The sequence below is a fragment of the Gottfriedia acidiceleris genome, assembly GCF_036421055.1.
GTDB classification, from domain to species: Bacteria; Bacillota; Bacilli; order Bacillales; family Bacillaceae_G; genus Gottfriedia; species Gottfriedia acidiceleris_C.
Window position 1 is genome coordinate 1 of the sequence record NZ_JAZGQS010000011.1, and the last position, 115,343, is coordinate 115,343.

Consider the following 115,343-nt stretch of genomic DNA (forward strand, 5'->3'; position numbering starts at 1 on the left):
TTAAAAAATGCTTATTATAATAAGCCGACTTAGCTCAATTGGTAGAGCACGAACGAATAAGCTTCGTAGCAAAACCTCAGCGTACTTGTCGAGCAACATCTTGTAATTTTTCCTGAGACAAGGACGACTAAGAGATGAACTAAATTAGGCAGTAAATAAAATTAAGTAAAATAAATTTTATTAGGCCGACTTAGCTCAATTGGTAGAGCAACTGACTTGTAATCAGTAGGTTGGGGGTTCAAGTCCTCTAGTCGGCACTCTTTATGGCGGTCGTGGCGAAGTGGTTAACGCATCGGATTGTGGTTCCGACACTCGTGGGTTCGATTCCCATCGGTCGCCCCATATTATGCGGGTGTAGTTTAATGGTAAAATAGAAGCCTTCCAAGCTTCGGTCGTGGGTTCGATTCCCATCACCCGCTTTTTATAAAATTTAATGGGCCTATAGCTCAGCTGGTTAGAGCGCACGCCTGATAAGCGTGAGGTCGATGGTTCGAGTCCATTTAGGCCCACCATTAATTTTTATAATTAGTTTTTCCGCAGTAGCTCAGTGGTAGAGCACTCGGCTGTTAACCGAGTGGTCGTAGGTTCGAACCCTACCTGCGGAGCCATATGATAGAGAAGTACCCAAGTGGCTCAAGGGGCGCCCCTGCTAAGGGTGTAGATCGGGTAACCGGTGCGAGGGTTCGAATCCCTTCTTCTCTGCCATATTTTTTTTGGCCCGTTGGTCAAGCGGTTAAGACACCGCCCTTTCACGGCGGTAACACGGGTTCGAGTCCCGTACGGGTCATAGCTAAAGCTCAGTTATTTGTGATAACACAGGTAACTGAGTTTTTTTTGTCTTTTTTAGGGCTGCTCAGATCGCGATAAATACTGAATCCGTCTGTTTCTCCTATTTTAGAACTCTTTTCACTGGTTTTAAGATGTACAGTGCTATATCGCTTCAATTTAAAGTATTTATCTTAGAACATAAAGTTAGAAGCCCATTTCATTTCTCGGAAAGGAAAAAGTTATAATTTTAACTTAAATTTACATAGCAGTAATTTAATAACTAATTTCCCATTTATCTATACAAAAAAACGGACTAACTGAATTGTTAATCCGAATTTTAGCAATCTTTGCTTTAAACAGTTACTTGATCATTTTTTAACTTTTTATGATACGCTTTAATTTCATCATCTGAAAAGACATTAATTGCTAACCGTTTCACTCGACTCCAGTACTCTTTAAATTCGATATATTCATATCCTTGTTCCTCAATAAAATCAACTAAACTGCCACCTGTAAAGAAAATATGTGCTTTTGGGTAAGCTGCATCCCAATAAATATTCCCTCGTAAATTTAATATCTTTTCTGTCTCTTTTACAAATAAAGTAATGGAAACAGCACATCTCAGTCTTAGTTCTCCACGATCTCGGCCTTCACCTTTTCCATTAATCTTCATTCGGGTCACATATTCTTCGTTTTCAAAACTTATAGCCTTTTCACTCATTTTAAATTCCAACATCATAATCTCCTCACCCTTTAGCTACAACGTCGTTAATAACCATTTTTTTTAGTATACTTCAAATATTATTACTAGAGTGTAACTGCTAGTTATTAAGTTGTTTTTTGTTAAAAATTAATTTCATTTAGTATCTAAAAAGAAGGATAAGTTATGTTTTTCATTTTTTAGGTTGTAAAGTTCTAGTGAAATATAAAAGGTTCTACTGTGATTGAAAAGTTAGGTGTTATTCAAACTAATCAGATGCTCTTTAACTATTATCCTTCTTCCAAAGAAATTAGAAAGCAAGAAATTGAAAGCAAGCGCATGATCTTAGTGTTAAAATGTGAATAGCTAAAAATGAGGTGATTAAATGAACGAATTAAATAATCAGGTCATGTGGGATGCAGTTGAATCATGCGATGAAACCTACGATGGAGTGTTTATCTATGCAGTTAAGTCCACTGGAATCTGCTGCAAACCATCGTGTAAGTCAAGAACCCCATTAAAAGAAAATGTGTCATATTATCCGTCATTTTCTTTGGCAATGAAAGATGGGTACCGTCCATGTAAAAGATGTCGTCCTGAATTACTTCACTCAAATGAAGAAGATATTATTTTATCTGCCAAACATTTTATTGAAAAAGAATATCGAAATAACTTAACATTGGATCGTTTAGCAATTGAAGTTGGAGTAAGTAAATTTCATTTGCAAAGATTATTTAAAAAGTCCACGGGTTTATCGCCGTTAGAATACGCAACAAGGTTAAGAATGATCGAAGCTTTGAGATTATTACGAGATACTGAGAGAACCATTACTGAAATAGCGTATAACCTTGGATTTAAAGGCTCGGCACATTTTTCAAGTATGTTTCGTCATTATTTTAATTACACTCCAACTACATACAGAAAGGGGTTAAATAAATGAAGCTAAAAGATGGAATAGCTTTGTTGTGCCTAGCTGCATTATGGGGAGCATCATTTTTATTTATTAGGATAGCATCGCCAGTTTTTGGACCAATTTTAACAATACAGGGAAGAGTTATAATTGCTGCGTTTGCATTGGTGCTATATTTGGTTGTTACTAAAAAGTCATTACATTTTAAAAAGAGATGGAGAGAATATTTAATAATAGGGGCATTAAATGCGGCAATTCCATTTACATTAATTGCCATATCAGCATTACATTTGCCAGCCTCAATGTCATCAATTCTAAACTCTTTGACGCCATTATTTACAGCGTTGGTTGTTTTTTTATGGATGAAAGAAAAGTTGAGTTTTCGAAAGTTGACTGGAATAATAGTGGGGTTAATAGGTGTGATCTTGTTAGTAGGGTGGAGTTCAATCCCGTTTACTTATGATGTTAAAATAGCAATTGGACTAGCAGTTTTGTCGACGATCTCATATGGAATTGCAGGTGTGTATGCAAAGAAAGCTTTTGATGGGGTACCACCACTTTCAATTGCAGCTGGTCAACAAATTGGTGCTTCAATTTTACTTTTACCTTTTACCTTTCTAAATTTCTCAGCATCTACAGATAAAGTTTCAGGAATTGCTATATTGGCAGTTTTAGGATTAGCATTATTTTGTACTGCAATAGCATATTTATTGTATTTTCATCTTATTGAAAGTGTTGGACCTACCAAAACATTAAGTGTTACTTTTTTAATTCCGGTGTTCGGAATAATCTGGGGAGTTCTTATTTTAAAAGAACATATTACATTAGGCATGTTGTTTGGTTTTCTTGTGATTTTATGTAGTGTATTCCTGATTTCAGATATTCGTTTACGTGTTATAACATCAAGTAAGCGAGTGCAAGGATAATAATGTTTTTAATATAGGGCAAAAAGGATTTTCGTAATAACGAAGATCCTTTTTACTATATTCCGATTGTTATTTTATTGAACTAAAAATAAGAAGGTAGTACCACTAGGGAAATGATGATATTGACGCAAACCTTAGTAACTTTGGTGTTCTTTTCTACTTGCATTTGAATAGTTTTTTTGAATTGCCTAATACGTAAGTCAGTTACTATTTAATGCACCATTTATTACCGCATAATGAATGAATGCGTTTTTAAGTTTATTTTGTATTTTACATCTGTAATTTGGTAGTGGTTTCTAAAATTTTTTTCAAAAAAAATTCTCCCCTTCGATTCGACATTTTTCTACAATTCCTTTTTAAAATATAGTTTATATGTAATAAAAGTGTAAATTATGTATGAAATTTTATGATAAATCAAAAAATTACAAATTAAGACAAGGGGTTTTGTAAATGGAGTGTATAATTATACATTATATTCATTCGACAAATTCGACATTTTTACGACAAACGCAACAATGACAACGGTTTCATGAATGGTTATTCATTTATCGAAAAAAATTTTTGAATTTTTTTTGCATAAAAACAAGGTGAATAGATATATTTGTAGAATATTAAGAGATAGAAGAATTTAAGAGATTGTAATGAGGTGAGGATGTTGCTTTTGACACGGCCAACTGAGTTTGATGTGCATTTATTCCATGAGGGAAGTTTATTCCATAGCCATGAATGCTTTGGGGCACATGTTGTAAAAAAAGGGGATAAAGTTGGAACTACTTTTACAGTGTGGGCTCCACATGCGAAAGGTGTCTCAGTTGTTGGGGATTTTAATAGTTGGAATGGTTCCGAACATAAAATGGAAAAGTTGAACGATCAAGGGATTTGGACGATATATATCCCCGAAATTGGACATGGGACGATATACAAATATGAAATTTTAACCAAACATGGGGAAATTTTATTAAAAAGTGATCCTTTTGCTTTCTATAGTGAACTGCGACCAAGCACAGCTTCGATCGTTTATGATCTTTCGGGCTATAAATGGAAAGATGCAAAATATCGTAAGCAGAAATTTAAAAAATCTGTATATGAAGAACCTGTTTTAATTTATGAAGTACATTTAGGGTCTTGGAAAAAGAAGGAAAACGGTGCTTTTTATACTTATGCTGAATTAGCGACAGAACTTATTCCATATGTAAAAGATCATGGTTTTACACATATTGAAATATTACCATTAGTTGAACATCCATATGATCGTTCTTGGGGGTATCAAGGAGTAGGATATTTTTCTTCTACTAGTCGATATGGAAATCCTCATGAGCTAATGAGCTTTATTGACGAATGCCACCAGAACGGATTGGGAGTCATTATGGATTGGGTGCCTGGTCATTTTTGTAAGGATTCACATGGATTATACATGTTTGACGGTGAACCGACATATGAATATGAAGGTTATGATGCTAGAGAAAATGAAGTATGGGGAACAGCGAATTTTGATTTATCAAAACCAGAAGTAAAATCATTTCTTATTTCAAACGCCTTGTATTGGATGGAATATTTTCATATTGATGGTTTCCGAGTAGACGCTGTTGCAAATATTTTATATTGGAAAAATAGAAATGAAGAGAATCCTTTTGCAACGGCCTTTTTAAGAAAATTAAATGAAGCTGTATTTGAACACGATCCACAAGTATTAATGATTGCAGAAGATTCTACTGATTGGCCATTAGTTACTGCTCCTACATACGAAGGTGGATTAGGTTTTAATTTTAAGTGGAATATGGGTTGGATGAATGATGTTTTGACTTATATGGAGACTCACCCAACGGAAAGAAAGCATCATCATAATAAGATGACTTTCTCGTTTTTATATGCCTTCTCAGAAAATTTTGTTTTACCTTTTTCACATGATGAGGTAGTACATGGTAAGAAATCTTTGTTAAATAAAATGCCAGGTACATATGAGGAGAAGTTTGCTCAATTAAGGGTACTATTTGGTTATTATTTATCTCATCCGGGTAAGAAGCTTCTATTTATGGGAAGTGAATTTGGGCAATTTGATGAGTGGAAGGATTTAGAGCAAGTTGATTGGATGATTAAAGATTATGAATATCATTCCAAGATGAACAAATATTTCAAAGAATTATTATCGATTTATAAAAAAAATAAATCACTTTATGAAGTTGATAATCATTGGGATGGATTTTCATGGATTGATGCAAATAATGCCGATCAAAGTGTATTTTCATTTATCCGTAAAGGAAAAAACAAAGAGGATTATGTCATCGTAATCTGTAATTTTAGAGAGATTTCTTATGAAACATATCGAATTGGAGTACCTGCAAAGCATCGATATAAAGAATTGCTTTCAAGTGACTATATACAGTTTGGTGGCGAAAGTAAAATAAATCGTTCTGCCATTGAATCAGAAGAAATACCATACCATGGTTTACCATACAGTATTGAAATAGCATTACCTGCCTTTAGTTTTACAATCATTCGTCCAGTTAAAATGCGAAAGGGGATTAGCAGCAATGGTTCAGAAAAAATGCGTAGCAATGTTACTAGCAGGGGGAAAAGGGAGTAGATTAAGTTCGTTAACAAAAGAACTAGCAAAACCAGCCGTAGCTTTCGGAGGTAAATACCGAATAATCGATTTTACTTTAAGTAATTGTACAAATTCAGGTATTGATACTGTTGGAGTGCTAACTCAATATCAGCCACTAGTACTAAACTCATATATTGGTATAGGAAGTGCATGGGATTTAGATCGCTTAAATGGTGGGGTAACTGTTTTACCGCCATATTCAGAAGCATCTGGAGTTAAATGGTATACAGGTACTGCAAGTGCAATTTATCAAAATTTAAATTATATAAAGCAATATCAGCCTGAATATGTTTTGATTCTTTCGGGTGATCATATTTATAAGATGGACTATAGTAAAATGCTAGACTATCACATTGAAAAAGAGGCAGATGTATCGATTTCAGTTATTGAAGTTCCGATTGATGAAGCTAGCCGTTTCGGAATTATGAATACAAATGATGAAATGGATATTATAGAATTTGAAGAAAAACCTCAATATCCGAAGAGTAATTTAGCATCAATGGGAATTTATATTTTTAAATGGAATGTTTTAAAAGAGTTTTTAGAGATGGATGATCGTAATCCAGAATCAAGTAACGACTTTGGTAAAGACGTTATTCCGCTTTTATTAGAAGAAAAGAAAAAAGTAGTTGCATATCCTTTCAAAGGTTATTGGAAAGATGTTGGTACAGTAAAAAGCTTATGGGAAGCAAATATGGATTTGTTAAATGAAGATAGTGAACTAAATATATATGACCGTGATTGGCGCATATATTCAGTTAATCCAAATCAACCACCACAATATATTGCACCTACAGCAATCGTTGAAGACTCTCTAATTAATGAGGGGTGTGTTGTTGAAGGCTTTATATCGCATTCTGTTTTATTCCAGGGTGTAACAATCGGTGAAGGCAGTATGATAAAAGACTCTGTCGTTATGCCAGGTTGTGTTATTGGAAAAGATGTTCGAATTGAAAGTGCAGTAGTAGCTCCTGGGATGGTTATTCCTGATGGAAGCCTTTTAGGTCCAGAGAAAGATTATGAAGAGGTAATTCTAGTAACAAGCGAAGAATAAGAGGTGGCTCATTCCTCAAATAGAAAAATAGATTGAGAGGGTTATTTGATGAAACATACTATGCTAGGAATAATTGAGGCGTCAACACATTTTGAATCTTTAAAGCCGTTAACACAGCATCGACCATTAGCAACACTTCCTTATGCAGGTCGATATCGTTTAATCGATTTTATGTTAAGTAATATGGTGAACTCAGGTATTACGAGTGTCGCTGTATTTCCTGATCAACCTTATCGATCAATTATTGATCACCTAGGCTCCGGTAAACATTGGGATTTAAATCGTAAAAAGGATGGACTATTCATTTTTACGCCAGAACCAACTGATGGAGCTTTTGGTACATTCGATTTCATTGAAAAACATATACAATTTTTGCAACGATCTACTCAAAAGTATGTAGTAGTAGCAAATACTTATACGATTTGCTCTGTGGATTTTAGACCAGTTTTAAAGAGACATATCGAAACAAATGCACAAATTACTGAGTTAAAGCAGTTCGGTAAATCTTTAAATATCTATATCCTTGAAAAAGAGTTATTGTTAAAGCTATTTGAAAACTTCCACGAAAAAGGCTATGAAACAATTATGGACGTTGTACGCGATCAAAATAATGAGGTTGAACTAAGTGCATATGAAATACCTCAACAAGTTTCAATCATTCAAACAATTGAGGATTATTTCGAGCAAAGTATGAAATTATTAAATCCTGAGATATGGAATCAATTATTCTTAAAATCTTATCCTGTTTTTACTAAGGTTAAAGATGAGCCACCAACAAAATATTCAAAAGAAGCAATTGTAAAAAATTCGATTGTAGCTAATGGATGTGAAATTGAGGGAACGGTTGAAAATAGTATTATTTCAAGAGCAGTGAAAATTGGAAAAAATACAATTATTCAAAATTGTGTTGTTATGCAAAAATCAAACATTGGAGATAATTGTATATTAGATGGCGTTATATTAGATAAAGATGTTCGAATAGAAGATGGCGTTGAAATAAAAGGAAGCTTAAGTGAGCCAGTAGTGCTTCAAAAAGGTTCAGTCCAAGGAGCGTTGATTCAGTGGTAAATGTTTTATATATTGTTTCAGAATGTGTACCATTTGTTAAATCGGGAGGGCTTGCAGATGTTGCAGGCGCTCTCCCTAAGTATTTAAATAAACTAAATACGAATGTAAGAGTAATGCTTCCATTTTACTCGTTAATTCCCGCTAAATATAGAGAAGAAGCTAAGCTAGTAAAAGAGCTATCTATAAATCTAGGCTGGAGAAAACAGTATTGTGGTTTATTTGAATTGAAAGTAGAAGGAACAACTTATTATTTTATTGATAACGAGTACTATTTTAATCGAGATAAATTGTACGGTCATTTTGATGATGGAGAGCGTTTTGCATTCTTTTCTCTTGCAGCAATTGAATGTATTAAAGAATTAGATTTTAAACCCGATGTTATTCACTGTCATGACTGGCATACAGCAATGATCCCATTTTTCATGAAAGAGTATGGCGCATTAAAAGATATCAATCCAAAAATGAAATCTGTTTTTACAATCCATAACCTTCAATTTCAAGGCGTATTTTCAAAAGAGGTAATGGACGATATGTTAGGGATTGATGAACAATATTTTCGCGATGACTATTTGAAATTTTATGATTGTATCAACTTTATGAAAGCTGGAATCATTTCAAGTGATTTCGTAACAACTGTTAGTCCAACATATAAAGAAGAAATTAAGCATGAATTTTTCGGAGAGCAATTAGATGGATTATTACGTGAGCAAGATCACAAACTTTTTGGAATTGTAAACGGAATTGATGAAACTATTTATAATCCTGCTACTGACCAAAAAATTCACTCTAATTACGATGAGTTTACAATCGAAAATAAAACAGAAAATAAATTGAAATTGCAGGAGTCACTTGCATTAAAAATGGATGAGAATATTCCTATTATTGCAATGGTTTCCCGATTAACAAGTCAAAAAGGCATTGATCTTATTCAACACGTATTCCCTCAAATTATGGATTATAATGTCCAAGTAGTAATTTTGGGTTCTGGTGATGAAGAGTTCGAGAACTTTTTTAAAGCAATGGAGCATAACTACTACGATAAAGTTAGAGCTTACATAGGATTTGATGAACGCTTTGCTCATCAGATTTATGCAGGTGCAGATTTATTCCTTATGCCTTCATTATTTGAGCCATGTGGATTAGGTCAGCTTATTGCAATGAAATACGGGTGTGTTCCAATCGTCAGAGAGACTGGGGGGCTAAATGATACTGTCCAGTCATATAATGAAGAGACAAAGAGTGGAAATGGTTTTACTTTTACTAACTATAATGCTCACGATATGCTTCACACAATTGAACGTGGATTGAGTATCTATGAGAATAAAAAACATTGGAAATCAGTCAGAAGGAATGCAATTAGAAGAGATTCAAGTTGGTTAAAATCTGCTAAGGAATATGCAAAACTATATATGCAGTCTTCGAAGTAAAAATCTTTTAGGGCGAGGTGATTCCATGTTTTCTAGTGTGGAGGAGTTTGAGTGGTGTTTTAAAGAGAAGCTAGAAAGTATGCATGGAAAGAGTACTGCAGATAGCACTACTCAAGAGCAATTTCAAACACTTGGAACGATGATTCGCGAACATATAAGCGGTAATTGGTTAGATACGAGTGAACAATACCGCTTAGAGCGAAAAAAACAAGTTTATTATTTATCAATTGAATTCTTATTAGGAAAGCTTTTGAAAAGTAACTTAATTCATCTAGGGATTAGAGAGTTATGTGAATCTGGCCTCGAGAGATTAGGAATTTCTTTAAGTGCTCTTGAGGAATTTGAAAGCGATGCTGGTCTTGGAAATGGTGGACTTGGACGGCTAGCATCATGTTTTCTTGATTCTCTAGCATCACAAGACTTGCCTGGTCATGGATGTGGCATCCGCTACAAACATGGCCTATTTGACCAAAAAATTGTTGATGGATATCAAGTCGAGCTACCTGAACAATGGCTGAAATACGGAAATGTTTGGGAAGTTCGAAGAGATGATGAAGCAATAGAGGTTTTATTCGGTGGAGAAGTAGAAGCATTTAATAATAAAAATCGATTGGAATTCCGCCTTCATGGTGCTGAAGCAATTACAGCGGTCCCATATGATTTACCGATTATCGGCTATCAAACAAACACGGTAAATACATTAAGATTATGGAGTGCTGAAGCGTCTACTCATTCCTCAAATAAATCGCTGATGAAATATAAGCGAGAGGCAGAAGCAGTTTCAGAATTCTTATATCCTGACGATACACATGATGAAGGCAAGATTTTACGTCTAAAACAGCAATATTTTTTAGTTTCTGCAAGTATTCAAAGAATAGTAGATTCATATAAAGAGCAGTATGGTAATATTCGGAAGCTCCATGAAGAAATTGCTATTCATGTAAATGATACACATCCAGTTTTAGCGATTCCGGAGTTAATGAGAATTTTAATTGATATTGAAAAGTTATCATGGGATGAAGCGTGGGAAATTACAACTCAAACGATCTCATATACGAATCATACTACTTTATCGGAAGCACTTGAAAAATGGAGAGTTGATTTATTTAAGCCTTTATTGCCAAGGATTTATATGATTGTGGAAGAAATAAATGAAAGATATTGTAAAGAGCTCTGGAACAAATACCCAGGCGATTGGGATCGAATTGAACAAATGGCTATTATTGCTCATGGAGTCGTTAAAATGGCTCATTTAGCAATTGTAGGCAGTAAGAGCGTTAATGGAGTAGCTGAAATCCACACTGAAATTTTAAAACAAAGAGAGATGAAGCTTTTTTATGAGTATGAACCATTCAAGTTTAATAATAAAACAAATGGTATTACTCATAGAAGATGGTTACTCCAATGTAATCCTGAACTTAGTAGTTTAATAAATGACACGATTGGAGACGGTTGGATACATGAACCAACTCAACTTGAGAATCTATTAGAATATCAAGATGACGATGCATTCTTATCGAAATTTATGAATGTAAAGAAAAAGAGAAAAGAAGTTCTCGAAAATTATGTTCACTATACAAATGGAATTGCATTAGATACAGATTCAATTTTTGATATTCAAGTTAAGCGGATGCATGCATATAAAAGACAATTACTAAATGTTTTACACATCATGTATTTATATAATCGTTTGAAGGAAGATTCACATTTTAAAATGCATCCTAGAACCTTTATTTTTGGAGCGAAGGCATCTCCTGGCTACTACTTTGCTAAAAAGATTATTAAATTAATTCACTCAGTAGCCGATATTGTTAATAATGATCGCTATATAAGTCAATTTATTAAAGTAATTTTTATTGAAAATTACCGAGTTTCATTAGGTGAAATTATTTTTCCAGCAGCGGATGTTAGTGAACAAATTTCGACAGCAAGTAAAGAAGCTTCGGGAACTGGGAATATGAAATTTATGATGAATGGTGCTTTAACGCTAGGTACACTTGATGGTGCTAATATTGAGATTCTAAGAGAAGTTGGCGAGGAGAATATTTTTACATTCGGTCTTACAGCTGACGAGGTATTAAATTATTACCAATATGGTGGATATAAAAGCAGTGATTATTACCATCATGATCTGCGAATAAAAAAGGTGTTAGATCAAATGCTTCACGGGTTATTTCCGTTACCAAGAGAAGAATTTGAACCAATTTTTGATTCACTCATGTCTTATAATGATGAGTATTTCTTACTTAGAGATTTCTCTTCATATGTAAAAGCGCATGAATGTATCAATCATACGTATCAAAATAAAAGGGATTGGGCTGTAAAAAGTCTTAACAATGTTGCTAAATCGGGATTTTTTACAAGTGATCGCACGATTCGTCAATACGCATCAGAAATATGGAATATTCATCAAAGAACTTTACACCATTCTTAACCTCCTCTTAAATTATTAGGAGGTTTTTCATATAATGATGAAAGCAAGAAAGGAGTGGTACGTTGAAATTCCTTTCAGTTGACTATGATAAGGCCTTAGATTTATTACTTTGCATTGAACAGGCATATGTTCAGTTTGATAATGACGGGAAATTTATGATTCCAGCAAGCTATTCATTAGTAGATACAATTAAAGCATGTGCAATTAGCCAGCTAGAATGGTTTGGCTACATTATTGAAAATGGTGAATCAGTAATCATTGTGTTTCGAGGAACGAAATCAGATTTGGATTGGTTAGCCGATTTAAAAATTGATCAAGACTTATTTCCTTATGTGATGAACGGTGGGTGTGTCCATTCGGGGTTTCTATCAATTTATCAATCTTGTCGAGAAATGATTTTAGCCATTGTGAAGGAAAAGGCTCTTTCAAAAAAAATATTCATAACGGGCCATAGCTTAGGTGGGTCATTGGCAACGTTATTAGGATATGAAATAGCAATGACTGGAATTTGTAACCCGAATGTCTACACATTTGGCTCTCCAAAAGTAGGAAATATAAAGTTTAAAGAAAACTATGATGAAAATGTTAGGCATAGTTTAAGATTTGTAAATTTATATGATATGGTCCCTTTAAGCCCACCCTTTAAAGTGGAAGTGAAGCCATTAAATATTTATTTAGAATACGTTCAAGTGAAACATCCAATCACTTTTTCACTAAACAAAGGGTCTATTAAGAATAGTCATCATCTAACGACTTATATTGAAGGCATTAAAAAGATGCAGTTGGATTATGATTATACTCCAACTTTTACTTACAAATTACGTGAGGCAGAACCAGAAGAAGAAGAAGTAATCTAATAGTACAGAAAAAAACTAGTCAAGATTTCATTGACTAGTTTTTTGTATGTAAACGAAAGTAGTCTCGATTAATCATTGCCATCAAGTAGATTTCCAAGGCCACCTAATATACTTCCTTCTTCTTTAGATGAGTTTGGTAAGTATTGACCAATTCGAGAAGCTAATCTTGCTAAAGTTAATGATTGAACCCAAATTGTTCCAGGACCCTGCAATGTAGCGAAGAATAGACCTTCTCCCCCAAAAAGTGCAGTTTTTACATTTCCAACATATTCAATTTCATAATTAACATCACCAGTGAAGCCAACAATACATCCCGTATCAATTTTAATTTTTTCACCTGGTTGAAGAGTTTTTTGGTAAATTGAACCACCAGCATGTAAGAAAGCAAGGCCATCACCTTCGAGCTTTTGCATGATAAAGCCTTCACCACCAAATAGACCGGTACTCAATTTCTTTCTAAACTCGATTCCAACTGAAGTGCCTTTTGCTGCGGCTAAGAAAGAATCTTTTTGACAAATAATTTTATTTCCATACTCATGTAGATCTAAAGGTATGATTGTTCCAGGGTATGGTGCCGAGAAACTGACTGTTTTTAATGAACTTGAACGGTTTGTAAAACTAGTCATAAACAAGCTCTCACCTGTAACAAGGCGTTTACCCGCACCAACTAATTTTCCAAATAATCCACCTGATTGTTGTGAACCGTCACCAAATATTGTTTCAAGTTCGATACCATCATCCATCATCATCATTGCTCCAGCTTCTGCAACGACTGTTTCCTTTGGATCAAGCTCTACTTGTACAAACTGCATATCATGGCCATGAATTTTATAGGTAACTTCATGAGAATTTTTCATTTTTATGCCTCCTTTTAGTTTAACTATACAAATATTGTAATACTAAAATCTAGTTATTTAATAATAAAAAATTTGATAAATTATTACAGAATCCTCATTTATTTTGACTAGTAAGTGAGAAATTATACCATTTTTAAAGGAAGAAAGGTAGGTCTAAATGTATAAAGATAAATTTTAAGAATTATATAAAAAATTCTCTCAATTAAGCCTAAGTGTCATTGACGCACTTTTTTAGATATGATATATTTAAGTTACTATTAACTGCATATTTATTTGAAGGTAAGAAATTAACGATACATTTGCACTACAAAATTTTTAGTAACGCTCATTTTTCTTTGTCTTGAAAAGAAGTTTTGACCACTTTCAATGTTGTAGCAATCCTTTAGCCGATTGGACAATGACGTTCTTTTTCTTTATCCCTCTTTTATGCACGCATTAATAGTGTATATATGTATTTCTAGGAGGTATTATCGATGGAATTCGGTAAAGTAAAATGGTTTAACAGCGAAAAAGGTTTTGGATTCATCCAAACTGAAGGTGGAAACGACGTATTCGTACACTTCTCTGCAATTCAAGGCGAAGGTTTCAAAACTTTAGAAGAAGGTCAAGAAGTTGAATTCGAAATCATCGAAGGAAACCGTGGACCACAAGCAGCTAACGTAAACAAAAAATAATTTTTGTTATGTTCAAGGCATCCTTTTTTAGGATGCCTTTTTTATATTAATCTAAAAATCTATCTATTTAGTACGTATATATTGTAGTTTAAAAAGGTTGCAAATAATGACCAAATAGAATAGGGAATTAGTAGTACAAATGAAGTTTTTGAATATTTATATGCGATGAACGCTAAAAGAATTGCTGTAACAAAGACGAGTCCGCAGTCAATTGTAGCCATAAGTAGATCTTTTTGTTTGAATTGAAAATAGCTAAACAGCTGGTTAAATACATAATTAATAATAAATATAATATAAAACCATTTTGCTTTTTTAAAGGATTCTCCTGAAGAAACGATTATACATACGCTTAAAGAAATGAAAGAATATAAGAATGCCCAAATGATTCCGATTGATTTTCCTGAAGGAGTATAGCTAGGTTTAATTAGATGACTATACCAATCGTAGTCGATCGGAAATAAAATAGAAGAAATAAAAAATAAACAGTATAAGGAGAAAAATAAAACGATTAACTTAATATTCATAAAACCTCCTCAAGTAAGTTGTCTTGATTAAGTATATGTATTTAATTTCAAAATATAAAAAAAACGACTACATTGTAGTAATCGTTTTTTAATGAAATTTTAACTCATTTAGTACTTTTCAATGTCTTTCACATCAATTTCAGATAATTCTCCGTTTAAAGCTTGTTCTTCATAGTCATCAAGATCTTGTTCATATTGTTCATGTTTTTTTGTAGGGTAGACAGTTCGATTTTTTCCGTAAATATCAGTACCGATAAAGTTTTCAAATTCCTCAACATAACCTACATTTTCATAGCTCTCAGTAAATGTGCTTCCATATTCCTCAATATTATTAAATTCAAAATCTGATGGTGTTTGAGAATTTCCATATCTTTCTACATCTTGTAGTGAATCTTCAGCGTCATACATCATTGAGCGATCTTTAGGATCTCTACTAAATGGAGGGTTTAATACTTCTTCCTCAACAGGACGATCGTATCTTATACTAGAACTTGATATATGCTGATCATGAGTATGTTCGATCATCGCTTTTGCTGTAGGAAGAGCTTGTAACCGCTCAAAAGGTATTTGTTCACCACTTACTTCACATATACCATATGTTCCATTTTCAATTTTTTGTAACGCTGTATTAACGTCATCTAGTTCATTTCTTAAATGCTCATGAAGAGATATGTCCTTTTCACGCTCATATAATTCAGTTCCTAAATCACCTGGGTGGTTGTCTGCAAGTGAAAGCTCATCAACAGAATCTCTAAGTGAGTATGGTGTAAAAGCTGGATCATTTAGTCTTTCTTCTATATGTTGTTTTTGTTTCAGTAGTTCGTTTTTAAATGTTTGGATTTGTGATTGTGAAAGCATCATGCTCCCCCTTTTCAATAAATGAATATGACTATCCATATTTTGTTCAAAAAGGAGGAAAACATGAATTAAGTTTTATGAGGAATTGTTTTGCCTGAATTAGGAAAAAATATTTCCAATAATTAGGCCTATAACAAGAAGGAATCCCATTATAGTATTTGTTTTTGCTGTTGCTGCCATGGCTGGCATCATTTCCATTGGTTGGGTCTTACCAATAAAACCTTTTGTTGCTTTTATTGCAACAGGAATACTTAATAATGAAATAAGTGCAAAAGGTGTAATTAAATTCATGATAACAAATAAAATAACTAAAGCATATGCAACTGCAAATAATGAACCAATAAAGATAATTGAATTCTTTTTACCTAATAAGATGACAAGTGTTTTACGTCCATTTTCTTTGTCATTATCAAGGTCACGAATATTATTTGCTGTTAAAATTGCTCCAATTGTGATTGAAGTAGGGATAGAAAGTAAAATTACACTTGATGGTAAATTTCCAGCTTGTATATAGTAAGTAATACCAATAATTACAACTCCCATAAAAAAGCCCGCTACTAACTCACCAAATGGAGTGTAAGCAATTGGAAGTGGTCCTCCAGTATAAAAATAAGCTGCTGCCATACAAATAAGTCCAATAACTGCTATCCACCAGCTACTTTGAATACAAATATAAATACCTAATAGAAGAGCGATACCAAAAAAAGTAAAAGCAAGATTTAAAACTGTTGAAGGTTTAATACCATCTCTTACGATTGCTCCACCGATACCGACAGAACCTTCATGATCTAGCCCTCTTTTATAATCATAGTATTCATTAATCATATTCGCAGCGGCTTGGATCAATAAACTTGCGATAAGCATTGAAAGAAATAAAAGTAAATGAAATGAGTGAGCTATGTGCGCTAACATTGTTCCAATCGCAACAGGAATGAACGCTGCGGTTAATGTATGTGGTCTTAATAAATTCCACCATGTTCTAAAACCTGTTGAGGAAGTTGGAGATTGTACAGTTGGTTGCATTTTAACATCCTCCTTTTTAATATTATTTGAAAATGTAGGTCATTTTACTTTAAAAAAGTATGGACGAACTTCATAAAATTGACAGTCTACATTCATCGTTGTATCTTTAGTTATATCATGTATTTAACGTATATTTAAGCTAGGGGGAACTATTATGCTTAGAACAGGTCAACTGGAATCGATTGCCTTCTTTGAGCATTCTCTTCAAAGGGCAAAAGCTTGTTCAAAACGTTTCATTTGTAAAGTGGAAAAAATAATGAATATCCATCCCCTAAGTGTTTACCATTTTTATCATGAATTGGGTTTTACTGAACGCTTTTATTGGTCAAACCAAGAAAACTCGTTAATTCTCACAGGAATTGGTACTTTAGTTCCTTTTCATCATAGTACAGAAGAACAGTATTCTGCAATAGAAAAAGAATGGAAACGCTTTGGAGAGCAAGTGTATATCGAGCAAGAAAATTGCTTTGGTACAGGACCGATAGCTCTTGGGGGTTTCTCTTTTTTTGATAACTATAAAAATGATCAAGATTGGAAGAATTTTGGTACCTCTCATTTCTATGTACCTAAATTAATGGTGACGGTTACAAATGAAGGGACATTCATCACCTCTAATTATGAAATTAATGAACAAACTTCCGTAGAGGATTTATTACTTCAATATAAAGAGTATGATGACTTTTTAGAAAAGTTTGGAATGAAGCAACCAAGCTTTACACAATCAGAGTGTATTAAAAAAGATGAATTTGAACCAAATGAATGGATTCAAAGTGTAAAAAAAGCAATTTATCAAATGAAAAACGAAGAATTAGAAAAAGTTGTTTTAAACCGAACTTTAAATGCAACATTTTCTGCAGAAGTAGATTCAACAAAAGTAATTTATGAACTAGAAGCTACAAGAAATGTTAACTATGTTATTTCCTATCAATTAAAAGATACTGTATTTATTAGCGCTACACCCGAGAGATTAATTTCTAAGAAAAATAATACAGTTTTTTCGATGTGTCTTGCTGGATCTGCTGCCAAAGGAATAACTAAGGAAGAAAACACAGAAGCTGCCAATTGGTTATTAAATAGTAAAAAAAATAAGGGTGAACATGCTTTTGTTGTAAACTATATACGAGAAACGCTACAACAGTATTGTAATGAATTATCAATACCTTCAACACCAAGAATAATGGCGACTAAAAGCTTATTACATTTATTCACACCAGTTGAAGGGAAATTATACAATCATGTATCTTTATTTGAATTAATTCAAGCATTACATCCAACCCCTGCACTTGGAGGATTTCCTAAGGAAGAGGCATGTAAATTAATTCGTGAACTTGAACCTGTGGACAGGGGATGGTATGGGGCACCGATAGGGTGGATTGATTTAAACGGAAATGGTGATTTTGCTGTAGGCATACGTAGTGCCTTAATTAAAGAAGATAAAGCAAAATTATATGCTGGTTGTGGTGTTGTACAAGATTCAAAACCAGAGGAAGAATTTTTTGAAACTGGTGTAAAGTTTCTGCCAATGCTAAATGCATTAGGAGGGTTACGAAATGAAAGATAATGAAGCACTAACAAAGTATATTGGTGCTCTTGTAGATGAAATAAGTGCATTAAATATTAAAAACGTTGTAATAAGTCCTGGTTCACGCTCTACGCCAATATCGATGTTAGTAAATGAACATCCAAAATTAAAGTCATATATTGCAATAGATGAAAGAGGGGCTGCATTTTTTGCTTTAGGAATCGCGAAAAGTACGAAACAGCCTACAGTTTTAATCTGTACTTCTGGAACAGCTGCTGCTAATTATATGCCAGCCATTTCCGAAGCAAAGGAATCTAGAATTCCATTAATTGTCCTGACAGCTGATCGACCTCATGAGCTTAGAGATATAGGTGCACCACAAGCTATGAATCAAATTGGTTTATATGGTTCATTTGTAAAAAAATTCATTGAGCTAGCTTTACCAGAGGCCTCAGAAGCTATGTACGAATACGCGCGTTCAAGCGTTAATCGACTGTACCGTTCATGTGTGACTGCTCCAATGGGGCCTGTACATATGAATGTGCCACTTCGAGAACCATTGGTTCCAAATTTTGCGATTGAGGACTTATTCACAGCAGGAAAGCGTAAAAATGCTGCTTACACAATTCTTACTGCAACTCTTGCGACAATTTCAAGTGAAACAAGTAATGAATTCACGAAGCTTTTTCAATCAAAAAGAAAAGGCTTATTAGTTTGTGGTCCTTATGTTGAAGAAGGAGCTTTAAAGAAGATTAAATCTTTAGGGAATTTATTAGACTATCCAGTTCTATGTGATCCTCTTTCAAATGGAAGAACGATTGGTGGTAATGAAGACTCGAATGTAATTGATACATACGATACATTTCTTCGTTTTGAAGACATTGTTGATTCGCTTGATTCTGAAGTTATCGTACGATTCGGGGCAATGCCTGTTTCTAAAACGTTTAGCCAATATATACAAAAGCAAAAAAATTGCGAGCTAATTGTAATTGATGAAGGAGACTTATGGAGGGATCCGACGTTAAAAGCAACTCAAATGATTTCTTGTGATGATATCCAGTTTTGTAATGCAATTTTGGATTCGTATCAGAAAACAAGTAATCTAGAATTAGATTGGTTGAATAAATGGAAAACAATTAACGAAAAAACAAAAAATGGTCTACAACAAGCAGAACAGTTTGATGAACTTTTTGAAGGGAAAATCGTTCAAGTTTTAGCAAAAAATTTACTTGAAGAAAGTACATTGTTTGTTTCAAACAGTATGCCTATTCGTGATGTGGATACGTTTTTACATAATCAATCTAAAATGTTAAAAATTGCTTGTAATCGAGGGGTAAATGGAATAGATGGGACAATTGCAACCGCATTAGGGATGGCAGCAGCGGGAGAAAGTGTCACATTATTAATTGGAGATTTATCTTTCTATCATGATTTAAATAGTCTAGTCCTGTCTAAACTACACAATTTACCTATAAGGGTAATACTAGTGAATAATGATGGGGGTGGAATCTTCTCGTTTTTACCTCAATCAAAAGAAGAAAAACATTTCGAATACTTATTTGGAACTCCTTTAGGATTGGAATTCGAGCATGCAACTGCTCTCTTCGGTGGAGTACATACCAAAATTCATAATTGGTTTGAATTAGAAGATGAATTAGCTAAAAAGATTAATGGGTTACATGTAATAGAAATCCAAACAAATCGTAAAGAAAATTATGATCTTCATCAAAAAGTTTGGAGCATTGTTAAAGCAGAATACGAGAAATGAAATTAGGTGTTCTTGTTCATGGAAATTAAAATAAATGAGGTCACATATTCATACATTGAATCTGGCCAAGGGCAAGCAATATTATTATTACATGGTTTCACTGGTTCAAAGGAGACTTGGGGAGATTTAATCAGTAAACTAGAACGAAATTATCATGTAATTGCAATTGATTTATTAGGTCATGGAAAGACAGGTTGTCCAATTAATGAAGAGCGGTACAGAATGGAATTTGCTGCTAAAGATTTACATGATTTTTTAGTACAAAAGCAAATTGATTCTGTGCATTTATTGGGCTATTCGATGGGAGGTAGACTAGCCCTCTATTTCGCTTTAGCCTATCCATCAAGAATTAGATCGCTTATTTTAGAAAGTTGCACGGCTGGTCTTAAATCTGAAAATGAAAGATTAGCTCGAATCGAACAAGATCATCATTTATCTTCCATGATCCTAAATGAAGGTATTGAAGTATTTGTTAATTATTGGGAAAACATTCCGTTATTTTCAACTCAAAAGAAATTGACATCAGAGTCACAACAAAGGATTAAACAAGGAAGATTAAATCAGTCACCAATTGGCTTAAGTAATAGTTTAAAAGGGATGGGCACGGGCATTCAGCCATCTTTATGGAGTGACTTGAGGCAATTAAAAAAACCTACTTTATTAGTTTGTGGGGAATATGATGATAAGTTTTGTTTAATAATGGGGAAAATGAATGAGATGATAGAAAATAGCGAAATTAGTAAAATTCCACATGCAGGCCATGCAATTCATGTGGAACATTCGGGAAAATTTGCTACAATAGTAAATGGGTTTTTATTGAAAAGTGATAAGGAGGAAATTTCATGACTATTGAATGGGTACAAGAAAGAAAGTATGAAGAAATTTTATATTCTACATATAATGGGATTGCTAAAATTTCAATCAATCGTCCACATGTACATAACGCATTTACGCCATTAACAGTATCAGAAATGATTGATGCTTTTGCTTATGCAAGAGACGACGAAAAAATTGGTGTTATTATTTTAACAGGTGAAGGTGGAAAAGCATTCTGTTCTGGTGGAGACCAAAGTGTTCGCGGACACGGTGGTTATGTTGGACAAGATCGCATTCCACGTCTGAATGTATTAGATTTACAACGTTTAATTCGCGTTATTCCAAAACCTGTAATTGCAATGGTAGCCGGTTATGCAATCGGTGGAGGTAACGTATTAAATGTAGTATGTGACTTAACAATCGCAGCTGAAAACGCTAAATTTGGACAAACTGGTCCTAAGGTTGGTAGCTTTGATGCTGGTTATGGCTCAGGGTATTTAGCTCGTATTGTAGGGCACAAAAAAGCTCGTGAAATTTGGTACTTATGCCGTCAATATAATGCACAAGAAGCATTAGATATGGGCTTAGTTAATAAAGTAGTACCTTTAGAAGAATTAGAAGCTGAAACAGTTAAATGGGCTGAAGAAATGCTTGAAAAAAGTCCAACTGCACTTCGCTTCTTAAAAGCAGCAATGAATGCAGATACAGACGGTTTAGCTGGACTTCAACAACTAGCTGGAGATGCAACACTTCTTTACTACACAACTGATGAAGCAAAAGAAGGTCGCGATGCATTTAAAGAAAAACGTACACCTGATTTCGATAAATTCCCACGTTTCCCTTGATTTGAAAGAAAAAAAAAGCTTGATGAGAAATCATCAAGCTTTTTTGAATACTTTTTAGATAACAACAGTCAGGAAGTGTTTTAAATGAACCAAATTCCGAATTTTTTGCTTGAGAGAGTCAGATTAACTCCTAATCGAATAGCAATTGCAACAGATGAAAAGGAAATTACGTTTAAGGATTTACATGATCGAGTTATAAATCTTGCCTATAAATTTCACCATTTTGGCATTAATGACGGATCTCACGTTTCTGTTTTAATGAATAATTCGGTTGAATTTATAGAAGTTGTTTATGCACTTCATTATATTGGAGCAACATCAATTTTATTGAATATAAGATTAAGTGATGACGAAATCGCATATCAATTAGAAAATAGTGATTCTGAATTTTTAATCGTAGCGAAATCAAATACGATGAAGATTCCTATTAATATAAAACTGTTAAATATAAATGAAATGGAGAACAGCAAAACAAAGGAATTTCCAATCAAGTCTAATTTTGATGGAGATAAAATCGCAACTATGATGTACACATCTGGTACAACTGGTTTCCCAAAAGCAGTTATACAAACTTATTTGAATCATTGGAGTAGTGCAATTGCTTCAGTATTAAATTTAGGATTAGATCATAAAGATGTATGGCTAGTCTGTTTGCCAATGTTCCATGTGGGTGGTTTATCTACTGTATATAAAAGTGCGATTTATGGCATGAAAATTGTGTTAACGAATAAAGCTGATGCTCATACCATTAAGGACTGTGTCATAAAGCATAATGTAACAATTCTCTCCGTTGTAACCAAAGTATTAAATGATTTATTAACAATTGTTGAGGGGACAAATGATTTAAACAGCGTAAGGGCAGCTTTGCTTGGTGGAGGGCCTGCTCCGTTACCTCTTTTACAAAAGGCAGAAGCATTAAATGTGCCAGTTTATCAAACATATGGGATGACTGAAACTTGTTCACAAATTGCAACGCTATCTCCTGAATATATGCTTTCTAAAATTGGTTCGGCAGGTAAAGCTTTATTTGGATGTACGCTAGAAATAAGAGACGATCAACGAACTTGTTCACCAGGAGAAGTAGGAGAAATTGTAGTCAAGGGACCGAATGTGAGTAAAGGTTATTATAAACTTGCCAAGTCAATTGATTCATCGGAGTATCTATATACAGGAGATTTGGGTTACGTAGATGAGGATGGTTTTTTATTTGTAGTTGACCGTCGAAGTGACTTAATTATTTCCGGTGGAGAGAATATATATCCAGCAGAGATTGAATCAGTATTATTATCGCATCAAGATATCATTGAAGCTGGTGTAACAGGTAAAGAAGACCCAACTTGGGGGAAAGTACCTGTTGGATTTGTTGTAAGTAAATCCCCTAATCCTCCGTCACAAGAAGAACTAATTGACTATTGTCGAGACAAAATAGCAGGGTATAAAATTCCAAAGGAAATATTTTATGTAGATAACCTACCAAGAAATGCAACAAACAAGCTAGTTAGAAGAGAGCTACTTAAGCTTCTATAAGGGGAATAAACATGTTGATAAGGCAAATTGAATTATTTTTAATTGAGCAGCCTCTAAAAGTACCTTTTAAAACAAGCTATGGTACATATGAAAAACGTGAAAGTATAATTGTTAAAATGTTAGATGCCAACGGAGTATGTGGTTATGGAGAAGTTGTTGCTTTTTCAGAGCCGTGGTATACAGAGGAAACGATTCAAACAGCTCTTCATACTTTACAGGATTTTTTTATACCGATCCTATTAGAAAAACAGTATAATCATCCAAGTGAAGTTGCTATACATTTAAATCAATTTAAAGGCAATCAAATGGCTAAATCTGGGCTTGAAGGTGCATGTTGGGATTTGTATAGTAAACTAAATTCAATCACTTTAGCACAAGCTTTAGGGGGCAATAAGACAGAGATTCCAGTTGGGGTTGTAATTAGCATAGACGAGCCAATAAAAATGGTGGAACAAATTAATGCATATGTAACAGAAGGGTATGACCGATTTAAAATTAAAGTTTCAAAGGAAAATGATTACGAAATAGTATCAACTATACGAAATAGCTATCCAACAATCCCTCTAATGATTGATGCCAATTCAGATTATTCAATTGAAGACATTCCGAAATTAAAAAAATTAGATGAATTTAATCTGTTAATGATTGAACAGCCCTTCGGTGAACGCCAATTCATCGAGCACGCTATTCTTCAAAAGGAAATTTCTACTCCAGTTTGTTTGGATGAAAGTATATGTTCTTTAGAAGATGTTCAAATTGCATATGAATTAAAAGCTTGCAGAATCATTACTTTAAAGCCTGGGAGAGTTGGAGGATTAACTAAATCAATTGAAATTCATGATTATTGTGTTGAAAAGAATATTCCAATTTGGGTTGGAGGCATGATTGAAACTGGAATTTCTAGAATTCAAAATGTTGCATTAGCATCTCTTCCCGGATTTACAATACCTGGAGATATTTCGGCTTCATCTAGACATTGGGAGCAGGATCTCATTTATCCCGAGGTAGCTTTAATAAATGGAAAAGTTAAAGTACCAGTTTTCCCTGGTTTAGGGGTAGAAGTGGATGAAGAGAGAATCCGAAGCATTTCTAAAAAGATTTATAAATTTACTTCTCAATAAAAATAACTAAATAAAAAAATACGATCAATTAAACTTGTTTTCGATTCAAGTTTCTTTGACCGTATCTTTTTTTGTTTCCTTATTTATTTTATCAGGTACAGGATCATATCCACCTGGATGTAGTGGGTGACACTTAAGTATTCTTTTAGTCGTTAAATAAGTTCCTTTAAGCGCACCATGGGTTTGTATTGCCTCTAGTCCATAACTAGAGCAAGTAGGATAGAATCTACATGATGGTGGCGTTGCAGGTGAAATCCATTTTTGATAAAATCTAATGATTCCGATTAAAATTTTATTCATAAACAAACCTTTCGTCTGCTAGAATTATTTCTTATCATGGTTATTTTTCATTTTTACGTCTTCTAGCTTATCGACTTTATGTTGAACACCATAGCCTTTGTTTACAGTAAGAACGAAAGCACCGAATACAACAACGATAATAATTCCACTAACAACAAATACTCCAGTCATACTATATCCTCCTAAATAGTTATACTACTATGATATAGTATACTGTCCAATTTGCAAGGCAATCAAATATTTTCATAAAGTTTCAGGAATATTATTTCAATAATGATGAAACATTTTAATAGAAATAGTACAATGGAAAAACAAGTATGAATGTAGGAAGGTTAAAATGTACATATTTAAAGATTTTTACCATAATACAGTTGAATTATCGTTTGAGAAGCATCCATTTTCACCCGATCCAAAACATGTTTGGGTTATTTGTAAATACAATGACCAATGGTTACTCACAGACCATCAAAGAAGAGGATACGAATTCCCAGGCGGAAAAGTCGAGGAAGGCGAATCACCTGAAGAAGCAGCTAAACGTGAAGTTTTAGAAGAAACAGGTGGGAATGTATCGAAAATTAAATATTTAGGGCAATACCGTGTTACAGGTAAAGATAAAATTATCATAAAAAATATTTATTTTGCCGAAATAGGAGAACTTTTAACTCAAAAGCACTATTTTGAAACAAACGGTCCTGTCTTATTAGACGAATTTCCACCAAACATAAAAAAAGATCGCCGATTTAGTTTTATCATGCGCGATGAAGTTTTTTCACAAAGTTTAAGTTACTTGAATACTAAAAAAAGCTCACTTTTATAAGGTGAGCTTTTTTAATACTCTAAGTAAAAAATATTGTAATATCGTAAACTTTTTTTGTTTAAAATAACTTGATCGTTAAGGAGGGGTGCTCGACTCCTCTGGGATTAGCGGGAAGGCTAAAGACCCCGCAGGCTTGCCGAGTAGGCGAAAGAATCTCGTTGGAAAGCGAGCATCCTGTAGTGGAAAGCAACAACAATCTACTCCTTTTACGAAAATTTGATAATTAATTTGACAAGATAGTTTTTTAACAGCATAAAGCTCACTATTTAAGTGAGCTTTAATACATATTACTCTATATTATTTCTTTATTGTTTTTCTCTCAATATATTCAACAATAATATACATTAAAGCAGCACATACACTTATGATTAATACACTCATTAGAACCAGAGTGAAATTAAATACTTGGAAACCATAAACGATTAAATAGCCAAGTCCGTCTTTTGAAACTAAGAACTCTCCGACAATCACTCCTACCCAAGCTAATCCGACATTTACTTTTAATGTTGAAATGACGGTAGGTATACTAGCAGGAAAGATGACATTTTTAAAGATTTGAGTTTTTGTAGCCCCAAAACTTTTAATGACTTTTACGTAATTCTCGTCTACCTGTAAGAAGGCTTGATATATAACCAGGGCTGTAATGACAAAACTTATTATAATCCCCATAGCAATTATGGAAGAATAGGAGGGACCAAAAATTACAATGATGATTGGTCCAAGGGCGACTTTTGGCATGGCATTAAATACTACTAAAAATGGATCAAGTACCTTTGAGGCAAATGGATACCACCAAAGAATGATTGCTAGAATGATCCCTATAATTGTGCCTAATATAAAACCAATAATTGTTTCAGTGATTGTAGTCATTGCATCATGATAAATGGAGCCATCTCCCAATTTTGCGATGAATAAATCGTAAATTTTAGTAGGTGAACTAAACAATAATGGATCAATTATTTTTCGATGACTTAAAAGCTCCCAAACTATAAAAAAGATAATAATAATTAATAGTTGGAAGAAAAATATGAGTAGCTTTTTACGGCGATTTTTTTTGACGATACTGGCATGATAGGATTTTAGTTCGTCATTTACTTTATCCACGTTTCTCCAACTCCTTCCAAATCGCAGAAACATAAGAAGAAAAGAGTGATTGGTGTCGTGTGTCAAAAGGAGGGCGAATGCGTAATTCTTCTGGTAAATTGAAAATTTTTGATATTTTTGTTGGTGCATTTGTTAGCGTAATAACCCGATCACACATAGCTACCGCTTCTTCAATATCATGTGTTACTAAAATAGCAGTAGTATTTAACTTCTTAAATAAGTTGAAAACTAATTCTTCCAGCTTTACTTTATTTTGATAGTCTAGAGCGGAAAATGGTTCATCTAATAATACAATTGAAGGGCTTGTGGAGAGAGTTCTCACTAATGCAACGCGTTGTCTCATTCCACCAGATAATTCTCTTGGGTACGCATTTTCATAATCCTTTAATCCAACTTCATTTAGCAATTTTAAGGTTCGATTTTTATTTTCTTCAGTATCCTTATCTAGAATCTGAAGACCTAGAAAAATATTTTCTTTAATTGTTTTCCAAGGGAATAAATAGTCATGCTGAAGCATATAACCAATTTCCCCCGATTTTATATCATAAGGCTTGCCTTTAAACTTTACTGAACCGTCATATGGAGTAAGCAATGAAGAAATGATCGATAAAAGTGTGCTTTTTCCACAGCCACTTGGACCTAATATTGATACAAATTCACCTTTTTCAACTTCAAACGTTAAGCCATCCAATATTTTAATTGCCTTTTCCTTCGATAAAAACACATGAGAAATATCATTAACTGTTAGATAACTCATTTTGTTAACCTACTACTTCTCCGTAGATTTTTCGGCAAATTTTGTATCAACTAAAACTGAGTGTGGAACTTCTTTTGGTAGTACACCAGAGTTCTTCATAATCTTTTGAAGATTATTCCACTCATCTTCTTCTAATATTGGATTTGTTGAATAAGAATTTTGAGACTTATAACGATCAATAACTTTTATTGAAATGTCTAAAGGAGTATCTTTAAAGAATGGCGCAACACTTTTTGCAATCTCTTCTGCGGAATGAGTATCAACCCATTGTTCAGCTTCATAAATTGCATCTGTAAACTTTTGAGCTGTTTGCGCATTCTTCTTCAAATAACTTTCTTTTGCTATAAAAGCAGTGTAAGGAACTTTTCCAGATTCCAAGCCGAATGAAGCAACGATTTTACCTCTTCCTTCTTTTTCCATAATGCTTGCTGTAGGTTCAAACAATTGCACATACTCTCCAGTACCTGAAGCATACGCATTTGCGATATTTGCGAAGTCAATATTCTGAATAAGGTTCAAATCTTTATGTGGATCGATCCCATGTTTACTTAGGACATATTCGCCAACCATTTGTGGCATTCCACCTTTTCTTTGACCTAAAAATGTTTTGTTTCTTAGTTGATCCCAATTAAATGGTACAGATTGATTTCTAGCTACTAGAAATGTTCCATCAGTTTGAGTCAATTGGGCAAAGCTTTTTACTGGGTCATTTGCACCTTGAGCGTATACATATATAGTTGTTTCTGGTCCAACTAATCCTATATCTGCACCGTTTGACAATACAGCAGTCATCGTCTTATCTCCACCAGCAGTAGTTGTTATTTCAACATCCAATCCATGCTTTTTAAAGATTCCTTCACTAATAGCCACATATTGAGGCGCATAAAATAATGAATGCGTTACTTCTGCAACTCTCACTTTTGTGGTTCCATCTTTAGGTTTATCTTTCGAACATGCACCTAAAGTAGAAGCAACTAATAAAAACAAAATAACGAGCCATTTGATTTTCATTTAATCCCTCCTAATTGAAAATATACAATTAGCCTATGCAATAGGAGAAAATGGGTGAATGCGGAGTACTCTAAGCTACAATCGCTCGGTTACTTATGGGCGAAATAGGTGTGCAGGAGAAGATGAATAAATAAAGAAAACCCTCTCTTACTTCCTTTTTAAGGAAATTGGAGAGGGTTTTATCAACTTTTTGTAAAAAATTTTCGAGTATCTTCACGTATTTCGTTAGGCAATACACTTTCTAACTCTTTGTTTAACCATGACAGTGTTTTACTGCGTAAATACTCATGCATTTTTTCTTCGGCAGAGAGCATGACTAAATTGATTGTGCAGGTGGCACTTGGAGTACATCCTTTTTCTCTAAAAAGATAGCCGTTGTCTTTAATATTTTTACATTGAAATATAGGCTTAGAACCTTCAATTGCTTCAATTACATCCCAAAAAGAAATTTCTTCTGGAGATTTAGCTAGTTTAAAACCACCTTTAACTCCTGGAACTGAACTAACGATACCAGCCTTAGAAAGCTTACTAAAAATCTTTGAAAGATATGTATCTGAAACACCTTGAAAGAAGGATAGGTCCTTTATTCCAATCGGAGAATCTTCAGGCGTGTCAATTAAATAAACAAGGCAATGAAGTGCATACTCGACTCCAACACTATACTGCATTAAAACACCTTCTTCATAAATGAAATTATTTTTAATTAATCTTAGAAATGTTTTATTTCTTTGTCAAACATTTACTTTAGGAGAAATATAAAGTTTAAAGAAGTTTGACATAATGAAATAAACATTTTAATATAGATACTATAAATCGGCGATTAATATTGTCGTCAATTTAAATTGATCCACTACAATAAATTCTATTTTTAGAATTAAATTTTTTAGGGGGAATTAAAATGGAAAAACAAATTAATTATGCAAAATTGGCTCCAGAAGCATTAAAAATAATGATGCAAATGGAAAAGTATATTAAATCAGCAGGTATAGACGATAAACTTCGTGAACTTATTAAAATTCGCGTTTCACAAATAAATGGTTGTGCATTTTGTCTCGACATGCATACATCTGAAGCAAGAGAAATAGGAGAAACGGAACAACGTTTATATTGTATTAGTGCATGGAGAGATTGTGATTTTTACACAGATGCAGAAAAAGTAGCTTTAGAGTTAGCTGAGCATATCACACTGATTTCGAATAAAGGTGTATCTGATGAACTATATAATCGTGTAAGTAAATACTTTAGCGAAAATGAATATGCAAATCTTGTATTCATCATCAATCAAATTAACAGTTGGAATCGTATCTCTATTTCTATGGGGAATAGACCAGCTCAAAAATAATCTCCTAATCAAATTTGAAAAAAAATGAGCCGAAGATTGGCTCATTTTTTTATGTAATTTCAATTCTTATTTAAATTTTTGTACTTCTATAACATCGCTTTTTATTAATTTATTTTTATTAGAATAAATTTTTATAGTGTAAAGATCATAATAATTATTTTTAATATAATTTTTTTGATCCACTTTCATATTTGAAGTAGCAATACAGCTTGAGAGCTTAAAAACGGCTCTTCCATTTATGATTTCGTATACTTGATTATAATTTATTTCTTCAATATTGATTCCAAATATTGATTGGATCTTTTTAGGTAGTTCTATTTCTATTCGACCATTTTTTATATCGTTTTTATAACGTTCTGGTACTGATACGACCAAATAATATTCCACTCCATAAAGTAATTGATTGTCGGAATCTTTAAATTCAGAATATCTTTTGGAAAAAGATTCAATATTCGGCTCACTTTCTTTAGAAGATAGAGAATCATGCTTATCTAATTTATTAGACGAGGTAACAGTATTAAATAAAAAAAAGGTGGTTAATAAAATAGTAGTAAATGAGAAAATCAGAGTAATTTTCTTTATAGAACTCATTTTTATCCTCCATTTAATTCGATTAATAATTAGTGATTAGTAATGATGTTCAGTTTATTTAATGTACATAATCTTATTCTTTAAATGTTAATAATTTCCTTTTAATGAATTATCTGAAGGTTATTTAATACTGAAATCAAAAAAGGCTGCCCAAAAGTCATTGATTCTGACTTTTTGGACAGCCTTTCATTATAAATTATTAGATTATTTTAAAGGTCCACCAAGTTCAGCTAATTTAGCATCAAAGCCTTCAAATTTTTTGAAGTTTTCTTTGAATTTAGTTACTAATTCAAGAGCTTTTTGATCATAAGCTGATTTGTCTTTCCAAGTTGTTGAAGGAACTAATACGCTATCAGGTACACCAGGTACATGAGTTGGAATTGCTAAACCGAAAAACTCATCTTGTGTAGTTTCAATGTTGTTTAAATCACCTTCAAGTGCAGCGTGAACCATTGCTCTTGTGTAAGATAGATTCATACGTTTACCTACGCCGTATTCTCCACCAGTCCAACCAGTGTTTACTAAGAATACATTTACATTATGTTTTTCAATTTTTTCACCAAGCATTTTAGCATATTCTACAGCTGGAAGCGGTAAGAATGGTGATCCGAAACATGTTGAGAATGTTACTTGTGGAGAAGTAACGCCACGCTCAGTACCTGCCAATTTACTAGTAAATCCACTTAAGAAATGGTACATTGCTTGCTCTTTTGTTAGTTTACTGATTGGAGGTAATACTCCAAATGCATCAGCAGTTAAAAAGATAATTGCATGTGGATGTCCAGCAACACTTGGCTCAATGATATTTTGAATTGCTTGCATTGGGTATGCAGCACGAGTATTTTCTGTTAAAGTTGTATCATCATAGTCAGCTAAACGGCTATCAGATTTAACAACAACATTTTCTAACACTGTACCAAATTTAATTGCAGAGAAAATTTGTGGCTCTTTTTCAAATGTTAAATTGATACATTTAGCGTAGCAACCGCCTTCAATATTGAATACACCATTATCTGACCAGCCATGTTCGTCGTCACCGATTAGCTTGCGGTCTGCATCTGCAGATAATGTTGTTTTACCAGTTCCTGATAGTCCAAAGAATAATGCTACATCGCCTTCGTTACCAACGTTAGCAGAACAGTGCATTGGTAAAACATTATTTTGTGGCAATAAGAAATTCATGATTGAGAAAATAGATTTTTTCATTTCTCCAGCATATTCTGTACCACCAATTAAGATAATTTTCTTTTCAAATGATACAATAACAAATGCCTCCGAATTTGTTCCATCAACTACAGGGTCTGCTTTAAATGTCGGAGCAGAAACAATTGTAAATTCTGCTTCATGAGTTTGAAGCTCTTGTTCAGTTGGGCGAATAAATAATTGATGAGCAAATAAGTTGTGCCATGCAAATTCGTTAATTACTTGGATTGGTAAACGATACTCAGTATCAGCACCTGCAAATCCTTTAAATAAGAATAATTCGTTACGATCTTTTAAGTAGTTAAGTACTTTGCTATATAATTTTTCGAAAACGTCAGCAGAGATTGGTTGATTTACTGAACCCCAATCGATTAAACTTTCAACAGATGCCTCTTTAACAATAAATTTATCTTTAGGTGAACGTCCAGTATATTTGCCTGTTGAAACGCTAACTGCTCCTGTTGACGTTAAAATTCCTTCTTGTCTTGTTAGGACTTTTTCAACTAACTCAGAAACGCTTAGTTGGTTATACATTTGATTACTAGTAAGTAATTCGTTTAATTCAAAGTTTACATCAACTGTCTTCATATACTAATACCATCCTTTAAAATATTAATTTGTCTGCCATGTAGGTATCTCGATAAATAGTATAACACATTTATTTTAATAGTGTATACTATTAGTTAGCAAAATGTGTTATGAATTTGATTAAAAAATAAATTTGAGTAAAATTTACTTATTTAAGGAAGTAATTTATTTAACTGTAAGCATAATAATTAGTAATTTCCCATTAAATAGAAATGAATGTAGAGATAAAGTTATTGTAGAATTATGTCTAAGTTATGATGAAAATTGTTGACAAGAAAGTGAAATTTTAATATGATACTTTTCATACGGATACTCTCTTATCCCGAGTAGGTGGAGGGATACAGGCCCTACGAAGCCCAGCAACCTCACTTTTAGTGAAAGGTGCTGAACCTGATGCAAGACTTTTTTATGTCTTGAACGATAAGAGCGAAAGGCAAATACAAAGACCCTTTCCTCATGTAATATTTGATAAGAGGAAGGCTTTTTTTTTGCCCAAAACTTAAATACAGTGGCAATTTCGTAATTTACACTGAGTTATCTTTATCTTAAATGGGAAACATAGGAATAGGAACAAACTTTTTATTCTTATGTTGAGAAAAAAGAGATCCGTCAATTCAATTTAGGAGGGGACTCAATGTCACAACGTCGTTTATTTACTTCAGAATCAGTTACAGAAGGACATCCAGATAAAATCTGTGACCAAATCTCAGATTCAATTCTTGATGCAATATTAACAAATGATCCGAATGCTCGTGTAGCAGCGGAAACTTCAGTTACAACAGGTTTAGTACTTGTTGCAGGTGAAATTACAACTTCTACTTATGTAGATATCCCAAAAATCGTTCGCGAAACAATCCGTGAAATCGGTTATGATCGTGCAAAATACGGATTTGATGCAGATACATGTGCAGTTTTAACTTCTATCGATGAGCAATCAGCAGATATCGCTCTAGGTGTAGACCAAGCGTTAGAAGCTCGTGAAGGTAGCATGACAGATGAAGAAATTGAAGCAATCGGTGCAGGAGACCAAGGTTTAATGTTCGGTTTTGCTGTTAATGAAACACCTGAATTAATGCCACTTCCAATTTCATTATCTCACAAAATTGCTCGCCGTTTAACTGAAGTAAGAAAAAATGAAACAGTTTCATACTTACGTCCAGACGGTAAAACTCAAGTAACAGTTGAGTATGATGAAAACAACAAACCAGTTCGTATTGATGCAATTGTTGTATCAACACAACATGGTCCAGAAGCTACTCAAGCTCAAATTGAAAATGATATTAAAGAACTTGTAATTAAACCAGTTGTACCAGCTGAGTTAATTGATGAAAACACAAAATTCTTTATCAACCCAACAGGGCGTTTCGTAATCGGTGGACCTCAAGGGGATGCTGGTTTAACAGGTCGTAAAATTATTGTTGATACTTACGGTGGATATGCTCGTCACGGTGGTGGCGCATTCTCTGGTAAAGATGCAACTAAAGTTGACCGTTCTGCTGCTTACGCTGCACGTTACGTTGCGAAAAACGTTGTAGCTGCTGGCTTAGCTGATAAAGCAGAAGTTCAATTAGCATATGCAATTGGTGTAGCTAAACCAGTTTCAATTGCTATTGATACTTTTGGTACAGGTAAAGTTTCAGAAGAAAAATTAGTTGAAGTAATCCGCAACAACTTTGACCTACGTCCAGCTGGAATTATTAAAATGCTTGACTTACGTCGTCCAATTTACAAACAAACTGCTGCTTATGGTCACTTTGGCCGTACAGATATCGATCTTCCTTGGGAGCGTACTGATAAAGCAGAAGTTTTAAAAACTGAAGCAGGTCTATAATAAAATGATTAAGGCTGAATATGGCATATGCTATATTCAGTCTTTTTTGTTTGTGTAAGAATCACACAGTTTTATTCTACATATAGGTATACTTAATAATCATATTTCATAGGTTTAAATGACTAAATTAAAGTTTGTATGGAGGAACCTATGAAGGCGATTATATGTACAAAATATGGTCCACCAGAAGTTCTTCAAATAACAGAAGTTGAAAAACCAAAAATAAAAGATGATGAGGTATTAATAAAAATACATGCAACAACTGTAACTGCAGGAGATGTAAAACTTCGAAGCTCCGATTTTCCTTATATGTATTGGTTGCTTTCACGCCTTATGTTTGGCCTCACAAAGCCGAAAAATAAAATACTAGGTTGTGAGCTTGCAGGAGAAATAGTTGCAGTTGGCAAAAATGTAAGGAATTTTAAAACAGGGGACCCAGTTTTTGGATATAGTGGATTTACTTTTGGAGCTAATGCTGAATATATTTCTTTACATGAGGAAGGTGTTCTAGCTAAAAAACCAATAAATATGTCATTTGAGCAAGCTGCAGCTGTACCTGTGGGGGCGCTTACTGCATTACACTTTCTTAGGAGAAGTATTATTCAAAATGGACAAAAAGTACTGATTTATGGTGCTTCAGGAAGTGTTGGAACTTATGCAATTCAGCTTGCTAAATATTTTGGTACAGAAGTAACAGCATTATGTAGTACATCAAATTTAGAATTAGTAAGAGCTTTAGGTGCAAATGAAGTGATCGATTATACAAATGAAGATCTTGCTAAGAGTAAAAAAACTTATGACATTATTTTTGATACGGTTGGTAAAAGCTCCTTTTCTAATTGTATAAGATTGCTTAACAAAGATGGCGTCTATCTACTAAGTGCTGTATGGAACCTATCAGTTTATTTTCAAGCTGCTTGGAGTAATTTAATGAGTAATAAAAAAGCTATACTTGGAGTAGCAAATATGAACAATGAAGATTTAAACTATATAAAAGCACTTATTGAAGCGGATAAGTTAAAAACCGTTATTGATCGACATTACCCGCTTGAACAAATTGTTGAAGCACATCGTTACGTAGAAAAAGGCCATAAAAAGGGGAATGTCGTTATTAACATTCGTGGGACTTCAGACTGTTGACATACGCTCCCATTCTTTCATTTGTATGTACGGTGCTTGTTACTGATATGTGGTTACTCTTTTGTCTCGAAATATTAGCGAACTTTTTATCTACAAATAAAAATCCCTCAAAATGACCTTTTGAGGGATTTCTTTTATAGATTTTCATTTTGCTGTCTGATTTCTTCTCCAGCAAATATGATATTGGCTGTTTCAATTTTACGGTGCTCATCCACAGAATGGCCTGGATCGAGATTATTAAGGTCTGCTTGTATTTTCATTTGCTCTTCGTTTATGAGGGGTTTATTTTTTTTGCTCAATTCTATTACCTCCATTTAGATTAAAAAAGTCGATGAAATTCATCGTTGTTTTAGTCTTAACGAATTGACTAACTTCATTCATTTATAGAAGTAATTGATTTACTCGCTTAATTCGTTTATTAATTTTTGAAAAGTGAGAAATGCGGGCTTTATAGTATAATCGTCCTTCATAATTCCAAATTGATGAAATAAATCGTATTTTGAACTATCAGCATCCCTTAAACCAAAAAATTCATAATGAGAAATATTTAATTCCTGGCGCAGTGAATAGACTGTTCGAATAATTACCTCAAGTACAAGTGCTTGTTGCTCATATGACCTTTCGATTTGTATAAATGGATTTTTGCCGGTAGGCCATCCATTTTCTGTAATGTGAATTGGAAGAGTGGATGGGAAACCATTACTATCCAATGTTTCTCGAAATTTACGTAGTATGTTTTCTACTGAAACAGCAACTTCCTCAATTTTTAATGGTTCCTCAAATACATCCACATAGAAATTATGACCTACATAATCAATTGAGTGAATGAATTTGTCCCCATCAATTTTCATTAGATTTTCCCAAAAATATGGAATTGTCTTTTCTCCCTCTGGAACCGAGCCAAATCCAACTTTAATAGGTAAATTGTATTTTTCAATTTCTTCTTTTGCAGTTAGAACGCCTTGTACAAGAGCTTCCAATACATACGGTTTGGAACCATCCATAAACGATAAATTAGGCTCATTCGTTATTTGAATTGAATAAAGGAAGGTGCCAAACTCTTTCATTACTTTACGCACAAAATTTAACCAATATTCTAAGGACAGGCTTGAATCCATGAGGCAGCCAATTGTTAAATCACCTAATAAACCTGCGCTTTTATATCGATTTAGAGCATTAAACACTTTTTCTTCTGTTTCAGGTCCCATATAGACAGCATACATTCTTGGTAAAAGCTGATTAGTATTGCCCTTTAGCTCTTTTAGTGCAGAAGCGATTTTTTCATAATTATCATCAGGACCTGTAGCTAATCCTATAGGTGTACCAGCTACACTAAGGGGATAGATACCAAAAGTTAATCCATTTGAATTCATTTACTTCACTCCTTCGATGTATAGTAAATGTTTATTTACTTATTTAAGTTAGTTTAATTAATATATTTATGTTATTATCTAATTATATCTCGGTTAAATAATAAACTTTTATTTACTATATGTCAATTCGAAAAATTTCCTAGAAAGGTTTGTAATAAGATGAACTCATATCCGAATCAAATTGCAGAGAAGTTTATCCAGCTACTTCCTCTAGTTTTTAATAAGTTTAACAAGCCGGGCTCTAAAAATTCTTTAAAGAATAAGCAGTCCGAGCTAACTCATTTACAAAGTCATATACTAGAAGAATTGTTTCAAACAGTAGATGGAATTTCAATTACAGAGCTAGCTCAAAATATAAGCATTTCAAAGCAGCAAATGACCCCATTAATTATGAAATTAGAAGAAAAAGAGTATGTATCTAAAATTAAAGATCAGAATGATAAACGAAGTGTAAAAATTATACTTACTGAAAAAGGAAAAAAAGTTGTCACAAAACGATGGGAAGATTTTTATCATATTTTTTGTGAAAGAATTGGACAATTGGATGAAGAAGATTTACTTGATTTAGACTACTCGATGCACAAAATGATAAAAATACTTGGGAAATTAGAATAGAGAGTATTAGAGAGTAGATAGATTTCATTTTTGTTAAATTATAGAAATCCTTGAACATTCATTACGAATCATTTATTATGTTTTATTATAACAACATAAAAACTTGTATAACCTCATTGATATGGTATGAGGGTCTCTACCAGGAACCGTAAAATCCTGATTACGAAAAAGAATGTAATTTTATTTACATCCTTCTTCGTAATCAGGATTTTTTTATTTTTCACACAATTATGAAAATGACTAGGGAGGAAAAAATAATGAAGACAGTCTATATAAATGCTACTATTTTTACAATGGATCAAGAGAATCAAATTTTTGATAATGGTATGATGATCGTACAAGGTCAATTCATTACTTATGTCGGAAATCATTCTGAAGAATTAATGAAGGATGCGGATCAAGTTGTTAATCTTCAAGGGAAATGGGTAATGCCAGGACTTGTAAATACACACTCTCATATTCTTATGACGCTATTACGTGGTATTGGAGATGACATGCTGTTAAAGCCTTGGTTAGAAACTAAAATATGGCCAATCGAAAGACAATATACAACTGAAATTGCTTCTGTAAGTGCACAACTTGGTATTTTAGAAATGGTTAAGTCGGGAACTACAACATTTTCAGATATGTTTAACCCTAATGGAATCGATCCAAATGTTGTCATGGAGACAATTGGTGAAACTGGAATTAGAGGAGCATTTTCATATTCAATATTTAGCTTTGGAACAGAAGAAGAGCAAAGAGAGAATCTGAAAGGTGCTGAGAAATTTTCAAAAGACTACAAAAGGTTTGCTGATGGCCGTCTAACAACGATGGTTGCACCTCATAGTCCATATGCATGTACACCTGAAGCTCTAATCGAAAGTGCTCGTATAGCAAAAGAAAATGATTTAATGATGCACATTCATGTATCTGAGACAGATTTTGAAATTCAAGATATTGAAGCCCGCTATTCGAACCGACCTGTAGAACATCTTCGTCAACTAGGTGTATTCAATCAGCCGACTGTTATGGCTCACGGTGTAGTTCTTAATGATGAAGAAAGAGCGATACTAAAGGAATATGATGTACGAGTTGCTCATAATCCAATTAGTAATTTAAAGTTAGGTTCTGGGGTTGCTGATGTGGTTAGTTTATTAGATGCCGGAGTAAAAGTAGGTATCGCTACGGATAGCACAGCATCTAATAACAATCTTGATATGTTTGAAGAAATGAGAATAGCAGCACTGCTACAAAAAGGAATGTATAAAGATGCTACAAAATTCTCAGCACAAACTGCATTAACACTGGCTACTAGAGGTGGTGCAGAAGCTATAGGAATGGGACATACTGGCTCACTTGAAGCCAATAAGAAGGCAGACTTTATTACAATTTATCCATTTGATAAAGAGCATTTACAACCATTAAGTAATGCCTATTCACACTTACTATACGCTGCACGTGGAAGCGATGTATGTGATGTTTTCATTGATGGGAAACAAGTCGTAAAAGACCGTATTAGTTTAACAATTGATGAAGAAAAAGTAATCGCAGAAGTCAATCGATTACAGAGCAGATTTGCTTAAAAGGAAGTATACATGGGAGCAGGAAAAGAACTTTCCTGCTCTTTCTAATTTAAAAGTATCGTTCATTGATGATTTTTAAGTGATGTAACTCATGGCCAGCAATAATATAAGCGATAGCACGTGGGGTCGTTGGGTGATTTAGCACATTACCTACATTTTCTAATGTTTCTTTCGGTAAGTTTTCTAGCATAGATAATGTCGCTTGACGAACAGTTTGATATTCATAAATAATTTGCTCTAGCTCAAGTCGGTTAAAATTTGCATTTTCATTATAGGCATTCTCATCAAAAGATGGTAAAGGATTGTGATCGCCTCTTGCAATGGCTAAAAGGCGATAGCACATTATTCTTTCTGTATCTACTATATGTCCAAGAACTTCCTTGATACTCCATTTGCCTTCAGCGTATCGATATTCAGATTTTTCTTTCGTAATCGATTTAAAAAAACTAACTGATTCCTCTAATTGCTTCCTTAAAATAGTTTGTAAGTCCCCTTCAGGAACTAGTCCAATATAACCTTTATAGTGCGGATTATATTCGTTTGAATTCGGTCTAGACATCAATTAATCACCTCAAAGTTTTTATTTTAGATCAACAAAAAAGAAGACGTAGTACAATAAGAAATTATATCGTATGGTAAAATTATGTAAATAGAAGTTTGAAAAATAAAAATATTAAGGATGATTGATATGAATAATCAACTGAAGCAACGTTTTAAGCAATTTGAAAAAATGAATGTGAAAATTCTAGTGGATTATTTGAATATTTATCATTAAAAGTTTCAGAGGGTGAAGAGGTAATTGATGTGTGTTCTTTTTTCAGAAGGTGGTCAGCCTATTCCAAATTTATTATTAGGTTCGATACCTTATTTATTAATGAATGGTGATCATCATCCGTTAAAAAAGTTCTACCCTAGCCGCTATATGTATGTAGGTAAATGAAATCAATTTAATAGAAGCTGACGGAATTAAAATCCTTACAGAAGTAGTCAAACAATTATCAAATGACTCAATACTATGTATTTTTCATACACATGTCGCAAATCAAATACCGGTTGAGAGGAAACAAAGTTTACTTAAAACGATTGAAGATATTAGTAAAATAGGGATGTGTTTCATTTTTATAATAATATTTTGGATCGAATGCTACATCTTGACTATTATATTAATGGGGTAAAGTATGAAGAAATAATTGGAGAAACAGAAGGTCATAGGAAATGGTTTGAATGGAAGATTTAGTAAATTTGAAATGAGGAAGTAATATGGAGATAAAAGGGATCAATCATTTGTTGTTTTCAGTGTCTAATCTTGAAAAAGCAATCGATTTTTATAGAAATGTATTTGATGCAACCCTCTTAGTGAGAGGTAGAACAACAGCTTATTTTGATTTAAATGGTATATGGCTCGCTTTAAATGAAGAGAAGGATATACCTAGAAATGAAATTCATCATTCATATACTCATTTGGCTTTTACAATTGATGGAGATTCCTTTGAAAAAATGTATGATAAATTAGTTCAACTTAAGGTAAATATATTAAATGGACGAGAAAGAGATAAACGAGATAAAAATTCAATTTATTTTACAGATCCAGATGGACATAAATTTGAATTTCATACTGGTACACTGAGAGATCGGATTGAATATTATAAGCAAACAAAATCACATATGGATTTTTATATTTAGTTGTTGGATAGAAAGTTTAACTAAACTTTCTATAAAAATATCTTGAATTAAAGATATTTTTTGATACAATATAGTTAAGTAATCGGTAAATAATATAGAAATAACTGTATTAAAAATATTGGAGATTGAGATATATATAGGTAGATTAATCTTGGAAAATATCTCGAATTAAAGATAAAAACAAAAGGAGCGATAAAACTATGTTCAAAAAAATCAATAATAAACAATTAGGTCACGCTGATCACGGTTGGTTAAAAACAATTCATCATTTTTCATTTGCTAATTATTATGATCCAAGTAATATGAACTTTGGAGTATTAAGAGTGTTAAATGATGATTTAATTAAAGCACACAGAGGATTTGGTACTCATCCACATAGTGATATGGAAATCATAACATATGTCATTAATGGGAATTTAACTCACGCTGATAGTATGGGGAATAAACATGAAATTGGACGTGGTGATATTCAGTACATGAGTGCAGGAACGGGTGTGTATCACAGTGAACATAATATGGGCAGAGATTTATTAAGATTAATTCAATTATGGATTATTCCTGACAAAGCAGGTCGTACCCCAAATTACGGTGACTTAATATCAGATTGGGATAAGAGAGAAGGAAAATGGTATCATATGGTATCTCCAGTTGAAGGGAATGCCCCAATTAAAATTCATCAAGATGCAAATATTTACTCGCTTGCATTAAATGAAAATGATGAAATTACATTTGAAATGAAAAAGGATCGACAAGCGTATTTAGTCTTATTAGAAGGAAATGCCATTGTAAATGGAGAACTAATGGAAGCTAGTGATGCTGCAAAAATAATTGAAGAAGATATTAAAATAAAATCAAAAGATTTTTCACATTATTTAGTAGTAGAAATGAAAAAATAATAGATGAAATGATCTATTTATTGGAGGATTAGGAAATGAAAACAAGTATTAAATGGGATGGTAAGTTAGCCTTTTCAGGAATTGCACCTTCCGGCCATGAGATAAAAATGGATACTGCCGAGTCTTTAGGTGGAGATAATAGTGCACCTACACCAGTTGAACTTTTAATTAATGCAGTCGCAGGATGTACAGCGATTGATATCGTATTAATCCTTGAAAAAATGAGATTAAAACTAACTTCATTCGAAATTGAAGTAAATGGTGAACGAGCAGAGGAGCACCCTAAGCGATTTACTGACATTCACTTGCATTATATATTAAGTGGAGAGTTAGATACAGAAAAAGTTCGAAAAGCGATTAAATTATCAAAGGATAAATATTGCTCCGTAGCACATTCGTTAAATGCTAACATTACAGCAGGTTTTACTTTAAATGGAACGAAGGATGAAGAAGTACTGTAAAAAAAATAGCTGTCTCAAAAGTAAGAGTACTTTTGGGGCAGCTTTTTTAATTATGATTCAAAAAAACCAGCAGTTTGCTGGTTTCTTTACTTACTCTTCATTATCCAATTGTTTTTTTACATAAGTAGGAAGCATAAAGCATCCAATATGTAAATCTGTATTATAATATTTTGTTTCGATCCCTAGTTTATTCCATTCATCAGCTTTCACGTCTTTAATTGGGTCGTATTTTTTTGAAGCAAACCCGAATAACCAATGACCAGATGGATAAGTTGGCATATGGAATTGATAAACTTTTGAAATCGGAAATGTTTCTTTAATTTTGGAATGTGCACGTTTCATTTCATGCGCGTAACTTGCGTAATATGGACTTTCATGCTGGTTAATTAGTATACCTTCTTCGCTTAGTACACGTTTGCAATTGTTATAGAAAGCAACTGTAAAAAGTCCTTCACCAGGTCCAATCGGATCAGTTGAATCTACCAAAATTAAATCGTAATAACCTTCATCAGCTTCTTGTACGAACTTTAGACCATCTTCAAAATATAAGGTTAATCGATTATCTTGATCCAATTTTGAAGCTGTTAAAGGTAAGTATTGTTGGCATAGTCTTACTACTCTCTCATCAATTTCTACCATATCAACAACTTCTACACCTGGGTATCGTAGTACTTCACGGGCAGTTCCACCATCGCCCCCACCGATAATTAGTACTTTTTTAATGTTTGGATTAACGGCCATTGATACGTGCGTAATCATATCATGGTAGATAAATTCATCCTTTTCAGTCACCATCATATAACCATCTAGAGTAAAGAATGTTCCAAATGTTTCACTTCTAAAGAAATCGATTTGTTGAAACTCACTTTTTTCAGAGTGAATATGTTCTTGAACCTTTATGGAGAACTTCGTATCTTCTTGATGATTCTCTGTATACCATAAATCCATTAAATTTTCCTCCAAGCTTCGATCGACGACCTTTATTATGTAAGGATCATCATCATCGTTGATTGTGATCGTTCCTTCTGATTTTAAATATAGATAATGCTGAATCAATTCGGTTGAAATTAGTTCACCAGGTATACAAAGAGGGATACCAGGAGGGTAAATCATGATTGATTCACCACTAATTAATCCACTAGCATCATGTATTGAAATAATACGTTTTGGATGATAGTAAGCTTCTCTAGGAGTCATGACCATTTTAGGATTTTTTAATGCAACACTTATATCTGTTTCAAGTTTTGGAAGTTTACCGTAATATCGATCACTAATATCTCTTAATGCATTAATTAAGGTTCGAATGGTGTCTTCATTATCACCTAGCGAGATAATTGCTAAAATGACGTTAGGTTCGGCAAGTTCGATTTGAATTTTATATTCTTCTGCAAGCATGTCATATACTTTAAAACCAGACATTCCTAAATCTGAAACTTTTACAACGAGTTTTAACTCATCGTAATCGAATACGCCAACTCCATTTCGATATGATTCTTGCGTAATACATTTTAATCCATTTATGGCGTTAATTTCTTCTTTAGCTTTTCTTGTTAATTTGAGCAATTTATCAAAACGCTCTTGACCTTCTAAAACTAATTTCTTTCTTGCAACATCAATTGAACACATAAGTAAATAGGAAGCAGATGTTGTTTGAAATAAATTAATGGTAGATCGTACTCTATTTTTAGTAATGATTCCCTCATTATGTAGTAGAACTGAAGCTTGTGTTAAAGCACCACCAGTTTTATGCAAACTAAGGGTAACAAGGTCAGCACCAAGTAGGGCAGCATTAGTTGGTAAATCAGGGTGGAACGAAAAATGAGCACCATGAGCTTGGTCTACTAAAACAGGAATCCCCCTGGAATGACCAATTTCGATAATTTGTTTTAAGTCTGAAGTTGCTCCAAAATAGGTCGGATTTATAATCAGAATGGCTTTTACATCCGAATTTAAATCTAAGGCATGAAGTACAGATTTTACTGATACACCATTAACAATGCCATACTCATAATCGATTTCAGGTTCGATAAATACTGGTTTAGCACCTGCTAATATTAGTGCATTTATTGCGGATTTGTGTACATTCCTTGGTAGGAGAATTTTATCTCCATGTTCAAGGGCGCTCATAATCATATATTGAACTCCAGAAGTCGAACCATTTACTAACATATAAGCGTTATCAGAATGAAAGGCATCTGCTAATAAAGTTTCGGCTTCCTGGATCACACCTGTTGGATGCGATAAGTTATCAACACGCTTTGAAGAATTGACATCCATTTTAAGAGCCATATCACTCCAAAGCTCTCTTAATTCCTCGAGTGAATTCCCTCTTTTATGCCCGGGAACATCAAAGCTTGTAATCTCTTCCTTAGCATAACGGACTAATTCAGTTAAAAGCGGTGTTTTACTGTGATCCATCATCCATCAATATCCTCCACCTCAGGACCATTCCATAAATTTTTACCGTAAAAGATTTCATCCATCTCATACTTTACTTTTTCTTCTATTTGTGAAATTTCATCCGCGTCTAATTTATCTTTTGTGTAGCCAAAAAGATAATTATCTAAATTAAATTGTTTCAATTTGCATTTCGTATGGAAAATATTTTCTTGGAACACATTCACATCAATCATTTGATACATGTCCTTTATTTTTTGAGGAATGTAATTTTGGATTGAGTTTATATCATGATCAATAAATAATTTATAACCACTAACATCACGAGTAAATCCTCGAACACGATAATCTATTGTCATAATATCGGCATCAAATTGGTGAATTAAATAGTTTAGGGCTTTTAATGGAGAAATTTCCCCACAAGTAGATACATCAATATCTGCTCTAAACGTACTAATTCCATCATCAGGATGATATTCTGGGTAAGTATGAACCGTAATATGACTTTTATCTAAAGCTGCTACTACTAGCTCAGGTAATGGGCCGGGTGATTCGGAAAAAGTTTCAGATGAAGGATTATCTACCGGACCTTCTGAAACGAGAATCGTAACACTTGCTCCTTGAGGATCATAATCTTGTTTTGCAATATTTAGAATGTGTGCTCCGATTATATGTGTAACTTCAGTTAAAATTTTTGTTAAACGGTCAGCGTTATATTGTTCATCGATGTACTGAATATATGCTTCACGTTCTTCTTTCGTTTTTGTAAAGCAAATATCATACATATTAAAACTTAAAGATTTCGTTAAGTTATTAAAACCATAAAGTTGAAAATTATTTGACGATGAAATATTCATCTATTGTCCTCCTAATTTTACAAAGTAAAAAAGTACGTACGAAAAAGTAAAAGCGACTGTAAAATAGTCGCTAGTGTAACTACTCAATCTATATTGTTTGTTTTTGAATTATTCATTATTCACATAAGTTGATGATTGAGGAGTTACTAATCGATAAAGTCATTTATTTCTCTATTTAAAATATTCGGAAAATATATAGTGTGAAAATATCTTAAGCTTTTTTAGATAGTAGGATTGGTGGTTGAGGCTTAAAGATTAGTTCAAATTCCATTACTAATTTATTAAAGATACTATTCCAATCCTGTGTTAATGCATAATCTCTTGCTTTTTTTGACATATGCTTTAACATCTCGCTTCCATGTAAGCAATCTTCAATTGCTTGGCAAAATGAAGAAGTATTCTGTGGCTCACAAAGGATACCAGTTGAATAATCTCTAATTATATTTTTAACTCCGCCTGCATTTGCACCAATTACTGGTGTACCACACGCCATTGCTTCAAGTACTACATTTCCAAATGTTTCAGTATCAGAAGGAAAGACCAATAAATCAGACATACCATAAATCTCAACTAAGTCCTTTTTTTGAAGGTACCCTGTATAAATAATTTGATCAGTACCAGTTTTCTTAATCATTTCTTCTTTTTTTGGACCATCTCCAACAATTAACCAAGTTAAATTTTTATTAAAACGTTGTTTAGTATAGTTTATTATTTTCGATAAAGTTTCTAAATCTTTTTCAGGTGCAATTCTTCCGACAAAACAAACCGTATATTTAGAAGTAATATTATATTTTTGTTTTATTTCATTATGATTCAAAGTTGGAAGAAAGATCGAACAGTCAACGCCGTGGGTCCAAATAGAGAGATTGTTAAAACCTTTTGTCTCTAAATGATGGAATGTATCCTTCGAAGGAACAAATATTTTTTGAGTAGGTTTATGAAACCAATCTAAATACTTCCATAAAATATTTTCTAAGAATGTTAAGTTATAGTACTGAAGATAATGATCAAAATTTGTGTGGTATGAAGCAACCAAAGGAATTTTCATTTTTTTAGCAATATGGAGACCACTTAATCCAATCGTAAATGGTGTTGCGATATGAATAATATCGGGATTAAATTCTTTAAGCGTCTTTTTCATTTTAGAAAGGTTTGGAAATGAAATTTTACATTCAGGATAAATTTTAAATGGTACAGATTTTAATCTTGTTACATCTTGTGTCGAGGATAAACCGTAGTCCTCAGGCGCAAACACATGGTATGAATGCCCATGATCTTTTAAGTAATTTGTAAATCGATTCAAAGTTTTGGCAACACCATTGACTTGAGGAATATAGGTGTCTGTAAAAATAGCTACTCTCATAACTTCTCCTCCTTACAAATGATAGATAAAAAATTGTGAAATAAATGTAGTAAATATACCAAGTAAAATTCCGAAAAAAACATCTGATGGATAATGTAAGCCAAGATATACTCGAGAGAAAGAGACACACAAAACTAAAGGAAGTAAAATAAATGCTGTAAATGGTAAATAAATCATAATAGGAAGTGCAACAGAAATAATTGCTGTTGTATGACCAGAAGGGAAAGAATGATCTTTTAAAGGGTTTTTTAGAACAAAAGTACCTTCTAGTTTAAGATAAGGTCTTTTACGTGGATAAAAACGCTTAAGAAAATGAACAGGAATATGGCTTAGAGAAAGAGTACAACAACATAAGATGGATGCTTCATGTAATTCACCTTTGGAATAAAGTAATAAAATTAATGCTGATGCAATTGAAAAAGTAGCTCCACCTAGATGTGTAATATTACGAAAGAAAAAATTCAAGTAACGCTTCTGGAACAATGAATTAACGCGATAAAACAGTTGACATTCATATGTGTGAATCTTTTGAAGAATAGCGCTCATTTTTCATCCTCCATTATATTGATATTTGTAACTTCATTATAAAAAGGGTTTATGGATTTAAATAGAAGCTTTTGTAAATGAATAATTTAGATATGTAAATTTTTATTAAAAGAGTGAACGAGGATGACTAAGGTATGTAATTATTTTGAAGTAAAAATAACAATTCTAAAAGTACAAATAAAATATTGAATGTGCAAAAAAAAATAGCTGAAACTACAAATAAACTTAGCAAATCTGCAATTAAGAAGGTCAGAACTGCAAATAAGACTAAATAAACTGAGTCGAAGCAGCAGTAATTACATGAAATTATTATTAAATTCGAGCCGACCGAAATGATCAGTAAAAACTAAAAAAGAGAAGGCTTTAATTCATTCCTTCTCTTTTCTTATTAATACAGCACAAGATGTAAAAAAACCTCAATTTATTTTGACTGATTTTCTTCTTCTACTTTTTTATAGAATTGTCCTTTTTCAATATATTCTCTTCGAATTCGATCCATATCAACGATGTCTTCCTCTGTTAATTCACGTACTACTTTAGCTGGTCTACCAAACGCTAATGTGTTAGGAGGGATTATTTTTCCACCTGGAACTAAGCTACCAGCACCAATCATTGCACCTTCACCGATCTCAGCGCCGTCTAAAACGATTGAACCCATACCAACTAATGCATTCTTTTTTACTGTACAACTATGTAAAATAACACTATGTCCAATTGTTACGCCATCTTCTAAAATTAGAGGGCATTTAGGACTTTGGTGGAGAACAGATAAATCTTGAACATTTACATCATTTCCAATGATTGTTTCATTAACGTCGCCACGAATTACTGCACCAAAAAATACACTACTATTTGCTCCAATTGTGACAGAACCGGTAACAGTTGCTGTTGAAGCGATAAAAGCTGATGGTTCGATTTTGGGTTGCTTCCCTTTGTATGGTAATATCATACTATACCGTTGCCAAGCATAAAAATAGATGATGATTGTTTAGTAGAAATTGTCTAAACAAAAGGCAACGTAGTTCACCTCCATAATATTTACTTCAATATGAGTATAACTTATTTCACCAATATATAATTAATGAAAAATAGGGAGGAGTGAAAAAATGTCACTACCTAAAAATCCGATCCAATTAATGCCAAAAGTTTATAAAGCTGTTTTTCCTTTAGTGCATCAGGAATTGAACTATTGGAGAAATTTTGCAACGACTATCCCAGATCCAGAACTTAGAAAACAAGCATTAATGAGTATCGATACAAAAACATTCCATTGTGAAGGTGGTGCAATTTTAGCATTACTTTCTGAAAAGAATTTAAAACCAGTAATTGAATTTATCGTTGCATATCAAACAATTAGTGATTACTTAGATAATTTATGCGATCGTAGTACTTCACTAGATCCAGTTGATTTTGAAGCACTACATGAGTCAATGATTGATGCAGTAAAATGTCAAAAATCGGATCAAATGTATTATCGCTTCCGAGAAGAACAAGATGATGGTGGATATTTACGTGCACTAGTTGCAAAGTGTCATAATAGTTTAAATCAATCAAAGCATTATGAGGGAATTAAAGAGTACTTAGTTCAACTTGCAGATTATTATTGTAAGTTACAAATACATAAGCATGTAAAAAAAGAAGAGCGAGTGCCTAGATTAACAAATTGGTTTGAAAAATATCAACCAGATCTTTCTGACCTAGAATGGTATGAATTTTCTGCGTGTGCAGGTTCAACTCTTGGGATTTTTTGTTTAGTTTCTTATTCATTTAACGAAGTGATTTCTGAAAAATTATTTGAACAAGTTTATAAGAGTTATTTCCCATATGTACAAGGACTTCATATACTACTAGATTATGTAATTGATCAACAAGAAGACGAAGAAGGCGGGGATTTAAATTTCTGCAGTTATTACCCGTCTAAAGATGTCATGTTAAATCGGATTGAGTATTTTTCAACTAAAAGTGATCAAGCCTTAAAAGATTTAAAAGACTATCGTTTTCACCGAATGATATGCCAAGGATTGCTAGGCATTTACTTGGCTGATAAAAAAATGGCGGGACCGGACGAAATGAAAAGAATTAGAAGAGGGATAGTTAAGAACGGTGGCTTAACATCATTCTTTTTCTATGGCAATGCTAAGTTATATTTTAAATTAAAAGAGTTAAAGGCGAGTAATAGAAGAGTGAAGGAATCAGTTTAAAAGCAAATGCAAGTAGAGTGTTTCCAAGTAAAAAAGGACCGTTAATTTTTAACGATCCTTTTTTGTGTTTATTAATTTAGAGCTTCACTTTTTTTGATGAAAGTTTCATTCTTTTCTGTGAAAAATAACTTCATAAGTGGTGGAGTTACAATAGTCGTGATTAGTACTACTATTACAAGGATTGCAAACATTTCCTTACTTAAAAGATTATTTGCTAAACCTGTCGATGCCATAATCAGAGCAACTTCCCCGCGTGATACCATAGCTGAACCAATGCCGAGTGAATTTTTAGTTGGAAATCCCGCCAGTTTTGCTCCTAATGCTCCACCGATTAGTTTCGTTAGAATAGCAATAATACTTATCATAATAATCGTCGGAATTGAATGACTTAAACCGGTAAATTGAACTGATACACCTATTAAAGTGAAAAACACAGGTACAAATACAGAGTAAGCAATTGTTTCGACTTTTTCAAAAACCTCTTGTTTAAACTTAGTAACGGATATCGATATTCCCGCGATATAAGCGCCAATTATTGCGGCAATACCTGTTTGGTCTGCAAAGGCGGAGAATAAGAAGCAAACTATTAAAGCAGCAGAGATTAATGTTTCTGAAACGTTTAGTTTTATAAACTTTTTTAGGAACCAAGGTACAATCTTCCAACCAATTAAAATGGCAAAAGTAAAAAATATAAACTTTTTAAATAAAAGAATTGGTAAACTAACGGCGCTACCACTAAAACTCATAACAAATGCTAATGCTATGATGACAACAATATCATCAATTACGGCAGCCCCTAAAATTGTTGCTCCATCTTTTGTTTTAAGTTTACCCATTTCTTTTAATGTAGCCACCGAAATACTAACACTAGTTGCAGAAAGAATCAGCCCTAAAAAAATAGCTTCAAATTGGCTTAAGTTTATAAAGATTCCATAAAGGTAACCTGAGAATAATGGGAATAGTATTCCGAGTACCCCTACATAAGAAGAAGCTTTCCCAGTTCGTTTAAATTCATTTAGATCAGTTTCTAAACCTGCAATAAACATAAGTAAAATGACGCCAATTTCGCTCATTTCATGTAGTGTTTCTGTTTCAGTAATAATTCCAAGAACAGCTGGCCCAAGTATGATTCCTATTAATAGCTTTCCTAAAACTGCAGGTTGACCAAGCTTTGTACTTAAATCACCAAAAACTTTAGAAGCAATCAATATAATCGCAAGTTGTACATAAAGCATAAATTCATCTCCCGTCTGAACGCAAAAAAGAACCTGCCACTATAAGGTAAGTATAATAGTACATACTTATCCCTATAGTGACAGGCTCCTCCGAACAATGCATTAAATTTAATTTAAGTATAAACTAAAATTGGGTTAGAAAACAAGCTTAAGTATTAGGATGGTAAAAGATAAATAGAAACTTAGTTTAATAGAATTAAGAAAATAAGCGAAATAAAATAAGCAAAATGAAGGAGTATAAACGAAATGGAACTTTTTATTTTTCGAAAAAACAACATATATTTAAGTACATAAGAGTGTACATAAATTAAAATCATACTCCCAAAAAAGCCATAAAAATACCCATAAATTACCCAAAGGGTCATCTGATTGACTTGTGAAGATTCTGTATGAAATCCTCGATACAATGCAACAAGGTAAAAAACTGACCAGTAATTGATGAACGCAATTAGTCCAATTAATAATAATATCCAATTCGAATTCCGTAAAATGAACTGAAAAACATTACGAAGTATTTTATTCAAATTGTTTAGGTTTGTAGTCAACTCTTCACGCCCCTAGAGTTGTTTATCTCAATCAACTACATTGGTTTGTATGAACAAATCAATTAAATTGGTTATATCTTTACATATTATTCAATTGATTCTATGAATACGCCGTAATTAGATATTATTAATAATTTTTTGAAATTTTTAAATCGATAAAGTAACTAAATAGATAATTTTTATGTTTTATCAAAAGGGGATATGTTCTTAATAAAAACTTGATCGGTAAATTTCATTAACACGTAATTTAAACAAAAAAAGAGGCCCAATAAATTAAAGGGCGCTCTGCTAAATTTAATTTTTAGATGTTTCAATTTGAGTAAAGATATCTCTATGAACTCTTTTCATTTCTTCAAAAAATTGCTCACGTTTAATATTATTATTATCTAATATTTCTTTAAATGAATTTGTTTTACCTTTTTGAGCGATGATATTTTCCAAAGGTTTGTTTGAAAGTTTTGATACAACTGCGATAAATATTAATTTCTTCATTTCCATTTTATGTTGCGTAACAGCTTTGTTTATATTAGCTTCAGGTTGGTTTAAGTAATTCGAAATATACTTAACTACTTCTTTTTTGTGGTTTTCTAACATTTTATTTGCTTTTTTGTTGTTATGGTGATGATGTCTATGATGCTCACCATCATCTGTTGTTGCATCATGATCATGATGTGGATGGACATAATAATTTGCTGACGCAATGTTTTCAGCATTTACTGTAATCGTACTAAGCGTAAAAAGACTAACTACTGCCCCTGCAAAAATAACTTTTTTCATTTTGAAAACCTTCTTTCTTTATTTTGATTTTTTTATCTTTACCAATTTTCCAAGAAAAATTTACCATTTGTTAATTTTTAATGAAATTTTAAGATATTTATAATCGTTAAGAAGTGGTAAAAAATAGAATTTTCGAGAAATTGAGGGCAAAATAAAAAACTGTCTTAAATTAGACAGTTTTTTTTTATTAAGCCCTTTTTTCAATAGCTAATATAAAAGGAGGATTATTTGCTTGGTTAATAAATCGATAAGTTAATACATGAGCCAAGTCTTGAGGGATGTTTTGAGCAAAGTTCATTAATGCATCTTTTTCAATTTCTCCGCCTTCATGACCATGGTAAATGACAACTACGATTATTCCTTCTGGAGCCATCATTTCGAGTATTTGTTCTATTGATGAAATGGTTGACTCGGGTACTGTTACAACTGATTTATCACTACCAGGTAAATAACCAAGATTAAAAATTGCACCTTTTAATTTTTTTTGTAATGAAGCTGGGAATACTTTTTTTACTTCTGCATGGCTTCTATGCAAAAGTGTAACTTGCTTGCTTAAATTTTCATTATTTAATCTCTCAGTCGTCTTTTGTATAGCTAGTTCTTGGATATCAAATCCGTATACATGCCCAGTTTCACCAACCAATTTTGCTAAAAATACAGTATCATGACCATTACCTATTGTGGCATCAATGGTAATATCACCTTCTTTAACAGTTGATTGGAGAAGCTTTCTAGCGTACGGTAAAATACGATCTAGAATCATGTTAATTGTACTCGATTAGTTGCGAATTTACCTTGCCAGCTATTTCTACGTTCAAACTCACGATCGATTGCATTCAGTACTTCCCATTTTTTTAAGCTCCACATTGGTCCGATTAATAAGTCAGGTGGACCGTCTCCAGTAATACGATGTACGATTACATCACTTGGAATGATTTCAAGCTGATCGACGACTAAGTTAATATAAGCATCAAAATCCATGAATTCAACTAGTCCTTTTTCATATTGCTTCATCATTGCAGTTCCTTTTAATAGGTGAAGTAAATGAATTTTAATACCTTGGATATCAAGTTTAGCTACTTCCATCGCAGTTTCCATCATCATTTCTGGAGTTTCAAGAGGTAACCCATTAATAATATGCGAGCAAATACGGATGTTGTGCTTTCTTAATTTTTCTACGCCTTCTACGTAAGTTTTATAATCATGTGCACGATTAATAATATTTGCAGTTTTTTCGTGAACTGTTTGTAATCCTAATTCAACCCATAAATAAGTTCGTTTATTTAAATCTGCAAGATACTCAACTACATCATCTGGTAGACAATCGGGTCTTGTTGCGATTGATAAACCTACTACACCTTCTTGCTCTAAAATTGGTTCGAACTTTTGTTTTAATACTTCTACAGGTGCATGAGTATTTGTGTATGCTTGGAAATAGCCTAAGTATTTTCCGTTTTGCCATTTCTCATGCATTTTATCTTTTATCTTATGAAATTGAGTTACAACATCTTCAGCTCGATCTCCTGCAAAGTCTCCCGAACCAGATGCGCTACAAAAAGTACAACCTCCAAATGCAACTGTACCATCTCGATTTGGACAATCAAATCCAGCGTCGATTGAAACTTTAAAAACTTTTTCGCCAAATTGTTGTCTTAAGTGATAATTCCACGAATGATATCTTTTATGATCTATTGTATATGGAAAAGGATTGTTTTTTGTCATTCCTCATCCCTCCCTTAATTTAAGTCAATATTATCGATTTTATCATGCAATAAAAAGAAAACCAAATGGAAAAACCTTTCTTATTTGTAAAGAAATAATTGTACTCTGATTGAAAGGTTCGGAAATACTATCCTTGAGGTAACCTACATATCGGATACTTCATTAAAGTCTCAAAGGAGGTATTTTCTTGGGAATAACTGATCGCAATTTCGGACAAGAACAAGTACAACAAGCGAAACAAGCCTATGATTATGCAGTGCAACAATTAGAGATTGGCATGCGACAAGAGCATTTTAACGGAATCGAATATTCCGAAGCACAGGCAGGGCTTGAGCAAGCAATTATGCAATTAGAAAAAGTTGAAAACCTTGCAAATTTAGAAAATAGAGATGAATTTAATCGTTTACGTAGACAATTAACACAGCTACAACATCAAATGATCATTACTCCGCACTAAAAGGAGAGTAGAATATGCAAGAATACGTTCAAGAATATGTGATCCTTGGGAGGAAATCAAAAATGGTTAAAAAGAAATCAAAAAGTAACAATCCTGAACAAACAACAAAGAATAAAACGAAAACAGAATTCTCAGGCGAACTTTCAGCAGTGGATCAAGTTAAAATAAATAACTCTAAAAAAGGTCAACCACAGAGATCAAAGCAAGGGTAAGGTAGAAAAGGGAATAGGGAGTTAAAGAAAGGGAAGGCATGCCTTCCTTTTTCTGTTCATTTGGTAATTTTAGGGGTTAAATTGAACTTTTCTAGTATCTTCTAGGTTTTTTGGCCTTCTTATCTATCTCCACTTAATGCGTGCCTCTTGAAACTAGGAAGATTCTCCTCTACAATTAATAAGTTAACGAGATAAAAATAGATAAAAAGGGACAGCTTTGAGGGGAGTACGGGATGCCAAAAAAACTATGGTTTTTGTTAATCGGTATGATTTTAAATGTAACAGGTAATTCTTTTTTATGGCCATTCAATACAGTATACATCCATATATATTTAGGAAAGTCCTTGTCTGTTGCGGGGCTTATTTTAATGTTTAATTCATTGGCCGGAGTATTTGGTAATATGCTAGGTGGCTGGCTTTTTGATAAATTTGGGGGATATAGGTCAATCCTTACTGGTATTAGTATTACGTTTTTGTCGATAGTAGGTTTAGTTATTAATCATTCTTGGACGTATTACAGTTGTTTCTTCGTAATATTAGGATTTGGTGTTGGTATTGTATTTCCAGCAATGTATGCAATGGTTGGAGCAGCATGGCCAGAGGGAGGTCGTAAAGCTTTTAATGCAATTTATGTAGCTCAAAATTTAGGTGTGGCGATTGGTACGGCTCTAGGTGGAGTTGTTGCGGCCGCTAATATTAATTATATTTTCTCCGCTAATTTGCTATTATATATTATTTTCTTCTTAGTAGCTTTATTTGGATTTAGAGATATTGGTGAACCAAAACAATTAAATGAAACTCATGTAGAAAAAGCAGAAAAACAAAAATTTTCATTTACTCCTTCAATGAAGGCTCTGATGATTGTTTGTGTTGCGTATGTTTTATGTTGGTTAGTTTATGTTCAATGGCAAACTACGATTGCTTCAGAAATGCAAAATCTTCACATTGGATTAAAAAAATATAGTCTTTTATGGACTGTAAATGGTGCGCTTATCGTCTTAGCACAACCAATCGTATCTACTGCGATACGAAAATTTGAGTTAAGTATGAGAAAGCAAATGTTGTATGGTATTGGTTTCTTTATTGCTTCGACTATTCTTGTGAGTACTGCAGATCATTTCTCAATGTTTATGACAGGAATGATCATTTTAACGATAGGAGAAATGTTTGTCTGGCCTGCAGTACCGACTATTGCAAATATGCTTGCTCCAAAAGATCGTATAGGAATGTATCAGGGGATTGTAAATAGTGCAGCGACGGTTGGAAGAATGCTTGGACCTGTAATTGGAGGAGCACTTGTTGATACTTTTAATATGAGGGTATTATTTATCATATTAGTTGTTTTCTTATTAATAAGCATGGTCTTCTCTGTGCTCTATGAAAGATTAGCCAAAAAAGTAGTAAAAGCTGAAAATCAAACTTTTGCTTCTTAAAAAATAGGCTATGTATAATTGACCTTTTTCTTTGGTTATAATAAAATGGTATAAATTAAATCTAAATGATCGGCTATGATTGGGAATAGTAGTGAATATGAAGAGGTTTAGAGAGTTGACGGGTGGTGAAAGTCAATCCATTCTATTCATGAACTCGCCCATAAGCCACATTTGTGAACGGTTTTAACCAAGTAATAAATGTCGTGTTCCACGTTACGGAAACAAGTGAATGTATTTTTACATTAATTTGGGTGGTACCGCGGGAAATCCTCTCGTCCCTTTTGGGATGGGAGGATTTTTTTATTTGTAGACCGCGAAGACCACAGCCGAGCCATTTATACATGAAAAAAGGAGGCAATAATATGAGTTTTAATCATGGTACTATTGAACAGAAATGGCAAAAGTATTGGTTAGAAAATAAAACGTTTAAAACAACTGACGATACAAGCAAGCCGAAATTTTATGCACTTGATATGTTCCCTTATCCATCTGGAGCGGGATTACATGTAGGTCATCCAGAAGGGTACACAGCTACTGATATCCTTTCAAGAATGAAAAGAATGCAAGGCTATAATGTACTTCATCCAATGGGTTGGGATGCATTTGGTCTACCTGCAGAACAATATGCATTAGATACAGGGAATGATCCAGCTGAGTTTACTGAAAAGAATATTAATACTTTCCGTAATCAAATTCAGGCACTAGGATTCTCATATGATTGGGATCGTGAAATTAATACAACTGATCCTAATTATTACAAATGGACTCAATGGATTTTCCTAAGAATGGTTGAAAAAGGATTAGCTTATGTAGATGAAATCCCAGTTAACTGGTGCCCAGCTCTTGGTACAGTTTTAGCTAATGAAGAAGTAATCAATGGGAAAAGTGAGCGCGGTGGACATCCGGTAGAGCGTCGTCCAATGAAGCAATGGATCTTAAAAATCACAGCTTATGCTGATAGATTATTAGAAGATCTAGAAGAATTAGATTGGCCTGAAAGCTTAAAAGAAATGCAACGTAACTGGATTGGCCGTTCAGAAGGTGCTGAAGTTTACTTTAATGTTGATGGATTCGATGAAAAAGTAACAGTATTTACAACACGTCCTGATACATTATTCGGTGCAACTTATGTTGTATTAGCTCCAGAACATGATTTAGTTAAAAAAATTACAACAGCTGGTCAAAAAGACGCTGTCGAAGCATACATCGATTCAGTTAAATCGAAAAGTGATCTAGAGAGAACGGATTTAGCGAAGGATAAAACAGGTGTTTTCACAGGAGCATATGCAATTAATCCTGTAAATAACGAAAAGCTTCCAATTTGGATTGCTGATTATGTACTTGCAAGCTATGGAACTGGTGCAGTTATGGCAGTACCAGGACATGATGAGCGCGATCACGAATTTGCAGTTAAATTTAAATTACCAATCGTTGAAGTTGTTGAAGGTGGAGACGTTCAAAAAGAAGCTTATGCTGGAGATGGCAAACATGTTAACTCTGATTTCTTAAACGGTTTAAATAAAGTAGAAGCACTTGAAAAAATCATCGAATGGTTAGATTCTTCAAAAGCAGGTGAGAAAAAAGTTACGTATCGTCTACGCGATTGGTTATTCTCTCGTCAAAGATATTGGGGTGAGCCAATTCCAGTCATTTTCTGGGAAGATGGTACTATGACAGTTGTTCCTGATGAAGAATTACCGTTAATTCTTCCGAAAACAGAAGATATTCGCCCAAGTGGTACTGGAGAGTCACCATTAGCAAATATTTCTGAATGGGTTAATGTGGTTGATCCAGTAACAGGTAAAAAAGGAAGACGTGAAACAAATACAATGCCGCAATGGGGCGGAAGCTGCTGGTATTACTTACGTTATATTGATCCAAATAATAACGAAGCAATCGCCGATTCTGAATTACTAAAGCATTGGTTACCAGTTGATGTATACATTGGAGGAGCGGAGCATGCAGTTCTTCACTTACTATACGCTCGTTTCTGGCATAAATTCCTTTATGATTTAGGTGTAGTTCCTACAAAAGAGCCATTCCAAAAACTTTTCAACCAAGGAATGATCTTAGGTGAAAATAATGAAAAAATGTCTAAGTCTAAAGGAAACGTTGTAAACCCTGATGATATCGTTGCTAGCCACGGTGCTGATACATTACGTTTATATGAAATGTTCATGGGGCCATTAGATGCATCAATCGCTTGGTCAGAAAATGGATTAGATGGTTCCCGTCGCTTCTTAGATCGAGTATGGCGTTTATTTGTTACTGATAGTGAAGAGCTTTCAGATAAAATTGTAGAAGGCGTTACTTCTAGCAGTCTTGAAAAAACATATCACCAAACAGTAAAAAAAGTAACAGAGGACTTTGAAGGTTTACGCTTTAATACTGCAATTTCACAAATGATGGTGTTTATTAACGAAGCATATAAAGTAGACCAATTACCAAAAGAAATGGTAGAAGGTTTTGTAAAATTAATAGCACCAGTTGCTCCTCACATTGGTGAAGAACTTTGGAGTAAGCTAGGTCATAGTGATTCAATTGCATATGCTACATGGCCAGCATACGATGAAGCTAAGCTTGTAGAAGACGAAATTGAAATCGTAGTACAAATTAATGGTAAAGTAAAAGCGAAATTACTTGTTGCAAAAGATGCTTCTCGTGAGCAAATGGAGCAAATTGCATTATCAGACGATGCAGTTAAGGAACAAGTTGAAGGTAAAACTGTTCGAAAAATCATTGCTGTACCAGGTAAATTAGTAAATATCGTTGCTAACTAAATAGTTTTTAGAAGGGGCAGTCTCATAAATCAGAAAAACTGACACATGAGCGCCCCTTTTTTTTATTGGAATATTTTGGTGTATATAAATCTAAGGTTTAACGATTTAAGAGAATATAGTGGGGATTTCGAAAAGTTACTAATTGGTTTTTATTGTGATCACGAACCATTTGGAATAGCACCTGCAAATTACAAAAAAGGCGAGTATTACATAAAGGTTAAGACGGGTATAGATTAATTAGCAGATGAACTAGACAAATCTATTAATTTAATTAAAAGTAATTGATTGCGTCGTTTTAATATACTGTTTATAATCTATAAAGATTAAAAAAATAGAAATATTTGGAATTACTAAACACGAAAGATGTGAAAAATTTGTAGTATTGCCATACTGTATATAATTGCAGTGGTTTTATTAAAAGTATTTGTAGATTTAACACAATTACAAAATACAATCTTATATCTATTATTTTGTATCTTTGTAGCATTTAACTTTATAACAAGAACAAAAAAAAGAAAAAGGGTTCGTTACAGGAGATGAAATCGTAACGGATTCAACTCATATAAAAGCTAGTGCGATCGCGGGTACGATACAACTCCTATTCATCATGGCTTAAAGGAATTAAAAATTACAGGCTATATTAGCCCAATTAAAAATGAAACAGCTTTTAACACGATGTCCTATCATGAATTTAATATAACAACGAAACAGACACATATATTTGTCCTAATCAGAAGGAACTTCCATTTACTCATTTAAAGAAAAGTAAAGGACAATACGCCAAAATCTATTCCGCAAAAAGTTAAGGAGTGCAAAATTTGTCCATTTCGAGAAAGGTGCTTTGGAAAAATTGGAAGCAAAAGAACTATTTCACGTCCAATTGCACATGAATTAAGTGAAGCAAATCTAGAAAGAGCAAAGACAGATGAATATAAACGGATTCAAAGACAAAGACGTGTGTGGTGTGAAGGAACATTTGGGACGATGAAAACAAAGCATAATCTATATAAAACTTATAAGAGAGGCATTCAAAAAATTCTTGAACAATGCCTCTTTTCGGCGTTGGCTTTGAACTTTAAAAGAAGGGTTAAAGTAATAAATTAGATTGAAGTACAGGTGATAAGAATAAGTTAAAATGACGAATTAGCCAAAAAAGACAAAATGGGAATGGAGTAAATCTCCATTCCCATTTTGTCAACAGCCCCATATTGCTGGCGCTTTTAGTGTTTTTAGGAGGTAAGCTACGCATAATAACATATTTAACCAGTGAAACGTACTTTTTGCATAGTAAATAATTAGTTGATAATATGTTGCTATAAAGAAAGGATGAGCAATGATGAATACGATTTCTGCAAATGAAGTTAAAGAGCGTTTAGAATCAGGAGAAACGCTATTTTTAGTAGATGTACGAGAGGATTATGAGGTTGAGTATGGGAAAATTCCAGAAGCAGTTCATATTCCAATGGGGCAAATTCCTAGCAAATTAGATGTTTTTAATAAAGAATTTGAATACATTTTTATTTGTAAGGCAGGCGTTCGTAGTGAGAATGTTTGTGAGTACTTAAATGAGCTAGGCTATAAGGCGACCAACATGGAAGGTGGAATGATGGCCTGGGAAGGCGAAATCAAATAAAAAAATTTATCTTTATCGCTATTTTGTCCACCTACTGAAATCCAACGTTTTTGTTGGATTTTTTTACTTATTTGGTTTAATTTAGGCTAATGTTTTTTGGTATAAGGAATATTAAGACGTGAGTTGTGACATATATTAAAGTAGAACCTCATATATTTTTTCATTGAGGTCTTTGCTTGTTAGAAAGGAGGGGGTTGATTTGCCTAAAACATTAAAAATTGATATTACCGATAAAATAATTGGTAAATTTAAAGATGGGCATATGGAGTTGTATTCTTCAAAGTATTTAATTGGAAAGTTTTACTTTAAAGATTTAAAACAATCTTTCCAATTGGCAGATGGATATGTTGAAGAGGATGGACGATTTTATTTATTAGTGAACTTGCAACACGAACAATCGAACGCTCGCCTTTGACCTTAATTTAGGGACGGTGGATTTGTGCCAAAGAAAAATATAATAATTGAAAAGCATAAGTTAAAACTAGAAAATCAGTTTGATTGTTTTTTGAATAGAACTATGGCTATAACCTTGAGAAATAACAGTCTAACTTTTATTAAATTTCTTATGAATCAATCCTTATGCTTTTCTATATTTAAAAATTATAGGACCTAGCGAAAAAATGTATTCGTTCGGTCCTTTGTTTATTTCTTAAAAAATCGTTTGAGAATATTCCGCAGCCGAAGCTCCTGCTAATCTACCAGTTACTAAAGCTGCAGTTATGTTATAGCCACCAGTGTAACCGTGAATATCTAATATTTCTCCGCAAAAATAAAGACCATTCATGATTTTAGATGACATTTCTTTTGGATGAACTTCCTTTGTTGAGACGCCACCGCCTGTCACGAATGCTTTTTCAATTGAAAGAGTTCCGTTTACTACAAATGAAAAGCCCTTAAATAATTGGACAAGCTCTCTTAATTTCATCGTAGCAATTTCATTACAAGGAGTTGCCTCATCAATTCCACATTTTGAAAGTAGAAATAGTAAATATCTTTCAGGTACATAACCTTTAAGAACGTTCTTAATCGCCTTTTTAGGTTCTTCTTTTAGAATACTGTTTACGTCTTGAAATAGTGATTCCTCGTTTTGCTCTGGGAAACAATCAATCGCCATCGATACATTTTTTGTTTTAAACTTCTGTTGTACTTTATATACAAATTGGCTACAACGTAATGCGGCAGGACCGGAAATTCCAAAATGAGTAAAAAGCATGTCCATTTTATGGGCTATTACTTTTTTGCCTTTTGGATTTAATACACTTAATTCGATGTCTCTTAAAGCAAGGCCCTGTAATGATTTATTTTGAATAAAATCTTCACTTGAAGTAATAGGTACTTCTGTCGGAAAGAGTTCTGTTATTGTATGACCAGCTTTTTTTGCCCAAGCATATCCGTCACCTGTCGAACCTGTGTGTGGAACAGATTTACCCCCTACTGCAAGGACAACACTTTTTGAGTGAATGATTGTTTGATCATCCAATATTATTCCTACTACTTTACCATCTTCATAGAGTACGTCTTTAACAGTTCTATTGGTCTGAATATCTACATGATGTTTTTTTAGTTTTTGCATTAATGCATTTAATACTGATTTTGAGTCATTTGATACAGGAAACATTCTCCCGTGATCCTCTTCTTTTAATGCGACTCCCATGTTTTCAAAAAACTGTATGATATCCTCGTTATTATATAGAGAGAATGCGCTATATAAAAATCGACCATTTCCAGGTATATGTTTAATCACTTCCTCTATAGGTAATCGGTTTGTTACGTTACAACGACCACCACCTGATATAAGGAGTTTTTGTCCTAATTTTGTTCCTTTTTCTAGTAAAAGTACTTTAGCTTTGTTTTCTGCAGCACTAATTGCGGCCATCAGACCAGAAGTTCCGCCACCGATTACAATTACGTCATAAACCATTATTTCACTACTTTCGTTACAATTTTCTTTAAGTAAGTTTACCATTATTTCAAATAAGCTCCAACTTCTTATCATTTTTTAATTTTTTCTTTTTATATGATATGGTAAGATAGATTAGTTAGTTTGATCGAGAATTGGTAGGAGGCAGTTTATGTCAGATTCAAAATTGCTACGAGGTACCTTCATATTAACTGCTGGTACATTTTTAATAAAATTTCTAGGAATGATTTACACATTCCCTTTTTATGCGTTAGTTGGTTCAAAAGGGTCTGCATTATATAATTATGGTTACGTTCCATATACATTGTTCATCAGTATAGCTACTGCAGGTGTTCCGTTAGCTGTAGCAAAGTTCGTTTCGAAGTACAATGCGATTGAAGAATATGAAACAAGTAGAAGGCTTTTTCATGCAAGTCAGCTACTCCTTATATGTACAGGGATTTTTTCGTTCTTAACGTTATATATCATTGCACCTTACATTGCACCTCTTATGATTCCAAAGGATTCAAAAGGTAATAGTGTAGAAGATGTAGTTACAGTTATGCGAATCGTAAGTACTGCATTAATATTAGTACCTTCTCAAAGTTTATATAGAGGTTTTTTCCAAGGGCATCAATCAACAGGCCCAACTACTGTCTCTCAGTTAATTGAACAAATTGTACGTATTGTATTTACTCTAGTTGGAAGTTATATCATTCTAAAATTTATGGGTGGAACAATTACTCAAGCAGTAGGCTTATCGACGTTTGCAGCTACAATTGGTGCTGTAGGTGGAATTTTAAATTTACTATGGTATTGGAGAAAGCGAAAAGTTCATTTAGATGAACTTCTTCCAAAATCAAAAGGATTAATTCATCCTAGTAAAATAGAAATGTTTAAAGAATTATTTTCTTATTCAATTCCATATGTATTTGTTGGACTTGCTATCCCGTTATATCAATTAGTGGATCAGTTTACTTACAATAGGGCAATGGAAGCAATTGGATTAAAAGAGATTGCAGAGAATACTTATGTAATGTTTTCATACACAAGCCACAAACTAGTAATGATTCCAGTTTCATTAGCAACGGCATTTGGTTTAACACTTGTTCCTGCTATAACTGAAGCATTCGTAAATAACAATCATAAAAAGCTTCAAAGTCAAATTACTCAAACCTACCAGGTTGTATTCTTTCTAACTCTTCCTGCTGTAGTAGGCATATCAGTTTTGGCTGAACCGATTTATAGTGCTTTTTATCAAAAAAGTACACTTGGTGGAAGTATACTAGGTTTTTATGCTCCAGTAGCTTTATTGTATTCACTTTTCACAGTAAATGTAGCAATCTTACAAGGTTTAGATAAACAAAAATATGCGATTATTGGTTTAATAGGCGGAGTAATTTTAAAAATTATTTTAAATGTACCATTAATTTATGTATTTAAAACATATGGAGCGGTATTAGCGACCGCATTAGGCTATTTATTTTCAATCGTATACAATTTCTATTATATTCGTAAAAACGCGCAGTTCTCTTTCAATAAAATGTTTAGAAGAATTATCTTTATGATTATCTTATCTGGTATTATGGCCGGTGCGGTTTATGCTGTAGAATACTTATTAGGATTCTGGTGGACTTATAAAGATGGTCGAATGATCTCAATGTTCCTTGTCATCATTGGAGCAATTGTAGGGGCTATTGTTTATTTAGGTGTTGCATACAAATTAAACTTATTTGAAGTTATTTTAGGAGCTCGTTTAAAGAATCGTTTTAAGTTTGGAAAAAGAGGATAAAAATATATGGTGAACCTTCTTTTGTAATGGTTCACCTTTTTTTACACAAAAAGAATGTATAAATTGAGAGCGGAGAAGAACAACGACGTAGAAGCCAAAGTATAAATGCAACTACGCCTCTGACTTCGTTAAAAAAGCTCGCTGATCAGCGAGTTTTCTTAAACTTTTATTTAGAGAAAGAAAAGGTGCTAATTAATGAGAATTGATAAAATTTTAGCCAACATGGGATATGGCAGTAGGAAAGAAGTAAAGTCTTTACTAAAACAAGGTGTTGTAAAAGTTGGAGATAATATTGTAAAAAGCCCAAAAGAGCATGTTGATATTGAACACGAAGTTGTAACGGTAAATGGTGAAGTAGTAGAGTATAAAGAGTTTGTTTATTTAATGATGAACAAACCCCCAGGTGTTATATCTGCCACTGAAGATTCTGAACATGAAACTGTAATTGGATTATTAGAATATGAAGATATCATTTTCGAGCCATTTCCAGTTGGACGTTTAGATAAAGATACTGAAGGTTTGTTATTAATTACGAATGATGGCCATTTGGCACACCAATTACTTTCTCCAAAAAAACACGTGCCAAAGAAGTATTATGCAACGATTGATGGAGTAGTAACCGAAGATGACATAAAAGCATTTGAAAAAGGTGTAACACTAGAGGATGGTTATTTAACGAAACCTGGATATTTAACAATTCTTAAATCCGGAGAAGAATCTGAGATCGAATTAGTTATTATGGAAGGGAAATTCCATCAAGTTAAAAGAATGTTTGAAGCTGTAGGAAAGAAAGTTACTTACTTAAAAAGACTAGAGATGGGTCCTTTAAAGTTAGATGAAGATTTAGAGTTAGGTGAATATCGAGAACTGACTGACGAAGAAATTGACCTTTTAAAGTCGGTTAACGAAGAGAAATAAATTGTTACTTAGGAATCGGTAAAGATGAATCAAAATGTAAACAGAAAGTTTAAATGGATATCACTAATCTATTCCAAATAGAACGCCAAAAGAAAAACAAAAACCCTTGATTAGACGTCAGACAAGACAATCATAGGTTTTTGTTTTTCTTTTTTTACGAAGAAGCTTTTACTTTTTTCCCTGTTACGGCCCATTTTCCCCTACTTGGACTATAAACTAGATTATTAAACTCTAAAATGTTTAAATCTCGTTGGATTGTTCTAGGTGTAATACCAAACTCCTCCACTAGGTCTTTTGTAGAAACGGTGCCATTTTCACTAATATACATGTAAATGGCTTTAATTCGAGTCAGCATTCGAGAAGTTCCAGAATTCAAAAAACCACTCCTTTACCTACCGCATTGTTTCATAACAGGTTAGTTAAGTATTTTACTAGTTAAGCTTATATTTTCATTTTACTCTTTTTCAGTAGTTTCATAACGAAATTTATGAAAATAATACAAAAATTTAATGAAAATTTGCGCAAACGTAATCATTTTGCAAGTTTAACGTAATATATTCTACAAAGAGTGTCATATTCCTTCTTTTTTCGTTCCATTTATTAATAAATTATGTTTAAATTTTAAAAGATGATAAACTATTTATATTAAAGGAGGTAGTTCTATGACACATATTAATTGGATGGAAGAAGTTTTAAAACGTAAAGAAGATTTTTTAAAGCAAACGATTGAACTTCTTAATATTGAAAGCGTTTATGATGAAGCGACAATTACAAAAGAAGCACCTATGGGTAAAGGGATTAATGAAGCACTTACATACATGTTAAATTTAGGTGAAAAAGACGGGTTTATCCCCAAAAATGTTGATGGATATGCTGGCCACTTAGAAATGGGAAGCGGCGATGAACTAGTAGGAATTCTTTGTCACTTAGATGTTGTACCTGCTGGAGATGGCTGGTCACATGATCCATTTGATGCAATTATTAAAGATGGAAATATTTATGCACGAGGCGCAATTGATGATAAGGGTCCTACAATGGCTGCTTATTATGCAATGAAAATTGTTAAAGAATTAGGTTTACCAATTAACAAACGCGTACGTATGATTCTTGGAACAGATGAAGAAAGCCAATGGCGTTGTGTTGATCACTACTTTGAAAAAGAAGAAATGCCAACAATGGGCTTTGCACCTGATGCAGATTTCCCAATTATTTACGCTGAAAAGGGAATATTAGATATTAATTTCAAACAAATGCAGTTAAAAGAAGATAACGAGAGTCAATATAAATTGATTTCATTCTCTTCAGGTAGAAGAGTAAATATGGTACCTGATTATGCAAAAGCTATTATTTCAGGACCAAACTTTGATCAAGATGCATTTACAAAACATATTAGTGAGCTAGGCTGTAAAGCTCAAGTTTCTGAAGAAAATGGAAACCAAGTTTTAACAGTAGAAGGCCTTTCAGTACATGGGATGGAACCTGATAAAGGTAAGAATGCGGGTATTGCATTAGCAAGCTTCTTAAATCTATTTGAATTTAATGTGAATGCTGATCGATTCTTAAAGTTTATTGTTGAAAACTTCAAAGGTGACTCTCGTGGTAAAAACATGGGTGTTGCGTTTAATGATGATATTACTGGAGATTTAACAATTAATTTAGGAATTATGCAATACGAAGAAAATAATGGTGGTTCATTTGGGTTAACTTTGCGTTATCCAGTGACAACTGATATTGACTTTGTTATTTCAACACTAACTGAACGTGGAAGTAAATATAGCTTTGAATTTAATGAAATTAAAAATTCTAAGCCTCACCATGTTCCAAAAGATCACCCATTGATTCAAACTTTACAAAAAGTATATGAAGAGCAAACGGGTGAGGAAGCAACATTGTTAACAATCGGTGGTGGCACATATGCACGTTCATTAAGTGCAGGTGTAGCTTTTGGCCCATTATTCTTAGGAAAACCGGAAGTAGCTCATCAAAAAGACGAATATGCTGAAATTGATGATTTATTAAAAGCAATTGCAATTTATGCACAGTCGATTGCTGAGTTAGTTAAGTAATAATAGTTTTGATTGATTAAACGACTCGATTTTTTGAGACAATAAGGTAATTCGAGCGTTTTTCGTCAATAAGGGGAGAAAATTTCCTCCCCTTTTTTATGTATTTTTTTAGGAGTTGAGAATTTTTGAATACATTACAAGCACGTAAAAATAGCATCTTACTTATTTTTAAGGGCTATTATTTTTGTTTATTTTTTGCAATAGGATCGCTAGGACCTTTACTTTCTTCATACTTTAAAAATGTGTTGGATTTATCAACTTCACAAATTGGAATATTAATGTCTCTAACACCAATCGTTGCTATTTTTTCGCAACCTCTTTGGGGAATGGTTAGTGACATGACGCTTAATCCTAAAAGAATGTTGCTTATAGCGCAAATCTCCACAATCGCAATTGCACTTTTCTATTCTACAATCACTTCGTATGGCATGCTTTTATTTGTTGTCATCATGTTATCAATGACACAAAGTGCTTTAATTCCTCTTTCTGATAGTATTGCACTGAATTATGTCCAAAAAATTGGTGGGAATTATGGAGCTATTCGTTTATATGGCTCAATTGGTTTTGCATTTGCTGTATTAGTTTCGGGAAGATTAGCTGAAGTTTTTGGTTTAGTCATTATATTTTTTGTATTTGCTTTTTGTATTCTAGTTGGCTTAGGTATTTCAATTTTTATACCTAACGCTATGACAATTAGCAAAAGGGAGCCAATCTTAAAAGGAGTCCCGATTTTGCTATCTAATAAAAGATTTTTATTATTTTTAATTTGTGCCTTTTTAGTTTTTGGACCAATTAGTGCAAATAATACTTACTTCGGTTTATATATTCAATCTTTAGGTGGAACATTAACAGGTGTTGGTATTGCATTTCTAATTTCTGCAGGTAGTGAAGCACCATTTTTGCAAGTGGCTAAGAGATTAATTAATCGTTTTGGGATATATAATATATTAATTGCAACTGCTTTAGTATCGGCTTTAAGATGGTATTTTTATTTTACGAATCCGCCGATTTCAATTCTTTTTATATCTTGTCTTACGCAAGGACTATCGGTTGGATTATTTATTCCTGCAGCGCTCCAGTTTGTAAGAGATCAAGCACCGGATTCTTTAAAAGCAACGGCTGTTACAATTTATTCTGGTTTAGGCTTAGGGATGGGAGAATGGTTCTGTACTTTCATAAGTGGATTTATATCAGAAGCATTTTCAATTAAAGCAATTTATATTTTATTCGGTTCTCTTAGTATAGTTGCCGTTGGAATCATGCAATACTTAAAAAAGGATTCTAACATAAAAGATAAAAAGGAGATTGCGTAATTTGAGTGAACATTATTTTCTTGCTGTTCCATTGCCAATACAAATAAAAGAAATTTTAGATGATTATTCAAAAAGATGGTTTAAAAAATTACCATTAAAGAAATGGACTTTTAAAGATGATTTTCATATTACTTTATCATTTTTAGGTCCAGTTACATATACAAAAAGTGTAGAGCTTATGGATCAATTACAAAAAGAGCTTTACGATTTTAAAAGTTTTGATTTATCGATCCATCAATTAGGTATTTTTGGGAGTAAAGTACAGCCCCGTGTATGGTGGTTTGGTTTAGAGAATAGTGTTGAATTAATGGAGTTACAAAATCGAATTAGTAAGATATGCGAAGAAAGCGGTTTTTCAATTGATAACCGACTATATAATCCACATATTACAATTGCAAAGAAATATAATGATAGGTTCGATAAAGAATTTGAAATCCCACTTAGCTGGGAAGAAGAACCTTTAAAGTTCAAAGTGAATGAAGTCATTTTATATAAGATTCAACCTTCTCAAAAACCAAGTTACCTTATAGCTGAATCCATTACATTAAAGTAGATGTATATTATTTAAAATCTTGAACAAATTGGTTAGATATAAGAAATATTTAAAGAAACGAACGAATACTTTCAGAAGAAAGCATGAAAGTGGAATGGTAACAACATTTTTGTTTTGAATCCATTTTAACTCTTTGTGAATATACTAATCATATCGATTTAATAAATAACGAAAATGCTAAGTTATATGTAAAAGTTTTAAATTTATAGTCTGGATGGTGAATAGCGTTGTTTCATATTAAAAGGGCTTTTGAAGCTTATATAGATGGATTTCAAGAAATAACAATGATTATTCCCAAATCGAACAAACATACAGTGCAGTCATATTTTGAACTAATTGAAGAGGAGGGTCGGAAAACTCGACTTCCTGTCGTATCTCGAATAGAGTTTGATCGTTTTTTTAAATATACGGTTTTGACTACTGAGGTCCTTTTGTTAGAAAAAAAGTATGAGATTGAAGATGAATTTGGTATCCGCACAGATTTACAAGTAGGTGGAGTTATTCGTTCGAAGGACTTTGATGAAAAGTATGCCTATGATGGAGAGGATTTAGGTGCGGTTTACACAAATAAATCTACACAATTTAAATTATGGGCACCTACTGCTTCTAAGGTTAAGTTAAGAATTTATCAAGAATATGGTGAAGAAGAGAAGTTTACTGAAATGTTTATGGAACGTGATGGAAAAGGGACATGGAAAACAGTAATCGATTGTGATTGTGACGGTTTAGTTTATAATTTTTTAGTATGTGTGAATCTGATTTGGCGAGAAGCTGTTGATCCATATGCAAAAGCAGTTACTATAAACGGTAAACATAGTGTAGTGATTGATTTATCAAAGAGTAGCAAAGTTAGTAAGGTAAATGGTACATCACCAAGTAAGTATACAGATTGTATTATTTACGAAGCTAGTATTCGAGATTTTACTTCACATCCACTTAGTGGGATTCAAAAAAAGGGAACTTTTCAAGGATTTCATGAAAAAGATACGATGTACAATGGTTTTTCAACAGGTTTGGATTATATATGCAAACTAGGAGTTACACATATTGAATTATTACCATTTTTTGATTTTGAAGGAATAGATGAAACTAACCCTTTCCAAAGCTATAATTGGGGCTATAACCCATTGAATTTCAATTCACCAGAAGGTAGTTATAGTTTAAAACCGAATGAACCAATCGAAAGAATCAATGAATTAAAGAAACTTATTTCAGTTTATCATGAAAATGGAATACGGATTATTATGGATGTTGTTTATAATCATGTTTATGAATTACAAACTAGCTCATTTGAAAAAATTGTACCGGGCTATTATTTTAGACAAGATGAACGTGGTTTACCATCGAATGGAACAGGAGTTGGGAATGACTTTGCATCTGAAAGATTGATGGCTAGACGATTTATTCTACAATCAATAAAATATTGGACGAAAGAATATGACATTGATGGGTTTAGGTTTGATTTAATGGGAATATTGGATACGGATACAATGAATGAAATAGTAACTGAACTGACTATTTTAAAACCAGAAATAATCATTTTTGGAGAAGGTTGGGATTTAAATACATCATTAAGTCCATCTTCTCGAAAAGCAACAATAAATCAAAGTCATCAACTATCAATGGTTGGGTTTTTTAATGATAAATTTCGCGATGGAATAAAAGGAAGTACTTTCTCCTTTCAAGAAATTGGGTTTATACAAGGTAATAATATTCATAATGAATACTTGTCCGATTTACTTTTAGGTAGTGTTGGGATTAATAAACAAGTAAATTTATTTAAAGAGCCATATCAATCGATAAATTATGTGGAATCACATGATAATCACACGATGTGGGACAGATTAAAGCTTTCCAATCAGAAAGAGAATGAGGAAATACTAAAGAAAAGGCACTTACTTGGAACAAGTATTGTATTATTTTCATTTGGTGTACCTTTTCTGCATAGTGGCCAGGAATTTTTTCGAACTAAAAAGGGAATCGAAAACAGTTATAATTCAGGCGACACAATAAATAGTATTGATTGGGCGAGAGCAGAACGTGAAGCATCATCGGTTGAAATTGTTAAAGACTTTATCGCAATTCGAAAGCGCTTTAATAGTTTGCGTTTTTCTTTAAAAGAAGAAATAGAAAAGCATGTAACGCCTGTGAATATCCATCGAGATTTAATTGGATACCGAATTAGCGGATTAGAAGATATCGACCAAGTTAAAGAGATTATGGTGCTATTTCATAACGGTCTTTCAGATATTTATATTGATTTAGGAAATGAAGATGACAACTGGGAGTTTATATGGGATGGCCGTAATCATTATGTTAATAAAGGGATGAAAGTCGAAAGTAATAAATTACCAATGCCATCGCTTTCGACTGTTGTATTAGTAAAATACTAGCAACTACTTGCAGATTCTAATTAAACAATGTAAACTTGTAAAAGATGGCTTATTGCAGCTGATTGTAATAGGCTATCTTTCTTTTTGTAATAAAATAATTTTAAATACAAACATATATAACAACAAGGAACGGAAGAACAATGGATAATCATATACAAGAAATACTCGGAAAAGAATGGACAATCTCGCCAGCCGGTGGTTTTACTGGTGAAGCGTATATAGCAGAAAATAATGATAAGAGATTATTTCTAAAACGAAATTCTTCTCCTTTTTTAGCAGTTTTATCAGCAGCTGGCTTTGTTCCAAAATTAGTTTGGACTAGAAGACTAGAAAATGGTGATGTACTTACTGCACAAGAGTGGGTGATTGCACGTAGTTTAGAACCTTATGAGCTCTCTGCGAAAGGGGTTGCGCAATTTTTATACCGTATCCATTCTTCCAAAGAATTGTTATATATGTTAACGAAGCTAGGGATTCATCCTTTAGAACCTCAGGATTTACTGCAAACAATTGTAGGGAATCTTACTGAAGAGTTTACACAAAGCCAGATCATTGTAAAAGGTATTGAATATTTAGAGGAAAATATGCCATCTTTTGATTCAGAGGATTTAGTCGTTTGTCATAGTGATTTAAATCATCATAATTGGTTACTTACTGAGACAAATAACTTATATTTAATCGATTGGGATGAGGCAATCATAGCTGATAAAGCATTCGATTTGGGCATGTTTTTATTCACCTATGTAGAGCAGAACGATTGGGATAAATGGCTTCGAAATTACGGAATTAAATTAACTGAAGACTTATTAAATCGAATGACTTGGTATGTAGTAGCTCAAACAATCATTTGGATTAAATGGTATACTCTTCGTGAAAATGAAAAGCAGACTCAAAAAATGAAGAGTCTGCTAGAGAAGATATTAGCTTAAATAAAAATTTCCTCGGAAATTGTCATAAAGATTAAGAATAAGTATTAAAATCAGTTACCCATTGTGAGAGTTGATTTTGGTGGTTTGTAATGTGCTGATCTAAATCAGCAGAATACTTTCCAGACTGACTATAATAATAGACGTCATTTAACATGCTTTTTACATCATCTGTTATTTGGTCGTTCGTTAATAAGGATTGAACAAGTCTTTCTAATTGTTCACATTCTGAAATAGTTCCACAGCAATCAGATTGGTGATTCATTAAAATATCACGTAAAATTGTTAATTGATGCTCATGATTTAAAGGCATAAATTCACATCCTTTTTTTATTAAGTACACTTGAAATAGTTTGTGTTACAAGAAATGATTTTATACTTACGTTAATAACCGAGTGCCATCGTGCTTGGTTTTTTCTTTGAATAAATATAAATTGCAAAATCGAGAGGGAGTAAAATCTTATGAGATTAAGACATAAGCCAGGTGCGGCAGATCAAGTTAAACAAAATGCTCATTATGTAATTCCAAATCCGTCAGAACAAAAAGGGAAATGGAAAGAAGTTTTCCAAAATAATCAACCAATTCATATCGAAGTTGGTACTGGTAGAGGTCGTTTTATGGTCGGTATGGCAAAAGCCAATCCTCATATTAACTATATCGGAATTGAGAAATATACAAGTGTAATTTCTGATGCATTAGATAAATTAATTGAAGCTGAAGTTCCAAACTTGAAGTTATTAAATGTAGATGCTCAAAAATTAACGGATTTCTTTGAGGACGGAGAAATAGATCGAGTTTATTTAAACTTTTCTGATCCATGGCCAAAGGTTCGTCATGAAAAACGTCGACTAACATATAAAACATTCTTAAAAATGTATCAACAAATCTTGAAAAATGATGGGGAAATTCATTTTAAAACAGATAATCAAGATTTATTCGAGTTTTCAATCATGAGTATGGCGAACTATGGAATGACAATGCATTTCTTAAGCTTAGACCTTCATAATAGTGATTTTGAAGGAAATATTATGACTGAATACGAAGAAAAGTTCTCTTCAAAAGGTAACCGTATTTACCGAGTTGAAGCTGCTTATAGAAACTAATCTAATCAAAAGACTATCTTGATATCTTTATCAAGATAGTCTTTTTTTCTACAACACACGAAATTTTAATTGGAATCATTTACAGTATGAATTAAAAATGGTCTCATAGCCCCTGTAAATTGATCTAAAACGAATTTTCATTTCGTATTCCCTATTGTTCCCCTTCTTTTAGCCAATTCTTGCTCGTAAAATATTCAGTAAATTCGAAAAGTGGTATAATATTTAGGTGTAGTAAAAAAGAAGGGGGATAAGTATGGAACAGTTAAAAATTGGAACTTGTACAATTCAGTGGCTTACTGGAGGAAATACCCATTTGGATGGTGGAGCAATGTTTGGAGTAGTTCCAAAGGCACTTTGGTCAAAAAAATATATTGTTAATGAGAAAAACCAAATTCCTTTACGTACTGACCCGGTATTTATTCAAACAAATGGTTTAAATATTATCATTGATAGTGGCATCGGTGTTAATAAATTAAATGAAAAGCAAAAAAGAAATTTTGGTGTTACCGAGGATTCAGCGTTAGAAGAATCATTATCGAAGCATGGATTAAAACTAGACGATATTGATTATGTCATTATGACACATTTGCATTTTGATCATGCAAGTGGACTAACGAAATTTGAAAATGGCGGTTTCAAGCCAGTATTTTCGAATGCAAAAATTATTACGTCTCAAATTGAATGGGATGAGATGAGGAATCCGAATATTCGTTCAAGTAATACATATTGGAAAGAAAATTGGGAAGCAATTGGGCACCAAGTCATTGCATTTGAAAAAGAATATTCTTTAACAGATGAAATAACAATTATTCACACAGGTGGACATAGCGATGGGCACAGTATTATAAAAATTGAAACTGACGATGAGCTACTATTGCATATGGGGGATTTAATGCCTACACATGCACATCAGTCACCATTATGGGTTATGGCATATGATGATTACCCAATGACATCTATTTACGCAAAAGAAAAATGGGTTAATTATGGTCTGCAAAAAAAATCTTGGTTTACGTTCTATCATGACGATGTATTTAGAGCAATAAAATGGAGCGCTGAAGGACAAGTATTACAGTCAATCGAACGCTCCAAATAATTTGGCTATTTTGTTAAACAATTTGAGCTGAAATTAGCTCACCGTTTACAGCATTAATGATGAATGAATAGTTTGTAGTATCATTATCTGATTCTACTACTGTAAAACCACCTTCATAAACATCACCTTCATAATCAGGTAAATCTGCCCACTTTGGTTCTGAATGAATCCAAGTTCCAGTTACATTGCCATATGAAAGAAATACTGGTTTAATTGTTTTTAATGCTTTTTCTGCTGGAATATATTGTGAAGATAATTTTTTTTGTAAATATAGTCCACCAGCAACACCTAAACCTAAGCCAATTAAGACGCGTTTAAGTTTCATTTGTACCACCTCTATTTATGTATTATGCGCTTGAAAAAATATTCTACTACTTATCTTAGTCAAACCGGAGCAACATTTCAACGGTTAGCATTGGTATTATGTGTTATTTTTAGATAAAATAAAAAAAGAAGATATGTTTTGTACAGAGAGGAACTTTAATGATGAATCAAGACACTCTACAGCTTTTTAAATTTTTAACAGAATTACAAGGTGCACCAGGATTTGAGCATGAAGTGCGTCACTTCATGAGAAAAGAACTTGAAAAATATACAAATGAGATTGTGCAAGATCGTTTAGGAAGTATTTTTGGAGTTAAACGTGGAACTGAAGATGGACCTACTGTAATGGTGGCAGGTCATATGGATGAAGTTGGTTTTATGGTAACTCAAATTACAGAAAACGGGATGTTAAGATTTCAACCACTAGGTGGCTGGTGGAACCAAGTATTACTTGCTCAAAGAGTCCAAGTAATGACAGATCAAGGACCAGTTATTGGTGTGATTGGTTCAATTCCACCGCATTTATTAAGCGATGAGTTAAGAGCTAGACCAATGGATATGAAAAATATGCTAATCGATATTGGTGCAGATAACAAAGAAGATGCTCTAAATATTGGCATTCGTCCTGGGCAACAAATTGTACCTGTATGTCCTTTCACTCCTATGGCTAATGAGAAAAAAATCATGGCAAAAGCTTGGGATAATCGTTACGGTTGTGGACTTGCGATTGAATTATTAAAAGAAGTTCAAAACGAAACATTACCAAATATTTTATATTCAGGTGCTACTGTTCAAGAAGAAGTTGGACTTAGAGGGGCACAAACAGCTGCAAATATGATTAAACCTGATATCTTTTACGCACTAGATGCAAGCCCAGCTAATGATATGTCGGGATCGAAATCTGAGTTCGGTCAATTAGGTAAAGGTGTTTTATTACGAATTTTAGACCGTACGATGGTTACCCATAAAGGAATTCGTGAATTCATTTTAGATACTGCAGAAACGAATAATATTCCTTACCAATATTTTGTATCACAAGGCGGAACAGATGCTGGACGAGTACATGTTTCAAACGATGGCGTACCATCTGCTGTAATTGGTATCTGCTCTCGTTATATTCACACTGCGGCGTCAATTATTCATGTTGATGATTATTTAGCTGCAAAGGAATTACTTGTTAAGCTAGTTAAAGCGACTGATAAAACAACTGTTGAAACATTACGTAATTATTAAAAAGAGACGATCTCATTAGTCGAAGGTGTTATCATCCCCTAGAGGTAGACAGTAAAAAAAAAGAACATGATATGATGTTCTTAACTGTTTATCTGAAAGGGGATTTTTTTATGGCGAAAAAATCGTGTCCAAAGCTGGTTACTCTAAGTGGTGAAAAAAGCGTTCTAATCGCTTGGCTAAAAGGGATGAAGAATTATTATTAAAAGAACATATCCTAGCTATTTATAAAATACATCCTTATTTTGGCTATAAGCGAATGACAAAAGCATTAAAAAGGGAAGGAATTCTAATCAATCATGAACGTGTTCGACGTATGATGTGAGATCTAGGAATTCGTTCAGTCATTCGAAAAAAGCGTCCTTACTTTGGTAAACGTGGTTGGATTGTTTTTCCTAATGTCCTAACCGAGAATTCTCTGGAGAAAAGGGTGAGATGCCGATTGTGTTTGATAATGTAAGACTTGAGCTTCTAAATATTTACATTCATTTGAATTCAATTAGTAAATATCTAGTCCGTCTAGAAAAAGGAGTTCAATTACTCCAAAAAGCTTGTTTTTATGATGAGAGTTAAGAATAAAAAACATCAAGAATACAATATAATTAGGTATATTAAAAAGCTACGAATTCTTTGCGTGCTAAAGGGTTCGTAGCTTCTTTCTTTTATATAAAAAGGGTGACTGTTTAATCAGTTCTTTTCATAGAATTCTGATTCAAATCGAGTGAAGCCTCTTTTAGTGTATTAATAAAAATACGTGTTGCGGCACTCAGGTATTTATCTTTCCTGTAGATAATTCCTATATATCGAGCAAGATCAGCATTTAGAATGGGAATAATTTTGATGCGGGGATGGTTAAGGTATTCTAAGTAAGGTCTCGGTAATATAGTTACCCCGATCCTATCTATAACCATATTAATTAAAGATTGTATGGTCGTAATTTCAAAGACCGGTTCTGGAATAAACCCCACATCTTTACAAGCTTTATTTATAAGCTGCCTTATAAAATATTGTTCAGGAAGTAAGATGGAAGGTGTTGTTTGCAAGACTTCTAAACCTAATTTATTCTGATTCTCTAACGGGTGTCCAACAGGCACTGCAAACGCCATTTCCTCTTTATATAAAGAAATTGTTTCTAATTCGTCCCCTTTCATAGGTAAAAAAACAATGCCTATATCCAACTTATTTTCTAACAGTTGTTTTTGAATATCCCCAGTACGTAATCCAAACACAGATATCTTAACACCTGGATATAGATGATGGAAACTGCGTAATGTGGGCGGAATGAGATAATTTTCAACGGTTAACAAGGTACCAATAGAAATGGTCCCTCTTTGAAGGCCCTTTAGTTCATCTATTGAGGTTTTTGCTTGTTCTAGTTCATGAAAAACGTTACGTGTATATTTTAAGAGTAATTCCCCTGATTCTGTAAGAGCCGTCTTTTTACCAATGCGATCAAATAAAGGTGTGCCAATTTCATGTTCTAATAAACGAATTTGTTGGCTTAAAGAAGGTTGAGAAATCCCTACCTTTTCTGCTGCTCTTGTAAAATGTAGTTCTTGGCACACAGCGTAAAAATATTCAAGTTGTCTTAACTCCATTCTTTTGCCTCCTGATTTAAACGGTAATATCTTACCTTTTCATTTTGCAGATTCATTAACATGATTTCTATAGGAATCCTATAAACAGTCTAGGATATTATATATTACATTATAGGCTAAACCTATGATTATTATATAAATGATTGAATTGTTCTATTGATTGAACTATTTTAGACTATTAATTGCACAGGAATCCAAGTAAAATCTTTAATTCTCAAAGTATAAATTCTTTAAACTGTGTAAAAATTTTGTGGAGGGTGATTAGATGGGTAGTCAAAAAACTGAGATTATAAACTACAGTGAGTTTTTAAAAAAGACTAGGAAGCCTGCAGTTCGAGCATGTTCATGGAAATGGAAAGATATTTATCCATTACTCAATCAATCTGTATCGGAGGACTTTCTTGAAAGTGGCCGTGGAACGTTGTCACTCATTCATAATGATACAGGGGATAACTATGGAACTTCGTCAACTATGAACGTAGTCGTCCAAATTTTTAAACCTGGTGAGCATAATAAAGCTCATCGTCATACTAATGTAGCTCTCAATCTAGTATTTCAGGGTGAGGGGTATAGTATCGTGGATGGAGAAAAGATTGAATGGGAAAAAGGTGATCTATTCTTAGCTCCTCCTTGGTCTGCTCATGAACATTGCAACACTTCTAAAACAGAGGATGCTATTCTTTACACGTTTCAAGATGTACCGGTTCTTACAGCAATGGGTACTTGGTTTTTAGAGGAACCAGTGGGTAGTACACCTCGTCACATAGTCAAACCAGATACACAAACAAAGAATAACTAGAAAAGATTTGTTATTACTCTTGGCCTGCAAGAATGTAACCAAACTTTAAACAAAATGAACGTAGAATAATTTAGTCATTCAAATATATCTTTAAAAAATTATCTGAAAAGATTTAGTATTTGACCTTATGTATAAATTAGTTCTTGTAATGTCGATACACTGGAGGATATAACTATGAAAAATTTTAATGTTGCTATTCCAACTCCCTTTCGTGATGATGAAAGCTTATATTTAGAAGGATTCAATCCTATTGTTAAATATTTAACAGATAACGGGATAGATTCTCTACTTGTGTCTGCTACGACAGGCGAACAAAATTCAATGAGCATAGATGAGCGTATCCAGATTATTGATTATTTTAATCAACAAAAATTTGAAAATGTTGAACTGATGTTTGGCGTATCAGCTACAAGAACAAGAAATGCAATAAAATTGGTTAAAAAACTTGAGGAATCTGTTTTTGATTCTATTCTAATTCAGTTTCCACCTTACATTCAGCCGACACAACAACAAGCTATTTCTTATATTAATGAGCTGCTACAACATACCACCAAAAAAGTTGTACTTTATAATAATCCTTTCCGAACAGGATTTGAGCTAAGTGCTGAATCATTAAAGACTATTATTAATCAGAAGCACTTTAACCTTGTAGGACTTAAAGAAGAAAGCGATGCCAAACGTCACCATAATACTGACTTACCAGATGATTTCATCATGTTCGCTGGTGGAGATGTAAATCTTATTGAAAAGATAATGAATGGATGTAATGGACTTTCTAGTATGGTAGGAAATGTTTATCCGCAAGAAATCAAACAAATTTTTAATGACTTATTAATGAATAAAACAGTCGATCTTTGGAAGATAAACCAATTAATTAATAAAGTTACAAGTGGCCAAACTATTATAAACATAAAAAATCACTATAATTCTTTAGGTATAAAAGTAGGGGCTTGTCGTTCTCCTATTAACTAATAGAGGAAGTTCAAAGATTCGCTTGGTTTAATTAAAATGTTTAAAAGTAACTGTCGCTTTAGTTGCATAAAGAATCATTTAGCCATTCTCATCAAGAGTGGCTTTTTTATTTTGAAAATCTTTATAGAATTTCTCTTACTTCCAAGATCTCAATAATATTGAAAACCTCATGATTCCACATAAACCAAATTTTTAACACGAAAAAATAATTACTAAAAAATTTGGGAACATCAAAACTCTTAATAGATTGAAGTAGTAATTAACAAATTCTTAACATGCAGTTAATGTGGGTTTTACGATAGTATCTTATGATTAAACCGTAATAAGTAGTAATAAAGATTAAAAAAACCACATCTATTGCAAGGGGATATGATATGAAAACCGAAATTAAAAAGAAAAGTTACAAGACATTTCAAATTGTCCTTATGGGGATGACAGTACTTGGATTAGCAGCTTGCGGAAAATCTGTGGATACGAAAAGTGAAATTGTATCAAATCCAAATTCATTAACTCCTAAAGTAATTGAAACAAAGGCAAAAAAAGAAAAGGAAATTAATAGTGTTGGAATGCCTGACTCATGGGCGAATTGGGGTGAAACTTGGCGAGAAGTTAATGATAAATTTTCTTTGAAGCATAGTGATACAGATTTATCGAGTGCAGAAGAGATAGCAAAAATGGAATCTGAAAAAGAAAATGCAACAGCGGATATTGGAGATGTTGGTATGGCTTTTGGACCAATCGCTGAACAAAAGAAGTTAACGATTCCATATAAAACATCATACTGGGACGAGATACCAGATTGGGCAAAGGACGATAATGGTGATTGGATTGTTGGATATCAAGGAACGATTGCTTTTATGACAAATAAAGAATTGGTAGATAACCCTCCTAAATCTTGGGACGATATATTAAAAGGTGATTACAAAGTAACTGTTGGGGATGTCCAACGAGGCACACAGAATCAAATGGCCGTACTTGCAGCAGCTATTGCATATGGTGGAGATGAAACAAACATTAAACCAGGGATCGACTTTTTTAAAAAGTTAGCCAAGCAAGGTCGTTTAAGTTTAACTGATGCTAAACCAGCAAATATTGAAAAAGGTGAAGTAGAAGTAGCTCTTGTATGGGACTTTAATGCTCTTGGATATGCTGAAGCAATTAACCGTAATCAATTTGATGTGTCTATTCCAACAGAGGGTTCAGTTGTCAGTGGATACACAACGATTATCAATAAATATGCTAAGCATCCTTATGCTGCTATGGCAACAAGAGAATATATATTGAGTGACGAAGGACAAATTAATTTAGCGAAAGGTTTTGCTCGTCCTATTCGTGATGTAAAGCTTCCAAAAGAAGTAGCAGAAAAAATGGTTCCAAAAGAAGAATACAAAAATGCAAAACCAATTAGAGATTTTAAAGCTTGGGAAAAAACTGCAAAAACTTTGCCACAAATTTGGCAAGAAGAGGTGTTAGTAAATGTCAAATAAAGTAATAACAATTGTTGTTGATGGTATGAGATACGACAAAGCTTGTGAAGCTCTTGGATTTGTTCAACATTTAGTTGAAATAAATAAGGCAGCACTATATAAAATGAAATCTGAGCTACCAAGCCTCTCTCGTCCTTTGTATGAAGTTTTACTAACTGGTACACCTGCATCTGAAAACGGAATAACGTCTAATCAAGCAGTTCGTTTATCTAAAGAAAAGAGTCTCTTTCACATTACAAAGGAAAATGGATTAAGAAACGGTGCGGTTTCTTATTACTGGGTAAGTGAACTATATAATCGAGCACCATTTAATTATTTTGAAGATCGTGAACAGGATGATGATTCAAAGGTAATTCAATGTGGAAAATTTTATTGGGATGATGACTATCCGGATAGTCATGTTTATATGGATGCAGAATCTTTACGTAGAAAATACGATCCTCATTTCTTATATATTCACTCATTAGGTGTAGATGTAAAAGGAGAAATTTATGGTTCGGAATCAAAAGAATACCGTGAACAAATATTAAAAGTGGGGAGCTTATTAGCACAACTTCTTCCGGTTTGGATAGCAGAAGGGTATCACATTTTAATAACATCCGATCATGGAATGAGTGAAACTGGAAATCATGGTGGAATAACTTCAGGTGAAAGAGATGTTCCGTTATTTATCATCAGTCCAAAAGTTGAACCTGGAATTTACGAGGAAGTAATTCCTCAGTTGGCTTTTGCGCCACTTGTTTGTGAACTTTTAAATATAGAGCCATCCAAGAAAATGATTTCATATCAACTTCCTGGTTATAAAGTGGTTAAACCAACTTTTAACCGTTAATAAGACTTTTAGGAAATGAGAATTGGTTTTAGCAAAAATTTGACCAATTCTCTAATGAATTTAAGGGAGCGAGAAGTTTTGCTAAAAATAAAAAAACATAAAATTTACTTATTAGCTCTTCTATTGCCATTTGCATTGTTTGTAATAGGTTTTGAAATTGGGCCATTAATGGCAATGATTAAGAATAGCTTTTATGCTGATGATGGAACTCATCTAACAATTAATCAATATCTAACTATATTTAAAAGTAAATTTTACTTACAAGCTATTAAAAATAGTATCGTTATTTCCCTTATTTCGGCTGTAATTTCGATCATTATTGCTGTTATAACAGCATATTCCTTTACAAAGTTTTCACGTAAAATACAAAACCGTTTATTAATGATCGCTAATATGACTTCAAATTTTGAAGGAATTCCCCTTTCATTCTCATACATTATTTTACTTGGTAATAATGGTCTGTTTACTTTGCTTTTTGCAAAACTTGGCTGGGATTTATTCGCAGATTTTAATTTATACTCTTGGACTGGCCTTATACTTGTATATATTTATTTCCAGATTCCACTTGCGATTTTGTTGATCTATCCTTCATTTCAAGGAGTAAAACAGCAGTGGAAAGAAGCCTCAGCTTTATTAGGAGGAACAACAATATCATTCTGGCTTCGAATTGGAATTCCAGTTCTTTTACCAAGTATAGTTGGTACATTTAGTATTTTATTTGCTAATGCTATGGGGGCATATGCTACAGCATACGCACTAGTTGGTAGTAATTATAATTTATTATCATTACAAATTGCTTCTCTAGTTGCGAGTGATGTTACATTAAAACCACAACTGGGTAGTGCACTAGGAGTCCTTCTAGCTACAACGATGATTGGTGCGATGTGGATTAATGAAAGAATGATGCGTCGCATTAGGAGGGATTTACGATGAAATCATCTGTAACACTTTTTAAACTAATTGTTGGATTACTTGTAATCTATTTAATAATTCCACTTGTTGGTACATTTTTATTTTCAATTGCAGGTAAGTGGGACAATACAATCTTACCTGAAAGTTATACGCTAAATTGGTATATTGAATTATTTCAAGATGCACGTTTTTTTGATGCCTTTGAACGCACATTGTTTTTAATTGTTATAACTGTCTTTCTAAGCGTCATCATTATGCTCCCAACGATTTTTATCTTTACGGTTTATTTTCGTAAATTCGAAGGGATACTTCAGGCAATAGCGATGCTACCGTATGGTATTCCGCCAATAGTAGGAGCAGTTGGATTAATAAAACTTTACTCTAATGGTCCATTCCAAATTTCAGGATCTCCGTGGATCTTAATTGGGGCTTATTTTATAACAATCCTTCCATTTATGTATCAAGGTATACGTAATAGTTTTAGAACACTAAATGCCGTTCAACTAGTTGATGCAGCAGAATTACTTGGAGCAACAAAATTACAAGCCTTTTGTACTGTTATACTTCCAAATATTTTATCGGGAATTTTAGTCTCAAGTTTATTATCAGTAGCGCTTTTATTTAGTGAATTTGCATTTGCTAATTTACTAGTAGGTGGAAGATTTGAAACCCTTCAAATCTATCTTGCAGATAAACTTAATAGTAGTGGTCATTTAACAAGTGCTATCGTAATTACTTACTATTCAGTAATTTTACTTTTAACTGGTACAGTCTTAAAACTCTCGTTTAGAGAAAAAAAGCCGATCCTTTTAAATAAAAAGTTTTCTAAGTTAAAAAAACAAAATCATTTGAAAAATACTGTATTAGAAGGTGAAATTAAATGAGCTATGTAACGATTAATCAAGTGACTAAGAAATATCAAAATCAAATTGTCTTAAATAATATTTCTTTAACATTAAATAAAGGGGAGTTTACGACACTTTTAGGGCAAAGTGGATGCGGAAAAAGTACGCTATTACGTTCTATTGCTGGTCTTGAAGACGTCGATGTTGGAAATATATTAATAGATGGGAAAGATATTACTAACTTATCTCCACGTCAACGTGAAGTAGGAATGGTATTTCAGTCTTATGCACTTTTTCCAAATATGACAGTATTTGAAAATATTACCTATGGATTAAAAATGAAAAAGGCTAAAAACATTCATTCAAGAGTAAAAAAGATGATTGAATTGGTCGATTTAGTAGGGAAGGAAGAATCATACCCACATCAATTATCTGGAGGGCAGCAACAAAGAGTTGCCCTTGCTCGTGCACTTGTTATGGAACCAAAAGTACTATTGCTAGATGAGCCGTTAAGCGCATTAGATGCAAAAATTAGAAAAAGCCTACAAAAAGAATTAAAAAGAATTCAACAAGAATTAGATATTACGACTATTTTTGTAACACATGATCAAGAAGAAGCAATGACAATGTCCGATCGAATTTTTGTGATGAATAATGGGGATGTAGTACAAGCAGGAACACCTTCCGAAATTTATACAACACCTGTAAATAAGTTCGTTGCTAAATTTATTGGAAACTATAATGTTTACGATATGAACGTCTTCCATAAACTTGTTCGTAGTACAGAATTAATTGGAAATGATGTAGCGATACGTCCAGAAGTATTGAAATTAATACCTACGGATGATCATCAAATGGATTCACAAAGTAATTGGGGAATAAAGGGAATTGTTTCAGATGTTACGATGACAGGTAATGTATTAAGGTATGAAGTTGAATCAGAAGGAACCTCATTCCTTATAGATTATCTTCACCATCGAGGACAAATGTTCCAACAAGGAGCACATGTTAACATTATTGTACCAAAGCAAGAATGCGTTGTTTTATAAATTTATTTGGCTAGTGGAGGACAAAAATGTCTGTTTTACCTGAGGAAAGAAAAAACGAGATTTTAAAGGAACTGAATAAAAAAGGAAAAGTTAAAGTAGTCGAATTAGTTGAGCAGTTTAATGTTTCAGAAGAGACAATTCGTCGAGATTTAATGATGTTAGAGGAAAAAGGACTTTTAAAAAAGGTATATGGTGGTGCAATAAAAACAGTTTATCAAAATGAAGAACCTCCTTTCACGCAGCGAACGATTGTAAATCAGGAAGCGAAAGTTAAAATTGGTAAAAAAGCCATAGATTTAATTTCAAATGGAGATGTTATCGCAATTGATGTAGGGACAACGATGCTTGAATTTGCTCATGGTATAGTAAATAAAAAAGACATTACAATCATAACTAATTCATTACCAGTATCAGCTTTGCTAACTGAATCTTTAAATCAAAATAAGTTTACAGGACAAATATTATTACTCGGCGGAATTATTGATCCAAAGCAACAATCGATTTGTGGAAGTATGACAGAACAATTATTAGATCAATTTAATATCGATAAAGCATTTATTTCAGCTGGTGGAGTTTCAACTAAAAATGGAGTGAGTAATTATCACTTACATGAATCATTAGTATCTCGAAAAATGGTGGAAGTTTCTAAGCAAGTGATATTATTAACAGATTTCTCAAAAATGGGTGTCGATACATTTTGTAAAGTATGTGCTCTGGAAAAAGTTGATGTGATTGTAAGTGATCAGGAATTTCCAGATGAATGGAATGGTCATGCAAATTTGGAAGAAATCGAATGGATTAAAGCATAGCCATGTAATGTTGAATAATCATCGAAGGGTTATACTTTTTTAAGAAAATGGACAACGACGTAAGAGTGCAACGTTAATGTCCTTTTTAAGTTTCAATCCTTTTAGAATTCGCATTATCGAAAACTACTAAACTAGATGAAAAGCAAATTAGAATAAAGGGGCTATGAATAATGAGTTTCATTGCAATAGATTTAGATGGTACTTTGTTAAATAACGAAAATGAAATTAGTGAAGAAAATATCAAAGCAATTCATTTTGCCGAGGAAAATGGTATTGAAGTCATTATATCAACAGGTCGGGCTTTTTTTGATGTTCAAAAAATATGTGAAGATTCTAGATTATCGCCATATGTAATCGGAACAAATGGGGCAACGATCCATTCTAAAAATGGAGAATGTATCTCATCTATTACAATTTCAAGTACTAATGCAGAGCAGATTATTAAGTGGCTGGATGAACGAAACTATTATTTTGAAGTTTTTACAGATAAAAGCATTTATTCTCTTAAAGAAAGAAGAGAGAGTTTCCAAACTGAAATTAATAGCCTTAAAAGAGATGACTTAGACAGAGAAATGAAAGAACTAGTTAGTGTTGCTGAAAGACAGTTTGATCAGTTTGGGTATGTTTTAGTTGATCATTGTTATGAAATATTTCAACGAAGAGAAGAAGTGAATAATATTTTAGTTTGTACGTTTGATAAGAAAAAATTGGCGGAGGCTAGAAAGTGGTTTAATAAAAGTAATGAGCTAATGGTTGTGTCTTCTGCAGAGCATAATATCGAAATTACGAGTCGTTCTGCATCAAAAGGATTGGCATTAGAAAAATTAGTTTTTTTACTAAATGGTTCATTAGAGCAGGCAATGGCTATTGGAGACAGTAATAATGATATTTCGATGTTCGAAAAAGTCAGATATAGTGTTGCAATGGGGAATGCAAAAGAAGATATTAAAGCAATTTGTACAGAAACAACTCTAAATAATGATGAAAATGGTGTTGCCCATGCTATTTATCGTTATATTGATACGTTTGTAGTGCAGAAATAAATGTTTTGAAATCATGTAATGTGTCTTACTAAACGTTGTATTAAGACAATGACTGATCGAGGAAATAGAATAATATCATTCTTTTAATGAGTAGATTAGAACTTTAATAAGATGCTTTCATTTTGAAAGTATCTTTTTTATTGTATATTAACAATATATTTAAATATCTTAATTAAACATTTCATTAGGGATTGGTGTTATAGCAATGAAAATAACAATAGGTTCTTTAAACCCGACAAAAGTAAGAGCGGTACAAAAAGTATTTAAAGAGTTCAAAGTTGAGGGACTAAATGTCCCATCAAATGTTTCAAACCAACCGATCACAGACCATGAAACGATGCAAGGTGCGATTAATCGTGCACATAATGCGAAAAATGAGGGGCATTCTGAAATTGGCATTGGTTTGGAAGGTGGTGTAATGATTGAGGGTGGTATACTTTTCCTCTGTAACTGGGGAGCACTTGTGTATGAAAATGAGGTCATACTAGCAAGCGGAGCAAAAATTTTATTACCTAGCGAATTTATTAATGAACTTAGAAATGGAACTGAGCTTTCGGTGTTAATGGAACGATATACGAATGAAAAAGATATCCGTAGTAAAGAAGGGGCAGTAGGGGTATTTACAAATGGCCGAATTACTAGGACAGAAATCTTTGAACATATTTGTGAATTACTATTTGGACAACTTGAATTCAAGAAACGAAAAGAAGAATACAATTGAGAGGCGTCCTTTTTGCATATCGATAAAAATACGATAAAATAAAAGAAAAAAGAATAAAGCGAGGGAAAAAGAATGGAAAAGATTACATCAGTTGAACAATTCGAACAAGCGAAACAAGGAGAAAAAGTGGTTTTCCAATTTTCAGCAGATTGGTGTCCAGATTGCAGATTTTTAGATATGTTTTTTCAAGAAATTATTGATGAAAATAAAGATTTTACGTTTTATTATATAGATCGTGACCAATTTATTGATTTATGCCAAAATCTAGATATTTTTGGGATACCTAGCTTTGTAGCGTTTAATAATGGAGAAGAAATTGGTCGTTATGTAAATAAGGATCGTAAAACAAAAGAACAAGTAGAAGAGTTTCTTGAAGGATTAAGAGGCTAATAAGGTAGGTAAAACAATTGGCTAAAAAAACAACATTAGACTTAAAAAAAATGATAGAAAACCGCCTCGGAAACGAAGAATGGCGCTTTATCTATGATCGTGAAAAAGAAGACCTTCGAATTGAAGGCATTGAAAGTAATAAAGGGATGAGTGTCTCTTTAAATAGTGCAGTAGCAAAGTATGAAGCTGAAGGTGAAGAGGCATTCAATGAATTAATTTATTATATAAAAGAAGCACTTTCTGCTATGCACTCAGAAACTGTATTTCTAGAAGAACAAATTAGACCAGTTATTCGAGCTACATCATTTCCGACTGAAAAGGAAGAAGAAAATTTATTTGTTACGGATGAGCATACTGCAGAAACTAGAATTTACTATGCTATTGATTCAGAAAAAACGTATCAACTGATTGATGAAAAATTATTAGTAAAGTCAGGTTATACAAAAGAGCAACTCCATTCTATTGCTTTATTTAATTTAAGAAAAATGCCAGTTCAAGTAAAAGAAGATATTGTGGCAGATAATACTTTTTATTTTGTACGTACAAATGATGGATACGATGCGAGTAGAGTACTAAACAGTACTTTTATAAAAGAAATTCAATCAAAAGTAAAAGGTGAATTATTAGTAGGAATTCCTCATGGAGATGTTCTAATCCTTGCTGACATTCGAAATAACATAGGTTATGATATAATGGCGCAAATGAATATGAGTTTCTTTGCAAGTGGGAAAATACCAATTACATCATTGTCATTTGCTTACGAGAATGAGAAGCTAATGCCAGTATTTATTTTAGGGAAACAAAAGAAGCAATAGAGAGGAAGAAATTAGTGAATATTTTTTATAACAAAGAAGGAATCGGCGATACGCTACTAATTACATTAAAACAAATTCCATCAGAAGATCGTAAAGTTGAACGAAAAGGGAATATTGCACGTGTCTATAGTGCAGTTACGAATGAAACAGTTGCTATTAATGTGTTTGAGGCATCTACTTATTTAGATGTTCAAGAAAATGGTATCGTTACGATTACTGAACACATTGTTAATACAGTTAATGAATTACTAGCAAAAGAAGGATTTGAAGATACTTTAGTATTAGACCTTTCACCTAAATTCGTTATTGGATATGTGATCGAAAAAGAAAAACATCCAAATGCTGATAAATTAAATATTTGCAAAGTTGACGTTGGAACAGATACATTACAAATTGTTTGTGGTGCTCCAAACGTTGAACAAGGACAAAAGGTTGTTGTTGCAAAAGTTGGGGCAGTAATGCCATCAGGATTAGTTATTAAAGATGCTAATTTACGTGGAGTGGATTCATTTGGTATGATTTGCTCTGCACGTGAACTTGATTTACCTGACGCACCACAAGAAAAAGGAATCTTAGTTCTTGAAGCTGATGCTGAAGTTGGAAAAGCTTTTTTTAACTAAAAAATATGTCGTATAAATACTAGATCATTAATTGGTCTAGTATTTTTTATGTTTTGAATATAAGAATTATTATTTTAATAATATTGGATTAAATTATATATTTGATATGGAAATATGATTGAACTAGCGCAATTTGTAATAATAATGTGTTTTTTGTCATTATCTCACATGGTAAAATAGAAGGTATGAAAAGAAATAGAGAGAGTGAGAAAAATGAAAAAATGGTTAAAAAGCCTTTTTAAGGCGAATAGCCTTAATGAGATTGAAGAAGAGTTTGAAGAAAAGCCTGTTGAGGAGAAAGTATATCAATCACACTCTGTCGAAAAAAAGAGAAACGCTTTACATGAGCGTCCAAAATTTAGATTTCCAATTGAATTAGATGAAGAATTACTATCACCAAAGCCGATAAAGGAAACAAAAATTGAACCAGTTTTTAAACAAGAAACAAATAAGGATATTTGGAATAAGTCAACAAACAGTTTAAATAAAGAATATAAACCTACATATAACCAAAGTAATAATTTTGTAAGAAATACTTTTCAAAGTAATCATTTTGATAAAAGTAATTTATCTAGTCGACTTGAAAAAAATCAAGTCTCAAAAAGTGAAGAAGAACCAGCAAAAGTAGAAAAAGAAGAAAAGGTCGATATTGTATTTCGCCCAAAAAGAAAAACACCATTTCGACCAAGTGAATATATTTCACCAATTTATGGTTATCAAAAGCCTCCGATAAAAGAAGAGAATGCTATTGACTCTGACCTTTCTTTAACAAAAGAAGAAATGAAAGTTGAAGCTTCTCAAATTAATCATGTACTTGAAAAAGTTGAAACCGATACTTTCGAAAAAGGATATTTCGGCAATCAAAATCATGAAAAAGTTGAAGTATTAAATTCAGTAGAAAAAGAAGAACTTCAAACAGAAGCTATTCATATTGAGAATGAAGAACTACAAGCTGAATTTTATCCAATTGTAGAACATACGTTGAATGTTGAAGAAGTACAATTTGAAACTCATGAAATTAAAGAGAACAATGAAGATTTAGAACCTAAAGCTCTTCAAGAAGAAGCTGAAGCTGAGGAGAAGAATGAAGTTGGACAGCTTGAGACTCACCAAATTGAAGCAGAAGCTGAAGTAAAAGAGTTTGAAATCCATCGAATCGAAGCAGATGTTAAGGATGAAGAAGTACAACATGATGTAAATATTTATAGATTAGATCTTGTCTCCATTAAAGAAGACAAAGAAAACGATGACAATGCTCATATTAAACTACATGTTGAAGATAACATTGGACGAGATGAGTTGAATGAGGACAAAGTTGAGACTATGGTCCAATTTGATGGAAACGAAGACAAAGGTATTGAACTCTTTCAAAAGATTGAGAATGAAGAGTATGAAGTAGAATCGGAATTAACTGTCGAGTTAGATGGTGTTATAGAAGAGATTAAAGAAGAAGCAGTACAGCAGGAAAATTCAACTGTAGAATCTAAAGTAGAAGAATCTGTAGAAATTAGTCAGCATCCTGTTACAAATTCTAATGAACAGATAAAGACTGAAAATGAAGGTAATAAAGAAGAATCTGAACCTATTCCAATCGAAAAACGTAAGAAAAAACGTCATTTTCCTTTTAATGTAATGATGCTTCGAAGTGATGTAGAGGCTTCAAGAAAAGCAAATATAATGAGGCAACTTCGTGAATTACAAAATGAATCTGCTGCAACAGTAGAAATGGTAAATGAAGAAGTTGAGATAAAACAAAATGAACAGTTAACTGGGAATGCTAGTTTATCTGAACAAAGTGAAATTTTAACTTCAGAGAAAGTTCAACCAAGTGAAATAATTGAAGAAGCAATCACAAATGAAATAACTCCTGAAGGAAATCAAGAACAGACTATTCTTGAAACAGAAGAAAGTCAAACAGAAACGAATTTAACTATAGATACTACCAATCAAATTGTTCAGACCGATGAACCTGAAAGTTTAGATGAACAACCACCAGTACTCTATGAATTACCAGAGCTAGATTTATTAGTTGAACCCCCAATTGAACAATTTAATGATGGGGATTGGGTTGAAGATCAAAAGCAGCTACTACAAGAAACATTACATAATTTTAATGTAGGAGCTAAAGTAATTGCCGCAACTCAAGGTCCAACTGTAACTCGTTTTGAAGTACAGCCAGATCCTGGCGTGAAAGTAAATAAAATAACGAACTTACAAGACGATATTAAATTGAGCTTAGCAGCTAGGGATATTCGAATTGAAGCACCGATTCCTGGTCGAAGTGCTATTGGTATAGAAGTTCCAAATAAAGAAAGTAAGCCTGTGTACTTAAGGGAATTAGTTAGCCAGGATAAATTTTTGCAAAGTGAGTCACCTTTGACTGTGGCTCTAGGACTTGATATAGGTGGCGAGCCTGTCTATGCAGATATTTCAAAAATGCCACACGGGTTAATTGCTGGGGCAACAGGATCTGGTAAAAGTGTATGTATTAATTCAATTTTAGTCAGCATTTTATATAAAGCGAAACCTCATGAAGTGAAATTAATTTTAATCGATCCTAAGATGGTCGAGCTTGCGCCGTATAATCATATTCCACATCTTATTTCGCCAGTCATTACTGACGCTAGAGCGGCGACTGCAGCTTTAAAGTGGGCATGTGAAGAGATGGATCGACGTTATGATTTATTTGCTCATGCTGGTGCAAGAGATATTAAGCGATTCAATGATTTAGCGAAGAAAAAAGGTGCTTATAATGATGAGTTACCATACTTAGTCATTATTATTGATGAATTAGCGGATTTAATGATGGTATCTCCTGGAGATGTAGAAACTTATATTTGTCGTATTGCCCAAAAAGCGAGAGCATGTGGAATTCATTTATTAGTTGCAACTCAAAGACCTTCAGTTGATGTCATTACCGGTATTATTAAATCAAATATACCGACACGTATTGCCTTTACAGTATCTTCACAAGTAGATTCTAGAACAATTATTGATATTGGCGGAGCTGAAAAGTTACTTGGACGAGGAGATATGTTATTCTTAGATAATGGAAAATCTCAAGCAATTCGATTACAAGGCGTTTATGTTTCGGATGATGAAATCGAACATGTTGTAGAGATTGTTAAAGACCAACAAAAACCGAATTACTTATTTAACCAAGAGGAACTTGTAGCAAAAGCGGATGCACAGGATGTTGATGATGAACTTTTTGAAGAAGCAGTCGAGTTTGTCATTGATCAAAAAGGTGCTTCTGTTTCAATGCTTCAAAGACGTTTTCGAATTGGATATAACCGTGCAGCTAGATTAATTGATTTAATGTTTGATCACGGGATTGTATCGAATCAAAATGGAAGTAAACCTCGTGATGTACTGATTACATCATTAGAGGAGTTTCGTTCTGAGTGATAAATTAAAAATTCGATAAAAATGAAGTAACGAATGTTAAAGTTTTTTTAACCCATACTAGAAAAAAAGAACGATACTTTTCAGCAGGTGAAGATTCATGGAAAAAGAATTAGATTTAAAATTACAAGGTAAAATAAGCCGATTAACGAACCAAACATTTAAATTTGATGAGAGAATCGGTGAAGGCTGGTTTTCAGCTGTATATTTTTTAAAAACTAGAGAAATCATTCGAAAAAAGAAGCCAGATACTGAAGTAACAATGCAATTTTTCCAAAGAGAAAATGCAGTATTATGTGGCACGGATGAAGCAATTGCGATTTTACAAACTTTTGCAGATCATCCAGAAAATCTTATTGTTCATTCATTAAAGGATGGAGATATGATTGAGCCATTTGAAACTGTCTTAACAATTAAAGGTAAATATGCTGATTTTGGCTATTTAGAGGGAATTATTGACGGTATTTTAGCTAGACGTACCTCTGTTGCTACAAATGTATACAATGTAAAACATTCTGCAAAATCCGCAGGCATTAAAAAGCCTGTTATTTTCATGGGAGATCGTGATGATCATTTTACGACTCAAGCAGGTGACGGTTATGCTGCATTTATTGGTGGGGCAACTGCACAAGCAACTCATGCAATGAATGAATGGTGGGGTAATGAAGGTATGGGTACAATGCCTCATGCACTAATTCAAATGTATAATGGTGATGTTGTGGAAGCAGCGCGTGCATACACAGAAGTTTATCCACAAGATGATTTAATTGTCTTAGTAGATTATAATAATGATGTCATAAATGACGCTTTAAAGGTTGCACGGGAATATGGGAGTAAATTAAAGGCTGTACGTGTCGATACATCGAAAACAATGATTGATCAGTATTTTATTCGTAATCCAGAATTATTAGGAAGTTTTGACCCTAGGGGTGTGAATCCTCAATTAATTTTTGCTTTACGAAATGCACTAGATCAAGAAGGCTATCAGCATGTGCAAATTGTAGTAAGCGGTGGATTTACTGTAGAAAGAATATTAGCTTTTGAGAAACAAGGTGTACCAGTAGATTTATATGGTGTAGGCGGAAGTTTATTAAAAGTTAATATAGGATTTACAGGTGATAATGTGGAGCTAAATGGTGTGCCACAAGCGAAAGCTGGAAGAAAGCTTCGTGAAAATCCTCGATTAGAAAGAGTAGAAATGAGCCCTAGACTATAAAGGGACAAAAAATCATTTTAAGATTGATAGTATTTTAATTTAAGCAGATGACTTAAGTATTTACTTTTCCATCTATTTCCTCATAGTGCAATTTAAAATAATTAGTCCTATGGGAGTTAAAGTGTTATAATACTAATTGCGTAAAAATTTAAGTTAGTTATCATTTAGAAAATAACTAGACTCGGCAAAGTAACAATGCATCAAATTTATAAAATATTGATGCCATTTCTTTTATTCACACATATACTGTCTAAGAGATAGGCCGTTGTATTAGTGATCGATTTTGGAGGTTCTTTTAATATGACAGTTTACCATTTTGTAGGGATTAAAGGTACTGGAATGAGTGCTTTGGCACAAATTTTACATGATTCTGGTTTGACCGTACAGGGATCAGATTATGAAAAGCACTTTTTTACTGAAAATGAATTACGAAAAAAAAATATTACGATTTTACCATTTGATAAAGCAAATATTAAAGAAGGCCAATTCGTTATAGCAGGTAATGCATTTCCTGATACACATGAGGAAATTGCGGCAGCTATTGAAAAAGGAATTCCGATGGCACGCTATCATAAATTCCTAGGGGAATATATGAATAAATTTACTAGCGTTGCAATTACTGGAGCACATGGTAAAACCTCTACGACAGGTTTATTAGCCCATGTAGTTTCTGGTGCGCGTCCAACTTCTTTTCTAATTGGAGATGGTACTGGTAAAGGTGAAAAAGACAGCGAGTATTTCGTATTTGAAGCTTGTGAATACCGTCGTCATTTTCTTTCATACTTTCCAGACTATTGCATCATGACTAATATTGATTTTGATCATCCGGATTATTATAAGAGTGTAGATGATGTATTCGATGCTTTCCAACAAATGGCTGATCAAGTAAAGAAAGGTATTATTGCATGTGGAGATGACGAACATCTTCAACGAATTTATGCAAAAGTACCTGTAATGTATTATGGATTTAACGAGGACAACGATTTCCAAGCTCGTAATATCGAAAAACATACAAATGGTACTACATTCGATGTATTCGTCCGTAATACGTATTACGCTACTTTTGATATTACTGGATATGGTGATCATAGTATTTTAAATGCTTTAGCAGTAATTGCGCTTTGTCACTATGAAGAAATCGATGTTAATATTATTAAAGCTAGATTATTAACATACGGTGGCGTAAAGCGTCGTTTCAGTGAAAAACGCTTCGGAGATCAAATGTTAATTGATGATTATGCTCATCATCCAACTGAGATCCAAGCAACAATTCAAGCTGCACGTCAAAAATATCCAGATCGTGAAATTGTAGCAGTGTTTCAACCGCATACATTTACAAGAACAAGTAAATTTTTAGATGAATTTGCTGGGACATTAGAAAAAGCAGATAAGGTTTACTTATGTGATATTTTTGGTTCTGCAAGAGAAGATAAGGGTACTTTAACAATTGAAGACCTTTCATGTAAAATTGCAGGTGCTGAACTATTGACTGATGACAATATCAGCAATTTACAAAATCATAAAAATAGCGTTTTAATTTTTATGGGTGCTGGTGATATTCAAAAATACCAGGCAGCATACGAAAAACTATAACAACTAAAAAACCCGTTTATGAATGCTCATAGACGGGTTTTTTGTTGTTAAAAAATGTTTAAGTTGCAAAAATTGCATATTTAAGAAGGTAAATTGTAAAAACAAAAAGAATATGTCATACGAATGAACAGGGTAAGGAGTGAAATGATTGAATAATCACTATGATGTCATTATTGTTGGAGCAGGCGCTATGGGAATGGCTGCAGGCTATTATTTATCAAAAGGAAATCAAAAAATATTATTAATAGATTCTTTTGATCCACCACATAGCTTTGGTAGCCATCACGGCGATACCAGAATTATTCGTCATGCATATGGAGAAAGTAGAGACTATGTACCTTTAGCATTACGTGCACAAAAATTATGGGAAGAGTTAGAACAATTGTCGGGAAAATATTTATTCTCGAGAACAGGCGTTTTATGTGCAGGTGCAGCTGGCTCGACTTTTACGAATGAAGTAATAAATAGTGCAAAGGAATTTTCGTTGCCGCTTGAAATAATGGATAGTAAAGAGATCAATTTAAGATGGCCGGGCTTACGTTTACCGGAAGGGTTTATCGGTTGTTTAGAAACGTCTTCTGGTATTCTTTTTAGCGAAGAATGTGTTCGAGCGTATAAAGAACTATATATTGAGAAAGGAAATAGTCTTCTAACAAACTCGCCTGTTATGGATATTGAATTAGGTACTAATAAGACGCAAGTGCGTACAGAGAATGCTATTTACACAACAGATAAACTTGTTGTATGTGCAGGCGCATGGTCTGGCAAAATTCTTGAAATGACTGGTATTAATCTACCTGTAAAACCTACTCGTAAAACAGTTGCATGGTTTGAATGTGATCATCATTTATATGATTCTAGTTTGCTACCGGCATTTACCATCGACCTAATTGACAAACATTATTACGGCTTTCCAAGTCTTAATAATAGTGGCTTGAAAATTGGTCGACATGATGGAGGACAAACTGTGGATCCAGATCAATTTAACCGAGAATTTGGTGAACTCATTGAAGATGAAACGGATTTAAGAAATTTCTTAAGTGAATATATGCCACTTGCAAATGGTAGATTAGTAAAAGGTAAAACATGCTTATATACACTGACTCCGGATGAGCACTTTATTATTGATCAGCACCCTGAATACAAAAATGTGATCATTGCCACAGGTTTTTCTGGACATGGCTTTAAGTTTGCAAGCGTTGTAGGCGAGATTATTGCTGATCTAGTAACAAATAAGAAACCTACATTTGATTTGAGTATGTTTTCATTAAACCGATTTTTAAGTAAGAGATTGTAATTTGAGGAAATGCAAATAAAAAAGCAGAAACAGCAAATAAATCAGCCCAATCTACAAATAAAATAATGAATACTGCAAATAAGTCAACCGAATCATGTAGAAACGGTATACATAGATCAAAAAATAAAAGGAATAACAGTGAAACAGATTGAGTTACAGTCAAATCTAATGAAAATTGATTAAACCTATAAAAAAACTTCTATAATAAACTTCAAAAGATTATGATCGATTTCTGAGAGATAGCCAATAAGCTATCTCTTTTTTTAATTCTTTTCAACTTACCTTCATCCCCTGTACTTACTATTTCAGCAATATTGTGCTAGTAATCCGAAATTTTATCTAGAGATAATTTAAAGAGTAATAATTATAATTTATTAAAAATACTGAAAATTTTGGAAGCGCTTTAGAACAACGGTTAAGTAAGTATTATTTTATTGCTTACAATTTTTTATCTGAAAAATTAAAAGGGGGTATTCTTTTGAAAGAAAAAAAATTTATGATGGATGATGCACCGCTTAATAAATTCCATATTCGTATTACGGCACTTACTTTTGGATCGAATTTTTCAGATGGCTATGCTTTAGGAATTATAGGTATGGCACTTTCGGTACTTGGCCCTCAAATGAAATTAAATTCTGTATGGGAAGGATTAATCGGTAGTTCCGCATTAATCGGACTTTTTTTCGGTAGTTTGTTTCTTGGCGGATTATCAGATCGCATTGGTAGACAGAAAATCTATATAGCAAACTTTGTTATTATTACAATCGCATCTGCTTTACAGTTTTTTGTTCACGATCCATATACGCTTTTTGCTTTAAGGATCTTAATCGGTGTTGCACTTGGAGGAGATTATGCCGTAGGATCTACTTTACTAGCTGAGTTTGCACCTAGAAAGTATAGAGGTATGTTATTATCTTCATTAAACGTTTTATGGACAGTTGGATATGTAGCATCAAATTTAGTAGGTTATTATTTAGAAAAAACAGGGCCAGACGCATGGCGTTGGATGTTAGTTAGTGCAGCAATTCCTGGTCTAGTTGTCCTGCTTTTACGTTTTGGAACACCGGAGTCTCCACGTTGGTTATTAAAGATGGGCCGCGTTGAAGAAGCACGTGCAATTGTAAGGAAGTATATTGGTGAAAATGCTGTAATGGATGAATCAGTTGACGCTAATTCTAAACATGCATACAAGGTTACAGATTTATTCAATAAGCAGCTTTGGAAACGTACAACATTCGGGTCACTTTTTTATATGTGTCAGGTTGTTCCATATTTCGCAATCTATACATTCCTACCAACTATTTTAAGTAAATTGGGATTTGAAGAAACATTTGGTGTAGACATGGTTCTAAACTTGTTCCTTCTAGTAGGAGCGATAGCTGGTGTATGGTGTACAGAAAAGTTAACTCGTAGAGGGTTTACAATTAATACATTTATTATTTTAACAATTTCATTATTCGCATTAACAGTTTTACCAGCGGGTCTACATACAATCGCAATTATTGTGTTTGCAATCTTTACGTTTGTAATGTCGGCAGCTTCTAATTTAACATTAGTGTATCCTGCTGAACTATTTCCTACCGAGGTACGTGGAACTGGAGTTGGCTTGACAACAGCAGTTAGTCGAATTGGCTCAGCTATTGGAACATTCCTGTTACCTATAAGCGTTAGTTCAATGGGAATGGCACCTTCAATGATTGGAATGTCTATTATTCTATTCATTGGTACAATTGTTTCAATCGCTTGGGCTCCCGAAACAAAATCACTTTCATTAAATGAAGCTAGTAATCCATTACTTGAAGGCGATTTAGTTGAAACAAATAAACAATCAGTTTCAAGTCACTAAACTTAAGTTATTCAATGTAAGAGGTGTTTTGATGATTAAAAACGATTTAATTCATCCCAAAAATATAAAAGAGGTTATTCTTGGAGACGAAGAGTTATCAATTAATGAAGTAATTGCTGTTGCTAGATATGGTGCAAAAGTATCATTTACAGAAAACTATTATCTTAGAATAAATAAGTCACGTAATCTAATTGAAAAGTTTCTTGAAGAAGAAAGAGCAGTTTATGGGGTAACTACAGGATTTGGGAGCAATGTTACTGAAGTGATTTCAAAGGAGGATGCTCATACTCTACAACGTAATATTGTCCGTTCTCATGCTGTTTCTGTAGGTGAACCACTTGAAAAAGAAGTGGTAAGAGCTATTCAAGTAATGGTTCTAAATAATATAGGTCAAGGTTATTCAGGCGTTAGAATAGAAGTGTTAGAACTACTAGCAGCCTTACTTAATCATGATATATTGCCGCTTGTACCTGGCGAGGGATCTGTTGCATATTTATCACCAGAGGCACATATGGCGCTTGTGTTAATGGGCGAGGGAAAAGCTTGGTATAAGAATGAGTTATTAAGCGGCCAAGAAGCGTTGGAGCGAGCCGGTCTAAATCCAGTGACCTTCGAATGTAAAGAAGGACTTGCACTATTAAGCGGCACTACATCTGCCACAGCATTCGCTGTACTCTCGATATATAATGCAATTCAAACTGTTAAAACAGCGGATGTTGCTGGTGCGATGTCACTAGAAGCATTGAAGGGAACAATAAATGCTTTAGATCCTCGATTGCACTCAGTAAAAAAACATGTAGAACAAGCAAAGACAGCTGAAATCGTTTCAAAAATTTTAGATGGAAGTGAGATTGCCAAACAGTATAAAGACTATCGATTACAAGATGCACTTAGTCTTAGATGTATACCGCAAGTTCATGGGGCTGTTAAGAAGATATTTAAAAATGCATTGGAAAATATTCATAATGAAATGAAATCTTCAAGTGATAATCCGATTATTTGGCCGGAGGAAGAAGACGGTCTTGCATTAATGGGTGGAAATTTTGATGCTTCCTATGTGGGAATTGATGCAGACATGATTTGTATAGGCATGGCAAACTTAGCAAAAATAACAGAACGTCGTATTGATCGATTAGTAAATTATCATGTAAGTGAGCTTCCTAGTTTCTTAGTTGTCAATCCTGGTTTAAATAGCGGCTATATGATTCCACAATATACGGCAGCAGGATTACTGAATGAAATAAGGGTTCTGTCGCATCCAGCAACGATTGATAACACGTCTACATGTGCAAATCAAGAAGATGTCGTTAGCTTTGCTTACTTCGCTACTAAGAAAGCCTATCAGATTTCAAAAAAACTTGAACATATTTTAGCAATTGAACTAATGCTTGCCACTCAAGCACTAGAATTCCATGATTCACTAAAACCGTCACCGGTTACGGCAAGTGTATATAAGTTAATTAGAAATCAAGTTCCAGTAGTAGAAGAGGATCGCTATTTTTATCATGATATTGAAACAATTCGTAGTCAAATTCATGGTGGTGAAATTGTTGAAATTGTTGAAGAGAAAATAGGTGTCATGGAATTATGAAATTTTTAATGGAGCAGTTATACTCTAAGAGTACGACAGCTTCTTTTTTTATGGCTTAATTATTTTAATATTTAATTCCAACCGTTCAACTAAGAAAAATCATAAGGTAAAAGGAGAATTTAAAATGAATCGAGATGCTACTCAATCGGCTTTTTCAAATTTGTTACTCTCTGGTACGCTTGTCCATATAGGAACTTTTGATGAAGTTCAAAAAAGATGTGGCATTAATACTTATCCAAATGTTGTAATGGTGGTTTCAATCGATCGCTATCCTGATTTAGCATTAGAAAACTCAAAGCAGTGGAAAAAAGAAATTGGCCATAAACTAATAAATCAAATTGATCAGACGATTGGAGTTCCTTATTTATGGAACTGGGTAGAAGAGGGAGTGCTTGCACTTTTAATTGAGCTAGGTGATAAAGAGAGTGAAATCGAGTTCAATAAAAAGATTTTTAGAATGGCAGAAGAGATTCAAAATTCATTGGATAGGGCTCAGATTACTGTTTCAATTGGAATAGGTAAAAAATATAGTGATCCTTATATGTTATACCACTCTTTTGAAGAAGCTAGAAAGTCAATGTCAGGTCGTTTTTTTCAAGGGAACAAATTAATCTTCCATAGTGGTATTAAACCAGTGGAAGAAAATACATTAAGGGCGCGATCAACTGAGGATCGTATTGAATTGTTAGCACTTGTACGAATTGGTGATGCTGAAGGTGTAGTTCATCAATTAAAAAGCTACCTTGATAAGATAGCAAATGCCTGTCGATTAAATGAGGATGTATTTAAGACTGAGGTAGTTGATTTAATTATGTTAATCTCAAGAGTTGTAGTAGAGTCAGGTGTGAATGCAACACTTATCATGTCAAAAAACGCTCAAATGATCCAGGAATTATACCATATTATCCGCTATGATAAATTTGTCAAAAAAGTTTGCGAATATGCTCACTGGCTAACGATTCAAATAACCAATTCTTTTAATCATCAAATGACTCCAATTATTCGTAAAGCTACTAAGTATATTCGAGAGAATCATCAATCTAGTATAACACTGGAAGAAATTGCTCAATATTGTTTGATAAGTAAGTATCATTTCAGTCACCTATTCAAAAAAGAAATTGGCACGAGTGTGATCGATTTTTTAAATAGAATAAGGATTGAAAAATCAATGTTTTATTTAGAAATGACTGATTTGCCTATGCAAGAAATTGCTACACGAGTTGGTTTTCAAGATTCGAATTACTTTAGTCGTATATTTAAAAAATACATAAAAAGTAGCCCTTCTGAATATAGGGCTACTAAGTATCCACATTTAAATTTAGTGTTAGAACATTAAAATTGGATGCAGTTATTCAGACTTAATCCTGCCTTTCTAATCTTGTTGCATAAGGGTAAAGTGGATCTAATAATTGGAATTCATAAGTAATTCCATCAACTTTACCTACCACCTTTTCACTATCATAAAGGTCCAACATGAAACCGGCCATTTCTTTTGCTGTATGATACTTTGGAAGGACACCTTCAAATTTAATGTTTTCTTCCAAATCATATGATACTTTTGCAAATTCCGTTTCAGTTGCTGCTGGTGCTAATACTTTTGCTTTCATTTTTGCACCTTTTTCTTTTAATTCATGAGCTAGCCCTTCTGTAAAGGCACTTACATAGAATTTAGTCGCACAATATGTGATGGCATTACCAATAATTGTATATCCTCCACCAGATGAAACATTGATAACTTGTGTATCTTCAACTGTTGAATAATCGCGTACATATAGTGAAGTTAGAATCGTTAAAGCTTCAATATTCAAATTAAGCATGCTTTCAATTTTTTCTAAATTTTGTTCACCAACTGAAGCGAAATTACCAAAACCTGCATTATTAATCCAAGTTTCGATATTATATTCTTTAAGTCCTTCATATAAATCAAAAGCATTTTTAACAACAGATAAATCAGCCGTTTTTATGATCACATCAAGATCAGAATTCAATTTCCCAATTTCCGATTTTAATTTTACAAGTTCGTCCGTTCTACGAGCAACGATGATTAGATTTTTTCCACGTGCGGCAAACGCAAGAGCTGATTCATAACCAATTCCTGAACTAGCGCCTGTTATGACAGTATATTTTTTCATCTAAATTCCTCCCAATAATATGGTTTATACTAAAATTAAATTAATTGTGTATCAGTTACGGATTCATTATACTGGTTAGAGTAAACTCTAAGTCAAACAGTTTTTTACTTGAATATTTTTGACTAAAACTGGAGGCCCTTATGTATTCAATTGGTGAAGTCGCTCAAATGTTAGGAATCAGCACACATACATTACGTTATTATGAAAAAGAACAGATCATTCTTCCAGATCGAAATGAAAATGGTGAAAGGCTCTATTCTGAATCACATGTTCAGTGGTTAAGATTTGTCCTAAAGCTAAAAGAAACACAAATGCCAGTTAATAAGATTAAGGAGTATGCACATTTATATACAGAAGGTGAGCATACATCATTAGCTAGATTAAATCTATTAGTCGAGCATAAGAAGTCTATAGAACATCAGCTAAAAACAGTAGAAGAAACGAATAAAATGTTAGAGCAAAAAATCCGTTTTTATAAAGAGGCAATTCATAAGAAAACATCGGAAATTTCTAAATAGAATTTGACTTTTAGGTACATTTTTTCTTTAAAATAATGAAGCGAGCAACCCATAATTCAAAACAAGACTTTCTTATTTAATTGACAACTTCATTTTTTTAAAACAATAAAACCTTATTGGATACCCCAATAAGGTTTTATTGTTATTATTCAACTCGTTCCTTTTTTCGAAGACCAGCAAATCCTAATAATCCAAGAAGTCCAAGCCAGCCATAGTTAAAATGATTATTATTTGTATTGTCAGTAGTATTTAATGTATTCGTAACAGGTGTAGGCGTTACATTTACATTACGTCGATAATAATTTCCGTCATTACTAACAGGATTATTTACTCCATTATTGTTATTTAACATGTCATTTGTTGTATTTGTTATATTATTTTTTGTATTATTATACCCTTGTTTAACCGTATTTTTTGTATTATTTACAACATGGTTTGGATCATTAAAATTATTGTTAAAATCTCTTCTTTTATGTTTATCTTTATGAAAATAGCTTGGTTCTAATTGTGTAGCATCAGGTCCTGTTGAAGCAGCATGAACATTGGTAGAAATGATAAATGATAATGATACTGTGCATAATGTAAGACAAATTTTATTCATCTTTAACCCTCCTTCTTAATGCATTAGTATTTTGTGCATCTTTAGAAGGAATATATGTGGCAAAAAAGTCCATTAAAAAAAAGCTCTTGTTTTATTAGTATTTGCTGAATGATACCAGAAATAACATAGTGCAGTAATCAATAACAAATCAACAAAGTCCCCTCCATAATACATTAACACTGCACCGAGCCTGACATCATTAAATGCAAAATTGTCTAATGAATATGCAAAAAGATACTTCGCTAAAATATCATGACCTGCTAATGCAAGGATTATAACGATTGAGCGAAACAAATAACTGTATTTATGTGAGATCGGTTCAATTGCAATGATAGAGATTGTAAAAATATACCCTGCAAAAAATAAATGGATATGTACTAAAAACAACAAAAAGATGTTCTCGTGAATGAAATTAAACACTGTAGAATTGTAAAGTATCCAAAGTCCTCCAATATTTAAAAGCAAAGTACTAATAGGATGAGTTAAAAGTCGAACAGGAGGACTTCTTAATAATCTTGTCACACGCCTTGCATGTTGAGTTTTTAATGATGTTAATAATAATGTAATCGGTCTAGATAAAGCGATAAGAAAGGGCGCGACCATTCCTAGTAATAAATGCATTAACATATGGAAAACAAAAAGATGGTGACTTAGTTTTGCAATTGGTCCAATGACAGAAACTAATAGGCAAAGCATTCCAACTATCCATAATATTGAGCGTGATTTAGGCCATGCTCCTTTTTTATAATTCAATGCAGCAACTAAATATAAGCCAATAAAAAGTGAAATTAATAAAAAAAAGAATAATTCAAATACATTGAAGTAAAAGTATTTCATAAAATCATCTTTCAAAATGATCACTTCTATTTCGAGTTTTAAAAATTAGAATAAAACCTATTAAAGTCATAATAGTAGCGCAAATATTCCAAGTTAAATCATAGGGCAGAATATCCACGTTATATCTAATTTGATGTAGCTTCAACCATTTATGTTGAACGGTTCCGTCATAAAGTTGAAACAAACCTGCTCCAAGTAAAACTCCTCCAATCCATCTTTTAATGTGGAGTGATTTTTTTCTCCTTAAATTCGCAAACAAAAATAATGAGCCAATCGTTGCGAACCAACTAAAGGCATGAAAAAGACCATCAGAGATAAGCCCCAAACTTGTTGTAGACTTATCGTAAAAATGATGCCAATGAAGAAGTTGATGAAAAACTGCTTCGTCAATAAATGCCACCAATCCAAGGCCAAATAAAATTCCAGACCATAAGTTTAAATTTGCTGAATTCTCTAGAGTAGTCATAAAGACTCATCCTTTCGAAGATCGTATATTGTCATTTTGCCCCCATTTTTACCTAATTAGTAAAAATTACAATTCAACCAAAAGCGATTCTTGGGAAATATAAAGATTGTGATTGTTTTTAGTTACAAAAAACGCGGAGGTTATATGGATAAAAAGCAAAAGCGGAGTTTATGGGCGCTATCTACAGTACCTCTTGTCATGACTTTAGGTAATTCAATGTTGATTCCCGTACTTCCTAAATTAGAACAACAATTAAATATATCAGGCCTAAAAGTTTCGATGATTATAACTGTTTATTCAGTTTTTGCAATCATTCTTATCCCTATAGCAGGTTATTTGTCGGATTTATTTGGAAGAAAAAAAGTAATTATTCCAAGTTTAATTATTGCGGGAATTGGAGGGGCTTTAGCCGGCTTTGTTTGTTGGAAATTAGAAAATCCTTACGCGTGGTTAATTGTTGGGAGAATCATACAGGGGATTGGTTCTGCTGGGGCAATGCCTGTTGTTATTCCGTGTGTGGGAGATATGTTTAAAGATGAAAATGAAGTTAGTAAAGGATTAGGCTTAGTTGAAACATCGAATACATTTGGTAAGGTACTAAGTCCAATACTGGGTTCAGCATTAGCAGCGGTTGTATGGTATTTACCATTTTTATCAATACCGTTCCTTTGCTTACTATCAATTATTTTAATTTTAATTTTTGTTAAACCCCCTAAACAACCTATGAGAGCAAAAAGAAAAGATAAAAGAAAGAGAAAGTTTAAACTGTTTATCAAATCAATTAAGAAAATATTTCGAAATAATGGGAAATGGCTTTATACCATATTCATACTAGGCGCAATTATCATGTTCATTTTATTTGGTATGCTTTTTTATTTATCAAAAATATTAGAAAAGCGTTATCACATCATTGGCATATGGAAAGGATGTGTGTTAGCGATTCCACTTGCTGCATTATCATACACATCTTATAAGACAGGTAAAAAAATTGGAAATAACAAAGGTGCAATGAAAAAATGCATTGTTTTCGGATTTATCTTAATAAGTGTTTCTTTTGTCATGCCGATTATCAACAAAGATATTTATATGATTATAACGAGTTTATTGATTAGTGGGATTGGAATCGGAATGTCGTTACCAAGTTTAGATGCTTTAATAACAGAAGGAATTGAGAAGGAGCAAAGAGGGACTATTACTTCTCTTTATAGTTCTTTGCGGTTCGTTGGGGTAGCTGCGGGCCCGCCTGTTTTTGCCTATATGATGAATAAACCAGATAATTATATGTTGTATTTTTCCATTATTTTAGCAGTGCTTGGACTTATTTTGTCGATTAAATTTATTAAGCCGAAACAAGATACAAAAAACAGCTAATTCCAATTAAAACAAATCGAAGAATAGAGGAATTATCAATGTATTATTACAAAGAAGAATTAATCAATATGATAAAGCCAGATAAACCAGATCCTGCTGCTGCAAAAGTTTTACAAGAAGCGTTAGGTGGCCAATTCGGGGAAATGCGAACTATGATGCAATATTTTTTCCAGAGTTCAAATTTTAGAGGAAAGGCTAAGCAATACAAAGATTTAATTCGAGGAGTTTTTCTGGAGGAAATAAGTCATGTAGAGCTCGTTCAAAATACAATTAACCAGTTGCTAAATGATTCAGGTGCACCTGGTGTCGGTAATTTTGGAACTGATGACGCACCATTAGATGAAGCAATAAAACATGCCAACCCCCACCACTTTATTATGGGGGCACAAGCTTCTCTTCCAGTAGACGCAGGAGGTAATCCATGGAATGGGTCGTGGGTATATAGCCATGGAAATTTAGTTAGTGATTTACTAAATAATTTAATACTTGAATCAACAGGGGTTTTACAAAAAACAAGAATTTATGAAATGAGTTCCAATCAAACATTAAGAGAGACGCTGGGATTCCTAATTGTACGTGACAATGCACATCAAAATGCTTTTGCAAAGGCATTGGAAACTTTAGGTGTAAATTGGGGGAAATTATTCCCTGTTCCGAATTATGATATAAATAAATATCCAGAATGTAGAAAATTTGTAGAAATGGGATATCATAATGCTCAGTTCAATTTTAGACTTGATGAAACACTTATGGGAGAAATATTTAAAGGTAAAACACCAAGTAGAAATGGTGGAGATTTAAACGTAACTGAACCTCCGAAAGGTTTTCCTGTTCCAGAATTTCCTGAAATGCCAAATGAACATAGCCCGGGTTTATATGATTTAAATAATTAAATTGAAAAAACTCCTTACAAAAGTAGGGAGTTTTTTTTACCTCTAAGTAACGTATGATTAAACATACCTTCCATAATCAGGTTTGGCGATTGTGTCGAAGTTTTTAACTAAGTAGTCTAATTGTTCATTTAAATCGTCTTCTAGGAATGGAAAGCCGTGCCCTGTTATTGCTTTTTTAGGGTGTAGAGCCTGCAGTTTTTTTACAGAATCCAATGCTGCCTTCCAATCTGTCGTCAAATATCTAGGAGGACCATTTATTTCTCTATGTTGAGTTAGAACATTGTAAATTGAGTCTTGTTTAACATTTACAAATGCATCTCCAGCAATCAGTAATTGATCATCCTCTCTAAAAAGTGAAATATGTCCAGGAGAATGACCTGGGGTGTGAATCCATTGCCAATTTGGCATTTCAGGTACCGAACCATCTGCTGGGAGAACATGAATATATTCTCCTAAATTAATGCCTTCGTTTGGAAACAATGGAGATAACTTTGCAATCAATCCACCTTCAACTGTTCCATCAGGTTCTGGGTAATTCTTTTCCCCTGTTAAATATGGCAATTCTTTTTCATGCGCATAAACAGGTATAGTGAATTCCTTTATTAAGTCAAAGATTGCCCCAATATGATCAAAATGTCCATGAGTAAGTATGATTGCTTTTAAATTGTGTTTTTCACCAAATCGGTTTTTAACTAAATCCATAATATGATCAAATGATTTTGGCATACCAGCATCAATTAATACCCAATCACTTGATAAATTAGGATTACCGTAAAGACAAAAATTCACAATTTGATTTGTTTCATAGTATAAATCATTCGCTAATTCAAACCCATTTCCACTTGATATCGATGTGATCGGCATATAATGAAATTCTTTATTGATTTTTTGTAGATCGTTTGAGTTTTTCATAAAATCCTCCATTTAAGACTTATATGTTGATTAACATTTTTAGTCTTCTTTTACCGGTGTTTTTTATTCTAATGGTGATAACGATAAAAGCAATTGAATTAAACCCATTCATTTAACAAAAGCTAATCATAAAAATAAAAAAGGTAGTGAGGATATGCATACAGTTTGGAAGGGTACAATCAGCATGGGATTAGTTACAATCCCTGTAAAGTTGTTTTCAGCAGTTGAGGATAAGGATATAAAGTTTAGACAATATCATAAAGATTGTAAAACACCCATTTCCTATAAAAAGGTTGCTAGTTGTGACGATGAAGTTACTCCCGAGGAAATTATTAAAGTATTTGAAACACCAAATGGTAGAGTTGTGGAAATAACAGAAGAGGAAATGAATAAATTAAAAGAAGAATTTGAACTAAAAACTGTATCAATCATTGATTTTGTCAAACTTGCAGAAATTGATCCAGTGTATTTTGATCGAACATATTATATCGGTCCAGATTCTGGTGGAACAAAGGCCTATGCTTTACTTTCGGAAATATTGAAGAAAAGTAAGAAAATCGGTCTTGCAAAAATTACAATTCGAAGTAAACAGCGTTTAGCTGCTATTCGACCATATAAGAACGCGATTATTCTTGAAACATTACATTTTCCAGATGAGATTAGAGCAATTGAAAATTTACCAGGTGGTGTTCCTGAAAAGGCTGGATTGGCGGAGCGTGAATTACAGGCTGGCATGATGTTAGTTGAACAATTAACAACCACATTTAATCCAGAAAATTATACTGATACATATCGCACAGCTTTAGAGCAATTAATTTCGGAAAAGGTTAATAAAAATGATTATATCGCGACAGGGCAGGAGAAACCGGCAGAACAAAAAAATGTTGTTGATTTAATGTCTGCATTACAAGCGAGTATTGATCGAACAAAAGGACCAACAACACCTCCGAAAAAGCCTAAAACAAGAGCGCCTAAAAAAGCAACGAGTTAAATAGGAGGTAGTATGGAGCTAGATCCAATTTTTCCTTTTGAGCCTGTTTCTGCAGATATTGTACCCACTGGTCCTGAGTGGATTTCGCAAATTAAATGGGACGGTGTTAGAATTCTAACCTATTTTGATGGGAAAGAAGTTAAATTATTTAACCGCAAATTGAATGATCGTACAACTATTTTTCCAGAGCTAACAAATATTAAATCCTATTCGACTGCTAGGTCAATCATTTTAGACGGGGAGGTTATCTCTCTCGATCAAAATGGCAATCCATCGTTTCATGAGGTAATGCGTAGGGATGGAATTAGGCGTATGGATCGGATTGATTCAGCTATAGAAGCTGTACCTATTTTTTATATGATTTTTGACATTCTTTTTTACAATGGAGAATGGGTTACGCAATTAACTCTTGAGCAGAGACAAAATTTATTATTAGAAGCAATTCAACCAAATAAACAAATTCAGTTAGTTCCAAATAATAATGATGGAGTTGCCTTATTTGAAGTTGCAAAACAACATAATTTAGAAGGTATCGTATGTAAAAATTTAAAAAGTAAATACTTGATCAATGGAAAGCACAATGCGTGGCAAAAAGTAAAAAATTATAAGGATGTTATTGCTGTAATCGGAGGGGTAACGTATCGTTCTGGAATCGTTAATTCTATTTTAGTCGGACTATATGACGAAAACAATGAACTCGTGTTTATTGGACATGTTGGAACAGGAAAATTAACGAAATCAGAATGGAAAGACCTTACTACAGTCATTAATACGATAAAAATAGAAAACAATCCATTCAGTAGCCAACCAAAAAGAATAAAGGAAATCCAGTGGATTCAACCATTGTTAACTGTTAAAGTTCAATTCATTGAATGGACTGAAGGTCATTCATTAAGACAACCAAGTATCCAAGCTTTTATCGAAAAAGATCCTAAAGAATGCACTCTAACAGATTAGGGGAAGTAAGATATGAATCATTACTTTTTTCAAAAAAGGAATAAAATTTATACAGGGGTTTTCTTTATTTTAGGATTTAATTTAAAAGAACAGACCTTTTTAGTGGGACTTAAAAAAGAAAATGATATTTTACAAATGGGGTTCTTCTCAAATGGACTTAACGAGGAAGAGAAGGAGATTTTGATTAAAGCAATCGAAGCAAATAAAAAAACCAAAAAAGGTAATATAAAATTTGTTGATCCTGGGATCTGTGTTGAACTTGAGTTTCAAAGTATAGAGAACAACCAAATAACAAATGCAAAATTTAAATCATTTCAATTAGAGCATGTATGGAATGAATGTACTTTGGATGGTTTACTATTGGGTAATCTTATTTTGGAAGAAGAATTAACCCTGACTAGTCCTGAAAAAGTAATATGGAAGGATCCATTTATAAATAAGGAAAGCTATGTTTCGTATTTAGCTCAAATATCCACTTATATGCTTCCATTTCTAAAAAATCGTTTATTAACAACGATTCGTTTTCCAAATGGAATAGAGGGTGAATCTTTTTTTCAAAAAAATCGTCCAGATTATGCTCCGAGTTTTATTAAAACCGAAGAACATGAGGGGAATAATTTTATTATTTGTAATGATTTATCAACATTGCTATGGTTAGGAAATCAATTAGCTATTGAATACCATATTCCTTTTCAAACATATGATGCAAACAACCCGATTGAAATCGTATTTGATTTGGATCCACCTAATGCAGATGCATTTACTTTAGCTATAAAAGCCGCATTAGAAATGAAATTAATCTTTGATTCTTTTCAAATAAAGAGCTATCCAAAAGTGTCTGGAAGTAAAGGAATTCAAATCCACATTCCAATTAAAGAAAATTCTCTAACTTATGATGATACAAGAGTATTTACATCTTTTATTGCACATTATTTAATTGAAAAATTTCCAGATGATTTTACGATTGAAAGATTTAAAAAAAATCGAGGGAATCGTCTTTATATTGATTATGTACAGCACGCAAAAGGAAAAACAATTATTTGCCCATATTCTACAAGAGGAAAAGAAAGACCTACAGTTGCAACACCTCTATTTTGGGATGAGGTAAATGATGAATTAAAAATGGAAACTTTTACAATCCCGTTTGTACTAAATCGTTTAGAAAATAGTCCTTGTCCTATGAGAGATTATTTTGATCAAGAAAACGATTCTTTAAATGACTTGATTTCAAAAATTAAAGAAAACGAATCAATGTAAAAACTCCCTATTTAGATTGAACAGGGAGTTTTTTATTTTTATATTTCAATGATGATTGGTAAAATCATCGGTTTTCTCTTCGTTTTTGTAAATAAAAATTGTCCAAGAGACTTTTTAATATTTTGCTTCATAACTCCCCATTGGAGCTTGTTTTCATCAAGTAATTCATTTACTGAAGATGTAACGATTTGGTTTACTTCCTTCAATAAACTTTCAGAGTCACGAGCATAGACAAATCCTCTTGAGATTGTATCAGGACCAGAGATAATCTTCTTTTCCGTCTTGCTAATTGTAATAACAATTACAACCATTCCATCTTCAGCAAGCTGTTTTCGATCTCTAAGTACGATATTACCAACATCACCTATACCCATGCCATCGACATAGATGTTTCCTGCTGGAATTCTACGACTTTGAATTGCTTCTGATTGTAAAATATCTACTACATCACCATTTTTAATAATAAAAATATTATTTCGCTTTACACCAACAGATTCAGCAAGAGAACGATGATGATGAAGCATTCTGTTCTCACCATGAATTGGAATAAAATACTTTGGCTTCATTAATGTAAGCATGAGCTTAAGTTCTTCTTGATAAGCATGACCAGAGACGTGCATACCAGTCGAACTACCAGAACCGTAGATAACAATTGCTCCAAGATTATAAAAATTATCAATAATTCGGGAGACATTTCGTTCATTACCAGGTATTGGAGAGGCAGCTAAAATAACTGTATCTCCCGGATAAATATCAACGCCTCTAAAGCTAGAACTAGCTAATCGAGCTAGAGCTGCAAGTGGTTCTCCCTGACTACCTGTACATAAAATTGTAACTGATTCAGGTGCAAAACTATTTATTTGATCAGTATCAATCAACATCCCCTCAGGAATGGTTAAATATCCTTGCTCCATTGCGACTTGAACAACATTCACCATACTTCTACCAAGTAGCGCTAATTTTCGATTAGTTAGAATAGAAGCATCAACAATTTGTTGGACACGGTGAACATTCGAGGCAAATGTTGAAATAATCACTCTCTGTTTTGCCTTCATAAAAGCATCTACTATATGCTCTCCAACAATTCGTTCCGATGGTGTTGAACCTGGCCGTTCAGCGTTCGTGCTCTCAGATAAAAGTAATAAAACGCCTTTACTACCTATTTCAGCCATTTTATGAATATCTGGATATTGATTATTAACAGGCGTTAAATCAAATTTAAAATCACCAGTATGTACTACTGTTCCTTCAGGCGTTTCAAATACGATCCCTAAGCAATCAGGAATACTATGATTTGTTTTAAAAAAAGAAATAGAAAAATGATTAAATTTAATAGTAGAATCGGAGTTTATTAAAATTAACTCGGTTTCTCTAAGTAAGCCATGCTCTTCTAACTTAAGTTCAATCAATCCAAGTGTTAGTTTTGATGCGTAAACTGGTATATTTAATTGTTTTAATAAATAAGGAATGCCACCAATATGGTCTTCATGGCCATGAGTAACTAGTAAGCCTTTAATCTTTTCTTGATTTTCCTTGAGATAAGTAATATCTGGAATGATCAAGTCAACACCTAATAAACTTTCGTCTGGAAATTTTGAACCACAATCAATTAAGATGATTTCATTTAAATATTGAATAGCATACATATTTTTTCCAATTTCATTTATTCCACCTAAGGCAAAAACCGATAGCATACTTTTTGTTGGACTCAAAATCCTATTCCTCCTAGTTCAGTAAAAAGTATAAATAATTTTCTATAGAAAATTCCATATTTTTCTTAGTATGTTCGTAAGTTCAAAAATCATTCACTTAAGAGTTTATATAAAAAGAAAAATGAGCCGGTCTAAGCCGAGCTCATCTCTATATTACTCTTCGAAATAATTTTTAAATGGTTTTTTAGGTGTATGTGTTTGGTTTCGGTAGTAAGGATTATCTACAGTAGAATCTTTTGGATCTAAATTCGTTTTAATCACCAATGTCGGTCCTGTTGTACCATGCTCGGCAATAATCCGATCGTTTAATTCATTAAAATCAGGAAGTTTTTTATTCCCTGGTTGTAATGGTTCCGTCATATGACCACCTCCTGACAATAGGATGGTTTCTTAAAGAGAAATTATGTATTTATGTTTAGAATTGATTTATTAATAAAAAAGAGTTAGGGCTTGTCCCCACCGCATTTTAAATTTATATTTGATAAAATTTACGAAAAATAAAATCCTGTCAAATCTCATTATAATGAAGCTATAAAGAGAGAGAGGAAGATGGGGAAGATGAAAAAGAAAATGAAAAAAAATGTTACGACCCTTGCGATAACAACAGGTCTTGTAACTAGCGTATTTAATCCGATTTATATTGTTTTTAAATCTAGATTAAATGTGTCATGTGAAGCATCTACTTTAGCTTGTGCATCTCCTTCAGAAAGAGATGTCCCTTCAGTTTCTGCTACCATTACTGCTGTTTGTGCTGGCTTGTCCTTAAATTCGACAATGACTGAAGTTGGTGCGTAGCTTGTTAAATCTAAATCCGGCGACACTTGAAGCCCTTCTTTGTCACTAACTTTTAATTGTTTGATAGCTTCACGTTGAGCCGGTGTAAGTGCTGATAACACTTGTTCCACCTTAGACAATGATTGTGCATGAACATTGTTTGTCATAGTGAAACTGCACCTCAAGGTTTCACAAGTAGATTACCAATTACAGATAAACCATTTACTTTATCAATTGACGTACCAGGTCACTTTACATTCAAAAAAGACTTTACAGTTGGTATAAAAGAAGACGGTAAAGTGACTGCCGGATCTAAACCAGTTGATTATAGCTATATCCCTGGTGGAGATGTAGATAAAAACAATGTAATCGATGTGAAAGATGCTCTTTACATCGAAGCTTATTGGGGGACTAATAAGCGCGATGCGGATATTAACTATGATGGCGTAGTTGATGAGAAAGATATGCAGTTTGTAATCGATAACTACTCTATGCGAAATCCGTGGAATGATAACTCACCTAAGGCAGTGAAAAAGTTTAAAGGTAAAACTTTAGATGATGTTTTAACTGATCTTGGATTAGAGTAATTGAATATTAGTTTAGCGTAAAATCGGTGACGACAAATGTCGTTACCGATTTTTTTAAGCTTATTAGTAAGAAAGCTTTGTCTGCTACCGTGGTTTAACTTTTTTTAGGGAAAATCGTTAGATTTAATATTATTTTTAATCTTTATAGATGAAGAGACTTACAAGAAAACTAGTTTCAATAATTAGGCACACAATCGGTCTTTTATTCATAATACTACGATAAAGGTTCCTTTTAGCAGGTTGGTGGTTGATTTGGGAGGTGAGTCAAAAGCAGTAGTAGGATCTGTAATCGTATCTATTGGAACAATAACAGCTGCAATCGGTTCTACACCATCCAACTACATAAAAAGTAGTGTTCGTGATGAGTTATCTCTAATAGGAAATGTATTGCAGGCTACTGGAAATGGGATTGATGCTGAAGCAGAGGGTACTGTACTTAGAGCAGTTGGAAAAGAAATAACAGCAAGTGGGAATATTACTATTACGTCAGGGCTGGTTTTTGAAATTCCAAAAGAAGCATCCTACAAATTATTCGTTGCAGGTAACCTGTTACAAGCGTTAGGTTTAGGCGTTAATATTGGAGAAGCAATTGAAACTAAACCTTTCCCTGGTCAATCCGAAAACATTGTAGGTGGCCTAACTCAAATTATAGGAAACACCATGCAAGCAATAGGATGGTCAGAAGCATTACATGATCTTTTAGAAAATGAAAATAAACAAAAAGAGTTTGGTTTTTATGAGGATTATCTAATAAAAAATAATAAACAATCGGAATCTGAATTATTGGTAGCAACAGGAAGCTGGATCCAAGCAATTGGATCTGTTATTTCAGTAATTGGAGCAATAAAAGAAGTAAATGGGACCAAATAAGTAGGGTGAAAGATTATAGATTAGAAGCGAGGGTCAATTGTTCTCGCTTTTTTATTAGTTAATATCCTAATTATGTTAAAATTCATAAAAAGTAGAAAAAAATTAGTAGAAGAGTTTTAATTTAAATTACATAAATTAAATGAATAAAAAACTTTTTACCCCCGTATCTTTTTATACTTCTATTCCGTTTATAGGTTAGAGAGTGTTAATAAAGGAGTGAACAGAAAATGTCTAGTAAGTTTAGTCTTCACAGCATAGAAAAGGAAAAACAGGATGAAGCGACAGATGAATTTTATTGGCAGAATTACTATCCTAAATTGCAACGCTATTGTCGGTTTCTAGCCCAGAATGAATGGGATGGGGACGATATTGCTCAGGAAGCTTTTATTAAAGCAATAAAATACTATAGTAAGGAAAAAATGAATTCGGCTTTATTAAATAAAATTGCTTACAATCATTGGATTGATACTTTACGAAAAAGAAAAGAAGAAACAATCACTCCTGATTTTGAGATTTCTAAATATGCAGCTAGTCATCCAATTGATCATAAAATGAATAGTGTTGAGCTCTTACTTAACCATTTTACTCCAAAACAAGCGGTTATCTTTTTTCTAAAAGAAGCATTTCAATATAAATCCAGGGAAATAGCAGACATTTTAGGAACGACTGAAATAGCCATAAAATCTAGCATGTATCGAGCGAAAAAGCGTCTAGATAAAACGAACAAAGAGGAACAATCCCTTTCTGTTGAATATTTTTGGAATGAAGAAGAACGCATGAAACTTGAAGAAATTTTTCATTTAGCTTTAGAAGTTCAAGACCCTACCGTCTTAATTCAAGCGATTCCTTCCTTTGATCGTATTATTGAAACGCCTAAAATGCTATTTGGTCATTTCAAATCATCCAGGAATCAAACTCCTTCAAGCACTCTCTGCATGGCTGCATAGCCAATTAACGCTTTTAAGGAGGCTTTTTAAATGACAACAGTTCCTTATGTAATTGAACAATCTAATCGTGGTGAACGTTCATATGATATTTATTCCCGTTTGTTAAAAGATCGAATTATTATTATCGGTGATGAAATAAATGATCATGTTGCAAATAGTGTAGTTGCACAATTATTATTTTTAGCTGCAGATGCACCTGATAAAGAAATTTCACTTTATATAAATAGCCCTGGTGGGTCGACTTCAGCAGGATTTGCGATTTATGACACAATGCAATATATAAAGCCCGATGTTAGAACAATTTGTACTGGAATGGCAGCTTCCTTTGGTGCAATGTTATTGTT

At 33.1% G+C, this 115,343-nt stretch carries 111 protein-coding genes, 7 tRNA genes, 2 pseudogenes, 2 riboswitches and 1 other annotated feature (1 of these 123 running past the window's edge); of the genes and pseudogenes, 82 read left to right on the plus strand and 38 right to left on the minus strand.

What is annotated here, in order from left to right; all coding sequences use genetic code 11:
• Positions 1 to 184: 184 nt before the first annotated feature.
• The 7 genes from RAH41_RS16645 (at position 185) to RAH41_RS16675 (ending at position 787) form a co-directional block, all read left to right on the plus strand.
• Positions 185 to 257 (plus strand) — tRNA-Thr (locus RAH41_RS16645).
• 9 nt (positions 258 to 266) lie between these two features.
• Positions 267 to 342: transfer RNA gene (locus tag RAH41_RS16650), tRNA-His, on the plus strand.
• A 6-nt stretch (positions 343 to 348) separates the two neighbouring features.
• A tRNA-Gly gene (locus tag RAH41_RS16655) sits at positions 349 to 419 on the plus strand.
• Between the two features lie 16 nt (positions 420 to 435).
• Positions 436 to 512, plus strand: a tRNA-Ile gene (locus RAH41_RS16660).
• Positions 513 to 533: 21 nt separating this feature from the next.
• A tRNA-Asn gene (locus RAH41_RS16665) sits at positions 534 to 608 on the plus strand.
• Between the two features lie 6 nt (positions 609 to 614).
• Positions 615 to 705, plus strand: a tRNA-Ser gene (locus tag RAH41_RS16670).
• 10 nt (positions 706 to 715) lie between these two features.
• Positions 716 to 787 (plus strand) — tRNA-Glu (locus RAH41_RS16675).
• A gap of 333 nt (positions 788 to 1,120) precedes the next feature.
• Here RAH41_RS16675 and RAH41_RS16680 read toward each other — a convergent pair.
• Positions 1,121 to 1,507, minus strand: coding sequence for a hypothetical protein (locus tag RAH41_RS16680; protein ID WP_331224060.1), 387 nt, complete (start codon positions 1,505 to 1,507; stop codon positions 1,121 to 1,123).
• Positions 1,508 to 1,853: 346 nt separating this feature from the next.
• Here RAH41_RS16680 and RAH41_RS16685 point away from each other — a divergent pair, with 346 nt between their 5' ends.
• The 8 genes from RAH41_RS16685 (at position 1,854) to RAH41_RS16720 (ending at position 12,749) form a co-directional block, all read left to right on the plus strand.
• Positions 1,854 to 2,408, plus strand: a complete 555-nt coding sequence (locus RAH41_RS16685) for a bifunctional transcriptional activator/DNA repair enzyme AdaA (RefSeq protein WP_331224061.1) — start codon at positions 1,854 to 1,856, stop codon at positions 2,406 to 2,408.
• A complete protein-coding gene (locus RAH41_RS16690; RefSeq protein ID WP_331224063.1) occupies positions 2,405 to 3,304 on the plus strand; it encodes a DMT family transporter in 900 nt (299 codons plus the stop codon). Before RAH41_RS16685 ends, RAH41_RS16690 begins: the two co-directional genes overlap by 4 nt.
• 652 nt (positions 3,305 to 3,956) lie before the next feature.
• Positions 3,957 to 5,888, plus strand: coding sequence for a 1,4-alpha-glucan branching protein GlgB (gene glgB / locus RAH41_RS16695; RefSeq protein ID WP_331224064.1), 1,932 nt, complete (start codon positions 3,957 to 3,959; stop codon positions 5,886 to 5,888).
• Positions 5,836 to 6,963 carry a glucose-1-phosphate adenylyltransferase gene (locus tag RAH41_RS16700; RefSeq protein ID WP_069034771.1) on the plus strand — a complete coding sequence of 376 codons (1,128 nt, stop codon included), beginning with the start codon at positions 5,836 to 5,838 and terminating at the stop codon, positions 6,961 to 6,963. Before glgB ends, RAH41_RS16700 begins: the two co-directional genes overlap by 53 nt.
• A gap of 48 nt (positions 6,964 to 7,011) precedes the next feature.
• Complete coding sequence (locus RAH41_RS16705; protein ID WP_331224067.1) at positions 7,012 to 8,031, plus strand: sugar phosphate nucleotidyltransferase; 1,020 nt, start codon at positions 7,012 to 7,014, stop codon at positions 8,029 to 8,031.
• On the plus strand, positions 8,025 to 9,458 hold the full coding sequence (glgA, locus tag RAH41_RS16710; RefSeq protein WP_331224068.1) for a glycogen synthase GlgA: 1,434 nt from the start codon (positions 8,025 to 8,027) through the stop codon (positions 9,456 to 9,458). The genes RAH41_RS16705 and glgA overlap by 7 nt, the downstream gene beginning before the upstream one ends.
• A gap of 25 nt (positions 9,459 to 9,483) precedes the next feature.
• The gene (locus RAH41_RS16715) at positions 9,484 to 11,892 is read left to right on the plus strand and encodes a glycogen/starch/alpha-glucan phosphorylase (protein ID WP_331224070.1); all 2,409 of its coding nucleotides are present in this window, start codon (positions 9,484 to 9,486) and stop codon (positions 11,890 to 11,892) included.
• 62 nt (positions 11,893 to 11,954) lie between these two features.
• Positions 11,955 to 12,749 (plus strand): lipase family protein, encoded by a 795-nt coding sequence (locus RAH41_RS16720; RefSeq protein ID WP_331224072.1) that lies wholly within the window; start codon positions 11,955 to 11,957, stop codon positions 12,747 to 12,749.
• Between the two features lie 68 nt (positions 12,750 to 12,817).
• Here the strand turns inward: RAH41_RS16720 and RAH41_RS16725 are convergent, their stop codons facing one another.
• A complete protein-coding gene (locus RAH41_RS16725) occupies positions 12,818 to 13,606 on the minus strand; it encodes a TIGR00266 family protein (RefSeq protein WP_069034766.1) in 789 nt (262 codons plus the stop codon).
• 473 nt (positions 13,607 to 14,079) lie between these two features.
• Here RAH41_RS16725 and RAH41_RS16730 point away from each other — a divergent pair, with 473 nt between their 5' ends.
• On the plus strand, positions 14,080 to 14,280 hold the full coding sequence (locus RAH41_RS16730) for a cold-shock protein (RefSeq protein WP_088013613.1): 201 nt from the start codon (positions 14,080 to 14,082) through the stop codon (positions 14,278 to 14,280).
• 59 nt (positions 14,281 to 14,339) lie between these two features.
• Here the strand turns inward: RAH41_RS16730 and RAH41_RS16735 are convergent, their stop codons facing one another.
• From RAH41_RS16735 to RAH41_RS16745, 3 genes are all read right to left on the minus strand, one after another.
• Positions 14,340 to 14,804: a TspO/MBR family protein gene (locus RAH41_RS16735; RefSeq protein WP_331224075.1), complete on the minus strand. Its 465-nt coding sequence runs from the start codon at positions 14,802 to 14,804 to the stop codon at positions 14,340 to 14,342.
• Positions 14,805 to 14,912: 108 nt separating this feature from the next.
• Complete coding sequence (locus RAH41_RS16740; RefSeq protein WP_331224077.1) at positions 14,913 to 15,662, minus strand: TraR/DksA C4-type zinc finger protein; 750 nt, start codon at positions 15,660 to 15,662, stop codon at positions 14,913 to 14,915.
• A gap of 99 nt (positions 15,663 to 15,761) precedes the next feature.
• A complete protein-coding gene (locus tag RAH41_RS16745) occupies positions 15,762 to 16,685 on the minus strand; it encodes a 1,4-dihydroxy-2-naphthoate polyprenyltransferase (RefSeq protein WP_331224078.1) in 924 nt (307 codons plus the stop codon).
• Between the two features lie 154 nt (positions 16,686 to 16,839).
• Between RAH41_RS16745 and RAH41_RS16750 the strand changes: the two genes are divergently transcribed.
• The 6 genes from RAH41_RS16750 to menC all read left to right on the plus strand — a co-directional run bounded on the left by RAH41_RS16750 (position 16,840) and on the right by menC (position 24,284).
• Positions 16,840 to 18,246 (plus strand): isochorismate synthase, encoded by a 1,407-nt coding sequence (locus tag RAH41_RS16750; RefSeq protein WP_331224079.1) that lies wholly within the window; start codon positions 16,840 to 16,842, stop codon positions 18,244 to 18,246.
• On the plus strand, positions 18,236 to 19,975 hold the full coding sequence (menD, locus tag RAH41_RS16755) for a 2-succinyl-5-enolpyruvyl-6-hydroxy-3-cyclohexene-1-carboxylic-acid synthase (RefSeq protein WP_331224081.1): 1,740 nt from the start codon (positions 18,236 to 18,238) through the stop codon (positions 19,973 to 19,975). The genes RAH41_RS16750 and menD overlap by 11 nt, the downstream gene beginning before the upstream one ends.
• An 18-nt stretch (positions 19,976 to 19,993) precedes the next feature.
• Positions 19,994 to 20,821 carry a 2-succinyl-6-hydroxy-2,4-cyclohexadiene-1-carboxylate synthase gene (gene menH, locus RAH41_RS16760; RefSeq protein WP_331224083.1) on the plus strand — a complete coding sequence of 276 codons (828 nt, stop codon included), beginning with the start codon at positions 19,994 to 19,996 and terminating at the stop codon, positions 20,819 to 20,821.
• A complete protein-coding gene (menB, locus tag RAH41_RS16765; protein ID WP_331224085.1) occupies positions 20,818 to 21,636 on the plus strand; it encodes a 1,4-dihydroxy-2-naphthoyl-CoA synthase in 819 nt (272 codons plus the stop codon). Before menH ends, menB begins: the two co-directional genes overlap by 4 nt.
• Positions 21,637 to 21,720: 84 nt before the next feature.
• Positions 21,721 to 23,163, plus strand: coding sequence for an o-succinylbenzoate--CoA ligase (locus RAH41_RS16770; protein WP_331224087.1), 1,443 nt, complete (start codon positions 21,721 to 21,723; stop codon positions 23,161 to 23,163).
• 11 nt (positions 23,164 to 23,174) lie between these two features.
• On the plus strand, positions 23,175 to 24,284 hold the full coding sequence (menC, locus tag RAH41_RS16775) for an o-succinylbenzoate synthase (RefSeq protein WP_331224088.1): 1,110 nt from the start codon (positions 23,175 to 23,177) through the stop codon (positions 24,282 to 24,284).
• Positions 24,285 to 24,329: 45 nt separating this feature from the next.
• Here the strand turns inward: menC and yidD are convergent, their stop codons facing one another.
• Positions 24,330 to 24,584, minus strand: a complete 255-nt coding sequence (gene yidD, locus RAH41_RS16780) for a membrane protein insertion efficiency factor YidD (protein ID WP_098233478.1) — start codon at positions 24,582 to 24,584, stop codon at positions 24,330 to 24,332.
• Positions 24,585 to 24,608: 24 nt separating this feature from the next.
• Positions 24,609 to 24,755, minus strand: a complete 147-nt coding sequence (ytzI, locus tag RAH41_RS16785; RefSeq protein WP_331224090.1) for a YtzI protein — start codon at positions 24,753 to 24,755, stop codon at positions 24,609 to 24,611.
• Positions 24,756 to 24,921: 166 nt separating this feature from the next.
• Here ytzI and ytkD point away from each other — a divergent pair, with 166 nt between their 5' ends.
• On the plus strand, positions 24,922 to 25,401 hold the full coding sequence (gene ytkD, locus RAH41_RS16790; protein WP_331224092.1) for an RNA deprotection pyrophosphohydrolase: 480 nt from the start codon (positions 24,922 to 24,924) through the stop codon (positions 25,399 to 25,401).
• A 297-nt stretch (positions 25,402 to 25,698) separates the two neighbouring features.
• Here the strand turns inward: ytkD and RAH41_RS16795 are convergent, their stop codons facing one another.
• From RAH41_RS16795 to RAH41_RS16810, 4 genes are all read right to left on the minus strand, one after another.
• Complete coding sequence (locus RAH41_RS16795) at positions 25,699 to 26,505, minus strand: ABC transporter permease (RefSeq protein WP_331224094.1); 807 nt, start codon at positions 26,503 to 26,505, stop codon at positions 25,699 to 25,701.
• Positions 26,498 to 27,262 (minus strand): ABC transporter ATP-binding protein, encoded by a 765-nt coding sequence (locus RAH41_RS16800; protein WP_331224096.1) that lies wholly within the window; start codon positions 27,260 to 27,262, stop codon positions 26,498 to 26,500. Before RAH41_RS16800 ends, RAH41_RS16795 begins: the two co-directional genes overlap by 8 nt.
• Positions 27,263 to 27,274: 12 nt before the next feature.
• Positions 27,275 to 28,267, minus strand: a complete 993-nt coding sequence (locus RAH41_RS16805) for an ABC transporter substrate-binding protein (RefSeq protein WP_419471622.1) — start codon at positions 28,265 to 28,267, stop codon at positions 27,275 to 27,277.
• A gap of 188 nt (positions 28,268 to 28,455) precedes the next feature.
• A complete protein-coding gene (locus RAH41_RS16810; RefSeq protein WP_331224098.1) occupies positions 28,456 to 28,941 on the minus strand; it encodes an Rrf2 family transcriptional regulator in 486 nt (161 codons plus the stop codon).
• Positions 28,942 to 29,171: 230 nt separating this feature from the next.
• Between RAH41_RS16810 and RAH41_RS16815 the strand changes: the two genes are divergently transcribed.
• Positions 29,172 to 29,615 carry a carboxymuconolactone decarboxylase family protein gene (locus tag RAH41_RS16815; protein ID WP_331224099.1) on the plus strand — a complete coding sequence of 148 codons (444 nt, stop codon included), beginning with the start codon at positions 29,172 to 29,174 and terminating at the stop codon, positions 29,613 to 29,615.
• A gap of 66 nt (positions 29,616 to 29,681) precedes the next feature.
• Here the strand turns inward: RAH41_RS16815 and RAH41_RS16820 are convergent, their stop codons facing one another.
• Both RAH41_RS16820 and pckA read right to left on the minus strand, forming a co-directional pair.
• Positions 29,682 to 30,206, minus strand: coding sequence for a hypothetical protein (locus RAH41_RS16820; RefSeq protein ID WP_331224100.1), 525 nt, complete (start codon positions 30,204 to 30,206; stop codon positions 29,682 to 29,684).
• Positions 30,207 to 30,410: 204 nt separating this feature from the next.
• Complete coding sequence (pckA, locus tag RAH41_RS16825) at positions 30,411 to 31,997, minus strand: phosphoenolpyruvate carboxykinase (ATP) (RefSeq protein WP_331224101.1); 1,587 nt, start codon at positions 31,995 to 31,997, stop codon at positions 30,411 to 30,413.
• A 314-nt stretch (positions 31,998 to 32,311) separates the two neighbouring features.
• Positions 32,312 to 32,424, plus strand: a riboswitch (SAM riboswitch).
• A 207-nt stretch (positions 32,425 to 32,631) separates the two neighbouring features.
• Between pckA and metK the strand changes: the two genes are divergently transcribed.
• Both metK and RAH41_RS16835 read left to right on the plus strand, forming a co-directional pair.
• The gene (gene metK / locus RAH41_RS16830) at positions 32,632 to 33,828 is read left to right on the plus strand and encodes a methionine adenosyltransferase (RefSeq protein ID WP_331224102.1); all 1,197 of its coding nucleotides are present in this window, start codon (positions 32,632 to 32,634) and stop codon (positions 33,826 to 33,828) included.
• A gap of 150 nt (positions 33,829 to 33,978) precedes the next feature.
• The gene (locus tag RAH41_RS16835; RefSeq protein ID WP_331224103.1) at positions 33,979 to 34,968 is read left to right on the plus strand and encodes an NAD(P)-dependent alcohol dehydrogenase; all 990 of its coding nucleotides are present in this window, start codon (positions 33,979 to 33,981) and stop codon (positions 34,966 to 34,968) included.
• 134 nt (positions 34,969 to 35,102) lie between these two features.
• On the opposite strand, the gene RAH41_RS16840 is transcribed toward RAH41_RS16835, so the two are convergent.
• Both RAH41_RS16840 and RAH41_RS16845 read right to left on the minus strand, forming a co-directional pair.
• Entirely contained in the window at positions 35,103 to 35,267 is a 165-nt protein-coding gene (locus RAH41_RS16840) for a hypothetical protein (protein ID WP_331224104.1), read from the minus strand.
• Positions 35,268 to 35,366: 99 nt separating this feature from the next.
• Positions 35,367 to 36,341 carry a hypothetical protein gene (locus RAH41_RS16845; RefSeq protein WP_331224106.1) on the minus strand — a complete coding sequence of 325 codons (975 nt, stop codon included), beginning with the start codon at positions 36,339 to 36,341 and terminating at the stop codon, positions 35,367 to 35,369.
• 159 nt (positions 36,342 to 36,500) lie between these two features.
• Here RAH41_RS16845 and RAH41_RS16850 point away from each other — a divergent pair, with 159 nt between their 5' ends.
• Positions 36,501 to 36,956 carry a MarR family winged helix-turn-helix transcriptional regulator gene (locus RAH41_RS16850; RefSeq protein WP_331224108.1) on the plus strand — a complete coding sequence of 152 codons (456 nt, stop codon included), beginning with the start codon at positions 36,501 to 36,503 and terminating at the stop codon, positions 36,954 to 36,956.
• 83 nt (positions 36,957 to 37,039) lie between these two features.
• A riboswitch (purine riboswitch) is annotated at positions 37,040 to 37,139 on the plus strand.
• A gap of 74 nt (positions 37,140 to 37,213) precedes the next feature.
• Positions 37,214 to 38,521 (plus strand): amidohydrolase family protein, encoded by a 1,308-nt coding sequence (locus RAH41_RS16855; RefSeq protein WP_331224109.1) that lies wholly within the window; start codon positions 37,214 to 37,216, stop codon positions 38,519 to 38,521.
• A gap of 49 nt (positions 38,522 to 38,570) precedes the next feature.
• On the opposite strand, the gene RAH41_RS16860 is transcribed toward RAH41_RS16855, so the two are convergent.
• Positions 38,571 to 39,080, minus strand: coding sequence for a DinB family protein (locus RAH41_RS16860; protein ID WP_331224110.1), 510 nt, complete (start codon positions 39,078 to 39,080; stop codon positions 38,571 to 38,573).
• Between the two features lie 240 nt (positions 39,081 to 39,320).
• Here RAH41_RS16860 and RAH41_RS22670 point away from each other — a divergent pair, with 240 nt between their 5' ends.
• The 5 genes from RAH41_RS22670 to RAH41_RS16880 all read left to right on the plus strand — a co-directional run bounded on the left by RAH41_RS22670 (position 39,321) and on the right by RAH41_RS16880 (position 41,561).
• On the plus strand, positions 39,321 to 39,461 hold the full coding sequence (locus RAH41_RS22670) for a hypothetical protein (RefSeq protein WP_419471621.1): 141 nt from the start codon (positions 39,321 to 39,323) through the stop codon (positions 39,459 to 39,461).
• Positions 39,462 to 39,492: 31 nt separating this feature from the next.
• Entirely contained in the window at positions 39,493 to 39,696 is a 204-nt protein-coding gene (locus RAH41_RS22675) for a hypothetical protein (protein ID WP_419471623.1), read from the plus strand.
• Between the two features lie 85 nt (positions 39,697 to 39,781).
• Positions 39,782 to 40,204 (plus strand): FosM family fosfomycin resistance protein, encoded by a 423-nt coding sequence (fosM, locus tag RAH41_RS16870; RefSeq protein WP_331224112.1) that lies wholly within the window; start codon positions 39,782 to 39,784, stop codon positions 40,202 to 40,204.
• Between the two features lie 200 nt (positions 40,205 to 40,404).
• Positions 40,405 to 41,100 (plus strand): pirin family protein, encoded by a 696-nt coding sequence (locus RAH41_RS16875; protein ID WP_331224114.1) that lies wholly within the window; start codon positions 40,405 to 40,407, stop codon positions 41,098 to 41,100.
• 35 nt (positions 41,101 to 41,135) lie between these two features.
• Positions 41,136 to 41,561 (plus strand): OsmC family protein, encoded by a 426-nt coding sequence (locus RAH41_RS16880; RefSeq protein WP_331224116.1) that lies wholly within the window; start codon positions 41,136 to 41,138, stop codon positions 41,559 to 41,561.
• 90 nt (positions 41,562 to 41,651) lie between these two features.
• Here RAH41_RS16880 and speE read toward each other — a convergent pair whose 3' ends face one another.
• The 5 genes from speE to RAH41_RS16905 form a co-directional block, all read right to left on the minus strand.
• Complete coding sequence (gene speE, locus RAH41_RS16885) at positions 41,652 to 43,982, minus strand: polyamine aminopropyltransferase (RefSeq protein ID WP_331224117.1); 2,331 nt, start codon at positions 43,980 to 43,982, stop codon at positions 41,652 to 41,654.
• Positions 43,979 to 44,815, minus strand: coding sequence for an adenosylmethionine decarboxylase (gene speD / locus RAH41_RS16890; RefSeq protein ID WP_331224118.1), 837 nt, complete (start codon positions 44,813 to 44,815; stop codon positions 43,979 to 43,981). Before speD ends, speE begins: the two co-directional genes overlap by 4 nt.
• 211 nt (positions 44,816 to 45,026) lie before the next feature.
• A complete protein-coding gene (locus tag RAH41_RS16895; RefSeq protein WP_331224120.1) occupies positions 45,027 to 46,178 on the minus strand; it encodes a glycosyltransferase family 1 protein in 1,152 nt (383 codons plus the stop codon).
• Between the two features lie 12 nt (positions 46,179 to 46,190).
• Positions 46,191 to 46,724: a phosphatase PAP2 family protein gene (locus RAH41_RS16900; protein WP_331224122.1), complete on the minus strand. Its 534-nt coding sequence runs from the start codon at positions 46,722 to 46,724 to the stop codon at positions 46,191 to 46,193.
• A 421-nt stretch (positions 46,725 to 47,145) separates the two neighbouring features.
• Positions 47,146 to 47,673 carry a gamma carbonic anhydrase family protein gene (locus tag RAH41_RS16905; RefSeq protein ID WP_331224124.1) on the minus strand — a complete coding sequence of 176 codons (528 nt, stop codon included), beginning with the start codon at positions 47,671 to 47,673 and terminating at the stop codon, positions 47,146 to 47,148.
• Between the two features lie 157 nt (positions 47,674 to 47,830).
• On the opposite strand from RAH41_RS16905, the gene RAH41_RS16910 reads away from it, so the two are divergent.
• Positions 47,831 to 48,925, plus strand: coding sequence for a tetraprenyl-beta-curcumene synthase family protein (locus RAH41_RS16910; protein WP_331224126.1), 1,095 nt, complete (start codon positions 47,831 to 47,833; stop codon positions 48,923 to 48,925).
• 71 nt (positions 48,926 to 48,996) lie between these two features.
• Here the strand turns inward: RAH41_RS16910 and RAH41_RS16915 are convergent, their stop codons facing one another.
• The 4 genes from RAH41_RS16915 to RAH41_RS16930 all read right to left on the minus strand — a co-directional run bounded on the left by RAH41_RS16915 (position 48,997) and on the right by RAH41_RS16930 (position 53,204).
• Positions 48,997 to 50,160: a cation:proton antiporter gene (locus RAH41_RS16915; protein ID WP_331224127.1), complete on the minus strand. Its 1,164-nt coding sequence runs from the start codon at positions 50,158 to 50,160 to the stop codon at positions 48,997 to 48,999.
• An 839-nt stretch (positions 50,161 to 50,999) separates the two neighbouring features.
• Positions 51,000 to 51,482: a hypothetical protein gene (locus RAH41_RS16920; protein WP_331224128.1), complete on the minus strand. Its 483-nt coding sequence runs from the start codon at positions 51,480 to 51,482 to the stop codon at positions 51,000 to 51,002.
• 187 nt (positions 51,483 to 51,669) lie between these two features.
• The gene (locus tag RAH41_RS16925; protein WP_331224130.1) at positions 51,670 to 52,245 is read right to left on the minus strand and encodes a class I SAM-dependent methyltransferase; all 576 of its coding nucleotides are present in this window, start codon (positions 52,243 to 52,245) and stop codon (positions 51,670 to 51,672) included.
• Entirely contained in the window at positions 52,242 to 53,204 is a 963-nt protein-coding gene (locus RAH41_RS16930) for a TIGR01212 family radical SAM protein (protein WP_331224132.1), read from the minus strand. The genes RAH41_RS16925 and RAH41_RS16930 overlap by 4 nt, the downstream gene beginning before the upstream one ends.
• Positions 53,205 to 53,397: 193 nt before the next feature.
• Here RAH41_RS16930 and RAH41_RS16935 point away from each other — a divergent pair, with 193 nt between their 5' ends.
• From RAH41_RS16935 to RAH41_RS16960, 7 genes and pseudogenes are all read left to right on the plus strand, one after another.
• A complete protein-coding gene (locus RAH41_RS16935) occupies positions 53,398 to 53,661 on the plus strand; it encodes a DUF2524 family protein (protein ID WP_331224249.1) in 264 nt (87 codons plus the stop codon).
• A gap of 62 nt (positions 53,662 to 53,723) precedes the next feature.
• Positions 53,724 to 53,873: a glycogen biosynthesis protein GlgD gene (locus tag RAH41_RS16940; protein WP_129691216.1), complete on the plus strand. Its 150-nt coding sequence runs from the start codon at positions 53,724 to 53,726 to the stop codon at positions 53,871 to 53,873.
• Between the two features lie 233 nt (positions 53,874 to 54,106).
• Positions 54,107 to 55,306 carry an MFS transporter gene (locus RAH41_RS16945; RefSeq protein WP_331224133.1) on the plus strand — a complete coding sequence of 400 codons (1,200 nt, stop codon included), beginning with the start codon at positions 54,107 to 54,109 and terminating at the stop codon, positions 55,304 to 55,306.
• Between the two features lie 66 nt (positions 55,307 to 55,372).
• Positions 55,373 to 55,589: a binding site (T-box leader), on the plus strand.
• A 79-nt stretch (positions 55,590 to 55,668) separates the two neighbouring features.
• Positions 55,669 to 58,086 carry a leucine--tRNA ligase gene (gene leuS, locus RAH41_RS16950; RefSeq protein ID WP_331224134.1) on the plus strand — a complete coding sequence of 806 codons (2,418 nt, stop codon included), beginning with the start codon at positions 55,669 to 55,671 and terminating at the stop codon, positions 58,084 to 58,086.
• 783 nt (positions 58,087 to 58,869) lie between these two features.
• Positions 58,870 to 59,190: pseudogene (locus RAH41_RS22680) on the plus strand (transposase); the annotation flags it as partial.
• A 229-nt stretch (positions 59,191 to 59,419) separates the two neighbouring features.
• A complete protein-coding gene (locus RAH41_RS16955) occupies positions 59,420 to 59,719 on the plus strand; it encodes a rhodanese-like domain-containing protein (RefSeq protein ID WP_331224136.1) in 300 nt (99 codons plus the stop codon).
• A gap of 199 nt (positions 59,720 to 59,918) precedes the next feature.
• Positions 59,919 to 60,134 (plus strand): DUF2553 family protein, encoded by a 216-nt coding sequence (locus tag RAH41_RS16960; protein ID WP_069034724.1) that lies wholly within the window; start codon positions 59,919 to 59,921, stop codon positions 60,132 to 60,134.
• Between the two features lie 234 nt (positions 60,135 to 60,368).
• Here the strand turns inward: RAH41_RS16960 and RAH41_RS16965 are convergent, their stop codons facing one another.
• On the minus strand, positions 60,369 to 61,640 hold the full coding sequence (locus RAH41_RS16965; protein ID WP_331224252.1) for an NAD(P)/FAD-dependent oxidoreductase: 1,272 nt from the start codon (positions 61,638 to 61,640) through the stop codon (positions 60,369 to 60,371).
• A gap of 151 nt (positions 61,641 to 61,791) precedes the next feature.
• On the opposite strand from RAH41_RS16965, the gene RAH41_RS16970 reads away from it, so the two are divergent.
• A complete protein-coding gene (locus RAH41_RS16970; RefSeq protein ID WP_331224138.1) occupies positions 61,792 to 63,411 on the plus strand; it encodes a polysaccharide biosynthesis protein in 1,620 nt (539 codons plus the stop codon).
• 195 nt (positions 63,412 to 63,606) lie between these two features.
• Complete coding sequence (locus RAH41_RS16975) at positions 63,607 to 64,329, plus strand: pseudouridine synthase (protein WP_331224140.1); 723 nt, start codon at positions 63,607 to 63,609, stop codon at positions 64,327 to 64,329.
• Positions 64,330 to 64,483: 154 nt separating this feature from the next.
• Here RAH41_RS16975 and RAH41_RS16980 read toward each other — a convergent pair whose 3' ends face one another.
• Complete coding sequence (locus RAH41_RS16980) at positions 64,484 to 64,684, minus strand: DeoR family transcriptional regulator (RefSeq protein ID WP_056473526.1); 201 nt, start codon at positions 64,682 to 64,684, stop codon at positions 64,484 to 64,486.
• Positions 64,685 to 64,991: 307 nt separating this feature from the next.
• Between RAH41_RS16980 and pepV the strand changes: the two genes are divergently transcribed.
• The 5 genes from pepV to RAH41_RS17005 all read left to right on the plus strand — a co-directional run bounded on the left by pepV (position 64,992) and on the right by RAH41_RS17005 (position 71,583).
• On the plus strand, positions 64,992 to 66,395 hold the full coding sequence (gene pepV, locus RAH41_RS16985) for a dipeptidase PepV (protein WP_331224141.1): 1,404 nt from the start codon (positions 64,992 to 64,994) through the stop codon (positions 66,393 to 66,395).
• A 125-nt stretch (positions 66,396 to 66,520) separates the two neighbouring features.
• Positions 66,521 to 67,708 carry an MFS transporter gene (locus tag RAH41_RS16990; protein ID WP_331224143.1) on the plus strand — a complete coding sequence of 396 codons (1,188 nt, stop codon included), beginning with the start codon at positions 66,521 to 66,523 and terminating at the stop codon, positions 67,706 to 67,708.
• Position 67,709: 1 nt separating this feature from the next.
• Positions 67,710 to 68,261, plus strand: a complete 552-nt coding sequence (gene thpR, locus RAH41_RS16995) for an RNA 2',3'-cyclic phosphodiesterase (protein WP_331224144.1) — start codon at positions 67,710 to 67,712, stop codon at positions 68,259 to 68,261.
• 227 nt (positions 68,262 to 68,488) lie between these two features.
• Positions 68,489 to 70,654, plus strand: a complete 2,166-nt coding sequence (gene pulA, locus RAH41_RS17000; RefSeq protein ID WP_331224146.1) for a type I pullulanase — start codon at positions 68,489 to 68,491, stop codon at positions 70,652 to 70,654.
• Positions 70,655 to 70,794: 140 nt separating this feature from the next.
• Positions 70,795 to 71,583 (plus strand): phosphotransferase family protein, encoded by a 789-nt coding sequence (locus tag RAH41_RS17005; protein ID WP_331224148.1) that lies wholly within the window; start codon positions 70,795 to 70,797, stop codon positions 71,581 to 71,583.
• Between the two features lie 31 nt (positions 71,584 to 71,614).
• On the opposite strand, the gene RAH41_RS17010 is transcribed toward RAH41_RS17005, so the two are convergent.
• Positions 71,615 to 71,893, minus strand: a complete 279-nt coding sequence (locus RAH41_RS17010) for a YtzH-like family protein (protein WP_056473344.1) — start codon at positions 71,891 to 71,893, stop codon at positions 71,615 to 71,617.
• A gap of 149 nt (positions 71,894 to 72,042) precedes the next feature.
• On the opposite strand from RAH41_RS17010, the gene trmB reads away from it, so the two are divergent.
• A complete protein-coding gene (gene trmB / locus RAH41_RS17015; RefSeq protein WP_331224150.1) occupies positions 72,043 to 72,684 on the plus strand; it encodes a tRNA (guanosine(46)-N7)-methyltransferase TrmB in 642 nt (213 codons plus the stop codon).
• A gap of 253 nt (positions 72,685 to 72,937) precedes the next feature.
• Positions 72,938 to 73,780, plus strand: a complete 843-nt coding sequence (locus RAH41_RS17020) for a YtnP family quorum-quenching lactonase (RefSeq protein WP_331224151.1) — start codon at positions 72,938 to 72,940, stop codon at positions 73,778 to 73,780.
• Between the two features lie 13 nt (positions 73,781 to 73,793).
• Here RAH41_RS17020 and RAH41_RS17025 read toward each other — a convergent pair whose 3' ends face one another.
• Positions 73,794 to 74,105: a PepSY domain-containing protein gene (locus RAH41_RS17025; protein WP_056473349.1), complete on the minus strand. Its 312-nt coding sequence runs from the start codon at positions 74,103 to 74,105 to the stop codon at positions 73,794 to 73,796.
• Positions 74,106 to 74,266: 161 nt separating this feature from the next.
• On the opposite strand from RAH41_RS17025, the gene RAH41_RS17030 reads away from it, so the two are divergent.
• Positions 74,267 to 75,337, plus strand: coding sequence for a M42 family metallopeptidase (locus tag RAH41_RS17030; RefSeq protein ID WP_331224254.1), 1,071 nt, complete (start codon positions 74,267 to 74,269; stop codon positions 75,335 to 75,337).
• Positions 75,338 to 75,461: 124 nt separating this feature from the next.
• A pseudogene (locus RAH41_RS17035) lies at positions 75,462 to 75,755 on the plus strand (IS3 family transposase); the annotation flags it as partial.
• Between the two features lie 262 nt (positions 75,756 to 76,017).
• On the opposite strand, the gene RAH41_RS17040 reads toward RAH41_RS17035, so the two are convergent.
• The gene (locus tag RAH41_RS17040) at positions 76,018 to 76,932 is read right to left on the minus strand and encodes a LysR family transcriptional regulator (RefSeq protein WP_331224153.1); all 915 of its coding nucleotides are present in this window, start codon (positions 76,930 to 76,932) and stop codon (positions 76,018 to 76,020) included.
• 265 nt (positions 76,933 to 77,197) lie between these two features.
• Between RAH41_RS17040 and RAH41_RS17045 the strand changes: the two genes are divergently transcribed.
• From RAH41_RS17045 to RAH41_RS17140, 20 genes are all read left to right on the plus strand, one after another.
• The gene (locus tag RAH41_RS17045; RefSeq protein ID WP_331224155.1) at positions 77,198 to 77,731 is read left to right on the plus strand and encodes a cupin domain-containing protein; all 534 of its coding nucleotides are present in this window, start codon (positions 77,198 to 77,200) and stop codon (positions 77,729 to 77,731) included.
• Between the two features lie 174 nt (positions 77,732 to 77,905).
• On the plus strand, positions 77,906 to 78,703 hold the full coding sequence (locus RAH41_RS17050; RefSeq protein WP_331224157.1) for a dihydrodipicolinate synthase family protein: 798 nt from the start codon (positions 77,906 to 77,908) through the stop codon (positions 78,701 to 78,703).
• Positions 78,704 to 79,077: 374 nt separating this feature from the next.
• Complete coding sequence (locus tag RAH41_RS17055; RefSeq protein ID WP_331224158.1) at positions 79,078 to 80,190, plus strand: ABC transporter substrate-binding protein; 1,113 nt, start codon at positions 79,078 to 79,080, stop codon at positions 80,188 to 80,190.
• A complete protein-coding gene (locus RAH41_RS17060; RefSeq protein WP_331224159.1) occupies positions 80,180 to 81,022 on the plus strand; it encodes an alkaline phosphatase family protein in 843 nt (280 codons plus the stop codon). Before RAH41_RS17055 ends, RAH41_RS17060 begins: the two co-directional genes overlap by 11 nt.
• A 78-nt stretch (positions 81,023 to 81,100) precedes the next feature.
• Positions 81,101 to 81,955: an ABC transporter permease gene (locus tag RAH41_RS17065; protein WP_331224161.1), complete on the plus strand. Its 855-nt coding sequence runs from the start codon at positions 81,101 to 81,103 to the stop codon at positions 81,953 to 81,955.
• Positions 81,952 to 82,818: an ABC transporter permease gene (locus RAH41_RS17070; RefSeq protein WP_331224162.1), complete on the plus strand. Its 867-nt coding sequence runs from the start codon at positions 81,952 to 81,954 to the stop codon at positions 82,816 to 82,818. The genes RAH41_RS17065 and RAH41_RS17070 overlap by 4 nt, the downstream gene beginning before the upstream one ends.
• Complete coding sequence (locus tag RAH41_RS17075; protein ID WP_331224163.1) at positions 82,815 to 83,828, plus strand: ABC transporter ATP-binding protein; 1,014 nt, start codon at positions 82,815 to 82,817, stop codon at positions 83,826 to 83,828. Before RAH41_RS17070 ends, RAH41_RS17075 begins: the two co-directional genes overlap by 4 nt.
• 26 nt (positions 83,829 to 83,854) lie before the next feature.
• Positions 83,855 to 84,637, plus strand: a complete 783-nt coding sequence (locus RAH41_RS17080; RefSeq protein WP_331224165.1) for a DeoR/GlpR family DNA-binding transcription regulator — start codon at positions 83,855 to 83,857, stop codon at positions 84,635 to 84,637.
• A gap of 170 nt (positions 84,638 to 84,807) precedes the next feature.
• Positions 84,808 to 85,680 carry an HAD family hydrolase gene (locus tag RAH41_RS17085; RefSeq protein ID WP_331224166.1) on the plus strand — a complete coding sequence of 291 codons (873 nt, stop codon included), beginning with the start codon at positions 84,808 to 84,810 and terminating at the stop codon, positions 85,678 to 85,680.
• Between the two features lie 205 nt (positions 85,681 to 85,885).
• Positions 85,886 to 86,401, plus strand: coding sequence for a DUF84 family protein (locus tag RAH41_RS17090; protein ID WP_331224168.1), 516 nt, complete (start codon positions 85,886 to 85,888; stop codon positions 86,399 to 86,401).
• A gap of 72 nt (positions 86,402 to 86,473) precedes the next feature.
• On the plus strand, positions 86,474 to 86,791 hold the full coding sequence (locus RAH41_RS17095; protein ID WP_331224169.1) for a thioredoxin family protein: 318 nt from the start codon (positions 86,474 to 86,476) through the stop codon (positions 86,789 to 86,791).
• Positions 86,792 to 86,808: 17 nt separating this feature from the next.
• Entirely contained in the window at positions 86,809 to 87,606 is a 798-nt protein-coding gene (locus tag RAH41_RS17100) for a DUF1444 family protein (protein ID WP_331224170.1), read from the plus strand.
• A 14-nt stretch (positions 87,607 to 87,620) separates the two neighbouring features.
• Positions 87,621 to 88,226 carry a YtpR family tRNA-binding protein gene (gene ytpR, locus RAH41_RS17105; RefSeq protein ID WP_331224172.1) on the plus strand — a complete coding sequence of 202 codons (606 nt, stop codon included), beginning with the start codon at positions 87,621 to 87,623 and terminating at the stop codon, positions 88,224 to 88,226.
• A 213-nt stretch (positions 88,227 to 88,439) separates the two neighbouring features.
• Entirely contained in the window at positions 88,440 to 91,634 is a 3,195-nt protein-coding gene (locus tag RAH41_RS17110) for a DNA translocase FtsK (protein WP_331224174.1), read from the plus strand.
• A 97-nt stretch (positions 91,635 to 91,731) separates the two neighbouring features.
• Positions 91,732 to 92,847 (plus strand): nicotinate phosphoribosyltransferase, encoded by a 1,116-nt coding sequence (locus tag RAH41_RS17115; RefSeq protein ID WP_331224176.1) that lies wholly within the window; start codon positions 91,732 to 91,734, stop codon positions 92,845 to 92,847.
• 300 nt (positions 92,848 to 93,147) lie between these two features.
• A complete protein-coding gene (murC, locus tag RAH41_RS17120; RefSeq protein ID WP_097979199.1) occupies positions 93,148 to 94,440 on the plus strand; it encodes a UDP-N-acetylmuramate--L-alanine ligase in 1,293 nt (430 codons plus the stop codon).
• A 148-nt stretch (positions 94,441 to 94,588) separates the two neighbouring features.
• Positions 94,589 to 95,737 carry an N-methyl-L-tryptophan oxidase gene (solA, locus tag RAH41_RS17125; protein WP_331224177.1) on the plus strand — a complete coding sequence of 383 codons (1,149 nt, stop codon included), beginning with the start codon at positions 94,589 to 94,591 and terminating at the stop codon, positions 95,735 to 95,737.
• A 478-nt stretch (positions 95,738 to 96,215) separates the two neighbouring features.
• Complete coding sequence (locus RAH41_RS17130; protein ID WP_331224178.1) at positions 96,216 to 97,583, plus strand: MFS transporter; 1,368 nt, start codon at positions 96,216 to 96,218, stop codon at positions 97,581 to 97,583.
• Positions 97,584 to 97,614: 31 nt separating this feature from the next.
• The gene (gene hutH / locus RAH41_RS17135; RefSeq protein ID WP_331224180.1) at positions 97,615 to 99,174 is read left to right on the plus strand and encodes a histidine ammonia-lyase; all 1,560 of its coding nucleotides are present in this window, start codon (positions 97,615 to 97,617) and stop codon (positions 99,172 to 99,174) included.
• Positions 99,175 to 99,298: 124 nt separating this feature from the next.
• Positions 99,299 to 100,510 carry a helix-turn-helix domain-containing protein gene (locus RAH41_RS17140; protein WP_331224181.1) on the plus strand — a complete coding sequence of 404 codons (1,212 nt, stop codon included), beginning with the start codon at positions 99,299 to 99,301 and terminating at the stop codon, positions 100,508 to 100,510.
• A gap of 22 nt (positions 100,511 to 100,532) precedes the next feature.
• Here the strand turns inward: RAH41_RS17140 and RAH41_RS17145 are convergent, their stop codons facing one another.
• Complete coding sequence (locus tag RAH41_RS17145) at positions 100,533 to 101,306, minus strand: SDR family NAD(P)-dependent oxidoreductase (RefSeq protein WP_331224182.1); 774 nt, start codon at positions 101,304 to 101,306, stop codon at positions 100,533 to 100,535.
• A 140-nt stretch (positions 101,307 to 101,446) separates the two neighbouring features.
• Between RAH41_RS17145 and RAH41_RS17150 the strand changes: the two genes are divergently transcribed.
• Positions 101,447 to 101,824, plus strand: coding sequence for a MerR family transcriptional regulator (locus tag RAH41_RS17150; protein WP_331224184.1), 378 nt, complete (start codon positions 101,447 to 101,449; stop codon positions 101,822 to 101,824).
• 145 nt (positions 101,825 to 101,969) lie between these two features.
• Here RAH41_RS17150 and RAH41_RS17155 read toward each other — a convergent pair whose 3' ends face one another.
• The 3 genes from RAH41_RS17155 to RAH41_RS17165 all read right to left on the minus strand — a co-directional run bounded on the left by RAH41_RS17155 (position 101,970) and on the right by RAH41_RS17165 (position 103,728).
• Complete coding sequence (locus RAH41_RS17155; protein ID WP_331224186.1) at positions 101,970 to 102,425, minus strand: WGxxGxxG family protein; 456 nt, start codon at positions 102,423 to 102,425, stop codon at positions 101,970 to 101,972.
• Positions 102,426 to 102,497: 72 nt separating this feature from the next.
• Positions 102,498 to 103,277: a cytochrome c oxidase assembly protein gene (locus RAH41_RS17160; RefSeq protein WP_331224188.1), complete on the minus strand. Its 780-nt coding sequence runs from the start codon at positions 103,275 to 103,277 to the stop codon at positions 102,498 to 102,500.
• Entirely contained in the window at positions 103,267 to 103,728 is a 462-nt protein-coding gene (locus RAH41_RS17165; RefSeq protein WP_331224190.1) for a DUF2243 domain-containing protein, read from the minus strand. The genes RAH41_RS17160 and RAH41_RS17165 overlap by 11 nt, the downstream gene beginning before the upstream one ends.
• A 144-nt stretch (positions 103,729 to 103,872) precedes the next feature.
• Here RAH41_RS17165 and RAH41_RS17170 point away from each other — a divergent pair, with 144 nt between their 5' ends.
• On the plus strand, positions 103,873 to 105,099 hold the full coding sequence (locus RAH41_RS17170; RefSeq protein ID WP_331224192.1) for an MFS transporter: 1,227 nt from the start codon (positions 103,873 to 103,875) through the stop codon (positions 105,097 to 105,099).
• Positions 105,100 to 105,137: 38 nt separating this feature from the next.
• Complete coding sequence (locus tag RAH41_RS17175; RefSeq protein ID WP_331224194.1) at positions 105,138 to 105,992, plus strand: manganese catalase family protein; 855 nt, start codon at positions 105,138 to 105,140, stop codon at positions 105,990 to 105,992.
• A gap of 57 nt (positions 105,993 to 106,049) precedes the next feature.
• Here RAH41_RS17175 and RAH41_RS17180 read toward each other — a convergent pair whose 3' ends face one another.
• Positions 106,050 to 106,904 carry an MBL fold metallo-hydrolase gene (locus RAH41_RS17180; protein WP_331224196.1) on the minus strand — a complete coding sequence of 285 codons (855 nt, stop codon included), beginning with the start codon at positions 106,902 to 106,904 and terminating at the stop codon, positions 106,050 to 106,052.
• A gap of 154 nt (positions 106,905 to 107,058) precedes the next feature.
• Here RAH41_RS17180 and RAH41_RS17185 point away from each other — a divergent pair, with 154 nt between their 5' ends.
• From RAH41_RS17185 to ligD (RAH41_RS17195), 3 genes are read left to right on the plus strand one after another with little or no spacing between them, the layout of a single operon-like run.
• Positions 107,059 to 107,895, plus strand: a complete 837-nt coding sequence (locus tag RAH41_RS17185; protein WP_331224198.1) for a Ku protein — start codon at positions 107,059 to 107,061, stop codon at positions 107,893 to 107,895.
• A 12-nt stretch (positions 107,896 to 107,907) separates the two neighbouring features.
• On the plus strand, positions 107,908 to 108,852 hold the full coding sequence (gene ligD / locus RAH41_RS17190; protein ID WP_331224199.1) for a non-homologous end-joining DNA ligase: 945 nt from the start codon (positions 107,908 to 107,910) through the stop codon (positions 108,850 to 108,852).
• A gap of 12 nt (positions 108,853 to 108,864) precedes the next feature.
• Entirely contained in the window at positions 108,865 to 110,109 is a 1,245-nt protein-coding gene (gene ligD, locus RAH41_RS17195; protein ID WP_331224200.1) for a DNA ligase D, read from the plus strand.
• A 38-nt stretch (positions 110,110 to 110,147) separates the two neighbouring features.
• Here ligD (RAH41_RS17195) and RAH41_RS17200 read toward each other — a convergent pair whose 3' ends face one another.
• From RAH41_RS17200 to RAH41_RS17210, 3 genes are all read right to left on the minus strand, one after another.
• Positions 110,148 to 111,803, minus strand: coding sequence for a ribonuclease J (locus RAH41_RS17200; RefSeq protein ID WP_419471624.1), 1,656 nt, complete (start codon positions 111,801 to 111,803; stop codon positions 110,148 to 110,150).
• 171 nt (positions 111,804 to 111,974) lie between these two features.
• A complete protein-coding gene (locus RAH41_RS17205; protein WP_331224202.1) occupies positions 111,975 to 112,181 on the minus strand; it encodes a hypothetical protein in 207 nt (68 codons plus the stop codon).
• A gap of 275 nt (positions 112,182 to 112,456) precedes the next feature.
• Complete coding sequence (locus RAH41_RS17210) at positions 112,457 to 112,762, minus strand: hypothetical protein (protein ID WP_331224203.1); 306 nt, start codon at positions 112,760 to 112,762, stop codon at positions 112,457 to 112,459.
• Here RAH41_RS17210 and RAH41_RS17215 point away from each other — a divergent pair.
• The 4 genes from RAH41_RS17215 to clpP form a co-directional block, all read left to right on the plus strand.
• Complete coding sequence (locus RAH41_RS17215; protein ID WP_331224205.1) at positions 112,745 to 113,182, plus strand: dockerin type I domain-containing protein; 438 nt, start codon at positions 112,745 to 112,747, stop codon at positions 113,180 to 113,182. The two genes, RAH41_RS17210 and RAH41_RS17215, sit on opposite strands and share 18 nt — an antisense overlap.
• Before the next feature lie 252 nt (positions 113,183 to 113,434).
• Positions 113,435 to 114,052 (plus strand): DUF6944 family repetitive protein, encoded by a 618-nt coding sequence (locus RAH41_RS17220; RefSeq protein WP_331224207.1) that lies wholly within the window; start codon positions 113,435 to 113,437, stop codon positions 114,050 to 114,052.
• A gap of 227 nt (positions 114,053 to 114,279) precedes the next feature.
• A complete protein-coding gene (locus tag RAH41_RS17225; protein WP_331224209.1) occupies positions 114,280 to 114,999 on the plus strand; it encodes a sigma-70 family RNA polymerase sigma factor in 720 nt (239 codons plus the stop codon).
• A 30-nt stretch (positions 115,000 to 115,029) separates the two neighbouring features.
• A protein-coding gene (gene clpP, locus RAH41_RS17230) for an ATP-dependent Clp endopeptidase proteolytic subunit ClpP (RefSeq protein ID WP_331224211.1) crosses the window boundary here: on the plus strand, positions 115,030 to 115,343 show its 5' portion. 271 nt of this gene lie beyond the right edge of the window; the window shows 314 of its 585 coding nt (coding positions 1-314); it begins with the start codon at positions 115,030 to 115,032; its stop codon lies beyond the right edge, outside the window.

Coding starts and splice junctions, on each gene's coding strand:
- RAH41_RS16855 (WP_331224109.1), top strand. CDS start 37,214: ATGAAGACAGTCTATATAAATGCTACTATTTTTACAATGGATCAAGAG.
- RAH41_RS16750 (WP_331224079.1), top strand. CDS start 16,840: ATGCTTAGAACAGGTCAACTGGAATCGATTGCCTTCTTTGAGCATTCT.
- RAH41_RS17155 (WP_331224186.1), bottom strand. CDS start 102,425: ATGAATAAAATTTGTCTTACATTATGCACAGTATCATTATCATTTATC.
- RAH41_RS17070 (WP_331224162.1), top strand. CDS start 81,952: ATGAAATCATCTGTAACACTTTTTAAACTAATTGTTGGATTACTTGTA.
- RAH41_RS17170 (WP_331224192.1), top strand. CDS start 103,873: ATGGATAAAAAGCAAAAGCGGAGTTTATGGGCGCTATCTACAGTACCT.
- RAH41_RS16875 (WP_331224114.1), top strand. CDS start 40,405: ATGTTCAAAAAAATCAATAATAAACAATTAGGTCACGCTGATCACGGT.
- menC (WP_331224088.1), top strand. CDS start 23,175: ATGTTGATAAGGCAAATTGAATTATTTTTAATTGAGCAGCCTCTAAAA.
- RAH41_RS17115 (WP_331224176.1), top strand. CDS start 91,732: ATGGAAAAAGAATTAGATTTAAAATTACAAGGTAAAATAAGCCGATTA.
- RAH41_RS17095 (WP_331224169.1), top strand. CDS start 86,474: ATGGAAAAGATTACATCAGTTGAACAATTCGAACAAGCGAAACAAGGA.
- RAH41_RS17005 (WP_331224148.1), top strand. CDS start 70,795: ATGGATAATCATATACAAGAAATACTCGGAAAAGAATGGACAATCTCG.
- speD (WP_331224118.1), bottom strand. CDS start 44,815: ATGAATATTTCATCGTCAAATAATTTTCAACTTTATGGTTTTAATAAC.
- RAH41_RS17200 (WP_419471624.1), bottom strand. CDS start 111,803: ATGCTATCGGTTTTTGCCTTAGGTGGAATAAATGAAATTGGAAAAAAT.
- RAH41_RS16685 (WP_331224061.1), top strand. CDS start 1,854: ATGAACGAATTAAATAATCAGGTCATGTGGGATGCAGTTGAATCATGC.
- RAH41_RS17225 (WP_331224209.1), top strand. CDS start 114,280: ATGTCTAGTAAGTTTAGTCTTCACAGCATAGAAAAGGAAAAACAGGAT.
- RAH41_RS17050 (WP_331224157.1), top strand. CDS start 77,906: ATGAAAAATTTTAATGTTGCTATTCCAACTCCCTTTCGTGATGATGAA.
- RAH41_RS16945 (WP_331224133.1), top strand. CDS start 54,107: ATGCCAAAAAAACTATGGTTTTTGTTAATCGGTATGATTTTAAATGTA.
- murC (WP_097979199.1), top strand. CDS start 93,148: ATGACAGTTTACCATTTTGTAGGGATTAAAGGTACTGGAATGAGTGCT.
- RAH41_RS16810 (WP_331224098.1), bottom strand. CDS start 28,941: ATGCAGTATAGTGTTGGAGTCGAGTATGCACTTCATTGCCTTGTTTAT.
- RAH41_RS17075 (WP_331224163.1), top strand. CDS start 82,815: ATGAGCTATGTAACGATTAATCAAGTGACTAAGAAATATCAAAATCAA.
- RAH41_RS17110 (WP_331224174.1), top strand. CDS start 88,440: ATGAAAAAATGGTTAAAAAGCCTTTTTAAGGCGAATAGCCTTAATGAG.
- RAH41_RS17185 (WP_331224198.1), top strand. CDS start 107,059: ATGCATACAGTTTGGAAGGGTACAATCAGCATGGGATTAGTTACAATC.
- RAH41_RS17020 (WP_331224151.1), top strand. CDS start 72,938: ATGGAACAGTTAAAAATTGGAACTTGTACAATTCAGTGGCTTACTGGA.
- RAH41_RS16815 (WP_331224099.1), top strand. CDS start 29,172: ATGGAAAAACAAATTAATTATGCAAAATTGGCTCCAGAAGCATTAAAA.
- RAH41_RS17030 (WP_331224254.1), top strand. CDS start 74,267: ATGAATCAAGACACTCTACAGCTTTTTAAATTTTTAACAGAATTACAA.
- metK (WP_331224102.1), top strand. CDS start 32,632: ATGTCACAACGTCGTTTATTTACTTCAGAATCAGTTACAGAAGGACAT.
- RAH41_RS16735 (WP_331224075.1), bottom strand. CDS start 14,804: ATGAATATTAAGTTAATCGTTTTATTTTTCTCCTTATACTGTTTATTT.
- menD (WP_331224081.1), top strand. CDS start 18,236: ATGAAAGATAATGAAGCACTAACAAAGTATATTGGTGCTCTTGTAGAT.
- RAH41_RS16980 (WP_056473526.1), bottom strand. CDS start 64,684: ATGCTGACTCGAATTAAAGCCATTTACATGTATATTAGTGAAAATGGC.
- RAH41_RS17140 (WP_331224181.1), top strand. CDS start 99,299: ATGAATCGAGATGCTACTCAATCGGCTTTTTCAAATTTGTTACTCTCT.
- RAH41_RS17045 (WP_331224155.1), top strand. CDS start 77,198: ATGGGTAGTCAAAAAACTGAGATTATAAACTACAGTGAGTTTTTAAAA.
- RAH41_RS16715 (WP_331224070.1), top strand. CDS start 9,484: ATGTTTTCTAGTGTGGAGGAGTTTGAGTGGTGTTTTAAAGAGAAGCTA.
- glgB (WP_331224064.1), top strand. CDS start 3,957: ATGTTGCTTTTGACACGGCCAACTGAGTTTGATGTGCATTTATTCCAT.
- RAH41_RS17150 (WP_331224184.1), top strand. CDS start 101,447: ATGTATTCAATTGGTGAAGTCGCTCAAATGTTAGGAATCAGCACACAT.
- RAH41_RS16920 (WP_331224128.1), bottom strand. CDS start 51,482: ATGAAAAAAGTTATTTTTGCAGGGGCAGTAGTTAGTCTTTTTACGCTT.
- speE (WP_331224117.1), bottom strand. CDS start 43,982: ATGATGGATCACAGTAAAACACCGCTTTTAACTGAATTAGTCCGTTAT.
- hutH (WP_331224180.1), top strand. CDS start 97,615: ATGATTAAAAACGATTTAATTCATCCCAAAAATATAAAAGAGGTTATT.
- RAH41_RS16700 (WP_069034771.1), top strand. CDS start 5,836: ATGGTTCAGAAAAAATGCGTAGCAATGTTACTAGCAGGGGGAAAAGGG.
- RAH41_RS17090 (WP_331224168.1), top strand. CDS start 85,886: ATGAAAATAACAATAGGTTCTTTAAACCCGACAAAAGTAAGAGCGGTA.
- RAH41_RS17215 (WP_331224205.1), top strand. CDS start 112,745: ATGAACATTGTTTGTCATAGTGAAACTGCACCTCAAGGTTTCACAAGT.
- yidD (WP_098233478.1), bottom strand. CDS start 24,584: ATGAATAAAATTTTAATCGGAATCATTAGATTTTATCAAAAATGGATT.
- ligD (WP_331224199.1), top strand. CDS start 107,908: ATGGAGCTAGATCCAATTTTTCCTTTTGAGCCTGTTTCTGCAGATATT.
- trmB (WP_331224150.1), top strand. CDS start 72,043: ATGAGATTAAGACATAAGCCAGGTGCGGCAGATCAAGTTAAACAAAAT.
- RAH41_RS17025 (WP_056473349.1), bottom strand. CDS start 74,105: ATGAAACTTAAACGCGTCTTAATTGGCTTAGGTTTAGGTGTTGCTGGT.
- RAH41_RS16930 (WP_331224132.1), bottom strand. CDS start 53,204: ATGACAAAAAACAATCCTTTTCCATATACAATAGATCATAAAAGATAT.
- menH (WP_331224083.1), top strand. CDS start 19,994: ATGGAAATTAAAATAAATGAGGTCACATATTCATACATTGAATCTGGC.
- RAH41_RS17205 (WP_331224202.1), bottom strand. CDS start 112,181: ATGACGGAACCATTACAACCAGGGAATAAAAAACTTCCTGATTTTAAT.
- RAH41_RS16730 (WP_088013613.1), top strand. CDS start 14,080: ATGGAATTCGGTAAAGTAAAATGGTTTAACAGCGAAAAAGGTTTTGGA.
- RAH41_RS17210 (WP_331224203.1), bottom strand. CDS start 112,762: ATGACAAACAATGTTCATGCACAATCATTGTCTAAGGTGGAACAAGTG.
- leuS (WP_331224134.1), top strand. CDS start 55,669: ATGAGTTTTAATCATGGTACTATTGAACAGAAATGGCAAAAGTATTGG.
- RAH41_RS16845 (WP_331224106.1), bottom strand. CDS start 36,341: ATGAATTCAAATGGATTAACTTTTGGTATCTATCCCCTTAGTGTAGCT.
- RAH41_RS16905 (WP_331224124.1), bottom strand. CDS start 47,673: ATGATATTACCATACAAAGGGAAGCAACCCAAAATCGAACCATCAGCT.
- pckA (WP_331224101.1), bottom strand. CDS start 31,997: ATGAAGACAGTTGATGTAAACTTTGAATTAAACGAATTACTTACTAGT.
- RAH41_RS16690 (WP_331224063.1), top strand. CDS start 2,405: ATGAAGCTAAAAGATGGAATAGCTTTGTTGTGCCTAGCTGCATTATGG.
- RAH41_RS17010 (WP_056473344.1), bottom strand. CDS start 71,893: ATGCCTTTAAATCATGAGCATCAATTAACAATTTTACGTGATATTTTA.
- RAH41_RS16820 (WP_331224100.1), bottom strand. CDS start 30,206: ATGAGTTCTATAAAGAAAATTACTCTGATTTTCTCATTTACTACTATT.
- RAH41_RS16725 (WP_069034766.1), bottom strand. CDS start 13,606: ATGAAAAATTCTCATGAAGTTACCTATAAAATTCATGGCCATGATATG.
- ytzI (WP_331224090.1), bottom strand. CDS start 24,755: ATGACTGGAGTATTTGTTGTTAGTGGAATTATTATCGTTGTTGTATTC.
- RAH41_RS17145 (WP_331224182.1), bottom strand. CDS start 101,306: ATGAAAAAATATACTGTCATAACAGGCGCTAGTTCAGGAATTGGTTAT.
- fosM (WP_331224112.1), top strand. CDS start 39,782: ATGGAGATAAAAGGGATCAATCATTTGTTGTTTTCAGTGTCTAATCTT.
- RAH41_RS16975 (WP_331224140.1), top strand. CDS start 63,607: ATGAGAATTGATAAAATTTTAGCCAACATGGGATATGGCAGTAGGAAA.
- RAH41_RS17085 (WP_331224166.1), top strand. CDS start 84,808: ATGAGTTTCATTGCAATAGATTTAGATGGTACTTTGTTAAATAACGAA.
- RAH41_RS17080 (WP_331224165.1), top strand. CDS start 83,855: ATGTCTGTTTTACCTGAGGAAAGAAAAAACGAGATTTTAAAGGAACTG.
- RAH41_RS16835 (WP_331224103.1), top strand. CDS start 33,979: ATGAAGGCGATTATATGTACAAAATATGGTCCACCAGAAGTTCTTCAA.
- RAH41_RS16910 (WP_331224126.1), top strand. CDS start 47,831: ATGTCACTACCTAAAAATCCGATCCAATTAATGCCAAAAGTTTATAAA.
- RAH41_RS17055 (WP_331224158.1), top strand. CDS start 79,078: ATGAAAACCGAAATTAAAAAGAAAAGTTACAAGACATTTCAAATTGTC.
- RAH41_RS17175 (WP_331224194.1), top strand. CDS start 105,138: ATGTATTATTACAAAGAAGAATTAATCAATATGATAAAGCCAGATAAA.
- RAH41_RS17040 (WP_331224153.1), bottom strand. CDS start 76,932: ATGGAGTTAAGACAACTTGAATATTTTTACGCTGTGTGCCAAGAACTA.
- RAH41_RS16770 (WP_331224087.1), top strand. CDS start 21,721: ATGAACCAAATTCCGAATTTTTTGCTTGAGAGAGTCAGATTAACTCCT.
- RAH41_RS16680 (WP_331224060.1), bottom strand. CDS start 1,507: ATGATGTTGGAATTTAAAATGAGTGAAAAGGCTATAAGTTTTGAAAAC.
- RAH41_RS17180 (WP_331224196.1), bottom strand. CDS start 106,904: ATGAAAAACTCAAACGATCTACAAAAAATCAATAAAGAATTTCATTAT.
- RAH41_RS16745 (WP_331224078.1), bottom strand. CDS start 16,685: ATGCAACCAACTGTACAATCTCCAACTTCCTCAACAGGTTTTAGAACA.
- RAH41_RS16895 (WP_331224120.1), bottom strand. CDS start 46,178: ATGAGAGTAGCTATTTTTACAGACACCTATATTCCTCAAGTCAATGGT.
- pepV (WP_331224141.1), top strand. CDS start 64,992: ATGACACATATTAATTGGATGGAAGAAGTTTTAAAACGTAAAGAAGAT.
- RAH41_RS16740 (WP_331224077.1), bottom strand. CDS start 15,662: ATGCTTTCACAATCACAAATCCAAACATTTAAAAACGAACTACTGAAA.
- RAH41_RS17060 (WP_331224159.1), top strand. CDS start 80,180: ATGTCAAATAAAGTAATAACAATTGTTGTTGATGGTATGAGATACGAC.
- ligD (WP_331224200.1), top strand. CDS start 108,865: ATGAATCATTACTTTTTTCAAAAAAGGAATAAAATTTATACAGGGGTT.
- RAH41_RS16965 (WP_331224252.1), bottom strand. CDS start 61,640: ATGGTTTATGACGTAATTGTAATCGGTGGCGGAACTTCTGGTCTGATG.
- menB (WP_331224085.1), top strand. CDS start 20,818: ATGACTATTGAATGGGTACAAGAAAGAAAGTATGAAGAAATTTTATAT.
- RAH41_RS16955 (WP_331224136.1), top strand. CDS start 59,420: ATGATGAATACGATTTCTGCAAATGAAGTTAAAGAGCGTTTAGAATCA.
- RAH41_RS16915 (WP_331224127.1), bottom strand. CDS start 50,160: ATGCTTTATGTACAACTTGCGATTATATTGATTGCTTCTAAAGTTTTT.
- RAH41_RS16940 (WP_129691216.1), top strand. CDS start 53,724: ATGGTTAAAAAGAAATCAAAAAGTAACAATCCTGAACAAACAACAAAG.
- RAH41_RS16880 (WP_331224116.1), top strand. CDS start 41,136: ATGAAAACAAGTATTAAATGGGATGGTAAGTTAGCCTTTTCAGGAATT.
- RAH41_RS16900 (WP_331224122.1), bottom strand. CDS start 46,724: ATGAGCGCTATTCTTCAAAAGATTCACACATATGAATGTCAACTGTTT.
- RAH41_RS16970 (WP_331224138.1), top strand. CDS start 61,792: ATGTCAGATTCAAAATTGCTACGAGGTACCTTCATATTAACTGCTGGT.
- RAH41_RS16800 (WP_331224096.1), bottom strand. CDS start 27,262: ATGAGTTATCTAACAGTTAATGATATTTCTCATGTGTTTTTATCGAAG.
- RAH41_RS16860 (WP_331224110.1), bottom strand. CDS start 39,080: ATGTCTAGACCGAATTCAAACGAATATAATCCGCACTATAAAGGTTAT.
- RAH41_RS16925 (WP_331224130.1), bottom strand. CDS start 52,245: ATGATTCTAGATCGTATTTTACCGTACGCTAGAAAGCTTCTCCAATCA.
- RAH41_RS16705 (WP_331224067.1), top strand. CDS start 7,012: ATGAAACATACTATGCTAGGAATAATTGAGGCGTCAACACATTTTGAA.
- ytkD (WP_331224092.1), top strand. CDS start 24,922: ATGTACATATTTAAAGATTTTTACCATAATACAGTTGAATTATCGTTT.
- RAH41_RS17165 (WP_331224190.1), bottom strand. CDS start 103,728: ATGACTACTCTAGAGAATTCAGCAAATTTAAACTTATGGTCTGGAATT.
- RAH41_RS16850 (WP_331224108.1), top strand. CDS start 36,501: ATGAACTCATATCCGAATCAAATTGCAGAGAAGTTTATCCAGCTACTT.